At 41.0% G+C, this 115,343-nt stretch carries 100 protein-coding genes (1 of these 100 running past the window's edge); 64 read left to right on the forward strand and 36 right to left on the reverse strand.

Annotated elements, in window-relative coordinates; genetic code table 11:
• Positions 1 to 45: 45 nt before the first annotated feature.
• On the reverse strand, positions 46 to 492 hold the full coding sequence (locus tag P2G54_RS09175; protein ID WP_275870365.1) for a DinB family protein: 447 nt from the start codon (positions 490 to 492) through the stop codon (positions 46 to 48).
• Positions 493 to 650: 158 nt separating this feature from the next.
• The gene (locus P2G54_RS09180; RefSeq protein WP_275870367.1) at positions 651 to 2,009 is read right to left on the reverse strand and encodes a DEAD/DEAH box helicase; all 1,359 of its coding nucleotides are present in this window, start codon (positions 2,007 to 2,009) and stop codon (positions 651 to 653) included.
• 269 nt (positions 2,010 to 2,278) lie between these two features.
• On the opposite strand from P2G54_RS09180, the gene P2G54_RS09185 reads away from it, so the two are divergent.
• The 4 genes from P2G54_RS09185 to P2G54_RS09200 all read left to right on the forward strand — a co-directional run bounded on the left by P2G54_RS09185 (position 2,279) and on the right by P2G54_RS09200 (position 8,942).
• Positions 2,279 to 3,346, forward strand: coding sequence for a carboxypeptidase-like regulatory domain-containing protein (locus tag P2G54_RS09185; protein WP_275870369.1), 1,068 nt, complete (start codon positions 2,279 to 2,281; stop codon positions 3,344 to 3,346).
• Between the two features lie 13 nt (positions 3,347 to 3,359).
• On the forward strand, positions 3,360 to 5,228 hold the full coding sequence (locus tag P2G54_RS09190; protein ID WP_275870371.1) for a gamma-glutamyltransferase: 1,869 nt from the start codon (positions 3,360 to 3,362) through the stop codon (positions 5,226 to 5,228).
• Positions 5,229 to 5,458: 230 nt separating this feature from the next.
• Positions 5,459 to 8,365: a TaqI-like C-terminal specificity domain-containing protein gene (locus P2G54_RS09195; protein ID WP_275870373.1), complete on the forward strand. Its 2,907-nt coding sequence runs from the start codon at positions 5,459 to 5,461 to the stop codon at positions 8,363 to 8,365.
• A gap of 1 nt (position 8,366) precedes the next feature.
• A complete protein-coding gene (locus P2G54_RS09200) occupies positions 8,367 to 8,942 on the forward strand; it encodes a hypothetical protein (protein ID WP_275870375.1) in 576 nt (191 codons plus the stop codon).
• A 350-nt stretch (positions 8,943 to 9,292) separates the two neighbouring features.
• Here the strand turns inward: P2G54_RS09200 and P2G54_RS09205 are convergent, their stop codons facing one another.
• The gene (locus P2G54_RS09205; RefSeq protein ID WP_275870377.1) at positions 9,293 to 9,484 is read right to left on the reverse strand and encodes a hypothetical protein; all 192 of its coding nucleotides are present in this window, start codon (positions 9,482 to 9,484) and stop codon (positions 9,293 to 9,295) included.
• Here P2G54_RS09205 and P2G54_RS09210 point away from each other — a divergent pair.
• The 5 genes from P2G54_RS09210 to P2G54_RS09230 all read left to right on the forward strand — a co-directional run bounded on the left by P2G54_RS09210 (position 9,483) and on the right by P2G54_RS09230 (position 14,736).
• Positions 9,483 to 10,127, forward strand: a complete 645-nt coding sequence (locus P2G54_RS09210; RefSeq protein ID WP_275870379.1) for a hypothetical protein — start codon at positions 9,483 to 9,485, stop codon at positions 10,125 to 10,127. The two genes, P2G54_RS09205 and P2G54_RS09210, sit on opposite strands and share 2 nt — an antisense overlap.
• Before the next feature lie 1,557 nt (positions 10,128 to 11,684).
• The gene (gene tnpA / locus P2G54_RS09215; protein ID WP_275870381.1) at positions 11,685 to 12,131 is read left to right on the forward strand and encodes an IS200/IS605 family transposase; all 447 of its coding nucleotides are present in this window, start codon (positions 11,685 to 11,687) and stop codon (positions 12,129 to 12,131) included.
• 186 nt (positions 12,132 to 12,317) lie between these two features.
• Positions 12,318 to 12,485, forward strand: coding sequence for a hypothetical protein (locus P2G54_RS09220; RefSeq protein ID WP_275870383.1), 168 nt, complete (start codon positions 12,318 to 12,320; stop codon positions 12,483 to 12,485).
• A gap of 209 nt (positions 12,486 to 12,694) precedes the next feature.
• Entirely contained in the window at positions 12,695 to 14,152 is a 1,458-nt protein-coding gene (locus tag P2G54_RS09225) for an amidohydrolase (protein WP_275870384.1), read from the forward strand.
• Positions 14,153 to 14,316: 164 nt separating this feature from the next.
• Positions 14,317 to 14,736 (forward strand): DsrE family protein, encoded by a 420-nt coding sequence (locus P2G54_RS09230; protein ID WP_275870386.1) that lies wholly within the window; start codon positions 14,317 to 14,319, stop codon positions 14,734 to 14,736.
• Positions 14,737 to 14,814: 78 nt separating this feature from the next.
• Here P2G54_RS09230 and P2G54_RS09235 read toward each other — a convergent pair whose 3' ends face one another.
• The 6 genes from P2G54_RS09235 to P2G54_RS09260 all read right to left on the reverse strand — a co-directional run bounded on the left by P2G54_RS09235 (position 14,815) and on the right by P2G54_RS09260 (position 18,662).
• Positions 14,815 to 16,482, reverse strand: coding sequence for a hypothetical protein (locus P2G54_RS09235; protein ID WP_275870388.1), 1,668 nt, complete (start codon positions 16,480 to 16,482; stop codon positions 14,815 to 14,817).
• A gap of 170 nt (positions 16,483 to 16,652) precedes the next feature.
• Complete coding sequence (msrA, locus tag P2G54_RS09240) at positions 16,653 to 17,243, reverse strand: peptide-methionine (S)-S-oxide reductase MsrA (protein ID WP_275870390.1); 591 nt, start codon at positions 17,241 to 17,243, stop codon at positions 16,653 to 16,655.
• A gap of 28 nt (positions 17,244 to 17,271) precedes the next feature.
• Complete coding sequence (locus P2G54_RS09245; RefSeq protein ID WP_275870392.1) at positions 17,272 to 17,508, reverse strand: DUF3253 domain-containing protein; 237 nt, start codon at positions 17,506 to 17,508, stop codon at positions 17,272 to 17,274.
• A gap of 79 nt (positions 17,509 to 17,587) precedes the next feature.
• Complete coding sequence (locus tag P2G54_RS09250) at positions 17,588 to 17,788, reverse strand: helix-turn-helix transcriptional regulator (RefSeq protein WP_275870394.1); 201 nt, start codon at positions 17,786 to 17,788, stop codon at positions 17,588 to 17,590.
• Positions 17,785 to 18,237, reverse strand: coding sequence for a hypothetical protein (locus P2G54_RS09255; protein WP_275870396.1), 453 nt, complete (start codon positions 18,235 to 18,237; stop codon positions 17,785 to 17,787). Before P2G54_RS09255 ends, P2G54_RS09250 begins: the two co-directional genes overlap by 4 nt.
• Before the next feature lie 5 nt (positions 18,238 to 18,242).
• The gene (locus P2G54_RS09260) at positions 18,243 to 18,662 is read right to left on the reverse strand and encodes a hypothetical protein (protein ID WP_275870398.1); all 420 of its coding nucleotides are present in this window, start codon (positions 18,660 to 18,662) and stop codon (positions 18,243 to 18,245) included.
• Between the two features lie 184 nt (positions 18,663 to 18,846).
• Here P2G54_RS09260 and proC point away from each other — a divergent pair, with 184 nt between their 5' ends.
• Positions 18,847 to 19,647, forward strand: a complete 801-nt coding sequence (gene proC / locus P2G54_RS09265) for a pyrroline-5-carboxylate reductase (RefSeq protein ID WP_275870400.1) — start codon at positions 18,847 to 18,849, stop codon at positions 19,645 to 19,647.
• 399 nt (positions 19,648 to 20,046) lie between these two features.
• Here the strand turns inward: proC and P2G54_RS09270 are convergent, their stop codons facing one another.
• From P2G54_RS09270 to alaS, 3 genes are read right to left on the reverse strand one after another with little or no spacing between them, the layout of a single operon-like run.
• Positions 20,047 to 21,168: a TlpA disulfide reductase family protein gene (locus P2G54_RS09270; RefSeq protein ID WP_275870402.1), complete on the reverse strand. Its 1,122-nt coding sequence runs from the start codon at positions 21,166 to 21,168 to the stop codon at positions 20,047 to 20,049.
• A complete protein-coding gene (gene gatB, locus P2G54_RS09275; protein WP_275870404.1) occupies positions 21,165 to 22,625 on the reverse strand; it encodes an Asp-tRNA(Asn)/Glu-tRNA(Gln) amidotransferase subunit GatB in 1,461 nt (486 codons plus the stop codon). The genes P2G54_RS09270 and gatB overlap by 4 nt, the downstream gene beginning before the upstream one ends.
• Positions 22,626 to 22,646: 21 nt before the next feature.
• Complete coding sequence (gene alaS, locus P2G54_RS09280; protein ID WP_275870406.1) at positions 22,647 to 25,271, reverse strand: alanine--tRNA ligase; 2,625 nt, start codon at positions 25,269 to 25,271, stop codon at positions 22,647 to 22,649.
• A gap of 298 nt (positions 25,272 to 25,569) precedes the next feature.
• Between alaS and P2G54_RS09285 the strand changes: the two genes are divergently transcribed.
• The 9 genes from P2G54_RS09285 to P2G54_RS09325 all read left to right on the forward strand — a co-directional run bounded on the left by P2G54_RS09285 (position 25,570) and on the right by P2G54_RS09325 (position 31,060).
• Complete coding sequence (locus P2G54_RS09285) at positions 25,570 to 26,679, forward strand: alanine racemase (RefSeq protein WP_275870408.1); 1,110 nt, start codon at positions 25,570 to 25,572, stop codon at positions 26,677 to 26,679.
• Positions 26,680 to 26,682: 3 nt separating this feature from the next.
• Positions 26,683 to 27,477 carry a cation transporter gene (locus tag P2G54_RS09290; protein ID WP_275870411.1) on the forward strand — a complete coding sequence of 265 codons (795 nt, stop codon included), beginning with the start codon at positions 26,683 to 26,685 and terminating at the stop codon, positions 27,475 to 27,477.
• A 65-nt stretch (positions 27,478 to 27,542) separates the two neighbouring features.
• On the forward strand, positions 27,543 to 27,698 hold the full coding sequence (locus tag P2G54_RS09295; protein ID WP_275870413.1) for a hypothetical protein: 156 nt from the start codon (positions 27,543 to 27,545) through the stop codon (positions 27,696 to 27,698).
• 48 nt (positions 27,699 to 27,746) lie between these two features.
• On the forward strand, positions 27,747 to 28,244 hold the full coding sequence (locus P2G54_RS09300; RefSeq protein WP_275870415.1) for an SRPBCC domain-containing protein: 498 nt from the start codon (positions 27,747 to 27,749) through the stop codon (positions 28,242 to 28,244).
• Between the two features lie 238 nt (positions 28,245 to 28,482).
• Positions 28,483 to 29,331 carry a universal stress protein gene (locus P2G54_RS09305; protein ID WP_275870418.1) on the forward strand — a complete coding sequence of 283 codons (849 nt, stop codon included), beginning with the start codon at positions 28,483 to 28,485 and terminating at the stop codon, positions 29,329 to 29,331.
• A 38-nt stretch (positions 29,332 to 29,369) separates the two neighbouring features.
• Entirely contained in the window at positions 29,370 to 29,651 is a 282-nt protein-coding gene (locus tag P2G54_RS09310) for a hypothetical protein (RefSeq protein ID WP_275870420.1), read from the forward strand.
• 18 nt (positions 29,652 to 29,669) lie between these two features.
• On the forward strand, positions 29,670 to 29,891 hold the full coding sequence (locus tag P2G54_RS09315; RefSeq protein WP_275870422.1) for a hypothetical protein: 222 nt from the start codon (positions 29,670 to 29,672) through the stop codon (positions 29,889 to 29,891).
• Positions 29,892 to 29,936: 45 nt separating this feature from the next.
• Positions 29,937 to 30,149, forward strand: coding sequence for a hypothetical protein (locus tag P2G54_RS09320; RefSeq protein ID WP_275870424.1), 213 nt, complete (start codon positions 29,937 to 29,939; stop codon positions 30,147 to 30,149).
• A 92-nt stretch (positions 30,150 to 30,241) separates the two neighbouring features.
• A complete protein-coding gene (locus P2G54_RS09325) occupies positions 30,242 to 31,060 on the forward strand; it encodes a ZIP family metal transporter (RefSeq protein WP_275870426.1) in 819 nt (272 codons plus the stop codon).
• Positions 31,061 to 31,157: 97 nt separating this feature from the next.
• On the opposite strand, the gene P2G54_RS09330 is transcribed toward P2G54_RS09325, so the two are convergent.
• On the reverse strand, positions 31,158 to 32,546 hold the full coding sequence (locus tag P2G54_RS09330) for an arginine decarboxylase (RefSeq protein ID WP_275870428.1): 1,389 nt from the start codon (positions 32,544 to 32,546) through the stop codon (positions 31,158 to 31,160).
• Positions 32,547 to 33,084: 538 nt separating this feature from the next.
• Here P2G54_RS09330 and rocF point away from each other — a divergent pair.
• From rocF to P2G54_RS09395, 13 genes are all read left to right on the forward strand, one after another.
• Positions 33,085 to 34,035 carry an arginase gene (rocF, locus tag P2G54_RS09335; protein ID WP_275870430.1) on the forward strand — a complete coding sequence of 317 codons (951 nt, stop codon included), beginning with the start codon at positions 33,085 to 33,087 and terminating at the stop codon, positions 34,033 to 34,035.
• Between the two features lie 131 nt (positions 34,036 to 34,166).
• Positions 34,167 to 35,957 carry an arginine--tRNA ligase gene (argS, locus tag P2G54_RS09340; protein WP_275870432.1) on the forward strand — a complete coding sequence of 597 codons (1,791 nt, stop codon included), beginning with the start codon at positions 34,167 to 34,169 and terminating at the stop codon, positions 35,955 to 35,957.
• Between the two features lie 91 nt (positions 35,958 to 36,048).
• Positions 36,049 to 36,639 (forward strand): glutathione peroxidase, encoded by a 591-nt coding sequence (locus tag P2G54_RS09345; protein ID WP_275870434.1) that lies wholly within the window; start codon positions 36,049 to 36,051, stop codon positions 36,637 to 36,639.
• Positions 36,640 to 36,651: 12 nt separating this feature from the next.
• Positions 36,652 to 37,560, forward strand: coding sequence for a 1,4-dihydroxy-2-naphthoate polyprenyltransferase (locus P2G54_RS09350; protein WP_275870436.1), 909 nt, complete (start codon positions 36,652 to 36,654; stop codon positions 37,558 to 37,560).
• Between the two features lie 71 nt (positions 37,561 to 37,631).
• Positions 37,632 to 38,483 carry a universal stress protein gene (locus P2G54_RS09355; RefSeq protein ID WP_275870438.1) on the forward strand — a complete coding sequence of 284 codons (852 nt, stop codon included), beginning with the start codon at positions 37,632 to 37,634 and terminating at the stop codon, positions 38,481 to 38,483.
• A gap of 60 nt (positions 38,484 to 38,543) precedes the next feature.
• Entirely contained in the window at positions 38,544 to 38,897 is a 354-nt protein-coding gene (locus P2G54_RS09360) for a translation initiation factor (protein ID WP_275870440.1), read from the forward strand.
• Complete coding sequence (locus P2G54_RS09365; protein ID WP_275870442.1) at positions 38,897 to 39,610, forward strand: GDSL-type esterase/lipase family protein; 714 nt, start codon at positions 38,897 to 38,899, stop codon at positions 39,608 to 39,610. The genes P2G54_RS09360 and P2G54_RS09365 overlap by 1 nt, the downstream gene beginning before the upstream one ends.
• A gap of 41 nt (positions 39,611 to 39,651) precedes the next feature.
• The gene (locus P2G54_RS09370) at positions 39,652 to 40,917 is read left to right on the forward strand and encodes a serine hydrolase domain-containing protein (RefSeq protein WP_275870444.1); all 1,266 of its coding nucleotides are present in this window, start codon (positions 39,652 to 39,654) and stop codon (positions 40,915 to 40,917) included.
• A gap of 255 nt (positions 40,918 to 41,172) precedes the next feature.
• Positions 41,173 to 42,033, forward strand: a complete 861-nt coding sequence (gene hisG, locus P2G54_RS09375; protein ID WP_275870446.1) for an ATP phosphoribosyltransferase — start codon at positions 41,173 to 41,175, stop codon at positions 42,031 to 42,033.
• 25 nt (positions 42,034 to 42,058) lie between these two features.
• Positions 42,059 to 43,351 (forward strand): histidinol dehydrogenase, encoded by a 1,293-nt coding sequence (hisD, locus tag P2G54_RS09380; protein ID WP_275870449.1) that lies wholly within the window; start codon positions 42,059 to 42,061, stop codon positions 43,349 to 43,351.
• A gap of 1 nt (position 43,352) precedes the next feature.
• Positions 43,353 to 44,414, forward strand: coding sequence for a histidinol-phosphate transaminase (gene hisC / locus P2G54_RS09385; protein ID WP_275870451.1), 1,062 nt, complete (start codon positions 43,353 to 43,355; stop codon positions 44,412 to 44,414).
• A 12-nt stretch (positions 44,415 to 44,426) separates the two neighbouring features.
• Positions 44,427 to 45,524, forward strand: a complete 1,098-nt coding sequence (gene hisB / locus P2G54_RS09390; RefSeq protein ID WP_275870453.1) for a bifunctional histidinol-phosphatase/imidazoleglycerol-phosphate dehydratase HisB — start codon at positions 44,427 to 44,429, stop codon at positions 45,522 to 45,524.
• A 107-nt stretch (positions 45,525 to 45,631) separates the two neighbouring features.
• Positions 45,632 to 46,393, forward strand: coding sequence for a tetratricopeptide repeat protein (locus tag P2G54_RS09395; RefSeq protein ID WP_275870455.1), 762 nt, complete (start codon positions 45,632 to 45,634; stop codon positions 46,391 to 46,393).
• On the opposite strand, the gene P2G54_RS09400 is transcribed toward P2G54_RS09395, so the two are convergent.
• On the reverse strand, positions 46,390 to 47,268 hold the full coding sequence (locus P2G54_RS09400; protein WP_275870457.1) for a glutathione synthetase: 879 nt from the start codon (positions 47,266 to 47,268) through the stop codon (positions 46,390 to 46,392). The genes P2G54_RS09395 and P2G54_RS09400 overlap by 4 nt on opposite strands.
• 96 nt (positions 47,269 to 47,364) lie before the next feature.
• Here P2G54_RS09400 and P2G54_RS09405 point away from each other — a divergent pair, with 96 nt between their 5' ends.
• The gene (locus tag P2G54_RS09405; protein ID WP_275870459.1) at positions 47,365 to 48,120 is read left to right on the forward strand and encodes a polyprenol monophosphomannose synthase; all 756 of its coding nucleotides are present in this window, start codon (positions 47,365 to 47,367) and stop codon (positions 48,118 to 48,120) included.
• On the opposite strand, the gene P2G54_RS09410 is transcribed toward P2G54_RS09405, so the two are convergent.
• Positions 48,095 to 49,309: an FtsX-like permease family protein gene (locus P2G54_RS09410; protein WP_275870461.1), complete on the reverse strand. Its 1,215-nt coding sequence runs from the start codon at positions 49,307 to 49,309 to the stop codon at positions 48,095 to 48,097. The two genes, P2G54_RS09405 and P2G54_RS09410, sit on opposite strands and share 26 nt — an antisense overlap.
• Positions 49,310 to 49,348: 39 nt before the next feature.
• On the opposite strand from P2G54_RS09410, the gene P2G54_RS09415 reads away from it, so the two are divergent.
• From P2G54_RS09415 to P2G54_RS09445, 7 genes are all read left to right on the forward strand, one after another.
• Positions 49,349 to 50,530 carry a DUF1343 domain-containing protein gene (locus P2G54_RS09415; protein ID WP_275870463.1) on the forward strand — a complete coding sequence of 394 codons (1,182 nt, stop codon included), beginning with the start codon at positions 49,349 to 49,351 and terminating at the stop codon, positions 50,528 to 50,530.
• A 6-nt stretch (positions 50,531 to 50,536) separates the two neighbouring features.
• On the forward strand, positions 50,537 to 51,481 hold the full coding sequence (gene fmt, locus P2G54_RS09420) for a methionyl-tRNA formyltransferase (RefSeq protein WP_275870465.1): 945 nt from the start codon (positions 50,537 to 50,539) through the stop codon (positions 51,479 to 51,481).
• A gap of 85 nt (positions 51,482 to 51,566) precedes the next feature.
• Positions 51,567 to 52,412, forward strand: coding sequence for a DUF4412 domain-containing protein (locus P2G54_RS09425; RefSeq protein WP_275870467.1), 846 nt, complete (start codon positions 51,567 to 51,569; stop codon positions 52,410 to 52,412).
• 98 nt (positions 52,413 to 52,510) lie between these two features.
• Positions 52,511 to 53,011 carry a dihydrofolate reductase gene (locus tag P2G54_RS09430; protein ID WP_275870469.1) on the forward strand — a complete coding sequence of 167 codons (501 nt, stop codon included), beginning with the start codon at positions 52,511 to 52,513 and terminating at the stop codon, positions 53,009 to 53,011.
• Between the two features lies 1 nt (position 53,012).
• A complete protein-coding gene (locus tag P2G54_RS09435; RefSeq protein WP_275870471.1) occupies positions 53,013 to 53,798 on the forward strand; it encodes an SDR family oxidoreductase in 786 nt (261 codons plus the stop codon).
• Between the two features lie 9 nt (positions 53,799 to 53,807).
• A complete protein-coding gene (locus P2G54_RS09440) occupies positions 53,808 to 55,064 on the forward strand; it encodes a competence/damage-inducible protein A (protein ID WP_275870473.1) in 1,257 nt (418 codons plus the stop codon).
• Positions 55,065 to 55,150: 86 nt separating this feature from the next.
• Positions 55,151 to 56,446: a dihydrolipoamide acetyltransferase family protein gene (locus P2G54_RS09445; RefSeq protein ID WP_275870475.1), complete on the forward strand. Its 1,296-nt coding sequence runs from the start codon at positions 55,151 to 55,153 to the stop codon at positions 56,444 to 56,446.
• Between the two features lie 65 nt (positions 56,447 to 56,511).
• Here P2G54_RS09445 and P2G54_RS09450 read toward each other — a convergent pair whose 3' ends face one another.
• From P2G54_RS09450 to P2G54_RS09470, 5 genes are all read right to left on the reverse strand, one after another.
• Entirely contained in the window at positions 56,512 to 59,370 is a 2,859-nt protein-coding gene (locus P2G54_RS09450; protein ID WP_275870477.1) for a PAS domain-containing hybrid sensor histidine kinase/response regulator, read from the reverse strand.
• Entirely contained in the window at positions 59,370 to 60,380 is a 1,011-nt protein-coding gene (locus tag P2G54_RS09455) for a cache domain-containing protein (RefSeq protein ID WP_275870479.1), read from the reverse strand. The genes P2G54_RS09450 and P2G54_RS09455 overlap by 1 nt, the downstream gene beginning before the upstream one ends.
• A 24-nt stretch (positions 60,381 to 60,404) precedes the next feature.
• The gene (locus tag P2G54_RS09460) at positions 60,405 to 60,644 is read right to left on the reverse strand and encodes a hypothetical protein (protein WP_275870481.1); all 240 of its coding nucleotides are present in this window, start codon (positions 60,642 to 60,644) and stop codon (positions 60,405 to 60,407) included.
• Positions 60,641 to 61,057, reverse strand: coding sequence for an OsmC family protein (locus tag P2G54_RS09465; protein ID WP_275870482.1), 417 nt, complete (start codon positions 61,055 to 61,057; stop codon positions 60,641 to 60,643). Before P2G54_RS09465 ends, P2G54_RS09460 begins: the two co-directional genes overlap by 4 nt.
• 66 nt (positions 61,058 to 61,123) lie before the next feature.
• Positions 61,124 to 64,501 carry a methylmalonyl-CoA mutase family protein gene (locus P2G54_RS09470; RefSeq protein WP_275870484.1) on the reverse strand — a complete coding sequence of 1,126 codons (3,378 nt, stop codon included), beginning with the start codon at positions 64,499 to 64,501 and terminating at the stop codon, positions 61,124 to 61,126.
• Positions 64,502 to 64,737: 236 nt separating this feature from the next.
• Here P2G54_RS09470 and P2G54_RS09475 point away from each other — a divergent pair, with 236 nt between their 5' ends.
• The 5 genes from P2G54_RS09475 to P2G54_RS09495 all read left to right on the forward strand — a co-directional run bounded on the left by P2G54_RS09475 (position 64,738) and on the right by P2G54_RS09495 (position 71,377).
• Complete coding sequence (locus tag P2G54_RS09475; RefSeq protein ID WP_275870485.1) at positions 64,738 to 66,030, forward strand: acetyl-CoA hydrolase/transferase C-terminal domain-containing protein; 1,293 nt, start codon at positions 64,738 to 64,740, stop codon at positions 66,028 to 66,030.
• 68 nt (positions 66,031 to 66,098) lie between these two features.
• On the forward strand, positions 66,099 to 67,430 hold the full coding sequence (locus tag P2G54_RS09480) for a sugar porter family MFS transporter (protein WP_275870487.1): 1,332 nt from the start codon (positions 66,099 to 66,101) through the stop codon (positions 67,428 to 67,430).
• 5 nt (positions 67,431 to 67,435) lie between these two features.
• Positions 67,436 to 68,311, forward strand: coding sequence for a carbohydrate kinase (locus P2G54_RS09485; RefSeq protein ID WP_275870489.1), 876 nt, complete (start codon positions 67,436 to 67,438; stop codon positions 68,309 to 68,311).
• Between the two features lie 144 nt (positions 68,312 to 68,455).
• The gene (locus P2G54_RS09490) at positions 68,456 to 70,762 is read left to right on the forward strand and encodes a TonB-dependent receptor (RefSeq protein ID WP_275870491.1); all 2,307 of its coding nucleotides are present in this window, start codon (positions 68,456 to 68,458) and stop codon (positions 70,760 to 70,762) included.
• Between the two features lie 12 nt (positions 70,763 to 70,774).
• Entirely contained in the window at positions 70,775 to 71,377 is a 603-nt protein-coding gene (locus tag P2G54_RS09495) for a hypothetical protein (protein WP_275870493.1), read from the forward strand.
• Positions 71,378 to 71,443: 66 nt separating this feature from the next.
• Here P2G54_RS09495 and P2G54_RS09500 read toward each other — a convergent pair whose 3' ends face one another.
• Positions 71,444 to 71,950 (reverse strand): hypothetical protein, encoded by a 507-nt coding sequence (locus P2G54_RS09500; RefSeq protein ID WP_275870496.1) that lies wholly within the window; start codon positions 71,948 to 71,950, stop codon positions 71,444 to 71,446.
• Between the two features lie 249 nt (positions 71,951 to 72,199).
• Here P2G54_RS09500 and P2G54_RS09505 point away from each other — a divergent pair, with 249 nt between their 5' ends.
• On the forward strand, positions 72,200 to 74,659 hold the full coding sequence (locus P2G54_RS09505; RefSeq protein WP_275870498.1) for a ligase-associated DNA damage response DEXH box helicase: 2,460 nt from the start codon (positions 72,200 to 72,202) through the stop codon (positions 74,657 to 74,659).
• On the opposite strand, the gene P2G54_RS09510 is transcribed toward P2G54_RS09505, so the two are convergent.
• The 4 genes from P2G54_RS09510 to P2G54_RS09525 form a co-directional block, all read right to left on the reverse strand.
• Entirely contained in the window at positions 74,656 to 76,104 is a 1,449-nt protein-coding gene (locus P2G54_RS09510; RefSeq protein WP_275870501.1) for a potassium transporter TrkG, read from the reverse strand. The genes P2G54_RS09505 and P2G54_RS09510 overlap by 4 nt on opposite strands.
• 3 nt (positions 76,105 to 76,107) lie before the next feature.
• Entirely contained in the window at positions 76,108 to 77,454 is a 1,347-nt protein-coding gene (trkA, locus tag P2G54_RS09515; RefSeq protein WP_275870503.1) for a Trk system potassium transporter TrkA, read from the reverse strand.
• Between the two features lie 138 nt (positions 77,455 to 77,592).
• On the reverse strand, positions 77,593 to 78,837 hold the full coding sequence (locus P2G54_RS09520) for a DNA recombination protein RmuC (protein ID WP_275870505.1): 1,245 nt from the start codon (positions 78,835 to 78,837) through the stop codon (positions 77,593 to 77,595).
• Positions 78,827 to 79,834 carry an alpha/beta hydrolase gene (locus P2G54_RS09525; RefSeq protein WP_275870507.1) on the reverse strand — a complete coding sequence of 336 codons (1,008 nt, stop codon included), beginning with the start codon at positions 79,832 to 79,834 and terminating at the stop codon, positions 78,827 to 78,829. The genes P2G54_RS09520 and P2G54_RS09525 overlap by 11 nt, the downstream gene beginning before the upstream one ends.
• Positions 79,835 to 79,918: 84 nt before the next feature.
• Between P2G54_RS09525 and P2G54_RS09530 the strand changes: the two genes are divergently transcribed.
• The 4 genes from P2G54_RS09530 to P2G54_RS09545 all read left to right on the forward strand — a co-directional run bounded on the left by P2G54_RS09530 (position 79,919) and on the right by P2G54_RS09545 (position 82,595).
• Positions 79,919 to 81,151 (forward strand): Nramp family divalent metal transporter, encoded by a 1,233-nt coding sequence (locus P2G54_RS09530; RefSeq protein ID WP_275870508.1) that lies wholly within the window; start codon positions 79,919 to 79,921, stop codon positions 81,149 to 81,151.
• A 61-nt stretch (positions 81,152 to 81,212) separates the two neighbouring features.
• Positions 81,213 to 81,758, forward strand: coding sequence for an RNA polymerase sigma factor (locus P2G54_RS09535; RefSeq protein WP_275870510.1), 546 nt, complete (start codon positions 81,213 to 81,215; stop codon positions 81,756 to 81,758).
• A gap of 34 nt (positions 81,759 to 81,792) precedes the next feature.
• The gene (locus tag P2G54_RS09540) at positions 81,793 to 82,158 is read left to right on the forward strand and encodes a hypothetical protein (RefSeq protein ID WP_275870512.1); all 366 of its coding nucleotides are present in this window, start codon (positions 81,793 to 81,795) and stop codon (positions 82,156 to 82,158) included.
• Positions 82,155 to 82,595, forward strand: coding sequence for a hypothetical protein (locus P2G54_RS09545; protein ID WP_275870514.1), 441 nt, complete (start codon positions 82,155 to 82,157; stop codon positions 82,593 to 82,595). The genes P2G54_RS09540 and P2G54_RS09545 overlap by 4 nt, the downstream gene beginning before the upstream one ends.
• Before the next feature lie 28 nt (positions 82,596 to 82,623).
• Here P2G54_RS09545 and mscL read toward each other — a convergent pair whose 3' ends face one another.
• Positions 82,624 to 83,052, reverse strand: coding sequence for a large-conductance mechanosensitive channel protein MscL (gene mscL, locus P2G54_RS09550; protein ID WP_275870516.1), 429 nt, complete (start codon positions 83,050 to 83,052; stop codon positions 82,624 to 82,626).
• 183 nt (positions 83,053 to 83,235) lie between these two features.
• Between mscL and P2G54_RS09555 the strand changes: the two genes are divergently transcribed.
• The 4 genes from P2G54_RS09555 (at position 83,236) to P2G54_RS09570 (ending at position 87,431) form a co-directional block, all read left to right on the forward strand.
• Positions 83,236 to 85,281 carry a S9 family peptidase gene (locus tag P2G54_RS09555; protein WP_275870518.1) on the forward strand — a complete coding sequence of 682 codons (2,046 nt, stop codon included), beginning with the start codon at positions 83,236 to 83,238 and terminating at the stop codon, positions 85,279 to 85,281.
• A 162-nt stretch (positions 85,282 to 85,443) separates the two neighbouring features.
• Positions 85,444 to 85,827 carry a methylglyoxal synthase gene (locus tag P2G54_RS09560; protein WP_275870520.1) on the forward strand — a complete coding sequence of 128 codons (384 nt, stop codon included), beginning with the start codon at positions 85,444 to 85,446 and terminating at the stop codon, positions 85,825 to 85,827.
• Complete coding sequence (gene pfkA / locus P2G54_RS09565) at positions 85,817 to 86,803, forward strand: 6-phosphofructokinase (protein WP_275870523.1); 987 nt, start codon at positions 85,817 to 85,819, stop codon at positions 86,801 to 86,803. Before P2G54_RS09560 ends, pfkA begins: the two co-directional genes overlap by 11 nt.
• A 181-nt stretch (positions 86,804 to 86,984) precedes the next feature.
• Positions 86,985 to 87,431, forward strand: coding sequence for a hypothetical protein (locus tag P2G54_RS09570; RefSeq protein WP_275870525.1), 447 nt, complete (start codon positions 86,985 to 86,987; stop codon positions 87,429 to 87,431).
• A 103-nt stretch (positions 87,432 to 87,534) separates the two neighbouring features.
• Here the strand turns inward: P2G54_RS09570 and P2G54_RS09575 are convergent, their stop codons facing one another.
• From P2G54_RS09575 to P2G54_RS09585, 3 genes are all read right to left on the reverse strand, one after another.
• Positions 87,535 to 89,088, reverse strand: coding sequence for an alpha-amylase family glycosyl hydrolase (locus tag P2G54_RS09575; protein ID WP_275870527.1), 1,554 nt, complete (start codon positions 89,086 to 89,088; stop codon positions 87,535 to 87,537).
• 92 nt (positions 89,089 to 89,180) lie between these two features.
• Positions 89,181 to 90,242, reverse strand: a complete 1,062-nt coding sequence (fbaA, locus tag P2G54_RS09580) for a class II fructose-bisphosphate aldolase (protein WP_275870529.1) — start codon at positions 90,240 to 90,242, stop codon at positions 89,181 to 89,183.
• A gap of 17 nt (positions 90,243 to 90,259) precedes the next feature.
• Positions 90,260 to 92,794, reverse strand: a complete 2,535-nt coding sequence (locus P2G54_RS09585; protein WP_275870531.1) for an alpha-amylase family glycosyl hydrolase — start codon at positions 92,792 to 92,794, stop codon at positions 90,260 to 90,262.
• Positions 92,795 to 93,342: 548 nt separating this feature from the next.
• Between P2G54_RS09585 and P2G54_RS09590 the strand changes: the two genes are divergently transcribed.
• The 4 genes from P2G54_RS09590 (at position 93,343) to P2G54_RS09605 (ending at position 99,290) form a co-directional block, all read left to right on the forward strand.
• Positions 93,343 to 94,380 carry a LacI family DNA-binding transcriptional regulator gene (locus P2G54_RS09590; protein ID WP_275870532.1) on the forward strand — a complete coding sequence of 346 codons (1,038 nt, stop codon included), beginning with the start codon at positions 93,343 to 93,345 and terminating at the stop codon, positions 94,378 to 94,380.
• A 184-nt stretch (positions 94,381 to 94,564) separates the two neighbouring features.
• Entirely contained in the window at positions 94,565 to 97,003 is a 2,439-nt protein-coding gene (locus tag P2G54_RS09595; protein WP_275870533.1) for a glycoside hydrolase family 31 protein, read from the forward strand.
• Between the two features lie 74 nt (positions 97,004 to 97,077).
• Positions 97,078 to 98,358: an MFS transporter gene (locus tag P2G54_RS09600; RefSeq protein WP_275870534.1), complete on the forward strand. Its 1,281-nt coding sequence runs from the start codon at positions 97,078 to 97,080 to the stop codon at positions 98,356 to 98,358.
• Between the two features lie 71 nt (positions 98,359 to 98,429).
• Positions 98,430 to 99,290 (forward strand): ABC transporter substrate-binding protein, encoded by an 861-nt coding sequence (locus tag P2G54_RS09605; protein WP_275870535.1) that lies wholly within the window; start codon positions 98,430 to 98,432, stop codon positions 99,288 to 99,290.
• On the opposite strand, the gene P2G54_RS09610 is transcribed toward P2G54_RS09605, so the two are convergent.
• The 5 genes from P2G54_RS09610 to dnaG all read right to left on the reverse strand — a co-directional run bounded on the left by P2G54_RS09610 (position 99,270) and on the right by dnaG (position 106,075).
• Positions 99,270 to 101,237: a tetratricopeptide repeat protein gene (locus tag P2G54_RS09610; RefSeq protein ID WP_275870536.1), complete on the reverse strand. Its 1,968-nt coding sequence runs from the start codon at positions 101,235 to 101,237 to the stop codon at positions 99,270 to 99,272. The genes P2G54_RS09605 and P2G54_RS09610 overlap by 21 nt on opposite strands.
• 104 nt (positions 101,238 to 101,341) lie before the next feature.
• Complete coding sequence (surE, locus tag P2G54_RS09615) at positions 101,342 to 102,124, reverse strand: 5'/3'-nucleotidase SurE (protein WP_275870537.1); 783 nt, start codon at positions 102,122 to 102,124, stop codon at positions 101,342 to 101,344.
• Positions 102,124 to 102,771: a hypothetical protein gene (locus P2G54_RS09620; RefSeq protein ID WP_275870538.1), complete on the reverse strand. Its 648-nt coding sequence runs from the start codon at positions 102,769 to 102,771 to the stop codon at positions 102,124 to 102,126. Before P2G54_RS09620 ends, surE begins: the two co-directional genes overlap by 1 nt.
• A 70-nt stretch (positions 102,772 to 102,841) precedes the next feature.
• Positions 102,842 to 104,053, reverse strand: a complete 1,212-nt coding sequence (locus tag P2G54_RS09625; RefSeq protein ID WP_275870539.1) for a bifunctional 3,4-dihydroxy-2-butanone-4-phosphate synthase/GTP cyclohydrolase II — start codon at positions 104,051 to 104,053, stop codon at positions 102,842 to 102,844.
• An 84-nt stretch (positions 104,054 to 104,137) separates the two neighbouring features.
• The gene (gene dnaG, locus P2G54_RS09630; RefSeq protein ID WP_275870541.1) at positions 104,138 to 106,075 is read right to left on the reverse strand and encodes a DNA primase; all 1,938 of its coding nucleotides are present in this window, start codon (positions 106,073 to 106,075) and stop codon (positions 104,138 to 104,140) included.
• A 159-nt stretch (positions 106,076 to 106,234) separates the two neighbouring features.
• Between dnaG and P2G54_RS09635 the strand changes: the two genes are divergently transcribed.
• From P2G54_RS09635 to P2G54_RS09660, 6 genes are all read left to right on the forward strand, one after another.
• A complete protein-coding gene (locus P2G54_RS09635; RefSeq protein ID WP_275870542.1) occupies positions 106,235 to 107,329 on the forward strand; it encodes an Mrp/NBP35 family ATP-binding protein in 1,095 nt (364 codons plus the stop codon).
• 4 nt (positions 107,330 to 107,333) lie between these two features.
• Positions 107,334 to 107,582: a NifU family protein gene (locus P2G54_RS09640; RefSeq protein ID WP_275870544.1), complete on the forward strand. Its 249-nt coding sequence runs from the start codon at positions 107,334 to 107,336 to the stop codon at positions 107,580 to 107,582.
• 11 nt (positions 107,583 to 107,593) lie between these two features.
• Positions 107,594 to 110,674 (forward strand): choice-of-anchor J domain-containing protein, encoded by a 3,081-nt coding sequence (locus P2G54_RS09645; protein WP_275870546.1) that lies wholly within the window; start codon positions 107,594 to 107,596, stop codon positions 110,672 to 110,674.
• Between the two features lie 122 nt (positions 110,675 to 110,796).
• Entirely contained in the window at positions 110,797 to 111,561 is a 765-nt protein-coding gene (locus tag P2G54_RS09650; protein ID WP_275870548.1) for a PASTA domain-containing protein, read from the forward strand.
• Positions 111,562 to 111,762: 201 nt separating this feature from the next.
• Entirely contained in the window at positions 111,763 to 113,403 is a 1,641-nt protein-coding gene (locus P2G54_RS09655) for a T9SS type A sorting domain-containing protein (RefSeq protein WP_275870549.1), read from the forward strand.
• Positions 113,404 to 113,405: 2 nt separating this feature from the next.
• Positions 113,406 to 113,702: a rhodanese-like domain-containing protein gene (locus P2G54_RS09660; RefSeq protein WP_275870551.1), complete on the forward strand. Its 297-nt coding sequence runs from the start codon at positions 113,406 to 113,408 to the stop codon at positions 113,700 to 113,702.
• Between the two features lie 26 nt (positions 113,703 to 113,728).
• Here P2G54_RS09660 and P2G54_RS09665 read toward each other — a convergent pair whose 3' ends face one another.
• Positions 113,729 to 114,838, reverse strand: a complete 1,110-nt coding sequence (locus P2G54_RS09665) for a site-2 protease family protein (RefSeq protein WP_275870553.1) — start codon at positions 114,836 to 114,838, stop codon at positions 113,729 to 113,731.
• A protein-coding gene (locus P2G54_RS09670; protein WP_275870554.1) for an HAD family phosphatase crosses the window boundary here: on the reverse strand, positions 114,831 to 115,343 show its 3' portion. It continues 117 nt past the right edge of the window; the window shows 513 of its 630 coding nt (coding positions 118-630); the start codon falls outside the window, past its right edge — the gene reads right to left on this strand; it ends in the stop codon at positions 114,831 to 114,833. Before P2G54_RS09670 ends, P2G54_RS09665 begins: the two co-directional genes overlap by 8 nt.

A 115,343-nucleotide genomic window follows, 5' to 3' on the forward strand; every position in this document is an offset into this window, starting at 1 on the left:
CCAAACGGGAGCTTTTTTTATTACTAGGGCTTAAATGAAATCTTTTTAACTCTCCAAAAGTCTTCTGCAATAATTGATCTGTCCCAGATGATAATTGAAATGTCCATAGAGATGGATCAGGAAATAACCGTAAGTCATGGGTTCACCGAATACTTCCAATGGATAGGATTTGTTCAGAATGCTTTCATCCAACCCTTCCAAACTTATTTCCAACTGTTTTTTTACCAAATAAATTTCTTCCAGAAGGTCTTTGGTATCAATTCCTTTTGCATTGAACTCCCGCTCACGGTCCCGGATATAGTCAAATCCTCCCATCTCTTTGCAGACAAAAGCTCTGAGATTACCCAGCAAATGCATGCAGAGGTTCCCTGATGAATTGCTGATCCCGGGAGCTGTTTTCCATAGATTTTCCGAATTGGAATACAGCTCGATTTCTTTTGCCAACCTGTCCAGATCCCGCTCGAAAAGTTGAATAAATTCTTTTAAAACCATAAAATTTGGGTTTAAACAATCAAAATTCTAAAACTTAAATCAGTCTCAAAAGTGTCTTTTAGAGTATAAAACGAGGCAGGAAAGAATTTAATATAAAAAAACAGTCAAACCCTTCCCCTAAAACGCTACAACCCTTTGATAAGCAGCCTCCAAATAACTCACTCTGAGCTGTCTACCACATTTTTTCTAGGTCCAAATTTTCCAGCTTTTGGTGGATTTGTTTGACTTTTTGCCGGGCTTGGAGCTTCCTGTGGAGCCTTCCCCTCTTTTTTGCCCTGTTGGGGCTGCTTCTTATTCTTCCTCTGTTTATTCTTAAAATTCGTTTTCTTTTTCTGGCTTTGTCCTCCTCCTGCTGAAGGGGACCTTTTCTGATCACGACGGTATTCAGGTCCAGCTTCAAATCCTTCAGGAAGTGGATTTTGGGTGACTTCCATCCCGATCAGGTTCTCAATCCGGACAAATTTGTGTTGGTCCTTCGGGTTGACAAAAGTAATGGCCTCTCCCTCCTTGTCTGCCCGGGCGGTACGGCCAACTCTGTGCACATAATCTTCCGGATCACTTGGCGTATCGTAATTGATCACCAGTTCGATTCCAACCACATCGATTCCCCTGGAGATGATATCCGTACCGATCAGGATTTTGACTGCCTTGTTTTTAAAAGCGGACATGATCTTCTCCCGCTCCACCTGCTCCAGATCGGAATGGAAGGCTTCCACCTCAAAATGCTTGCGCAAGGCTTTATACAGGGCTTTCACCTTTTCCTTAGTAGAAGCAAAAATGATCACGGCCTCATAGGCTTTCTGGGAAAGAATATGCTTGACCAAGTCCTCCTTTTGCCCGTCATACACAGAATACATGGACTGAGTCACCCCTTCCGCTGTTTTTCCGATGGCAATGGAAATCTCCTCAGGTTGATTGAGAATTTTCATGCTAAACTGACGGATTTTGGGAGGCATAGTAGCCGAAAACAAAACCGTCTGTCTTTTCTTGGGCAGGTAATTGACGATTTTCAAAATATCATCTGAAAATCCCATATCCATCATCCGGTCGGCCTCATCCAGAATCAGATGTTCCAATGAACTCAGATCCATTTTTCCTCCGGCCAAAAGAGCAATCAATCTACCCGGTGTAGCCACCACAATTTCAGCTCCTGTTTCCAAGGCCTTTTTTTGCTGCTCCCATACGATTCCGTCCCCTCCCCCATAAATGGGAATGGAACTGATCCCCAAAAAGTAGGCAAAGCCCTGAATTTGTTGGTCAATCTGAATGGCCAATTCCCGGGTGGGCGCCAATATGAGGGTATTGAGGCGGTTGGTGCCTGCCTTCGAAATCTTGTTTAAAACAGGTAAGATAAAAGCAGCGGTTTTTCCGGTTCCGGTCTGTGCACAAGCAATGAGATCCTTGCCTTCCAAAAGTACAGGGATCGCTTTTTCCTGAATAGGTGTAGGCTTTTCAAAACCCATGGCATCCAGACCTTCCTGAAGCGTGGTTTCAAAGTGAAATTGAGAGAAATCCAAAATGGAATTATTTGATTAAAGATGTGATATCGACAATATGTAACTTACCAAATATAGATTTAATTCCTACAGATTGCCAAATCTACGGGACCTGTCGGGCTAGACCTGATTCAATTCCCTTCCATTTTAGAATAAATGACTGAATTGGACTATATTTCATTTGTTGATAATTTGATAGTAAAAGACCAAAGGAAATCTCAGAGGATCAACATTCATCCACTTGGAATCACTGGCCTCCTTCTTTGTTTCACTCAAGCAAACCAACTTTTATGAATCCAAAAAGACTCAGCCGACTCTTTGCTCTCCCACTGCTAATTTGGCTCCTTCCGCTCCTGGGTTTGGCACAGAACTTCACCCTAAAAGGAAGATTGATCGATTCTGAAACCCGGGAATATCTGGACGGAGCCTCGGTCACGTTGAGGGAAACAGCATTTGGGACGGTGACTGTTGGCGGAGGAAATTTCTCCATTGGCAATCTCCCCGAGGACCGCTATGTGCTTTCCATCAATCTCCAGGGATACAACCGCTATGACCAAGTGGTCCATCTTCAAAAAGACCTCAATCTGGGAGAAATTTTCATGGTCCGAATTGGAGCAGCAGGAAGTGGTGCCGCGCTGCAAAAAACCATTCGATCGGACAACATCATCCGCCTGCTCAATGAGCGCCCCAACTTTATCGGAGGAAACATGGTCTACGGCATCCCTCCTGAACCCAAACAGGTGGAAGGCAACAATTACCTGGACCTCAAATGGAACTCAGCCTCCATCCTGCTCTACCGGGATCAGGAAGTTCTGGAGGGTTTCCGGGTCAGATACAATATCGTCTCCAACATGTTTGAACTGATGGAACCGGAAAACAACCTGGTCTCAGTCATGCCGGGACTTCGGGTACAAAACATCGTGTGGGTGGATTCCACCTATAAAGTCCCCCGCTATTTTGTCAATGGAATGGACTTCCGGGATGAAGGCGTTCCCATTTCGGGATTCTTTGAAGTCCTGATTGACGGGGAGCTTCCCCTGATGCGGAGGACAATGGCCGTCTTCAAAGAATCCAATTACAACACCGCTTTGATGGTTGGTCAAAAAAATGATCAAATCATCAAGCGGAATGTGTACTATTACCTCCGTGGAAAAGACGTAATCGAGGTACCCAAAAACCGCAAAAAGTTCTTTGCCCTCTTTGGAGACAAGGCCGGAGAAATTGAAGACTTTGTCAATTCCAACAGCCTTTCGGTCAAAGATCCCAATTCGGTTTTCAAAGTATTTACCTTTTACAATTCCCAATTCGAAGGCTTCAGACCGATTATGAGCCAATTGATTGACGAAACCAATAATTAAACCATCACCCCTTATGCGAAAATTACATCTAATCGTTTTGCTGTTCCTTGCATGGAACGCCAATGGGCAGGGACTCCCCGGACTGGGCGCTGGTACCACTCCCAATAACAAGCCCATTCTCCATGGAAAAAACTGGGTAGCCATCACCGGTAAACCCCTTGCTGCCACAGCAGGTGCCGCCATCTTCCAACAGGGTGGTAACGCCGTGGACGCATCCTGTGCCATGATTGCCGCCACATCCACCATGTGGGACGTGCTCTCTTGGGGCGGAGAAACCCAAGCCCTGATCTATCATCCGGTAGAGAAGAAAGTCATCGCCATCAATGCCCTGGGCTATGCCCCGACCGGAGCTACGGTGGACTACTACAAGTCCCAGGGAATGGATTATCCCCCTCAGTTTGGACCTTTGGCAGCTACTACCCCGGGCACTCCGGGTGGGATCATGACCATGCTTGCCGAGTATGGAACCATGAGCCTGGAGCAAGTCCTCAAGCCTTCCATGGAGCTGGCAAAAGGCTACCCCATCGAAGCCCAGACGGCCAATGCCATCGAAGCGCAAAAGGCAAGAATCAAACAGTGGCCCTATTCCAAAAAGATCTTCCTGACCCATTTGGGTGAAGAGCGGGAAGCCCCGTCTCCGGGCGAAATATTCGTACAGGAAGATCTGTACCAAACCCTTTCCAAACTGGTAGAGGCGGAAAGAAATGCCCTGAAAGCAGGAAAATCAAGAAAAGAAGCCATCTATGCCGCTTATGACCGGTTCTACAAGGGAGACATCGCCAAAGAAATCGTCAGAGGTACCCGAGAGCAAGGTGGACTCTTCACTGAGGCAGATCTGGCCAACTGGAAAGTAAAAATCGAAGAACCGCTTCATGTGAATTACAAAGGGATCGATGTCTACAAACTTCAGGAATGGACCCAGGGACCTGCTTTGTTGCAGTCCTTGAACATCCTTGAAAACTTCGACCTGAAGTCCATGGGCTACAATTCCGCCAATTACATCCATACCGTGTATCAGGCCATGAGCTTGGCCTTTGCAGACCGGGATTTCTATTACGGAGATCCAGCTTTTGTAAAATCTCCGATGAAAGGCCTCCTTTCCAAGGAATATGCAAAGGAGCGCGCCAAACTGATCGGTTACAACAACGATCCGACCATCGGTCCGGGCGACCCCTATCCTTTCCAGGGAGGAACCAACCCCTATCTGCACATTTTGAAAAAGAACCAGCAGGCCATAGCCTCTCTTTCTCCGGAACAGATCAATTCCACCTTGGATGAGCAGTTTTTGGCGGACTTCCAAAGCGGTACCACTTCCGTGGAAACTGCCGATGCGGAAGGCTGGGTAGTATCCGTGACCCCAAGCGGTGGCTGGATTCCTGCGGTAGTGGCCGGCAATTCCGGAGTGGGTCTTTCCCAGAGAATGCAGAGTTTCGTTCTGGACGAAAACCTCAATCCTTACAACCTTCCGGAGCCGGGCAAGAGACCAAGAGTGACCCTTACCCCAAGCTTGGCGATGAAGGACGGAAGACCTTTCCTTTCCTTTGCGGTGCAGGGCGGGGATTCCCAGGATCAGAACCTGCTTCAGCTTTTCCTCAATGTCGTGGAATTCGGCATGGACGTACAGGAAGCCACCGAAGCGGCCAATTTCAACTCCTACCAGATGCAGAGCTCCTTTGGAGACCATGAAATCCGTCCGGGTGCCATGGTACTGAGAAAAGATACTCCGGACTGGATCCGCAAGGAACTGGCCAAGCGGGGCTATTCCATGGATTTCTGGAACAAGACCTCCGGCCCTCTGAATGCCATCTGGTTTGACTGGAAACACGGCAGCTTCTGGGGAGGAAGCAGTGATTACGGAGACGACTACGGCATCGCCTGGTAAGGGGAATGCTGAATGTTAAATGATGAATGATGAATTAAAAATGGGAACAGGCGAAAGCTTGTTCCTTTTTTTGTTGATTGGAAAAATAGTTGATCCAACACCGAAAAATTTCTTTGCCTTTTCAGCTTTACTGATATCTTTAGGGAACAGTTTTTAATTTCTTTTTTTCGATGGCCCTTTTCCAAAATTCCGTTCTTAAAAAATACATATCCTCTCAAATCCATCAGCCCATGCATGAGGCTTTTGGAGCTTATCTAACTTATTTTCATAATCCCCGAATTCGGGAAAATATCCGGGCTTCAAAGGAAGAACAATTTCAGGAAGGTTTTCTTCGGGAATTGTTTGTCAAAATCCTGGGCTATACCATCAATCCCGAACCAGACTATAATCTGACCACAGAACTCAAAAACATCAAGGATTCCAAAAAGACCGATGGGGCTATTATGAAGGATGGTTCGGCTCTTGCGGTGATAGAATTGAAAGGAACTGATACCAAAGACTTGGATAAAATCAGGGATCAGGCCTTCAATTACAAAAACAACCAACCCGATTGTATCTATGTAATTACGAGTAATTTTGAAAAACTCCGATTCTACATCGACAATGCTGTGGACTTTGTCGAGTTTAATGTTTTGGGAATGCAATGGGAGGAATTTCAACTTTTTTGGCTTTTGCTTCACAAAGAAAACCTCCTCAGTGGAATTCCTAAGAAGGTCAAAGAAGAATCCCTACTCGCGGAAGAGCAGGTTACCAAAAAGCTCTATAAGGATTATTCCACTTTCAAGCAGGAACTCTGGCAGGACTTGGTCAGACAAAATCCCGAAGAGGATGAACTGGTCCTCTACAAGAAAAGCCAAAAGCTCCTCGACCGCTTTCTATTTATCTTCTTTGCCGAGGACAAAGGCCTGCTTCCGCCCAATTCCATCATGGAGATCGTCAATCAGTGGCGAAGCTTGCAGGAACTCGACGCCTACGTTCCTCTCTACAAGCGCTTCAATCTCTACTTCGGCTACCTGAATACCGGCCGAATCCAACCCGGTAAAGCCGAAATCCATGCCTACAACGGGGGACTCTTCGCACCCGACCCGATCCTGGATACCTTGGTGATTTCCGATGAAGTACTGGACAAGCACGTGCGCAAGCTCACCGAGTACGACTTCGAATCCGAAGTGGATACCAATATCCTCGGGCATATCTTCGAGCACAGTCTGAATGATATCGAAAATGTCCGCGCCCAGATCGCCGGGGAAACTGTGGACAAGTCCAAAACCAAGCGCAAGCGGGACGGGGTCTTCTACACGCCCAAGTATATCACCAAGTACATCGTGGACAATACGCTTGGCCGACTCTGTACGGAGAAGAAAGCAGAACTTGGTATTATCGACGAGGACTTTGCCGAGGGAAAGCGGGGAAGGCAAAAGAAAACCATCCAAAAGCTCAAGGAAAGACTGGACAGCTACCGCAACTGGCTGCTGCAACTCACCATCTGCGACCCGGCTTGCGGTTCCGGTGCCTTTCTGAATCAGGTCCTGGAATTCCTGATCGCCGAGCATCGCTACGTGGACGAACTCGAAGCCCAACTCTTCGATACGCCCCTGATTCTTCCCAATGTGGAAAACCACATTCTGGAGAACAACATCTTCGGAGTCGATATCAATGAAGAATCCGTGGAGATCGCCCGCCTCTCCCTATGGCTGCGCACGGCCAAAAAAGGGCGCAAACTCAGCAGCCTAAACTCCAATATCAAAGTTGGCAACTCCCTGATCGATGACCCCGAAGTGGCCGGAGACTTGGCCTTCAACTGGGCCGAGCAATTCCCACAGGTCTTTGCCAAAGGAGGATTTGATGTGGTGGTGGGAAATCCGCCTTATGTTCTTTGTCAACCTTCAAACACGCCAATAAAAGTTCTAGACTTTTATAAAACTTTTGAAGTCGCATGTTATAAAATAGACTTGTTCCATTTGTTCTTTGAAAAATCTTTAAAGATACTTCAGGATTCAGGAAAATTGGGTTTTATAACTCCAAACACATATTTGACAAATAAATACATTTCTCCATTACGGAAGTTTATATTGAATCAAACTGACATTGAACTTATAATTAATCATGAAAAAAATGTTTTCCCTGAAGCAAGCGTAGATGTTTCGACAATTATTTTAAATAAAATAAAGAAAAAAAATAATTTCGTTTTAATATATAAAGATGTTAACTCAGAATTTATTGAAATTGGATCAAAACCACAAAGTCAATGGGAATGTGATAGTGATAGTATTTTCAATATAAAGAGTGAATTTGCATTTAATTTTAAAAATTTTATAGAATTAGGTAAAATTTGTAATACCTATTTTGGTATACAGGCTTATGATAGAACCAGTTCTATATCTGAAAGTAAAATAAATGAATCATTTTTAGAAATAATTGATGGAGGAGATGTTTTTCCGTTTGAGTACGCTAAACCAAGGAAATTCTTTAATTATCGACCAGAAATGATAAAAAGTGGAGGAGATTGGAAAGTATATTCGAAGGAAAGAATTGTTATCAGACAAATTGGTCAAGTTCCTATTGTTGGATTGAGTAGAGCGAACATTCTTGCTTCTAACACTCTTTACAGTGTTTATCCTAAAACTGACAATTTTTCTCTTAGATATTTACTTTGTATTTTAAACTCATCTTTAATAAAAAGATATTGGCTCTCAAAATATTCCGACTCAAAACTCTTATTTCCAAAAATAAAAGGGTTTCAATTAAAAGAACTTCCAATAGTTAATTTGGGCCTAAAAGATCAAGAGATATTTGAAGATTTTGGAGGTCAAGTATTGGAGTTAAAGGATAGACTAAGTTTGCTTAAGGAATCTTTTGTTTTATTCATTAATAAAAAATTTAGTCAATTAGAATTAAACAAGAATTTCCTCTCGGAAAAAGATTTTGTCAATTTTATTGGAGAGTTAAACAAGGCCAAGGTGAAATTGAGTTTGTCCGAAGAAGCCGAGTGGATGGCCTATTTTACTGAACAAAAAGCCAAGGCCTCAGCCTTACAAGCGGAAATAACCCGCCTCGACCGCGAAATCGACGCCCTAGTCTATGAATTGTATGGCTTGACCGAGGAAGAGATTAGGATTGTGGAAAATCAAAAATAAAATGGGAAAGAAGGAAAACATTCTCGAAGAATATAAAGTACTCAGAGAAGAAATTGTTAGACTTGAGAAAGAACAAATGACAATTTCCTATTATGTATTAGGTGTAATAATTGCTTCAGCAAGTGCGGGGTTTACTTCAAATCATTATTTATTACTATTTCTTCCATTTATTTATTTAATAATTCTAATTTGGGGATTAGAACGCTACTTTATCGCTGCAAATTTGAGGGTAAAATTAAGCTCCTATCTGGAAATTTTTATTGAAAAAGAATTAAAAGGAATTAATTGGGAAAGCCGAAATTTGCATTTTAAAAAAAATGAAAGATGGGTTCAAAATAAATATTTTAGAAGATTCACAAACTTCTTCACCTTATCAGTTACTATTGATTTGTTTTTGATTTTTATGTTTTATGGGGAAATTGGTTTTATTGATTCATATTTTTTAAAATATATATTATCTTTAGTTTTATTTATTTTATTCCTAATTAGAATAGTATATTTATATAATACGGTTTTTCATTATCCTAGACATAGCGAATATAAAAAAAAATGGAAAGAAATATCTGAAAGGGAATAGAATGCTGTCCCCGACTGGGAGTAGTATTTTTGACTAAGCGTAGATTGTATCTACGCTTTCATATTTTTTAGGAATTTGCAATTCCTTTCTTCCTCTATCCTGCCTAAGGCAGTTTCTTGATTGCTCACCTTAATTCACCACCTAACTGGCGTGCCTAACGGCACTGGAAAATATCCAGGAAAGTCCCGTAGGGACGAAAGCCAGGTAACCCAGAACATCCCAAGCCCCCTCCAAGTCCCATGGGGACGGTACAATTGGTTTGAATTTGCAATTCCTTTTTTGGGTCTATTCAAATCAAATCCTCGGGAAAATATCCGGAATCCTTCAACAATCTCATAACAAATTCGCCCTCAATACAGGGTTAATTCGTGGTAAATCAACCCTTTATTTTTTATGTCATGAAATTTACCTGAAAGTAAATCCTGGCAAATCCGCAAAAAACCGCACATTTCGGCAAATAGCGCATATTCCTTTGCCAAAGCCATAACCCTTATTTTACTTTGCTTTTCAGCATTTTTCATCTTTAAAACCTTAGAAATCATGGCAAGACTTATAGGATTGGGCGGATTCAGTCCACAGGGAAAATCAGGAGGCTTCACTTTCTATCAACTCAATGGACAAACCATCATGCGAAGACTGCCTGCCAGTCATCGAAACAAAACTAATCCTACTTCTCTTCAGCTTCTTTACAGACAGCGTTTCAAGGAAATCAATGCGTTCTTGAAACCATTTAAAGAGGTATTAAACTTCGGCTTCCAAAACCAATGCACCCAAAGTAAAAGAGGGACCCACTGTGCCTATCAGGAATTGGTACAACGGGGATATACCTTTGGGCAGGAACCCCGAATTGATCCTTCCTACCTCAAAATATCTGCAGGAAGTCTTTTGGGACCAGAAGAGGTAAAGGCGACTAAAGAAAATCAGTTGATCAGGCTTACTTGGCGTGATCCATCCAAACAAGGTAGTTCTTTCCATCCAGCTCAAGTCCTGGTATTCCTACTTCATCTCCCTTCTGGGTCATTTTATTGGTTTCCAGAAGCGGGCAAATCCCATCATCTGGAATTAAGTGTAGAAGTAAAGGAAACTGATCAGGATAAAGTTTGGAGTGTTTATTTGGCTTTTTACCGAAAAGTCAATCCCAAGAAAATCGACTTTTCAGATTCAGTTTTTGTACAAAACATCTAAAAACAACCAGTGCTTGGATTTTACATCTTTGGCAGGACCTTTTATCTTTATCAGATGAAATTTTCGACCCTGCTATTGGGACTTCTGGTCATTTGGCTATCCATTAGCCCTTGCTGCATGGAAGAGTCCGTGGTTTGTGGTTCCCCGACTGGGAGTAGTATTTTTGACTAAGCGTAGATTGTATCTACGCTTTCATATTTTTTAGGAATTTGTAATTCCTTTCTTCCTCTATCCTGCCTACGGCAGTTTCTTGATTGCTTGCCTTAATTCACCACCCAACTGGCGTGCCTAACGGCACTGGAAATAAACCAGGAAAGTCCCGTAGGGACGAAAGTCCGGTAACATAGAGCATCCCAAGCCCCCTCCAAGTCCCATAGGGACGGTACAACTATTCCTATGTATTTTCACCGGTACCCTGCTTACTGCAGTTTTAGAATAGCTTGCCTTAATTCACCACCCAACTGGCGTGCCTAACGGCACTGGAAAAAAACCAGGAAAGTCCCGTAGGGACGAAAGCCAGGTAACCCAGAACATCCCAAGCCCCCTCCAAGTCCCATAGGGACGGTACAACTATTCCTATGTATTTTCACCGGTACCCTGCCTATAGCAGTTTCTTGATTGCTTGCCTTACTTCACCACCCAACTGGCCTGCTTAAAGGCACTGGAAAAAAACCAGGAAAGTCCCGTAGGGACGAAAGTCTGGTAACCTATAACATCCCCCGACTGGGCGTAGATAAATCGTTTGACTAGGTGTAGTTTGCAACCCTGACTGGGAGTAGATATATCGTTTGACTTGGTGTAGTTTGCAACTACACCATTTTATTTTTAGGAATTTGTAATTCCTTTCTTCCTCTATCCTGCCTACAGCAGTTTCTTGATTGCTTACCTTAATTCACCACCTAACTAGCGTGCCTAAAGGCACTGGAAAATAACCAAGAAAGTCCCGTAGGGACGAAAGTCTGGTAACCCAGAACATCCCAAGCCCCCTCCAAGTCCCATAGGGACGGTACAACCATTCCTATGTATTTTCACCAGTACCCTGCCTACGGCAGTTTCTTGATTCCTTGACTTAATTCCCGACCTAACTAGCGTGCCTAAAGGCACTGGCCAAAAAAGCCCCACTGAGTGTAGAATTCCTTGTTAGGACTAAGCGTAGATTGTATCTACGCTTTCATATTTTTTAGGAATTTGTAATTCTTTTCGGACAAGTTCAACCCGCTTCGGGGTTGGTGTTCACCATCGTGACCTTTTCTTCCCTAGGTTTCACCTAGGGCTCCGCCGCAGCGGACAAGTTATTCAGAGGTTCGACGGCTTCACCGTCTTTTTCCCATTCCAATAATTGATCAAAAATCATTGACGGCTTCCCCAGACTTAGGCCATAATGACCCCTGACAAGGGGTCCAACCTTTCAATAGCCATGGGTAAAACCCATGGAAATGAAGATCAACAGATGATGATTTATACGACCCCAAAGGGGTCGAACTTCTTTCTTTGTTGCCTTTTTTAAATTCATTTCTGAAATTCAATTATCCTTTTTTCATTCAAATCCAATACGTTATGGCCACACATACCCAACTTTTATATCATATTGTTTTTTCGACCAAGTATCGAGAGCCCACCATAGTTTTTGACCAGAAAAAACGACTTTTTGCCTATATCCATCAACTATTAAACAATAAAAACTGCCATATGTATCGAATTAATGGTGTTGAAGATCACCTTCATATTTTGACACATATCCATCCTACCAATTCAATTTCTTCCTTGATCAAAGACATCAAATTGGCAGCAGATGATTTCATCAAAAAGGAAGATGTTTTCCCAAAATTCAAAGGCTGGCAAGATGGTTATGGAGCGTTTTCAGAGTCCTATTCGGCCAAAAACCGCTTAATCAACTACATCAAAAATCAAGAGAAGCACCATCAAAAGATTTCCTTTTTGGATGAATACAAGGCAATCCTAAAAGATCATGAAATCGAATTTGATGAAAAATATCTTTTGTAGGTGCCATCTTATAAACCCTGTAAGTTCAACCCTTACAGGGTTGTTAAAACGGTCTCAAACACCCGTTCTAATCCCCCGGTTTTACCGGGGGCTACTCAAAGGTTCGATCCTTACAGGATCATTTATTTGACCAACAGAAATTCTAACTAGGGAAGACCCCGAAAGGGGTCCAACCTTTCAATAGCCATGGGTAAAACCCATGGAAATGAAGATCAACAGATGATGATTTTATACGACCCCAAAGGGGTCGAACTTATTCTTACCTTCTATTTTATGGAATTTGTAATTCCGCTTTCCAAACCTTCACTACTCCCTGTATCCTGCCTACGGCAGTTTCTTGATTCCTTGACTTAATTCCCGACCTAACTAGCGTACCTAACGGCATTTGCCAAAAAAGCCCCCTCCAAGTCCCATAGGGACGGTACAATTGGTTTGAATTTGGAATTCTGCCCCATTAGGCCGCGCATCTCAGCTTGCAACCTATACCATTCATTCATCATATTCCAATGCCAGTGGATTGAATTTTTGATTACCTTAAAACCATCAATCAATACCATCACCTTATGAGAAAAGTATACCAACCGGTTTTGTTGCTTGCCATGGGTTTGGGAAGCGTTCTTCCCCTTCAGGCCCAGAAGAAAACAAAACCCAATCCCCTCAAAACAGAGGTTCAAAATTCGGTAGACAGCCGATTTGAAGCACTTACTGACCTCAGTGACAAAATCTGGTCATTCGAGGAAATAGCCTTTCAGGAAAGCCAATCCGCTGCTGCCCTATCCGATTATGCGGAATCCCTGGGTTTTAAAGTGACCCGTGGTGTGGCGGAGATCCCCACTGCTTTCGTAGCCGAATACGGTTCCGGACATCCCATCATCGGGGTGTTGGGAGAATTTGATGCCTTGCCGGGACTTTCCCAAAATACCGTTCCATACAAAGACCCAGTGCATGAAGGAGCACCGGGACACGGATGTGGACACAACCTCTTCGGAGTGGCTTCTTTGGGAGCAGCTTCTGCCATCAAGGATTTGATTGCTGAAGGAAAATTGCAGGGAACAGTCCGATTCTACGGAACGCCTGCCGAGGAAAAGTTTTTCGGGAAACTCTGGATGATCCGTGCAGGGCTTTTTGAAGATGTGGATGTCATGATGGATTGGCACCCGGCTGCAGAAACCAAGGCGGCGGTTCAGAAAGGACTTGCTTTGGTGGATTTCCTGGTGGAGTTTAGAGGACAGGCAGCCCATGCTTCTGCAGATCCCTGGAACGGACGCAGTGCAGCGGATGCCTTGGAACTGTATACAACCGGGATCAACTATTACCGAGAGCACATCAAGCCTACTGTAAGAATCCACTACCATATTCAGGACGCCGGGCAAGTGGTCAATGTAGTTCCGGATTACAGCCGAATCTGGGTGCGGGTTCGGGACAGCAGCCGAGAAGGCTTGATTCCGGTTTGGAAACAAGTTGAAAAGATGGCGGAAGGTGCTGCAATCCTGGCCAATGTGGATTATGAGGTGAACTTAATTTCCGGAGTCCATGAAGTATTGGTCAACAGAACCGGTTCGGCTGCCTTGCAGAAAAACCTGGAGACCTTAGGCTCCATTACCTATACCGAAGAGGAGCAGGAATTTGCAAAGAAAATCCAGGAAGCTACCGGAAAGCCACAGATTGGTTTGGTATCCAAAATCGAACCGATGGAGGAAACCGCAGAGCATTCCATGGGAGGAAGTACCGATGTGGGAGATGTGAGCTGGGTAGTACCGACTATCCGCCTGAGCGCCACCACCGCACCGAACGGAACCCCTTGGCACTCCTGGGCCGTAGTAGCTGCCGGAGGGATGTCCATTGGACACAAAGGTATGGCTTATGCGGCCAAAGCTTTGGCGATGACCATGGTGGATCTGTATCAAAATGAAGAACTCAGAGAGTCTGTACAAGCGGAATTCAAGGAGAAAAAAGGAGATTATGTGTACAAGGGAATCATTCCTGACGGCCCTCCTCCAATCAATTCCAAGCTTCAATAAAATTCCAAAGCCAGCCCAAAAGGTTGGCTTTTTTATTGGCTCGTTCACTCAATCTGACAAGGCCCCCACTTTTGGAGGGACTTTTCCTTTGTAACTTTTCCTACAAAGATTCAAAAAATTAGGGCCTAAACTTGCTGAACTATCCAACAACAAAAAGACAAGTCATGAAGAAAAACCTGAATGTACTCCTCCTCCTTTTGTCGGTTTTTGCCTTTTCCTTTGCCCATGAGGCACAGGCCCAAGCCGATCAAAGCAATTATTTTGTACTTACCCGAAACATCGGGCAGTTAAAAGCCATCATCCTGGCAGCAGATGCTTTGGCCGCTGAAGAAGGAGACCAATTCGGAGATTATCAGGTCGTGATCTGTGGTCAGGCCGTAGAAGACATGGTAAAAACGGAGACCATGACTCCTATCTTAACTATGGCAGAGAAAAGCGGCGTGAAGATTTTGGCCTGTGGCTTCTCCCTTCAAAAATTCAAAGTCGATGCAGAAAAGCTTCCTTCCGCAGTTGGAATAGTGGAGAATGGCATCCTGCATGGATTCCAGCTTCAAAAGAAAGGCTATTATCAGATTACCCTATAAGTCTCTTTAGACTACCGAACACAACCATAAGCAAAAAAGCCCGGGAGTCAAATCCCGGGCTTTTTGTTTGTTCGAAGATTAATTGAAGAGTTTTTCCAAAATCTTGTAAGTGATCAGATAAGTAGGCCTTACCCCTTCCATTCCCAGGGCACCGGAGGCCAGGGTACTGCCGGTTTCCAGAGGATTGTCCGAAGCATAGTAGGCATAGAGGACCTTTACATTGGAGCGGATGCTTTTCCGGATTTTGGAGGCGGATTGAATGGCTTTTTGGTAATGTGCCCCTTCCATTTCCAGTCCCACTGCATTCCAGGAAGATTCCATGAAGTACTTGAGGATGTCCTTGTTTTGAAGGGAAGTGCCCAAAACAGTCACCATAGAACCCTCATAAACTCCCAACCCATAGCCTTCGAAATCGGACTTTTTCAGTTCATTTTTGAAAGGGTAATTGTCTGCTGTACCTTCGAACACATGGGCATCCGGGATCATCAGGTCGCCTTTTCCTCCATAAAGAATCCCTGCTTTCCCCATGATCGAGGTGGAGATGACATTCAGTGCCTCTTCCTTATCGCCTTTTTTATAGGGTTTCAGCAGCTCGTCAAAGCACTCATAGGCCTGCTCGCCAAAGGCATAATCCATCACGACAAATACCGGCTTTTTCTCATTTTCCTTAGGCAGGAAAACTCCGGGAATCAGTTCCTCCTTTTCCAATTTAGCGGTATCGATGATCTGGGCACCGATATTGGTTCCGGACTCATCCGGTAGATCCACAAACCCGTGTTTCTGGGCATAGTCATAGAGCGCCTTTCCTTGGTTTCCTTTGGCCTTGGTACTGATGTCCATGGCGACCTTTTCAAGCTCCTCAAAACTTTTGATTCCCAGTTTTTGGGTGGAATAAATGGTATTAAGAACCGAGTGAAGGTTTGCCGAAATAATGTGGATGGGGCGCTTCAGTAGATTGAGTTCATCCAGGGTCTTTTTGATCCGGTTGGCCCAAAGCTCTCCATATACGTGGTGACCGATGCGCTCCCGAAGAGTGGCCGAAAAGGAAATTTCCCGATCCAGGTTGTTTCTGGCCTCTTCCATGGCCAGTTTGCCCATGTGGTAAACAATGGAATAAAGGCTGTTGGAATTGGCACTCTTTTCGAATTTTTCAACCGCCTGAACGGTCTCTTCAAACGTTCTCCCGATCAAATGACTGAGATAGGCACTTGCTGCCTCCTTGTCAAAATCCTCCCCATTGTTCTCCTTTTTCACAAACTCTTCCAGCATCGTCCAATTGAGTGAGATCCTACCTTTGGGATCTACGCTGTTCTTGTAGATTTTATTGGACTCGATATACAGGAAGGTCAAATGAGTCAAAATATCATAGATATCAGAGCGTCCACGGGTCATTTCCACATACATGACCTGCTCATCCAACCGGTAGCAATTCCGCTTTCTCTTTGGAGGCACTATTGGACTGAGATGAGAAGTTTCGTATCCTTCCCGGCTGATCAACCTCACAAATCTGCATTCTTCGATTCCCCTTGGAAGACGCTCCATCACATACAGCAAACCGTCCAATTCGATTTTTTCGGGATCAGTCAGAGTTCCATAGATTTCAGGACTCAGCACCATCAGAGCATTGACTAGACTTTCGCCGGAAACCCCCATGGGCTTGTAACTACCCCGGGTAAAAAGATGTCTCATGGTGATGTAAAGCCTTTCAATGGCTGCTCTGGATTCTTGTGCTCTCGTTCTTTTCATGCGTTTGATTTAGGTTAAATTCAGCAAAAATAGGCTTTTTAGAGGAATTTTTGGAGCATTTATCAGAAATGAGTCAGGGAATTGCATCAACCTCTCTTAAAAGGAGATTAATACCTTCCCCATTTTCTATCACCCAAAAGGAAAGACCGGAACTGAATTACATCTTGGTATTAAGCTTCATTTTTTAGCCTGGCAGCAAAAAACTTCTTCAGCTTTTCTACTTTCGGCAGGATCACAAATTGGCAATAGGGCTGCCCTCCATGTTGATTGAAATAATCCTGATGGTATTTTTCTGCGGGATAAAAATTGCTGAATGCCGTGATTTCCGTGACCAAAGGACTTTCAAAAACCTTGGCCTCTTCTATTTGATCCCTTTGGTGGGTAACTATCTGCTTTTGCTCTGGATGATGGTAGAAAACAACAGAACGATACTGAGGTCCCACATCCGCCCCCTGTCTATTGAGCGTAGTAGGATCATGTGTAGCCCAAAAGACCTCCAGAATAGCTTCCAGCCTGATGATCTTTGGGTCAAAGAATATCTGGACCACTTCAGCGTGCCCGGTCGTACCGGAGCAGATCTCCTCGTAGGTTGGATTTTCAACAAATCCTCCCGAGTAGCCAGAAATCACTCGGACAACTCCATTTAGCCTTTGAAAGACTGCTTCGGTACACCAGAAACAACCTCCCCCCAAGGTGATCACATCCTGTCCTTCAGGCACTACAACAGGAGTTTGGGGTAAATCAAATTCAGCGCTCATCATAGATATAGTAAGAAAACGAACAAAGACATTAAGGGTTTGAAATTCTAACAGGACCTTCAGGGGTCCTATCCCTTGAAACAGGTTCCCCATTTTGGGTCACCAAAATCCGGTCTCTCCTGTAAAGCCCCATCATGGCTTCCAGAACATCCTCCATAAACAAACTCCAATCTTCTGGAAACATTTGTTGTACTACTTCGGAAGGGCAAAAACTCTTTCCCTTTTGCTTTCTGCACATTTCCAATATGGCTGTCTCAAGAATATCCATTACTTCTTTTCAGAATCAATATGAAGTTAAAGGATAGAAGCAGAAAGTAAAACTTAATAACAACTGATTTTCTAACCTTTTAATCCCCCTCTTCCAATTCAAAAATCTCCTCCAAAGGCAATTCAAATACGCGGGCGATTTTCAATGCCAAAACCGTAGAGGGCACATATTTTCCAGCCTCAATGGAATTGATGGTTTGTCGGGAAACCGAAACCTTATCGGCCAAATCCTGCTGGGTCAGGTTATGTCTTGCCCGCTCAATTTTTATGAAGTTTTTCATAAAATGAGGTCTAGTGATTGACGCTGTCTATACATGACCCAACGAAACCGGGCTATAAATAGCAGGGGTATGGAATACATGTTGAGCAGGATAAATGAAAAATAATCGAATCCATAGAACAGCAGCGTACCGATGACATTTAAAATGAAATATCCGTAGGTAGCGAACAAAATGGAATCAAGGCGGATCTTTTGGATGTATTCGTCTTCCTTTTTTTCCTTGGTAAAGGCTATTAAAAACAAGCTGATGAACAATAAGATGACCGCAGTTTCATTGGTGAAGTTTTCATCGGAATTACTGAAAATTCCGGGCTTTCGGATATTGGCTATTTCCAACCATTCAAATTCGAATTCAAAACTTAAGGTCATAAACGCCAATACAGCAGAAGGGACAAAAAGAGCCCATCCAATCCACTGAAAGCGATGTGGTAAGAGTATTTTAGACAACATGGATTTCATTTTTCTTTCTTGGATTGGTAAAGCTGTAATTGAAATGCAGCATAGATGTAGAGATTCAATAAGAACAGGATCAAATAGGCTGAAAAGAACTCAGAAGTAAAGCGTCCATAACGGACATAACTGATCAGCATAATGGCTCCTATGCCCCAGATCAACCAGTAAAAACCGGTCTGAAAGGCCTGCAAGCGAAATGATTTAATCATTTCATCCTCTACTTTTTCCCGGGTAAGAATGAGCATTCCGAATCCAATTGCCCAAAATCCATAAATGATCTGTGCGACCTCATCCGGATTGAATTGGGGGTTTGAAAATGAAATCCCAATCACCAATAAAACCGGCAAAGGAAAGAATCCTATTGCCACCTTTTTCCAAGCTGGAGACAGCAAGGGTACATTGAATAGTGAATTAGTCTTCATAAGTAAATTACGTTTTACTAAATGTAGTTTTTACTTTACTAAATGTAAAATATATTTTACATTAAATCAAGAAGAATATTTATTAAACCAATACAGAGAAAATGTTTTCATTTGCATTTTTTCAAAAGAAACCCGCCTTTTGTTTACCTTTATTCAATCGAATTCATAAAAAATTAGAAAATTGATGATTTCAACATCGAAAATCGCAATCATAGGATGTGGAAATTTGGGTACCTCCATTGCCAATGGATTACTCCAAATGCAGGGTTTCCAACCTGAAAACCTGACACTGACTAAACGGAATATCAGCTCTCTGGAAGCCTACCAAAAGCAAGGTGTGCAGGTTCTTACTGACAATCAAGTAGCTGTTCAAAATGCAGACATTGTCATTTTAGGTGTCAAACCTTATAATGTTACTCCCATATTGAAGGATCTCAAGCCTTCATTGGATCCCAATAAGCAGCTCATTATTTCCCTGGCAACGGGAATTTCCCTTGAAGAAATGTATCAGGTATTAGATCCTAAAACTGTTGCATTCAGAGCCATGCCCAATATTGCAGCAGATATCCAGGAATCCATCACTTGCATCTGTGATCAAAATGCCAATGCAGAGCAAGTAAAGTTGATCAAAAAACTTTTTGATTCCATAGGATTCACCATTTCCATAGATGAAAGTCTCATGGAAGCAGCCACAGTACTTGGAGCATGTGGTATAGCCTATGTGTTGCGATTTATGAGAGCGATGATCCAAGGGGGGATACAAATTGGTTTTGATTCCGTGACCGCAAGTAAAATCGTAAACCAAACGGTAAAAGGGGCTGCTGAACTGATGATCCAAAAAAACATGCATCCTGAAGCAGCCATTGACAAAGTAACCACTCCCAAGGGCTGTACCATTGTAGGCCTGAATGAAATGGAACACCAGGGTTTCAGTTCAGCAATGGTAAGAGGGGTCATCGCTAGTTATGAAAAAATTGAGAAGTAAAAATTCAAGCATCAACCTCTAAGCCTGTAGAAATCCTACAGGTTTTTTTTTGCATTTAAAAAAGGAAGAGATCCAAAAAAAAATTGAAATCACAAAAGCGTCATTAAAAGGAATTTAACTTGGCTAATGACATTTTTGTAATATCTATTATTGAAATATTACCATTAACAAAAAAAACAATAATTTTTAGATTGTTTTTTTTTTAAATCTTTTTATTAGATTTGTCCCGGGTGATAAACAACTTTTGCGATTCCTTTTTCAAAGAACTGATTTTTAAAGGAAGGATTGTTTGGTACTTTTTCCTCCTTCCTTTTATTGCTTAAGTAAGAATTTCTGCTCATTAAAAAACCCCGCTTCTTTTTAAGAGGCGGGGTTCTTTATGAAATATCGGACTTTACTTTAGTCGAAAATCTCTATAAGTTTATTTTCCAGGCTAAGCCCTCTCAAACCTTTTGCAATAATCTTCCCATCGGGATCAAGTAAATAAGAGGCAGGAATAGCGTCAATCTTATAGGTCTCGGCAGCTACTGAATTAAAGTATTGCAAATCAGAAATCTGAGTCCAGCTCAGGCCATCATCGTCAATTGCCTTCAGCCAATCTTCTTTAGATCTATCCAAAGAAACCCCCAAAATATCGAAGCCTTTGTCTTTATACTGAGCATAAAGTCGAACTAAGTTTGGATTTTCTTCCCGACAAGGCTTACACCATGCCGCCCAGAAATCGATCAGAATATATTTTCCACGAAGATCCGACAGCTTCACCAATTCCCCATCAGGATTAGGAAGTTCGATTTCCGGAGCGATTTGACCAACAGCCAAAGGTCTGAGTTCATCCAGCTGCTGTTTCAGTTGGAGGACAGCAATGGTTCCCGGATAATTTTCATTGAGTTTATTGACCAAATCATCAATAAAAGGAAAATCATTTTTAGGGCTTAATAGGCCGATGGCTGCCAAAGAGGCAAAACTATCCCCCATACTTGTAATCATTTCTTTAACCTTGGTAGCCTGTCTTGATTCCAATGCCATTGCCTCCAATTGAATCTTTTTTATCTCCTCACTATTATTGGAACTCATGGCCTCATAATACGCTTCATTTAGGGTATTCACTTCTAACTGGTAGTCCTGAAACAACTTATCAAGCTTCTGCATTTCTTTAGAATCCACGGAACCTTCAATCTGCAGGCTCTCTGGATCTGAAAAATCATAGGCTACTTGCACATCCTCGTCCAGCAAAGCAAGACGCACTGACTTTTGTCCAAATAGATTCAGATCATAGAAAGTTGGTGTGGTTAGTGCAAGTTCATAGCTAAATTCTCCACCTTCTGAAAGCTCCAATGTATCCAATACTTTAGGCCTGCTGTCAGTAAACTGGGATAGAACAATATTTCCACTTGGTGCATTTTGAATCCTTCCAGTAATCTGGATAATCCCCTCTTCTGAACTTGGATTTCCTCCACAGGAGGCAAAACCCAAAACTAAACCAAGCCAAATTCCAAGCATATGCTTCTTCATCATATTCATTTGTCTAATAATTCTTGTAGTAATTTCGTGGCAACTTTGGGATCTGCCTTTCCCTGTGACTTTTTCATCACCAGTCCCATAAACATGCCTATCAGTCCTTTTTTACCGGATTTATATTCAGCAACTTTTGCTTTATTTTCTTCCAAAACAAGCTCTACAATTGGTTTTAAGGAAGACTCATCACTTTCCTGAATTAAATTCAATCGATGTGCAATCTCCAAGGGAGTCTCATGTTTGCCCACGAGCAATTCAGGATAGATACTCTGAGAAGCCACCGTGTAACTTACTTTCCCTTCGTCAATCAGGGCAATCAAATCTGCCAATTCAGAAGTGGATACTGGAAAATCTTCAATACCAATATTCGACTCATTGAGATAAGACTTTACAGGTCCCATCATCCAATTAGACGCCGCTTTATAATTCGAAGTTTGCTCACAAAGTTCATCAAACCACATGGCAATCTCCTTAGTATCCGTCAAAACCCCCGCATCATAATCAGGCAAACCGAATTCATTGACAAACTTCGCATGTAGTTCTCTTGGCAATAAGGGCATGGTATGCCTTATTGAGTTGAGCCATTCCTCAGAAATTACAACTGGACTCAAATCCGGCTCCGGGAAATATCGGTAATCATTCAAGTCCTCCTTGGTACGCATGCTTGCAGTTGTACCAGAATTGGCATCAAATGTCCTGGTTTCTGAAATGATCTCCTCACCCGCTTCCAATAAGCCAACAATTCTATCAAATTCATGTTCGATGGCCCGGGCAACATTTCGGAAAGAGTTCATGTTTTTTACTTCTACCTTTTTCCCATATTCAGTAGCCCCTTTTAGCATCACGGATACGTTGGCATCACAACGCAAGGAGCCTTCCTCCATATTTCCGTCACAAACTCCAAGATACATGACCAGCTTTCTGATTTCATTTAAGAAAACATAAGCTTCTTCAGAGCTTCTCAGGTCGGGATCGGTTACAATTTCTATCAATGGAGTTCCGGCACGGTTGTAATCCACCAAGGTATCCGTTTCTTCAGCAAGGTGGATGGACTTACCGGCATCCTCTTCCATATGGATGCGATTGAGATGGATTTCTTTTTTGGTACCATCGGAAAGCCGAATAGGAACTATTCCACCAACACAAATGGGACCTTTGTCCTGGGTGATTTGATATCCTTTGGGTAAGTCTGGGTAGAAGTAATTTTTTCTCGAGAAAATATTATACCGGGTAATTTCGGAATTGCATGCCAATCCCATTTTGATGGCATATTCAACTGCCTTTTTATTGACTTTTGGCAGGGTACCTGGATGTCCCAAGGTGATTACAGAAACCTGAGTATTAGGTAGCTGTCCGTATTCAGTCGAATCTGATGCAAACATCTTGCTCTCAGTCATCAACTGGGCATGAACCTCCAGACCGATTACCAATTGGTACTTACTTTTTATTTCATCGCTTACCATTACAGCGTATATTTCGAATTTTTACAGGTACAATGCTCGTGCTTTGGTCACGACATTTTCCAAGCCAGCCAGGTTTTTTCCACCTGCAGTGGCAAAAAACGGCTGTCCGCCTCCCCCTCCTTGAATTTCCTTTGCCAAATCCCTTACGATCTGACCGGCATTCAGATTCTTAGATTGAATCAGGCTTTCGTCAAGAATCACTGCGATCTGAGGTTTGTCCTCAATTTTGGCGGCAAGAATAACAAAGGCGTTTGCCACCTCATTTTTCAGCTCGTATGCCAGTTTTTTCAAAGAATCCGCATTCGGAAGTTCCACCTGTGCAATCAGGGTATTCACACCTTCTTTTTCTACAAATTGCTTGAGCAACTCCGATTTCACACCAGCGGATTTTTCAAGATATAGGCCCTCAATTTCTTTCTTCAGCTCATTTCTTTCCTGTAACAATGCTTCGATGGCTTTTTTCAGATCCTTAGGACTCTTCAGCATTTCTTGGATCTCCTTCACCAAATTCTCCTGCTCCCTCAAATAGGTCTCCGCAGCAACTGACGTTATCGCCTCTATTCTTCTTACACCGGATGCAACAGAACCTTCTGATATAATCTTGAATAACCCGATTTGAGAAGTGGAAGGAACATGGGTACCACCACATAGCTCCACAGAAAAATCCTGGTCAAAAGTGATGACCCGCACAAAGTCTCCATACTTTTCACCAAACAAAGCTGTTGCTCCCATTTTCTTGGCTTCCTCAATGGGTACATTTCTCTGCTCGTTCAAAGGAATGTTTTGACGGATTTTGGCATTGACAATGTCTTCTACCTGTCTGATTTCCTGATCAGTCATTTTGCTGAAATGCGAGAAATCAAAACGAAGCAAATTCTCATTTACCAAAGAACCTCGCTGCTGGATATGGTCACCCAAAACCGTTCTCAATGCAGATTGGAGCAAGTGAGTGGCGGTATGGTTATTCATGGTGAAAGAACGCTTATCCGAATCCACTTCAGAGGAAAACCGGGATTCAGGTTTTACAGGAAGCTTTTCCACAAAGTGAACGATCAAATCGTTTTCTTTTTTGGTATCGATCACACGGATTTTTTCCGTCTCAGACACCAACCAGCCGGTATCCCCTACTTGGCCACCACTTTCTGCATAGAAAGGAGTTTTATCCAAAACCAATTGGAACTTGTCTCCTTTTTTATCCTTCACGACCCGGTACTTGATGATATGAGAGTAGGTCTCAAGAAAGTCATAGCCTATAAATTCCACTCCATTATCCTCATGAACAAAAACCCAATCACCGGTTTCAGATTCAGATGCGGCTCTACTTCGGTTCTTTTGCTTTTCCATTTCGGAAGCAAATCCCTTTTCGTCAAGGGAAAGACCACTTTCCCGAGCGATCAAGGATGTCAAATCCAGTGGAAAACCATAGGTATCATACAATTCAAAAGCAGTCTTTCCAGGGATGACACTTTCTCCATTTTCTTTTAAATCTGTCTTAATCTGATCCAGCATTTTAAGACCGTGATCCAACGTGCGAAGGAAGGAGGCTTCTTCTTCCTGAATAACCTTAGCAATAAACTCCTGTTGCTGTCTTACTTCAGGGAAAATATCTCCAAAATGCTCTGCAATCAGGGGAGTCAATTGGTACAAAAACGGCTCTTGGAATCCCAAAAAGGTATATCCATATCGAACTGCCCTACGCAGAATTCTACGGATCACATATCCTGCCTTGTTATTGGAAGGCAACTGTCCATCCCCTATGGTAAAGGAAATGGCACGGATATGATCCACAATTACCCGGAATGCGATATCAGTCTGTTCATTTTCCCCGTATTTCTTCCCTGATTTTTCTTCCAGAAAATGAATAAAGGGAGTAAACACATCTGTATCATAGTTGGAAGACTTTCCCTGTATGGCACGAACCAAACGTTCAAAGCCCATCCCGGTATCCACATGCTTGGCAGGAAGGTCTTTTAGACTACCATCCGCAAGCCTGTTGAACTGCATAAATACCAGGTTCCAGATTTCGATCACCTGAGGATGGTCTTTGTTTACCAAATCCCGTCCCGGAACTTCTTGGCGCTCTGAATCCGGTCTCAAGTCAATGTGGATCTCGGAACAAGGCCCACAAGGTCCTGTATCACCCATTTCCCAAAAATTATCCTTTTTGGACCCCATGATGATTCTGTCTTCCGGGATGATGGATTTCCAAAAATCATAGGCCTCCTGATCCATTTCCAGATTATCTCCCTGGTCACCCTGGAAAACGGAAGCATACAGGCGATCTTTTGGTAGCTGATACACTTCAGTAAGCAATTCCCAGGCCCAGTCAATGGCTTCCTTCTTGAAATAATCTCCAAAAGACCAGTTTCCCAGCATTTCGAACATGGTATGGTGATAGGTATCTACCCCAACTTCCTCCAGATCATTATGCTTTCCACTTACTCTGAGACATTTCTGGGAGTTTGCTACACGGGGATATTTCGCGACTTCATTTCCCAAAAAGGCGTCTTTAAATTGATTCATCCCTGCATTGGTAAACATCAACGTAGGGTCATTTTTGACTACTATCGGAGATGAGGGAACGAATTGGTGCTGCTTTGACTGGAAAAACTCAATGAAGGTACTCCGTATTTTTTTTGCTTCCATGAAGGTAAACGATGCGCTTGGCTTTATTGTCTTATCTTATTCTTCGGTAATAAAAAGGATGAAAATCAACCCTTTTAACCGGGACACAAAAATAGAATAAATGATGGGCTAATGTGCATAGAAACGGGGAAATTACGTTCTGATCTGTTAGGTTTTGAAATTTGACTTCAATAATCAAAAAAACTTGGATCAAAAGTTCGGCAATCCCCAAACCTAATTTCCGTTTATCTATTCTCCTGCCGTTTCATTGCCATTTCTTTTCTATTTTAAGGAACTCAATTTAATCCCAAACTCAAGCATGACCTATTTAGATCAAATCACCTCCCCCACTTTACTGATTGACGAAAAAATCTGTCGAGCCAATATGAAACGTATGGCAGATAAAGCTTCTCGCCATGGCCTGAAGTTGGTTCCGCACTGGAAAACAGCCCAGTCCCATGAAATCGGAAACTGGGCCAAAGAATATGGCATCAAAGAAGTAACCGCTTCCTCTATCAAAATGGCTGAATACCTTTGCGGTCAGGGTTGGGAAAATATTCATATTGCCTTTCCTTTTAACCCACTGGAAATTCCCAGGTTGAACAGACTTGCGAAATCTCAATCTATTTCTATTCAGTTGATCAATACCGTAACTACCCAAAAACTGGTAGATGGGCTTACAAAAAAAGTAGGATTCTTTATCGAAATAGATGCTGGTTACGGTAGAACAGGCGTCAAAAACACAGATTTTGAATTAATTGATTCAATCCTTCAAACCGCAAAAACATCCGAACACCTCTTTTTCAAAGGGTTTTATCTCCATGCAGGCCACTCTTACTATATGCCCGATATTCCGGCACTTTATGAACAAACCCGGAATGCTTTAAGTGACCTGAAGACAAGATACCGTAAAGAATATCCAAATTTGGTGACCAGAACCGGTGACACCCCAGGATGTGCAGTGATGGAGGATTTTGGGGATATCGATGAAATGGGACCTGGAAATTTTGTCTTTTATGACCTGATGCAAGTGGAACTAGGTGGCTGCGAAAGATCTGATGTTGCAGTTTGCCTTGCTGTTCCAGTCGTTGACATCAACCAAGAAAGAGGAGAAATTCTGGTACATGGTGGCGGAGTCCATTTAGCAAAAGATGTCTTGAAAAACCCCGATGGTAGCAACAATTTTGGAGAGGTGGTATACCTAAATGCCTCTGGATGGACTATCCCGGATTCAAAGGACCGTTCTTATCTGAAAAGCATCTCACAAGAACACGGAGTAATCAAGGCATCTAAATCCTTACTGGAAACGGCTAAAGTTGGTGACTTACTGGGCATTTTACCTATTCATTCCTGTATGACAGCAGACGCCATGGGAGAATACCTGAGTCTGGACGGAAAAATCATTGACCACGCAGAAGGTTGTCATTAAAAAATGAAAGAGTCCCTGTTTAAAATCCCAAATATGGATTGCCCCTCGGAAGAAAACCTGATCCGGTTGAAACTTCGCGGGGTTCAGGGAATTCATCAGTTGGCATTCGACTTGGAAAAACGAGAACTCAAAATATATCATCAAGAAGAAATACTTCCTGTGCTTACTACCGCCCTTGACGGCCTAAATTTAGGAAGCCATTGGTTGGAAAGTAGGGAAATCAAGCAAATTCCAAAAGAAAGGGAAGCCGATCAGCGAAGACTCCTTTGGATTGTCCTAGCGATAAACTTCGGTTTTTTCGTAGTGGAATCCATTTATGGATACTTTTCAAAGTCCATGGGGCTAATTGCTGACAGTTTGGATATGATGGCAGATGCTTTGGTTTACGGTTTGAGTCTTTTGGCAATAGGAACCCAAACAAGCAATCAAAAGAAAGTTGCTTTAATTGCTGGGATCTTACAGGGAATTTTGGCCCTTTTGGGTTTTTTAGAAGTCATCAGAAGATTCTTGGGAAATGAGGCAACGCCTGATTTCCATACCATGATTTGGGTCTCTGTTCTTGCCTTGGGCGCCAATGCCTATTGCCTGTATTTACTTCAAAGTTCGAGAAGTGAGGAAGCACATATGAAAGCCAGTATGATATTCACTTCCAATGATATCCTGATTAACCTTGGGGTGATTCTTGCCGGACTTTTTGTCCTTTGGCTTGAATCCGGAATTCCTGATTTGCTAGTCGGAGCTATTGTATTTGTCTTGGTGGTTTTGGGAGCAATTCGGATATTGAAGCTTTCAAGATAACATTGAAATTGAAGCATTGGAAGAATCAAATTTGAAACCTATGAAATATAAAGTTCACCGGCTCAATGTTAAAAAGCGGAGACATGCAGGAGAAGTTGGAGCTTTTTCTCAACACACTGGATGGAGAGGTAATTTCCATCATTCCCAATGTCAAGCCCACATTTCAACTTATGGGGGCCACTGCAAAAGTAGACTATTTGTTGGTGGTCGAAAAGAGATAAAGCTTTACTAAAAGCACAATTTTAAAGTACGTTTCAAACCAATAGTGTATGTCCTACTCGGATTTAGAAATATCTCGAAACTTTTCAGCACCAATTGAAAAAACGTATGCTGCTTTCTCCAATCCTGAACAACTCAGTCAATGGTGGGGGCCATCAGGCTTTGAGATGGAAATCAAAACCTTTGAATTCTACCCTGGGGGAATGGTTCATTTTGTCTTAAGGGGACCCAATGGATTTGACATCTGGGCTAAATGGGTAATCAGGGAAATAGAGGAACCCTCACGGCTTCAAGTCATCAATTCCTTTTCCAATCCTGTAGGGGAAACTGTCCCCGCACCTGAGATTCCCTTTGGAAAGGACTGGCCTTTAGAAATGGTCATGAATCTGGAATTTTACCAAGATGGTGACTTGACCCGAATTGATTTGGTATCCTTTCCACACCAAGCGCCAGAAGCCAGTCAAAAGCTATTTTCAGAAAACTTATCTAATATGCAGCAGGGCTTTAAAGGGACATTTGATGCCTTGGAAAAGTTTTTGAAAGGTTGATCCCCTTCAGTTTTGGTTGCTTTTAGCCGATAAGATTTTAGAGCTGTTTTTTCATTTTGCTTTCTCATCATTAAAAATTGTTCGAGAAAAATTGAATCGAAAAGCCATTTCAAACAAAACTCAACCTATTCATATTCAACGGGAAAAAACGGTTGATTTCAGCCTCTGAACTGACAATTATCAGTGTAATTCTTTGAAAGTCTGGGTATTTTTAATTCTTACCAAACCAGATTTTGATATGAAAAATATCTTGTTTGCAACCGATTTTTCAGAAAATGCTGAAAGAGCTCTGGATTTTGCCTTGAACCTAGCCAGAAATCACGGAGCGGAAATCACCATGCTCCATGTCTTCGATATTCCTACGTCTTGGAATTACCCTCATGCAGAAACTGCTCTTGAAATGGAAAGGCAAGCAGTGCGAAATGCCGAAAAAAACCTGGCAGAACTTTTCCAAAATCATACCCGAAGTGATGAAATTCTAAGAGCAAACTATTTGGTTATTGGAAATAGATCAGTGGTCAAAGGAATACTGGAAGGCATTGAAGAAAGTGGTGCAGAAATCCTAATAGTCGGAACCAAGGGAGAAAGCAAGGTGAAAGAACTGCTTGTTGGAAGTACTACAAAAGCAATGTTAAATGATTCACCGGTTCCTATTTTGGCAATCCCTGAAAACATCACCAAGGTCAGCTTTAAAAAAGTGGTTTTCGCCTCTGATTTTCAGACGGAAGATCTTCGGGCATTAACTCAGTCCATCAGTTTTCTGGAACCGTTTCACCCCGAAATCACCATCATACACATCAGTAGGTATGATGACATAGTAAGCGCCGAGTTTGTCCAATTCTTTAAAAGCCAGATCCATGATTTGATTAAGTATCCCAATATCCGCATTGAGATTCTTTACGCTGATAAAACCGGTAAGAGCATCTTAAATTATTTACAGCAAAATCAAGTGGATCTATTGATTATGCTGGAGAAAGACAGAAAAGGCTTGTGGGACAACCTGTTTCATCCTGATCTGGTGAAAAAGATGGAATTCCATAGCCATATTCCTGTATTGAGTTTCAGTGAAAAACACCTACTTCATTGAGCGAAAATTCCATTCAAGTCCATTTAAAACAGAAGATTATGTTAGCTAGAAGAATTTATTGGGCATTACTCGTTATTTCTATTCTAATGGGAATTTATTTCTATTGGATAACGCCAGAGCAATATTCTCCACAATTCCTGATACCCATCGCATTTGTGCAATTCCTTTTGTTGATAGCTGGAGTTCATGGCCTATTGGCCCATACACTAAAAGCCCAAACCAAATACAAACTGATATCCTATCCCTTGGTCTTAGGGATTATTTATGTGATTTTATTTTTCATCCACTTATTCGTGGTTATGCCCTTGATTCGTCTCTAAACCAAAGCAATAAAAGCCATGAAAGACATTAATTCTCTCCTATTAGAGATAACCCAGTTAACAACAAACATCAAATACAACTACCCAGAGTTGTACCGCCTGTTGGATGAAAATCCTATCACTTTACCCACAGAAGAGCATCCAAAAATTAATGCGGGTCTTCTTGAGAATTATCTGGAGAGTCTCAAGCAATTACTTAGGCATCACTTAAACGAAGAAAAAACCCAAAGACCAGGGTAAATAATAATCCATTTGAACCTGATTTTCAATTTAAATATTAAAGCCATGAGAAATCTTCAAAGCCTTCTTAGAGAAATTACTCAATTGACTATAAACATTGAGAACAATTTCCCCGAACTCTACAATCGGTTGGATGAAAACCCCATGACAATTCCTTCAGAAGCCAATCCCAAAATCAACAAGGAAATTCTGGAAGATTATCTGGAAAGTCTTAAAAAGCTGCTTCGCGACCAACTCGAGGAGCATAAAATCAAATAAAAAGGAGCTTTTTAGGATATGAAATTCATCTAAAGTAGCCACCCATACCCGGGTAGCATGGGAGAAATTTATCGTTTAAAATAGGGCAGAATATGGACATAGAATGGCTTTCAATCGAGAACCCAATTTTACTCGCTTTATTGGCTACTCTATTTACTTGGGCTATAACCATGGCGGGAGCTGCTTTGGTATTTTTCTTTAAAGATATTCATCGTAGGGTCATGAATCTGATGCTGGGTTTTACAGCTGGGGTTATGATCGCAGCAAGTTTCTGGTCCCTGCTCTCCCCTGCCATAGAAATGGTTGCTGAAGATGATCCGGATTTTGCTTGGTTCCCGGCGACAATTGGTTTTTTATTAGGAGGGGCATTTCTTCTGCTCATTGACAAGCTCTTACCCCACCTTCACCGAAGACTTCCCATCGAGCGTGCAGAGGGGATCAAAACTTCCTGGGAAAGGAGCGTTTTATTGATACTTGCGATCACCCTGCATAATATTCCCGAAGGTCTTGCAGTGGGAGTTGCATTTGGGGCTTATGGAGTTAGCCAGGATCCTGCTATTTTAACAGGGGCAATACTTTTGGCAATTGGAATAGGCTTACAAAATTTTCCGGAAGGAACGGCTGTATCAGTACCTCTAAGACGCGAGGGTTTATCCAGAAGGAAAGCCTTTTTTTATGGCCAATTGTCTGGAATCGTCGAGCCAATTGCCGGAGTTTTAGGAGCTTTTTTGGTTGTTAGCATGTCGCACCTCCTTCCTTACGCCCTTTCATTTGCAGCAGGTGCTATGATCTTTGTGGTGATTGAGGAGCTTATCCCTGAATCCCAACATGGAAATGAGACGGACCTCTCCACAATAGGCGCTATGATTGGATTTGCAACCATGATGATGCTGGATGTAGCCCTGGGTTAAATTCTATCCAGAAAATCCTGTCCAAAAAAATCACCAATTCTGGTGGACTTCCCTACTCCCCAATAAAAAAACCGCTTTTCAGCGGTTCTTTTAAAAATCATTCATAACCCAGGATCTTCAGCATACTTTCTTCAGTCTGATCCTTTGCAAAAAGCCTGTGGGTAATATTTCCGTTTTCATCTCGATCAATCAGCACATGCTTTGGTGCCGGAATCAGACAATGCTGGATTCCTCCATATCCACCCAATGATTCCTGATAGGCTCCCGTATGGAAGAAGCCAATGTATTGGGTTCTTCCAGACTCAATCTTGGGAAGATAAATATTAAACTGATGAGCTTCGGAGTTGTAATAATCCATACTGTCGCAAGTCAGACCACCCAATGAGATGTTGTGATACGTTTCATCCCAATTGTTGATTGCAAGCATGATGTATTTCTGATTCAACCCCCAGCTATCTGGTAACTGGGTAATGAATGAACCATCAATCATGTACCAGAGCTCCTTGTCATTCTGCAATTTTTCATCCAGAATAGAATACAAAACAGCTCCACTTTCACCCACGGTATAGCTTCCAAATTCCGTAAAAATATTAGGCTCGTCCGTATGGTTTTTTGCACACATCCATTTGATGTTTTTGACAATCTGGTCTGCCATATATTGGTAGTCGTAATCAAAAAACACATTGGTTTTGATTGGCCAACCACCCCCAATATCCATGGTATCCAAAGTTGGAGCCACCTTTTTGAGATCCACATACTTTTGAATAAATCGAGTCAATTCGGACCAGTAATAAGCTGTATCCTTGATTCCTGAATTGATGAAAAAGTGAAGCATCTTCAAACTTACCAAAGGGTGATCTTTGATCTTTTCTTCATATAGTTTGATGATGTCATTATATCGTACTCCCAAGCGAGAAGTGTAAAAGCCGAACTTTGGTTCTTCGTCAGCAGCAATTCTGATCCCTACTTGGAATGGAACTTTCACATGCTCTAAATAATAATCTATTTCACCGAGATTGTCCAAAATAGGCACACAATTGAAGCCATCATTGATCAATTCCGTGATATACTGCTTGTATAGCTCCCTTTTAAACCCATTGCAAACAATAAAAGTATCCTTGGAGATTTTGCCTTTTTCATAAAGGCTTCTCACCAATGGAATATCAAAGGTTGAGGAAGTCTCAATATGGATATCATTTTTCAACGCCTCATCCAGCACGAAACTGAAATGAGAGGACTTGGTACAATAGCAATACGTGTATTTCCCCTTGTAATTATGGTTCTGTATTGCGTTGTTGAAATAGGTCTTGGCATTCTGAATATTTTCAGAAATCTTGGGTAAATAAGTCAATTTCAACGGTGTCCCATAGGTCTTGATGATTTCCATCAAGTTTACCCCATTAAAAAACAACTCATTATTTTCTACATGAAACTCTTTGGTAGGAAAATCAAAAGTTTGTTGAATCAGGTCAATATATCGGTTCATTTGCCCCTTATTTTATATCGTATTGCCCTGCAAAAATTGCTTTTTATCAGCGTAATTCAAATGAAAAGGGGACAAATCCCAAAGGATTGCCCCCTATTTATATGATTTTTCCAATCCTTTCCCCCTTACTGCTTGTCAATCAGGGAATTCAGCAATAAAGCCTGTTCAACAAAAAATCTTTTTTTATGGAGTAAAACCTGACTTAAAACTGCCTTGAATTGAATTTCCTTTTCCAATAGACCAATTGTTCTATTCAGAAAATCCTGCGTTTTCATATTTACCTCATTCTGCCGAGATGTACTCGAGGAAAGCCAAAAGTGCCTATGCGGTTTGATTAAAGATAGACTTGATGCACTCCTAATTATGAATTTGATTAATAAACTGTGCAAATAGAGATGAAATTCATTAAAACCAATTTTCCCCATATTTTTTTTGGGATGATATTCAAATGGTATGATATCCATGAAAAAATGTGAAAACAGGCCATTTTAATTAGTTTTGGCCTTTAATTAACCCAATACAATTTTAGGAGACAGATATGAGAGATATAAAACTGATCGAAGTAAGGTCGGAAATTGCAGCAGGGACAAGAGGAGCAAGTATGGGAATCGACGCATTGAAGATTGCTAGTCTAGACAAAAAATCAGATTTCTTCATGAAGTTTGACCCTATCAATGTACAAGATGCCAATGATTACCTCTGGAAGGGGAATAAATATCCGCATGCAAAACATATAGACGGAGTTTATCAAGTGTTAAAAAATGTATTCAGATCCATTGAGTCTCTACGATTAGATAAAAAATTTCCGATTGTTTTAGCAGGTGATCACAGCACAGCAGCCGGAACAATAATGGGCATAAAGGCGGCAGATCCGGACAAAAAATTGGGAGTCATCTGGATAGATGCCCATGCAGACCTCCATTCCCCATTTACTACCCCATCAGGCAACATGCATGGAATGCCATTGGCGATGGTGACTCAGTTGGACAACAAAGAATGCCAAATAAACCAACCAGAAAAAGAAACTATTCTCTATTGGGAGCGCATCAAAAAAATCGGAGGTGACCAAGCCAAAATTGCCCCAAAGGATATTGTTTTCATTTCAGTTAGAGACACAGAAAAGCCTGAAGACCATTTGATTGAAAAACATGGTATAAAAAACTTCACTACTCAAGAGGTCAGGACACTAGGTATAAAGTTAGTAGCACAACAGACCTTGGAAATCTTAAAGGACTGCGACCAGATTTATATTTCCTTTGATGTAGATAGCTTGGATAGTTCTATTTCCGTAGGGACAGGAACACCGGTTCCCAATGGATTGAAATTGCAAGAAGCAATACAACTCAATGCAGAACTGATCAAAGACAAAAGAGTGTGTTGTTGGGAAATTGTAGAAGTCAACCCTACGCTGGATACAGAAAACACCATGGCCGAAGCCGCATTTGAAGTCTTGGAAGTTACTACCAAAGCACTGGTAGAAAACTTCTAAAACATTGAATTGAGAATAAAGTCCATGGTAAATAAATCAGAGTGCATAGATTTGCATCCGAATAAACAATCAAACGAAAATCAACTCTTGGCTTTCCTTAAAATTCAAGAGCAATCAGTTTACCATTCGGTATGAATATACAAGCAAACATTTCGCAAGGAATTCAACAGGCTTTCCAGAATATTTTTGATCACCAGCTGGAGCTTGAGCAAATAAGTTTGGCACCAACCAGAAAGGAGTTTGAAGGCACATACACTTTTGTGGTTTTTCCATTTCTGAAAGTCAGCAAACTTTCCCCAGAAGCAACAGCAAGTAAAATCGGGGATTTCCTGAAAGAAAATATTGCGGAAGTTGCGGATTACAACGTAGTCAAAGGGTTTTTGAACCTGGTTTTGAATGAACTTTCCTGGCTGGATGTATTTCAGAAGCTAATTACCAACCCAAACCCCGGACAATTGCCAGCCAATGGCCAAAAGGTCATGGTGGAATATTCCTCCCCCAACACCAATAAGCCCCTTCATTTGGGTCATCTAAGAAATAATTTCCTTGGGTATTCTGTTGCCGAAATTCTCAAGGCAAACGGATATGAAGTAATCAAAGCCAATTTGGTAAATGACCGCGGAATCCATATCTGCAAATCCATGGTGGCCTACCTTAAATTTGGAAACGGAGAAACTCCGGAATCTTCTGGACTAAAGGGAGATCACCTGGCAGGTAAATATTATGTCCTTTTCGACAAAGAGTACAAGAAGCAAATCGATGAGCTAAAATCTTCAGGTCAATCTGAGGAAGAAGCCAAAAAGAATGCTCCTATCCTTCTGGAAGCCCAGGAAATGCTAAGAAAATGGGAAGCAAATGATGAAGCCACTGTGTCTTTATGGAAGCAGATGAACGCTTGGGTTTATGCTGGCTTTGATGCTACTTACAAGAAAATGGGAGTGGACTTTGACAAGTTTTACTACGAATCAGACACTTACCTACTGGGAAAAGACATTGTTGAAGAGGGACTTGCCAAAGGGGTCTTTTTCAAAAAGGAAAACGGATCTGTATGGGTTGATTTGACTGATGAAGGCTTGGATGAAAAACTCGTTCTTAGAGGAGATGGCACTTCAGTTTATATCACTCAAGATATGGGAACTGCTGATCTGAAATACAAAGATTTCCAAATTGACAAATCTGTATATGTTGTTGGAAATGAGCAAGATTACCACTTTGATGTCTTGTTTAAGATCATGCAGAAATTAGGAAGACCTTATGGACCTGGACTGTACCACCTCTCCTATGGAATGGTAGACCTTCCCTCTGGAAAAATGAAATCTAGAGAAGGCACTGTGGTTGATGCAGATGACCTCATGCAGGAAATGATTGAAACAGCAGAATCCCATACCAAGGAACTAGGAAAAATCGAAGGGTTCTCCAAAGAGCAAGCTGAAGAACTCTATGAAATTTTAGGACTGGGGGCACTGAAGTATTTCCTGTTAAAAGTGGACCCTAAAAAAAGAATGCTTTTCAATCCTCAAGAATCTATTGAATTCCAAGGAAATACAGGCCCATTCATTCAATATTCCCACGCCAGAATTGCTTCTATTTTGAGAAAAGCAGAACAGATTGGTGTGGATTATTCCAAAGCGGATTTTTCGGGAGTAAAAAGCCTAGCAGAATCGGAGTCTGGTTTGATCTTCCTTCTCAATGATTTTGAAAAGAAAATCCGTCAGGCAGGTGAGGATTATGCCCCTTCCATTTTGGCCCAATACCTCTTCGATCTTGCCAAGGAATACAATCGCTTCTATGCAGATGTTCCGATTTTCAATGAAAATGACACTTCTGTCTTAGCTTTCAGGGTAGCACTTTCTGCCCAAACTGCTAAAACAATTAAAAAAGGCATGAGTTTGTTAGGCATATCGGTTCCGGACCGTATGTAATATGAAATCGAGCATGATTCCAAAACCGTCCCATATGACGAGTATTGACCATGTGAGATTCCATGTGTCCTGAAAAACAAATTATTAACGCATGAAAAAGTTCTTATTTACTCTTTCTCTTATCAGTTTGCTTTCCTGTCAGCGCACGCTGGAAAGACCAAATAGCCTTCAAGCAAGTTTAATACCCAAGACAGAGACTTTTATGGAAAGTTCATTTTACAATTTCAAGATGAAGGATCTCGATGGAAACGAGATTGATTTCAGCCAGTTCAAAGGCAAAAAAGTTCTATTGGTGAATGTGGCATCGAAATGTGGATTTACTCCTCAGTACGAAGATCTTCAAAAATTGCACCAAGAGTACGGAGATAAGATCGCCGTTTTGGGCTTCCCCGCAAATAATTTTGGTGGTCAAGAACCCGGGTCCAATGACGATATTAAAGAGTTTTGCACTGCAAATTTTGGGGTTACTTTTCCTGTTTTCGAAAAAATATCCGTGAAAGGATACGACAAACACCCCTTATATAGATGGCTTTCCGATGAAAAACTAAATGGATGGAACAATCAGGAACCCACCTGGAATTTTTGCAAATATTACGTCAATGAAAAAGGAGAACTGATGAAGTTTTTCCCATCTACAGTTTCACCTATGGATGATGAAATCATCTCCCTCATCAAAGGTTAAAACCTGATAATTGTGAAAATAGAGATCAAAAGCAAAAAAGAGGCCTGGCTTCATGCAGTAAGGCTTAGGACCCTTCCTTTAGCTTTGGCAAGTATCCTGGCAGGCTCTTTCATAGCGGCATTCTATGGGAATTTCCGTTGGGAAATTTTGCTTTTGGCCTCCCTCACAACCATTTTTCTACAAATTCTTTCCAATCTATCCAACGATTACGGAGACACGGTTCACGGTGCTGATTCCCAAGACCGGCAAGGCCCTGTAAGGGCTGTACAATCCGGTTTGATTTCTCTTGGGGAAATGAAAAAGGCCATGTACCTCATGGGCTTTTTATCATTGGTATCAGGCTTGGTACTCTTGTATGTAGCAGTTCAGGATTGGATTCTTTTTTCTGTTTTTCTTGGATTGGGTTTAGCGGCCATTTGGGCGTCTGTCTCTTATACCTCTGGCAGCAATCCTTATGGCTATGCAGGACTAGGTGATATATCGGTTTTCCTCTTTTTCGGTTTGCTGGGAGTAGTGGGTACCAATTTTTTACATAGCCTGAGTTTTGAACCATCCGTTTTGCTAATAGGAATTTCTTTGGGATTTTTCAGCACGGCGGTTTTGAACATCAACAATATCCGGGACATAGAATCTGATCTTAACGCCGGAAAAAAGTCCATCCCCGTTCGAATCGGAAAAAAATCTGCAGTACTCTACAATTGGCTACTGCTTCTTGGAGGATATGCTTCCTTGCTGATTTTTGCAATATTCACTCAAAAATTACTGGCCCTACTCCCCTTTTTAGCTTTGCCTTTGATGCTGAAAATTGGTTTGGGTGTTCAAAAAGCAAAAACATCCCAAGAGATTGATCCCTATTTGAAAAAAATGGCCATGTCAACTCTTCTTTGGGTTATTCTATTCGGAATAGGCTTACTTTTTTAGAAAAGGTCTTCCTATTCATTTAAATAGTTGATTTTTATACTAATTTGGTAGAAACAATAACCTTTTTAAAAATGACCAAAGTCTTAGTCCCATTCGATTTCTCCGAGCAGGCACAACATGCCCTCGCTTTTACTGTTCGCTTAGCTGAAAAGCTTGACAACATTCAGGTGGAAGTTTTACACATTTTGGAAATCCCTACCTCTCCTGGATTTGGGAGTATGGGAACTGGAGAATTAATGCCTGAGATTGAAAATCAGATCTTTTTCATTGAGCTGACCGAAAGGAGAAAAAAGCAGCTTAAGGAACTGGAAGAAAGCCACCAAAACAAAAGGTATGCCTTCAAGACCAAATTGACGATGGGAAATGCTTTCCAAAAAATCTCAGAATCCATCAACCAAGAGGATCCCGATTTGGTGGTAATGGGTTCTAAAGGCTCAAGTGGAATGGAGGAAGTATTGGTTGGAAGCAATACCGAAAAAGTAGTTCGTTCAGCCAAATGTCCAGTAGTTACAATCAAGGGTTATACAGATCCCAATGCTATCAAAAAAATCGTTTTTGCAAGTGATTTCAAGGAGGACTCTGATGAAGTTGGAGCAAGAGTAAAGCGCCTACAGCATTTATTTGATGCAGAGCTTTATTTTGTCTTGGTGAATACTCCTGGCAACTTTGAAAGCAGCAGGGAATCCATCATGAGAATCAAATTATTCAACACGAAATATGGGTTTGAAAATGTCAAAGCTGAAATCTATAACAGCCTTTCCGAAGAGGCAGGAATCATTGAGTTTGCTGAAGATATCAAAGCCGACATGATAGCAATGGCTACCCATGGAAGAACTGGCTTTTTGCATTTGATCACAGGAAGCATCGCTGAGGATGTTGTAAATCATGCCAAAAGACCGGTTTGGACCTTTCATACAAAATAATTCACAAATGAATTCATATATGCCTGCTTATTAAAAAGCAGGCTTTTTTATTTTTGATCCATGGCAAAGCAAAAAAACGACTGGAAAAAAAGAGATGGAGTAGTCTATTCCACTAATAACGATTTTGAATTCAGCTACGAATCTGAAGAGAATCAGGAAACCCTCCCTCCTTCCCAACAGAATCTTAAAGTAATGTTGGACAAAAAGGCAAGGGGAGGAAAACAAGTAACCTTGGTTGAGGGCTTTGTGGGGTCCGAAGAAGATTTAAAAGAATTAGGAAAACTCCTCAAGTCCAAATGCGGTGTGGGAGGTTCAGCTAAAGATGGTGAGATTTTGATTCAGGGTGACCATCGCGACAAAATCCTTCAAATCCTACAATCCTCGGGTTACAAAGCAAAAAAATCAGGAGGATAATGAATGCTTCCTATTTAGGATTTCAGGCCAGCCTTTACCCATTCCTTCCTTTTTTGTACTACGAAGCATACAAAGTCCGGAAAACACGAGAAAAACTACCAAGCCTAAGTGAAAGCCTTTCCGTTGGAAAAGGAATAAAGAAAATCTTGATTTTGGGAGAATCCACAGCTGCTGGAGTTGGTGCCAGCAGCCCCGAAAAATCCTTAGGCTCAAGAATTCATCACTTTCTTAAAAATGATTCTACAGTAAAGATTCTGGGTAAAAACGGACTTAAGGTAAGTGAAGTACTTCCCACTTTTTCAGACCAACTTGAGAAAATAAACGGCGACTACGAAGGTATTTTCCTGTTTCTAGGCGGCAATGACTGTTTTCGATTGACCCATCCTCAAAATTACCGCAGTGAACTTCAAAAGTTGATTCGAACTTTGGAGGAGATGTTTTCTCCCCATTGGATTTACTTGGCTGACATCCCTCCTGTTTATAGCTTCCCGGCCTTCTCTCCTTTCGTAAAATATTTCATGATAAGGCAGAGAAAATTTCTCCAAAGGGAGATGAAAAAAATTTCAATGGACAACCCAAAAGTCATTTTTGATGAAATCAGCTTAAATCTTAACCCAGACTTTTTCTCCAGAGATGGAATCCATCCCTCCGACTGTGGGTATGAGGAAATTGCCAAATTTGCCATTGATGGATTAAAAAGAAGAGGCTTATAAGCTCCCTGGAAATTTTCTTAAATTTCAAAAAATCTACACCTATGAAAGACCTCAAAATAGCCTCATTCATTTTCCTGATTTTATTTTCATTTTGCAAGCCCAAGGAAGAAACAAACTTTATTGTAAACGACCAGGCAAAGGCTCGATTAGATTCAACATTGAACAGCTTTGTTGAAAGTGGGAATGTTGCAGGGATCTCGGCCCTGATTTTTGAAAAGGGAGAAGAAGTTTATTTCAATGCGTATGGTTATGCAGACCGGGAAGCTGGCATTCCAATGGACAGAAATACAATTGTGAAAATTTTCTCCATGACCAAACCCGTGACCGGTGTGGCCCTCATGACCTTATTCGAGGAAGGTAAATTTCAGTTGGACGATCCTTTGGAGAAATATTTACCTGAGTTTGCCAATATGAAAGTCTATCAGGGAGTAGATGAAAACGGGGAAATGATTTTGGTGGACACGGATCGTCCTATTAGTATCCGGGATATTACCCGCCATACTGCCGGTTTTCCCAATCGGGAAGATATCCCGGGATTAAGCGAAGTTATGAGGGAAAAAGATGCCAGAAGTTTCTCCAATACCCTGGCAACCATGGCTGAAAAAATGGGAAGTACTCCCCTTTGGTTCCAACCGGGAACACAGTGGGAATATGGGCTTTCGGTTGATGTCCAGGCCTATTTGGTCGAAAAACTAGCAGGCGTGCCCTATGGTGAATATGTACAGAAACACGTACTGGACCCATTAGGTATGAATGAAACCCAATACTTTCTTCCTGAAAATTTAAGACACAGGTTTTCAGCAATGTACAACAGAACCGGTGAGGGACAACTTGAACGAATTCCTGATTCAGTTGCTCATGAATTCAACTATCATCAGTGGCCCCTTACTCCAGGAGGTTTTGGGTTGACAAGTACCTTGGATGACTATATGAAATTTGCCAGAATGCTAGTCAACCAAGGAGAACTGAATGGGACAAGAATCCTTAAACCCGAAACAGTCCAATTGATGAGTACTGACCAGCTTCCTAAAACTATCACTGAAAAATCCTGGCTTCCAAGCAAAGGACAAGTGGGTTTTGGGATTGATTTTGCAGTGCGGATAGCACCTCCGGCGGATGAAAAAGAAAACAATGGAGTTGTTGGAGAATTTTTCTGGGATGGCGCGGCGAGCACCCTATTTTGGGTAGATCCAAGCAATGATTTGACAGCTGTTCTATTTGTTCAATTACTTCCATACGACGGGATTGGCTTACACAAGAAATTTAGAGATGCTGTTTATGGGCCAATTTCCAGCCCAAGCAACTGAAAATAATTATTTCAAAATACTATGGAGACTTGGATGTTTTTATTCCATTGCTAACTTTGCCGGCAGAAATGAACAACTCACAACTCCATAGTATTTTTTTTGAAGCATATGGTCCAATCCATATTGCTCATCATTTCCATCATTCCTTTTGAGGAATATTTTAACAAACCCACCCGGTGAGGCCGATGACAGGGATTCTGCATTTCACCAAATTTATTTCAAGCCTATTATTTCAAAGTGTAAATTGCCATTATTATGGAAAAAATTATCCGTATTGCCGTGCAAAAAAGCGGCAGATTATCAGAAGACTCCTTAGGCCTCATCAAGGAATGTGGCATCAAATTTTATAACGGTACCGGCAAACTCAAATCCACTTCAACCAACTTCCCTATTGAATTTCTCTTTTTAAGAGATGATGATATTCCGGGATATGTAGCAGACGGTGTTGCGGATTTGGGTATAGTTGGAGAAAATGAACTGGTTGAAAAAGACAAAGATGTCACAACCCTGAAAAAACTGGGATTCTCCAAATGCAGACTGTCATTGGCCATCCCAAAAGGTCAATCCTATACCGGCATCAGTTATTTTGAGGGGAAAAATATAGCCACCTCTTATCCAAAAATTCTCGGTGACTATCTTAAATCCAAGAACATACAAGCCTCTATTCACGAAATCAGTGGATCTGTGGAAATTGCGCCAAGTATAGGGCTTGCAGAAGGAATCTGTGACATCGTCAGTTCAGGGTCTACCCTAATGATGAACGGATTAAAGGAAGTTGAGGAAATATTCAAATCCGAGGCAGTACTAATCGCAAACAATGATTTGGAGGACTGGAAGAAAGCCATAGTAGACAAGCTTTTATTCCGGATGAATGCAGTTCAAAAGGGAAAAAGCAACAAGTACGTTCTTTTAAATGCACCTAACGAATCCCTGGAAAAAATCATCAGCCTAATTCCGGGAATGCGTAGTCCGACAATCCTACCTCTTGCCCAAAAAGGCTGGTCTTCGGTACACTCGGTTCTGAATGAAGATCAATTCTGGGAAAACATTGAAGAATTAAGAGCTGCCGGAGCAGAAGGAATCCTGGTGGTTCCAATTGAAAAAATGGTCATTTAATTCCTGGAGTAAAACCAAAATTAAAATGAAAATTCTGATCAACCCTGGTAAAGAAACCTGGAAAAAGGAACTCGCAAGACCGGTATTTAAAACCAAGCAGATCAATAAGATCGTCAAACCCATTCTTAGAAAAGTTAAGAGAAATGGTGACAAGGCCTTATTTAAATTTGCTCACGAATACGATCATGTCGATCTAGAAAGCCTTTTGGTATCAGCCGAAGAAATCAAAGCGGCTGCTGATTCAATCTCTAATGAGCTGAAGGTTGCTATTTTTCAGGCAAAAGAAAATATTGAACTATTCCATGCTGCACAAGCCAGTCCTGAATTGATTGAGGAAGTCATGCCAGGTGTGGTTTGCCGACGCAAAAGCGTAGCTATTCAGAGAGTTGGACTGTACATCCCCGGCGGAACTGCTCCACTTTTCAGTACAGTTTTGATGTTGGGAATACCAGCTAAATTGGCTGGCTGCAATGAAGTAGTCCTTTGTACCCCCCCAAATAGCAAAGGAGAAATTCACCCAGCCATCCTCTTTACTGCAAACTTGGTCGGTATCCAAAAAATCGTAAAGGCCGGAGGAGCTCAGGCTATAGCCGCCATGACTTTTGGTACCGAATCTGTTCCTCAAGTGGATAAAATTTTTGGTCCGGGAAACCAATATGTAACTGCTGCAAAGCAAATGGCTACCAAGTTTGGCGTAGCAATAGACATGCCTGCGGGACCTTCCGAAGTTTTGGTTTATGCTGATGAAACGGCAATTCCAGCATTTGTAGCCTCCGATTTACTGTCTCAGGCCGAACATGGCATTGACTCTCAAGTAGTTTTGGTAACCAGCACCGAGAAAATTGCCAAGAAAGTCCTGAAAGAGGTAGAAGCTCAACTTGAAAAATTACCAAGAAAAGAGATTGCCAAAAAAGCCCTTGAAAATTCAAGAGCGGTAGTGATGGAGGATCAGACCAAAGCCCTAAAACTGATCAATTATTATGCACCTGAACACCTCATTATAAGTGTAGAAAATGAGGATGAGGTGGTGGATAGCATTTACAATGCCGGTTCGGTCTTTATAGGAAACTTCACTCCTGAATCCGCAGGAGATTATGCATCCGGAACCAATCACACCCTACCAACCTATGGGTATGCCCGAAACTACAGTGGTGTTTCCCTGGACAGTTTCCTCAAGAAAATCACTTACCAGAAAATCAGTAAGGAAGGCTTAAAAAACCTTGGTCCAACTGTAGAAATTATGGCAGCCAATGAGCTTCTGGAAGCACACAAAAATGCAGTAAGTATACGTCTTGCCTACCTCTCAAAAGAAAAGTAAAATGAGCTTTGACCTAAATTCATTGCTGAGACCCCACATTGGAAAATTACAACCCTACACCTCAGCAAGGGACGAGTATACGGGTAAGGAAGGTATCTTTCTGGATGCAAATGAAAATCCATTTGGGTCTATTACGGAAGAAAACTTCAATAGATATCCGGATCCTTACCAAAGTGAACTGAAGGAAGAAATAGCCCAAATCAAAAAAGTCCGGCCCTCCCAAATATTTTTGGGAAATGGTTCCGACGAAGCCATAGACTTGCTTTTTCGGGCATTCTGCAACCCTGGAGTAGACAATGTGATTCTATTGCCTCCTACTTATGGGATGTATGAAGTCAGCGCCTCAATCAATGACGTGGCAGTTCGAAAGGTAGCATTGACTTCGGACTTTCAGCTTCAACACCATAAAATCCTGGAAACAGCAGACAAGAATTCTAAGATTCTTTTCATTTGCTCCCCCAATAACCCATCAGGCAATAAAGTCAAAAGAGAAGACATCCTGTTTCTCCTCAAGAATTTTCCAGGCTTGGTGGTAGTGGACGAGGCTTATATTGACTTCTCAGATGAGCCAAGTTTCACTACGGAATTGGATAAGTTTCCCAACCTTTTGGTTATGCAGACATTCTCAAAAGCCTGGGGCCTTGCCTCATTGCGACTAGGGATGGCTTTTGCGTCCGAAGAAATCATCAGAATCCTCAACCGGATCAAGCCTCCCTATAATATTTCCGGATTAACTCAGGACACGGTACTGAAAGCAATCCGGAATAAGGAAAAAGTGGACCAAATGATCCGGGATATTCTTATGGAACGCGAATACCTAACAAGAGAATTGGATAAACTGGACTTTATTCAAAAAATACATCCTTCCCATGCAAATTTCCTACTGGTCCAGCTACCCAATGCAAGTGAGATTTATGATGCATTGATTGAAGAGAAAATCATTGTAAGAAACCGCTCCAAAGTCATTCTTTGTGAAGACTGTCTAAGAATAACTGTTGGAACACATGCAGAGAACCAGGCTTTGATTCAGGCCCTGAAGAAGATTTTCAAAGCCAAACCCTAACCTATTGATCTAATGAAAAAAAGAGTTTTATTTATTGACCGTGATGGGACGATTATCAAGGAGCCGCCCACGGATTATCAGGTAGATAGCCTGGAAAAACTGGAATTCATTCCGAAGGCAATTTCAAACCTAAGAAAGATCGCCGAGGAAACAGACTTTGAATTAGTAATGGTTACCAATCAGGATGGATTAGGAACAGATTCCTTTCCCGAACAGGACTTTTGGCCAGCTCAATACAAAATGCTCAAAACCCTCGAACAAGAAAATGTTTTGTTCAAGGCAATCCATGTAGACCGGTCTTTTGAGCATGAAAATTCCAACAACCGAAAGCCAAGAACAGGCATGCTTCAAGAGTATTTCTCTGAGGAATATGATCTGGAAAACTCTTATGTGATCGGAGACAGGGAGACCGATATTCAGTTGGCTCAAAACCTGGGATGCAAAGCAATCTATTTTGGATTTGATAAAGAAGATGCCGCCCTTTGTACCAAAGATTGGGATGAAATCTATTCCTTTCTCAAAATGCCTCACCGTAGCGCAGAGATTCACAGAAAAACTTCAGAAACAGACATTTTGATCAAACTGAACCTAGATGGCAGCGGTAACTGCAAAATCTCCACTGGGCTCCATTTCTTTGATCATATGTTGGAACAACTTGGAAAACATGGTTCCACTGACCTTGAAATCACGGTAAAAGGAGATCTTCATATTGATGAACATCATACTATTGAAGATACAGCCCTGGCTCTTGGGGAGGCTTATCTGAAAGCTCTAGGAGATAAAAAAGGAATTTACCGCTATGGATTTTTGTTGCCGATGGACGATGTGCTTGCCCAGGTAGCCATTGATTTTGGTGGAAGACCTTGGTTGGTTTGGGATGCTAGTTTTAGCCGGGAAAAAGTTGGGGATATGCCTACGGAGATGTTCTATCATTTTTTTAAGTCCTTCTCAGATACTGCTAAATGCAATCTTAATATCCAGGCAAAAGGAGACAACGAACATCACAAAATCGAAGCCATATTCAAAGGCTTGGCCAGAGCTATCAAAATGGCCGTCATGAGAGATCCAAGAAACATGAATCAGCTCCCAAGTACCAAAGGAGTCCTTTAATTTTCAGGGGATTAGAAAAATTTAAAATGAATTATTTTTTTCTAATCCTCTATTTTTTGTTTACTTCGCATATGCTACGAATTTTTCATATACCAACTATCATTTTATTGTCAATCCTTCTTTTTTCCTGCAGAGGTGAATTGGAAAAGGCTGAAAGTCATTTTGAGAAAAAAAACTATGAAGAGACAATTTCCAATTTGAATACCTTCCTCTTCTTCAACGTCACCAATACCAAGGCATTGCATCTGCGTGCCAGATCCTATGAAGAATTGGGGAGAATCAAAGAAGCCATTGAAGATTACGAAAGGATTCTTTCCATTGATCCAAGTTCTGCCCAGGCAATGGCAGGAATCGGTAAGATTTATTTCAACCAAGAGGAATATAATAAAGCGGAATTAATACTTCTAAGAGCCGCTAAAACAGATCCTGCCAATTATGACATATTGTTTTTGACGGGTAGAGCTCTTCTGCAAACTCAGAATTTTAAACTTGCCAATAGTTTTTTTGAGCGGGCAAAAGAAATCAACAATGAAGATCCTGAACTATACTTTTACCAAGGTATGGCAAGGGCATATATCGGAGATGCCTATGGTTGTGCCGGTTCATTCAACATGTATGTCAACAAGCAACCGGACAACCTAGTGGCAGTCTATAACCGAGGTTTTGCCTATATGCATTTAGGCTATTTGGAATGGGCTTTGGAGGATTTTGAAACAGTCCTAAAGAAAAATCCTACCCATAGAGAAGCTTTGGCCAAAAAAGGGATCTGTATGGCCAAATTGGGAGATCATGAAGGGTGCAATTTTATACAAAGAGCTGCAAATATGGGTTCCGATTATGCTCAAAGCAATTTGGACCTTTGCAGTTAAAGTAATCTTTCCTTCAAGGCTTGTTTATAGTTTGGAATTGCTTGGTCCACAAGCCCAAGAAACAAATACGGCTCAATCAATTCCAATTCCATAAGATTAAATTCACCATTGATCAGCACTCCATCTACTCGGGCGTAAAGCGTGTTTTGAGCAAATTCCCTGACAAAGCTTTTTGCTGATTCCAAAAGCTGTTTGTCAGGTTCTATGGTCTTTATCGTCCCACCAAAATAATGCTGTACTCTAAAATCTGATTGTGCGGGGGTTTTCAAAACGGCATGGGAAAACACTCCATTGAAAAACAGTAAAGAATACTCTCCTACTTCGGCCACTTCAGAAATAAAAGGTTGTACTAAATAATCTTCCTCCTGAATCATCATCTCAACCTTTCCCTCAAAATCAGCCCATTGGGAAACAGGTATTTTCAAAGTGTTTTTTGCACCACCACTGACCAGAGGTTTAATTACCAAAGTATCGGCAGAAATTTTGGATTGAATTTCCTGAAAATCAATCTTTTTACCTTTTTCCAATAACATACCGGCAATGACAGGGTAACCCCGCTCTGCTATCTCCAGAAGGTAACTTTTAGTGGAATTCCACCGGATAAGATCCAGATCATTCCATACCGGAATTCCCAACTTTCTTACCTTTTCGATCCAAAGCAAAAACTCCGGGTAATAATCAAAATAATCCCAAACAGATTTGATCAGTAAACAGGAGAATTCTGACCAGTTTACCGATGGATCAGACCAGGCTACAATCTTATTTTTAACTCCAAGTTCAGTTAATAAATCGGAGAGGATTTGGTCTTCATCTACGGTATTGGCATCATATGCTCCAGTAGAAAAATAGCTGACGATTGCTGCGTATTGGCTCATGGGTGAATTTTGTGCAAAACTAGCCTTATATCAAAAATTGCAAAGACCATTCTTCAAAAATCATCTCGAAACCTTACTTTTGAGTTTTCATTATTCATGCAACACAAAAAACTAGTCATAATCCCTACCTATAATGAACTGGAAAACATCCGGGAAATGATTCGTGTAGTGATGGATTTAGAGGGAAGTTTCGAACTTTTAATAGTTGACGATGGCTCTCCTGATGGAACCGGAGAAGTTGTAAAAACACTTCAAAACACCTATCCTGATAGACTACACTTAGTGGAACGGTCTGGAAAACTTGGTTTAGGGACAGCCTATATCACTGGCTTTAAGTGGGCTTTGAATAAAGAATACGATTACATTTTCGAAATGGACGCTGACTTTTCCCACGATCCCAAGGATTTGATCCGGCTATATAAAGCCTGTTCAGAGGATGGGTTTGATATGGCAATCGGGTCCCGTTACATCACAGGGGTCAATGTAGTTAACTGGCCAATAGGAAGGGTTTTAATGTCCTATTTTGCCTCTGTGTATGTAAAATTCATCACAGGAATGCCCTTTAAGGATGCCACTGCCGGCTTTAAATGTTACCACAAATCCGTATTGCAGGGAATCCAATTAGAAAAAATCCGATTTATCGGATATGCCTTCCAGATAGAAATGAAATTTACGGCCTGGAAACTCGGCTTTAAAATCACAGAGGTTCCAATCATATTTACGGACCGAACCAAAGGCACTTCCAAAATGAGTAAGGGAATATTCAGAGAAGCTGTCTTTGGAGTAATTTGGATGAAAGTTAAAAGTATCTTCTCCCCGTATCAACTCAATCAAAGCGAATTGACTGAATAGGTTCTACTCTAGAGATTACCAAAACTGGAATCCATAGAACCAAGGCAGTCAAAATACTGACTCCAATATTGATAATTATAAAAACCGGCCAATTCCATTCAATTGGAACGTAATTCATATAATAGCTTGCCGGATCAAGGGGAATTATTCTAAACTGATCCTGCAAAAAACCCAACCCTAACCCTATCAGGTTTCCTATAAGCAAACCTCTCAGTAGAATTCGGATTCCATTCCAAAAGAAAATCCTTCGGATCTGTTGATTTTTCGCACCCAAAGCCTTGAGTAAACCAATCATTTGAGTGCGCTCCATAATCAGAATAAAAAGAATGGCTGCCATATTGAAAATAGCTACAAAACCAATTAAACCAATGAATACATACACATTGGTATCCAGTAACTTAAGCCAATCAAAAATCTCCAAAAACTTATCCTGGGAATCGATGAGTTTCAAGTCCAAATCCAGAATTTTCTCCATGGACTTCACGAGTTCAAAAGAAGGTTTTTCGTTGACAAAAATCTCCAAACCTCCAATCTGATCCTTGGTCCATCCATTTAGATTTCGAATGGTTTGCAATTCCCCGATCAAGATTTCCTCGTCAAAGTTTTCAAGGTAAGTTTGGAAAATCCCAACTACCTCTACCCTTCTAAACCGTGGTGGGTTCTGGACAAAATATAGAGTGATTTTATCTCCAGCTTCGAGCATCAGTTTGTTTGCTATGACCTGGCTAATCATCACCTCATTGGAGGTTCCTTCCTCAGGTATATCAAGGATACGGCCGGACACCAAATACTTGGAAAAAGACTGAGCATCAAAATCCCCTCCCACACCTTTCATCAAAACACCTTCAACTTCCTCCTCTCCTTTGATTAGGGCGGCTTTATGGGCAAAAGATTGCGTCTTTTCAATAAATGGAAGATTGGAAGATTGCTGAGCAAATTCACTGTTTAGGGAAAATGGCGTTTCCTCAAATGAATTGCTCATGGTAAAACGCTGAACCTGGTAATGACCCGTAAAACCATAAACTTTATCTGCAACGGTTTTTTGGAACCCTCCCAAAACCATAAATGCCAATATAGAGACCGCCAAACCAACGGCAAGACTCCCTACGGCGATTTTGTGGATCGTTGTGGAAAATCCTCCTGCTTGCTGAAAGCTGATTCTTTTTGCAATGAAATAGGAAAGGTTCAAAGGAGTGATTTAATTTGTCCAAACTCAGCGCAAAATAGTATGAAGCAAATGAAAAATGCATTTCTAATTTATTTTTTGGTAGGATTTATGGCTTTTAGCCTTCCTTTCCTGTCCTATGCCCAAAGTCCCATCCTAACCGGGGCCGAACAGTTTTCTCTTTATGAACCTCTTTTAAAAGGAAAATCAGTAGGCATTGTGGCCAATCAAACCTCCATTATGCCCCAAAGCAACAACAAACATGTGGTGGACTTTTTGTTGGAGAAAAAAATCAATTTGAAGAAGGTTTTTGTGCCTGAGCATGGATTCAGGGGAAAAGCAGATGCCGGTGAAAAAGTGGACAATAGCATTGATGAAAAAACAGGTTTACCCATTGTTTCACTTTATGGCAACAACAAAAAGCCAACAGCAGAACAGATTAAGGATTTAGATATCATCATATTTGATCTTCAGGATGTAGGGGTTCGCTTTTTCACCTACATCAGTACCATGCATTATATCATGGAAGCTGCGGCAGAAAATGGCAAAGAAGTAATCATCTTTGACCGCCCAAACCCAAATGGAGATTACATCGCTGGGCCAGTGTTGAAAAAAGGATTTGAAAGCTTTGTGGGTATGCACCCTATCCCTGTCGTGCATGGATTGACTGTAGGAGAACTAGCACAGATGGTCAATGGAGAAAAATGGCTCAAAGGGGGTCTTTCTTGCAAATTGACAGTTATCCCTGTGAAAAACTGGGACCATTCCATAGCTTACAGCCTACCCGTAAAACCTTCTCCTAACCTTCCCAACGATTTAGCAATCAGGCTTTATCCAAGCACCTGTTTCTTTGAAGGAACAGTGGTTTCACTAGGTCGCGGAACCTATTTTCCCTTCCAGGTTTATGGATATCCTGATCCAAAATTCGGAGATTTCACTTTCACTCCGGTAAGCATAGACGGAATGTCCAAAACCCCTCCTCTGCAAGATAAACTATGCTATGGACGAGACTTGAGAGGAGAAAGCTTGGACCATCATTTTTCACTCTCCTATCTTTTGGAAGCCTTTGAGAAATCCCAAATGAGGGAAAAATTCTTCAACAACTATTTCAATACTTTGGCAGGAACAGACGAAATCAAGAAAATGATGCTGGCCGGAAAAAGTGCTGAGGAGATAGAGTCCAGTTGGGCTTCAGGACTGGAGTCTTACAAAAAGCTAAGAATGAAATACTTGATTTATAAGTAATACAAAATGTCAGTAAACAGTAAGAAAGGTAAGGACTTAAGGATTGTTTATATGGGGACACCGGAGTTTGCGGTACCCTCCTTGGAAATATTGATAGAAAACGGTTGGAATGTAGTAGGTGTGATCACAGCCCCGGATAAGCCTAAAGGAAGGGGACAAAAATTAATCCCCTCTCCTGTCAAAGAATCTGCCTTAAAACACGGCTTGACTGTACTACAGCCCACCAATCTAAAGTCACCGGAATTTTTAGCCGAACTGAAAGCACTCAATGCAGACCTTCAGATCGTAGTAGCTTTTAGAATGCTTCCCGAGGCAGTGTGGAATATGCCTCCTATCGGTACATTCAACCTACATGCTTCCCTTCTTCCAAACTACAGAGGTGCAGCTCCAATCAACTGGGCTATTATCAATGGGGAAAAGGAAACCGGTGTCACTACGTTTTTCTTAAAACATGAAATAGATACGGGAAGCATCATCTTTCAGGAAAAAATTCAGATTCTGGAAGAAGATGACTTGGGTACAGTCTATGAAAAATTGATGAAGCTTGGGTCGCAGTTGGTTTTAAAAACAGTAGAGGCCATCGCTAACGATGAGGTGCATCCACAACCACAAGATGAAAGCAAGTTCATACACCATGCTCCAAAAATCTTCAAGGAGACCTGTAAAATAGATTGGAATAAATCCGCTAGGGAAATCCACAATCTGGTCCGGGGCTTGTCCCCTTACCCAGCGGCCTGGACGGAATTGGACGGAAAGGTTTGCAAAATTTATAAAACAAGGGTTGAGGAATATGGAAATAGTGTTTCACCTGGTGAAGTGCTTTCTGATGGAAAATCCTATCTCAAATTTGGAACAGCCGAGGGCTTATTAAATGTTCTAGAGCTTCAGCTGGAAGGCAAAAAAAGAATGGGTATAGGAGATTTTCTAAGGGGATATCATTTGAATCCCTAAGAGAATGTCAAGCATATAATTTCAGTCTTGGATTTTTTTTGAGAACTTCAAGCAACCTTTTTTGTCATTTTTAAATCCTAATCGTATGAACACAAAAACTTTAATACTCTCGCTATCAATTTCTTTAAGCTCCATTACTCTTCAGGCACAGTCCTTAAAGGGAATCAAAAATGCTGCTTCCAGAGGCATCAATAAGGCCCTTGAAAAAAAGGCTGAAAACGAAGCCGAAAAAAGTATGACTGCTTGGATGGAGGGTCTCGGAAATCAGGCTGAAACTCTTGCAGAGTATAATTTTTCAGGATTTCTGACCATGGAAGTTACCTCCAAAAGCAAAAATGGAAAGTCCGATGATCCGGTCCGATTTAAAAATTTGATCAGTGAGACCGGAGATTATTCCGGAATGGAAATAATAGATCCGAAAAACTCTGATTCAAAAACCACTCTGATCTTGGATCCAAACAATATGGCTACAATCATTTTGCTTACTGAGGGAGATCAAAAAAGTAGTCTTTCGTACTCTACCGATAGTGAACAATTCCCTTTAGATCTAAATGACAGCAACTCGGAGGATTATAAAGCTGACAATTTCCATCTGGAAAAAACAGGGAACACCAAAACCATTTTAGGCTATGAATGTGAGGAATATGCATTTTCCAATGAGGAAGGAGAAGGAACCTATTGGGTCACTTTAGAACCCATTGAGGGATACAATTTGTTTTTTCCGGGTTCGTCCAACCCCATGATTTCCAACAAATCTATAGATAGATATTCTGGCATGTTTGAAAACATCCCCAGTGGAAGTTTTATGGAAATGCAGTTCATGGAAAAAAATGGAAATCAAACAGAAATGAAGGTTGTGGAAATTGAGCTTTCTCATAAAACCAACTTTCAAATGACTGATTATCCAAATGCATTTTCTTCAAGGAATTAATTTTAGTTCCAGGAATATTTTTAAGGAGCCCTTTGTGGCTCTTTTTGTTTTTTTAGCCAACAAAGACTGGTAACTTAAGGCTCTTTTAGTATAAAAAAATGACAATTTCCATCATAGTTGCCAAGGCAAAAAACAATGTAATTGGGAGAGAAAACGACTTAGTTTGGAGGTTACCCGCTGATTTTATGAGGTTTAAGGCTTTAACCACTGGTCATCATCTCTTGATGGGCAGAAAAACCTTTGAATCTCTGGGAAGACCACTTCCTAATAGAACTCATCTCGTGGTAAGTAGAGATCCAGATTTTAAAGTCCCGGAAGGACATTATCTTTTTCCCACAATAGAGGATGCTTTTACTTTTTGCAATAAGATCGAGATCGATCATTTATATATCATTGGAGGGGGAGAAATCTATAAACAGACCCTGAATATTGCGGACAAACTCATCTTGACTGAGGTGGATACAGAGCCAGAAGGAGATACTTTTTTCCCAGAAGTAGACTATTCTAAATGGAAAGAAATTTTTAGGGAGTTTCACCCCAAGGACGAAAAACACGAATATTCCTTTTCCTTTATAGACTACGAAAAAATTGAAAAATAACATGCCTTCTTCCGTGATCTGGATTACGGGTGCTTCATCGGGAATTGGAGAAGCCTGTGCATTGAAATATTCAAAGAAGGGGTATAGAGTGATTCTTTCCTCCAGAAATGAAAAAGAACTCCAACGTGTCAAAAGTAAATGTCTAAGCCCACAGGATATTGCAATCCTCCCTCTTGATTTGAGTGATGCGGACTCATTGCCCGATAAGGTAAAGGAAGCAATTCAAATCTTTGGAAAAATTGACATCATGCTTCATAATGGAGGCATTAGCCAGCGTTCCTTAATCCAGGAAACTGAACTTTCAGTAGACAGAAAACTCATGGAAGTCAATTTTTTTGGAACTGTTTGCCTAACCAAAGCGCTCCTTCCCCACTTTATCCAAAATAGATCAGGTCATTTCGCGGTGGTCACAAGTTTGGTAGGGAAATTCGGTACGCCATACCGGTCTGCTTATTCAGCATCCAAACATGCTCTCCATGGTTTTTTTGATACATTGAGGGCAGAACAGTTCAAGGATAATATAGTTGTTAGTATGATTTGTCCGGGTTTTATCAAAACCAATGTTTCGATAAATGCCCTAACCTCTGACGGAAGCCCCCTGAACCAAATGGATGATGCACAGGAAAAAGGGATGAGCCCTGAGGAATGTGCTGATCAGATCTTCAAAGCCATAAGCCATAAAAAAGAAGAAGTTTACATAGGAGGAAAAGAAATCTATGGAGTTTACTTAAAGCGTTTTTTTCCAGGGATTTTTTCCAAATTTCTCCGAAAAGCAAAAGTCAGATAAACCAACTGTATGAAACTCATCAAAGCAGAAATTATAGCCATTGGAGACGAATTGCTCTATGGTCAGATTCTAGACACCAACAGCCACTGGATTTCCCAAGAGCTAGATTTGCGCGGAGTGAAAGTTATCCGAAAAACAACCGTAGGTGACAATCGAGCAGATATCCTTCAGGCCTTTTCTGAAGCTGAGGAACGTGCTGATCTAATTTTGATTACCGGTGGATTGGGCCCCACTCAGGATGACCTGACCAAACCACTACTCGCCGAATATTTCGGATGTCCAATAGTAGAGTTTCCTGAAGCTGTGGCCGCTGTCACGGAATTTTTCAAAAAAAGAGGAAGGGAAATCACGCCTCTGAATATTTTACAAGGACATCTTCCAGCTTGCTGTACCTATGTACCCAACCCAATGGGAACAGCTCCGGGAATGTGGTTCAGTAAAAAGGGTACTTATTGGATGTCCATGCCTGGAGTGCCCTATGAGATGAAAAAACTCATGCAGGACTTTGTGCTCCCCAAGCTGTCTAAAATATTTGATTTACCAGTGATCTATCACAAAGTGATCAAAACCGTTGGCATTGGAGAAAGCTGGCTTGCAGACTTGATCAAAGATTGGGAAAATGCACTTCCTCAACATATTCGATTGGCATATCTTCCCTCCCCAGGCCATGTCAAATTACGCCTGACTGGGTTTGGAACAGACCAAAAGACTCTTGAAAAAGAAGTGGACATTGAGATTCAAAAAGTTCTCCCTCAAATCAACAAATATGTGTATGGATTCAATGAGGAAACTCTTGAAACAGCCATTGCAAAGCTTTTGAAGAACGCCGGAAAAACTCTAGCTTTGGCTGAAAGCTGTACAGGCGGGTACATATCGCATCTGGTTACTACGGTAGCAGGAAGCAGCAATTATTTTCAGGGATCAATAGTTCCCTATCATAATCAGTTCAAAAATGAAATCCTGGGAGTTTCTCAGGAGACATTAGATGAATATGGGGCCGTTAGCGAGCAAACTGTCCGTGAAATGGCTGAAGGAGTCCGAAAACTATTTCATTCAGATTTTGGACTTTCCAGTAGTGGAATTGCTGGACCTGATGGAGGAACCGAAGAAAAGCCGGTTGGAACAGTTTGGATAGCTTGTTCCGGTGAAGGGATTTTAAAGACTAAAAAACTTCAATTGACCCAAGACAGGCTTCTCAATATTCAGCTCACTGGAGTGGCAATATTGAACCTCCTGAGAAGATGCATTTTGAATATTGAAGAATAAAATTTTATGCTAAAGGTTTGTATTACTATTTTATAAAATTTAATTTTAAAAGTTGAATATAAACCCAATTAAATACCAAAACTAGTATGGCAAGCGTAGAAATGCTGATGCCCAAAATGGGCGAAAGTATCATAGAGGGCACCATCCTTACCTGGCTAAAAAAAGAAGGAGATACCATTGAGCAGGACGAGTCAGTTTTGGAAGTTGCGACAGACAAAGTAGACACGGAAGTCCCTGCCACTCATGGTGGAATTTTGAAAAAAATTCTTGCCAAGGAAGGTGACGTAATTGCCGTAGGTGCTCCAATTGCAATTATTGAAACTAGTGGTAATGCTGATGTTTCCATACCTTCAAAAACAGAGGCGAATCCTCAGGACAAAGAAGAATTAATAACCATTGCACCAGAAAATACGGCATCTTTAATTTCCAGTGCAGAAGAAATCTCACCTGTAGCTGAGGACGGAAGATTCTATTCACCGTTAGTAAAAAGCATCGTAAAAGAAGAAGGAATCTCGTCCACAGAACTTGCCCGAATTCCGGGAACCGGAAAAGACGGAAGAGTCACCAAACAGGATATGATGGACTATCTCAAAAAGAGAACCCAACCAACGGCTTCTTCTCAAGAAAAAGCGCCATCTATTGCTGAGTCTAAGGTTCAGGTAAGTATTTCCGCTACAGACGAAATTATTGAAATGGACCGTATGCGTAAAATGATTGCGCAGAGAATGGTCGATTCCAAGAGAATTTCTCCTCATGTTACCTCTTTTGTAGAGGCAGACATGACCAATATTGTTTTATGGAGAGAAAAAAACAAAGATGCGTATAGGGCCAAATATGGCGAATCCATTACCTATACCCCGTTTTTCATTGAAGCCATAGCCAGAGCAATTAGAGATTTCCCTATGATCAACATCTCTGTGGACGGAGACAAAATAATCAAGAAAAAAGACATCAATGTGGGAATGGCAGTGGCCTTACCTTCTGGAAATCTGATTGTCCCTGTCATTAAAAATGCTGATCAACTGAATCTGGTGGGTATTTCCAAAAAAGTGAATGACTTGGCAAGCCGCGCCAGAAACAACAAACTGAGCCCGGATGATCTGATTGGAGGAACATATACAGTCTCAAACGTCGGGTCGTTTGGAAACGTAATGGGCACACCAATTATTCCTCAGCCTCAAGTGGCTATTATGGCAGTTGGTGCGATTGTCAAAAAACCAGCTGTAGTAGAAACTCCTACTGGGGATGTTATTGCAATCCGTCACAAAATGTTTCTCTCCCACTCCTATGACCACAGGGTTGTAGACGGTTCTTTAGGAGGAATGTTTGTCAGAAGAGTAGCTGATTATTTGGAGGCTTTTGATATGAATTCAACATTCTAAAAATAAACCACTTTAAAAAAGAAGCCATCTGGGAATTAACTCAGATGGCTTCTTCATTTTTTATGCTATTCTTTGATTTTTTTGGATTGGATTATTTTCCGGTAATAATCAAGTTTATCAGCCAAAACAGCCAAGCGAATTGGTTTAGTCAAATAGTCATCCATTCCGGAGTCCAATGCTTTTCTCTGGTCTTCTTCAAAAACATTAGCAGATAAACCTATAATAACCACATCATCTTTTCCCTTAATCTTCCTGATTTCTTCAGCTGCCTCAAAGCCATTCATAATTGGCATCTGGACATCCATCAAGATCAAGTCGAAATCCGTTTCTTTCACTTTATCCAAAGCCTCCTTTCCGTTTCTAGCAATGCCATAGTCAAATCCCAACTGATCAAGCATTAATTCCATCAGTTGAAGATTCAAGTCATTGTCTTCCGCCAGCAACAGGCGGAATGGAATAACCGATCCATTTTCTCGAATTTGCTTCCAACTTGTGACTTCCTTTGGGAGGGAAACAGATTCCTCACTGGCTTTTTTGACCAAGAGGGAAAAAGAAAATTCAGATCCTATTCCAGGTTCACTTGAAATAAAAAGCTCACCACCCAATAATTCGATCATTTTTTTGGCGATGGCCAAGCCAAGACCGGTTCCTTGGTAGGTTCTTGTATTCGAACTCTCAATCTGAAAAAATGGGTCTGTCAAATGATCCAAATGTTCCTTGGAAATTCCAATCCCTGTGTCTTTTACTTTACAGTTCAGGGAATAAAGCTCATCATGGACAGGCTCCAATTCCAGGGACACTTCAACTATCCCGTTTTCCGGAGTGAATTTGATGGCATTTCCGACTAAATTCAGGAAAATCTGATTGATTTTTACTTTATCTGATTCGATTTGAACAGATGCATTTTCACCCTTACTGAAACTGAATTTAATGTTTTTCTTTTTGGCTAAGCCCAAAAGGATCTGGGCCTGTTTTTCCAATTCATCTCCAGGCGCAAAAACTTCATTCACTACTTCGATTTTACCCACTTCAATTTTTGAATAATCGAGAATGTCCCGAATAATTGATAAAAGCGTATTTCCTGAATTCTTAATGATTCCAACATACTGTTTTTGAACCTTATTCAGATTAGTCTGTTCGAGTAGATCAATGATTCCCAACAAGCCGTTCATAGGTGTACGTATTTCATGGGACATATTCGCAAGGAATTCGGATTTGGCTCTGTTAGCCTGATCAGCAGCCTGCATGGCATCAACCAATCCTTTTTCCCAAATTTTTTGACCGGTGATATCTTTGGAAATAGAAACTATATGTTCGGAATCAAGAGGAAAAAAGCGTGTTTCATAATGCTTGATACCACTTGGAAGATTTACATGAACCTGAACTGTCTGTATCTTTCCCGTCGCCTGGGCTAACTTAAATGACTCCAATACCTTTGTTTTCTCCTCGATCTCCACCAAATCTTCCAAGTACTCACCTTTCCAAAGTTGTGATCCTGGCAAAACTTGAACGCCATCTGGAATATGATAGTCGATGACCCTTCCGTCACTGTCATATATATAAATGATATCAGGAATGTTATTGATCAGGGTTCTAAGTCTATTTTCACTGTTCACCAGCTTGGTATTGGATTCAAATTGCTGGGTTATATCTGTACAGATTCCAATCCCTCCTGTAAACCTTCCAGATTCATCAAAGACCAATTTCTCAAAAATCCTAAGTCGCAGCTTAGTTCCCTCCGGCCGAACGTAGTCATACTCCATATCCAAAATGTCCTTGTTTTCAGCCAAGGCTTCCATTACGTTCTTTTTGATTATTAAAACTTCCGGATGATCTGATTCATCTAAAAATATTTGGATAAACTGTTCCTTGGAAAGACCCAAGATTGATTCAACTTCATCACTCACCCTTGTGATATGGCCCTGATAATCATAAAAAAACACAAAGCCTCTCAACTCCTGAAGCAATAAGTTTTGTTGTCTGAAGAGAGCGGAGATTTCCAGGTAATTTTCTTCCTGAAAACGCTGGAATTCCAGGTTGTTTTTTAGGGAAACAAAAAAGAAAACCACGGTTCCAACCAAAAGGAATACAAAGCCTACAAAAAAGAACAAATACGTACTGTAAATACCGGTGGTCAAACTTTCAGTGGCTGACAAAAACACCAAGGACCCCGAATGGTTGGAGAGTACGAAACTAAATGGATACTGTGCAAGAATCCCAGAAATTTCCTCCCCCTCAACATCCCACTCAATTGGGTAAAGCCCCTTAAGGCCAAGTGCGACATCCCCTATTACTTTTGAAAGTTCCTCCTCAGACAATTTAATCTTAGTATTTCCAGAAGGATTTAAATCCACTAACTCAGCATTGAAAATCAAATATTTTCCGCCTCCTGGACTCAGATAGAAATTCGTCACATATTCTTTAGTAAAGGACACCAAGTCCAAGGAATACAAGGCTCTGAATCCCTTCTTACCCAAGCGCAAGTTGGAATATGGTTTTGTCTGGCTGTCCGGAAATTCTTGAGAACTTCTAGTTCTAAAAAAATCATTCCTTTCATTCATATTGAAAATCAAAACCGAGTCAATCATATCCACCCAAACAGAATCAATAAGATTGGGGAAAGAATTGAACATCCTTCTGGCAGCTGAGGTAAACTCCTCATCATAATCGTCAAGTTCATGACCAGGATCTTCCAAATAGTTGACCAAATCCTTGGATTCCTCTTCAAAGCGCCGAATCTCAAGCTCCAATCCTCTGGCAGCCAATTCGGTCTGTTTACCCAAAAACTCCTTTCTTGAATTTAGCTGAGTTTCAAAAATGGCATTGAAAAAGGAAATGCCGAGAATAATCACTAAAACAACCAGTACAGACCCTACAATCAGTGTAATGAAAAAATCCCCTTTTCTGAAAAAATTGCTTCTCATCAGATTTTCGTGTTGATTTCAATTAAATACCAATCAATCAAATTAAATGATTGGCAGTATGCATCAATCAGATAAGGTTCATCCTCGAACTTATAATAGGTGCTGCCCTTCAGATTGAAGTCCTGAATCATTTTCCTGACATCTAGACTTTTACTATTAAACAGATTGAAATCCGAAACCCTGAAATTGTCTTCTTTTATAGTTTCGCGATAAACATGGTTTTTGAGTGGAGGCATACTCAAAGCTTCTATCGCAGAAGCTTTTCCAGCTACTATATCTCCCTTTTTATTTACAATTAACAAATTACCCTCCTCTTCATCCAAAAACCGCTCTATCACAACATCCACTTTCACATCAATACCCAATACCGCAAATAATTCCTCATTTTCAAAAACCGGATGGATCAAAGACAAAATCCACCCTCTTCCTGCCGGATCCACGTATGGTTCTGGTATCCAGATAGGCCCCTTACTTGGGTTATTCTCTAAATCGGCCTCGTAATAAAAATTAAAATCCTTTACATCGATATTCGGGTTCACAAGATTCATCGCATCAAAAGAAGGATAAACTCTGGAAACCTGGTTTTTTGAATTCGCATATATCTGCGCCACTACTTTATACCTATTGATCAGTCTCTTAAATGCTGAATCCAATCCATTGGTATATACCACTTCATCCAAGGCTTGGGCATAGTCAGGTGTAGTATTCAAAATTGAAAGCGAGCTCAATACAGAATCTTCGCCTGGCAGATTGTTGGAAAATGGCCCTCCGTTGAATTCATATTTAGAAGGCTCATGAAATTGTTTTAAGCTGTCTTTTTTTGCTAAGAGAAATTCATAAAAATCTGCCAGGCGAACAATTTCGGAAGTCAGGTTATACCCTGTATCTTCCAACTTTTTTATCAATCGGGAAAGTTTTGCCTGCTCTTCACTTTGGATTGAAACATTTTCCTTTTGACAGGAAGTGAAGATTATCAATAAAACAAGAATGAATATTGCGGATCGCTTCATAGTTACCGACATGCTTTCAGGAAATTATAAATTTTCCAATTGCCGGCGAAGGGAAATCCCCATTTCTTCAAAGCGTTTTTTCACATTTTCAAAAAACTCCCCTTCCAAAAACTGCTCTAAATCCCCCTCTTCTAAGATATCCAGTTCGTTTAATTTGAAGGTTTGTTCCATGGGACCCAATTCAAACTTGAGGATATATTTATTGTTCCAAGAGAAAATACTGATTCGTACTTCCTCTCGGACCAATTCGCTTACAACTCTCATAGTGGTTTTTTGACTTCAGAAGAGAAGGTAATTTTTGACCTAAGAGAAGAAGAAACTGAACAGTATTTTTCAACAGAGAGCGCGACCACTTTTGCAAATTCCTCTGGCTTGGCATCAGGAGATACCAATGTGAATTTTAAATTGATGTCGGTATAAAAAGCCGGAACGCCATCATTTCTTTGTCCTTCCAACTCTACATAAAAATCAACGATTTCTTTTCTCTTTTTCTTCATCATCAGGACTGCATCGACAGAAGCACACCCTCCCAAAGCGGAAAGCAACAAGTCCATGGGAGATTGTGCTTGCTTATTGGGAGCATCATACATATCGATTTTTACCATGTTGCCTTGGGCATTGGTCGCCTCGTATTCATAATCCGCCTTCATGCGAACAGTTACAATTCTTTTTGACATAATTTTTCGATATAAATCTTAGGATCAATCCAAAACAAATTTCTAACAATAACCTCCCAAATCCAATTACATATTTCTTCGATACTGCCCCCCAACCTCATAAAGGGCATTGGTGATTTGACCGAGGGAGCAATATTTGACAGCTTCCATTAGGCGCTCAAAAACATTCTGATTACTAATGGCAGCTTTTTTCAAACTCAACAGCTGAGATTTTTCCAAACCATCGTAGGTTTTATGGAGGTTTTTCAGCGTCTGAATCTGCGCCTCTTTCTCTTCCTTTGTGGCGCGTATTACCTCTCCGGGGATGATAGTTGGAGAGCCGTCCGCTGATAGGAAAGTATTCACACCGATAATGGGATATTCACCCGTATGCTTGAGCATTTCATAATGAAGACTCTCCTCTTGGATTTTCCCTCTTTGATACATGGTCTCCATCGCACCCAGAACGCCTCCTCTTTCCGTAATTCGGTCAAACTCAAGGTAAACAGCTTCCTCTACCAAATCCGTAAGCTCTTCAATAATAAAGGCTCCCTGAAGAGGATTTTCATTTTTGGCCAGACCCAATTCTTTATTGATGATTAATTGGATGGCCATCGCACGTCTCACCGAGGCTTCTGTAGGAGTTGTAATGGCTTCATCGTAGGCGTTGGTGTGAAGGGAATTACAGTTATCATAAATAGCATACAAAGCCTGCAAAGTTGTACGAATGTCATTGAAATCAATCTCCTGAGCATGGAGAGAACGGCCAGAAGTCTGTATATGATACTTCAACATTTGAGAACGCTCGTTTGCTCCGTATTTCAGTTTCATGGCCTTCGCCCAGATTCTCCTTGCCACCCTTCCGATCACCGCATATTCCGGATCAATTCCATTGGAAAAGAAGAAGGATAGGTTCGGTGCAAATTCGTTGACATCCATCCCCCTAGACACATAGTATTCCACATAAGTAAATCCATTGGATAAAGTCAAGGCCAACTGGGTAATTGGGTTAGCTCCAGCTTCTGCAATATGATACCCCGAAATGGAAACTGAATAAAAGTTTCTGACTTTATGATCAATAAAGTACTGCTGGACATCCCCCATTAATCTCAGGGAAAATTCAGTTGAGAAAATACAGGTATTCTGGGCCTGATCCTCTTTTAATATGTCTGCCTGAACAGTTCCTCTCACTTTGGAAATGGTATCAGCTTTGATTTTTTCATATACCTCCTGTGGTAACACCTGATCCCCAGTCACCCCCAACAACATCAAACCCAGACCATCATTGCCTTCCGGAATAGTCCCCATGTAAACAGGTCTAGAAAGCCCTTTTTCTTTATAAATAGCCTCTATTTTGGCATTTACCTCTTCTTCCAGTCCATTTGCCTTGATGTAAATTTCACATTGTTGATCGATGGCTGCATTCATAAAAAACGCAGTCATAGTTGCTGCAGGCCCATTTATGGTCATTGAAACTGACGTCATAGGATCCACCAAATTGAAGCCGGAGTACAGCTTTTTGGCATCATCCAGACAGCAAACATTGACACCTGAGTTTCCGATTTTCCCATAAATATCTGGACGATAATCAGGATCTTCTCCATACAAGGTTACCGAATCAAAGGCCGTGGACAGACGCTTTGCCGGCATGGCTTTGGCTACGTAATGGAAGCGTTTATTGGTTCGCTCAGGCCCTCCTTCTCCAGCAAACATTCTAGTGGGGTCCTCTCCTTCCCTTTTGAAAGGAAATACACCCGCTGTGTAAGGAAATTTTCCAGGTACGTTTTCTCTCAAACTCCACTTTAACAATTCTCCCCATGCTTCATATTTTGGAAGGGAAACTTTAGGAATACGGGAATTGGAAAGAGAGGCATTATAAGTTTTTACCTTTAGCTCTTTGTCTCGGACTTTGAAAACGTAAAAATCCTCTTTATATCTGGAGACTTCCTCTGGCCATTCTTCCAGCCACTTTTTGTTTTTTGGATCCAGCCCCAACTCTACTTGGTAATAAATCTCTTGAAGTTCTTTGATCAACCTATCTTTATCAGCAACATTGCTTGCCTGGATCGTATCCATGGATTTTTGGATACTGTATAATTGCTGAGCGATTTCTTTTTGATCTTCCACCCACTTGTCATAATGGCGGTTGGATTCTGTGATCTCACTTAAATAGCGGGTACGAGCCGGGGGAATGATGTAAATCTTCTCAGAGTTTCCAGCAGAAAGTTCAAAATTGCTCTGCCAGCCACCAAACTTATCATGGACTTTCGAGATGATTTCTCGATAGAGTTGATTCATTCCCGGATCGTTGAACTGAGACGCTATAGTCCCAAAAACCGGGATATCCTCATCTGCCATATCCCAGAAGTTATGATTTCTCTTGAATTGTTTTTTTACATCCCGGATTGCATCAAGAGCGCCTCTTTTGTCAAACTTGTTTAAGGCAATCACATCCGCAAAATCAAGCATATCGATTTTCTCCAACTGAGAAGCCGCTCCATATTCAGGAGTCATGACATACAGGGATAGGTCAGAATGCTCGATAATTTCGGTATCGGATTGGCCAATTCCAGAAGTTTCCAAAATCACCAAATCATAACCTGCAGCCTTTACAGTGTCCACCGCATCCTGCACATAGCGGGATAGCGCAAGATTGGATTGTCGGGTAGCAAGGGAACGCATATAGATCCGGGGATGATGGATGGCATTCATTCTAATCCTATCCCCTAGCAATGCTCCTCCTGTTTTTCTTTTTGATGGATCTACCGAGATAATTGCAAGAGTTTTATCTTCAAAATCAAGCAAAAATCTTCTTACCAATTCGTCCACCAGAGAAGATTTGCCAGCACCCCCTGTACCTGTAATCCCTAATACTGGGGTAGTTTTGGACTTGCGCTGACTTCTTATCCTTTCATGTAAAGTGGATGCGCTTTCCGGGAAATTCTCAAAAGCAGAAATGACTCTCGCTACCTTCCCCTTGTTTTTAGGATCCAAGTCCAAGTTTTCGGGAAGTTGATCTCCAATTGGAAAATCACATTGCTTAACCAAATCATTGATCATACCCTGAAGTCCCATAGCACGGCCATCATCAGGAGAATAAATTCTAGAAATGCCATATTCATGCAATTCTTTGATTTCCTCCGGAAGGATGGTTCCCCCACCTCCTCCAAAAATCCGGATATGTCCAGCTTCTTTTTCCTGAAGCAAATCGAACATATATTTAAAAAATTCTACGTGGCCTCCTTGATATGAGGTTATAGCAATCCCCTGAACATCTTCCTGAATGGCGCAGTCCACGATTTCCTGCACAGAACGGTTATGACCCAGATGGATCACTTCGCAACCGGTGGACTGGATGATTCTGCGCATAATATTGATCGCTGCATCATGCCCGTCAAACAAAGAGGCTGCGGTTACGATTCTGATGTGGTTAGTTGGCTTGTAAATCTCTTGCGTAAAAGTCATGACTTTGGGTTAATTTCTGTTCCTGATCCTATTTCAAACAAAGTAAATAGGATAAACTTTCTCAATTTTCTGCAGGGCGAATATAAGAATTTTAAGGAAGGCCTGAGACACTTCCGAAAAGTGAAACAAAATATTATTTGGCATTAAACTTTCCGAAATCAGGAGATTTAGTGATTTTTCTCAACTAATTTTTAGAACTTAACTTTGACTTTTGTCTCAACCTTAAAATTATCCCTATGTTGAACTATACAACACCCGAAGAAGCAGTAAGACTTATTGAAAGTCACCAACGCGTTTTTATTCATGGAAGTGCTGCTACTCCCACTACTTTGATCAATGCTTTGGCAGCCCGAAGAGAGGAGCTCAAAAATGTAGAAATAGTCGCCATTACTACCTTAGGCCCAATGCCTTTGGTTGCTCCTGAATGCAAAGGAAGTTTTTTCATGAACTCACTTTTTGTTTCAGAAAATGTACGTGAGGCCGTAAACACGGACCAAGGAGGTTATGTGCCGATTTTCCTGAGTGAAATTGGCCACCTCTTCAGAAATAAAATATTATCAGTCGATGTTGCTATGGTCCAGGTTTCTGAGCCTGATATCCATGGTTTTTGTTCTTTAGGCACCTCCGTTGATATTGCCAAACCAGCCGTTGAAACCGCCAGAATCATCATCGCACAAGTCAACAAACAAATGCCTAGAACCCATGGAGACGGGCATATCCATATTTCAAAATTCTCAGCTGCGATTTATGTTGATGAAGCACTACCGGAAGTAGATTACCGAGCCAAAATCACCGAAAAGGAAACTCAAATCGGCCATCATATAGCATCTTTGATCGAGGACAGAGCTACCCTGCAAATGGGGATCGGAGCCATTCCTGATGCAGTGTTAAATTCTTTGAACCACCATAAAGACCTGGGAATTCATACCGAAATGTTTTCAAACGGACTTTTGGAACTCATGAAATCCGGGGCAGTCACCAACTCCTTTAAGAAAAAACATCCCGGAAAAGTTGTAGCAGCCTTTGCAACCGGGACTGCTGATTTGTACAGAGAGCTCCATGACAATCCGGAGTTTTCATTTCATGAGGCGGCCTATGTCAATGATACAGCTGTCATCAGAAAAAACCCAAAAGTAGTTTCCATCAACAGTTGCCTGGAACTTGACCTAACTGGGCAGGTCTGTGCCGATTCCATTGGCAGTTATCATTTCTCAGGAGTTGGGGGACAAATGGACTTTATGAGAGGGGCTTCACTTTCTGTTGGAGGAAAACCAGTGATGGCACTCACATCCACCACCAAAAAAGGAGCTACAAAAATTGTCCCTTTCCTAAAAGAAGGAGCCGGAGTGGTAACAACCCGTGCCCACATGCATTACGTGGTCACCGAGTTCGGTATAGCTAATTTGTATGGCAAAAACCTCCGACAGCGAGCCTACGAATTGATGCGAATCGCACACCCGGACCACAGGGAAGATTTGGAAAAGGCAATTGTGAAACGTTTTGGGAGCTTTATTTATCCGTTCAGGTAGTTTGTTCAGATCATTTTGAATTCATCTGCATCTCCTTAGTTTAGCGGAATATTCAACCCATTTAACCTATGCCCTCAAAAAGTTATGTTTTTTTCATCTCCATAACAGCTGCGTTAGGCGGTTTTTTGTTTGGATTTGATACTGCGGTAATTTCAGGAGCTGAGCGTGCCATTCAGGAAGTTTGGCACCTTAGTGACTGGATGCATGGACTGGCAATCGCCTCTGCTCTATATGGCACAGTCATCGGAGCTCTCTTTGGAGGAATTCCCGCGGACCGATTTGGAAGGAAAAAAAATCTATTGTGGATCGGATTACTCTATTTTGTTTCTGCATTGGGATCAGGAATCGCTTGGGATGTGACATCATTTACCGTCTTCCGCTTTATTGGAGGCTTGGGAGTGGGAGCATCTTCAGTAGTGGCTCCTATGTATATCTCCGAAATAGCGCCGGCCAAAAATAGAGGGCTGCTGGTTGCACTCTATCAATTCAATATTGTTTTGGGAATTGTAATCGCCTATATGTCCAATTACCTAATTGGAACAGCAGAAATTGCTGAAGAATGGAGATGGATGTTAGGAGTTGAGGCTATACCGGCACTAATTTATTCGGCCATGATTTTCAGAATTCCCGAAAGTCCACGCTGGTTGATTGCAAAACACAATCAACATGAGGAGGCCCGGGCTATTCTTTCCCGTACAGATCCTGAAGGTGCGGATGAGGCCATTCGATTAGCCATAGAGGAGGAAAAAAGCCTTCAGCAAAAAGGTACATGGATGGCAATATTCTCCAAAAGATTTCTGCCAACCACCCTCCTTTCCGTTATGATCGCCTTTTTCAACCAAGTATCGGGGATCAATGCGATCATATACTTTGCACCAAGAGTGTTTGAAATGGCCGGAATATCCACCGAAAATGCACTGATCTCCACCATAGGGATCGGAGTGGTCAACCTTTTAGCTACGTTCCTGGGATTGTATCTCATTGACCGCTTGGGAAGAAAAAAACTTATGTATATAGGTTCCTTTGGGTATATCATTTCCCTGTCTTTGATGGCGTACAATTTTCTTGGCCCTGGAATTCCATCCTTTTGGCTACCCATCTTCGTATTTGGATTTATCATTTCCCATGCAGTGGGTCAGGGTTCCGTGATATGGGTGTTTATTTCCGAAATGTTCCCTAACGAACTACGAGCTTATGGTCAATCATTGGGTTCTTTTACCCATTGGATATTGGCAGCATTGATTGCAAATGTCTTTCCATACTTCGCCAATCAATTCGGCCCAGGATATATCTTTTCCTTTTTCGCATTAATGATGGTACTCCAACTGCTTTGGGTTCGATTTAAAATGCCGGAAACCAAAGGGAAATCATTGGAAGAAATTCATCGGGAAATAAACTGATTCTTATGTCAAACAAAGTAGTAATCTTTGGTGAAATGCTTTGGGATTGTCTCCCTTCCGGACCGGTTGCCGGAGGAGCCCCAATGAACGTAGCCCTAAACCTTCATCAACTGGGCCTAGAATCCCATTTGATTTCAGCCGTAGGAAATGATGAAGACGGTAAGAAGTTATTGGATTTTGTAAAGTCCTTTGGCCTACCAACCGATTTAATCCAAATCAATCAGGAGCATGAGACTTCCAAGGTTCTGGTCGATAATTCCGATCCCGAAAACATCAAATATACCATCGTATCTCCTGTGGCCTGGGATTTCATACATTGGAATCCAGGGCTTGAGGAGGCGGTAAAAAATGCAGACGCATTTGTCTTTGGAAGCCTTTCGGTCAGAAACCCGGAAAGTCTAAAAACGCTCATTCAATTACTACATATACCCGGAATGCGGGTCTTTGATGCCAATCTTCGTCCTCCCTTTTATGATTTTGAAATTATCGAGACCTTGTTGGGTTTTGCGGATATTCTAAAAATCAACGAAGACGAACTTGAAATTTTTGCTGATTATTTTAAAACTGAAAATTCCATAAAAGGATTGTGCGATTACCTAGACCATCATTTTCCGATGGAAGTAATATGCATTACAAAAGGATCAAAAGGTGCCGTCATTTATCAAAAAGGCAAATTTTTTGAACATCCAGGATACAAAGTAAAAGTACAGGATTCAATAGGTGCCGGAGATGCTTTTTTAAGTGGTTTTGTGAAGACTTATTTGGAAAAGAAATCTCCAAATGAAATCCTGGATTTTTCCTGCCAACTCGGAGCTTTTATAGCAACACAAAAGGGTGGAACACCAAAATATTCTCAGGATGATATAGCGCAAATCATGTAATTGAATATCCTCGACAAGATCGAAAGAGCCCTGAATTTCTAAAATTCAGGGCTCTTTTAATTTTAAATTGAACCACTTATCCCTTTTTGCAACTTTGTTTCATTTTTTCTGGTTTAAAGATTAAAAGGGAATTAATTTAGCACCGTGAAAAATTTACTACCCGCACTTTTCGGTTTCATTCTGGCTTTATCCATAGCCCATACTTCCCTGGGACAAGATTGTAATTTGTCTATACGAGGAAAGGTAATTCACCTTGAAAACAACCAACCTATTTATTCAGCATACATCTGGCTGGAGGAAATTAATTCTGGCACTCTCACAGATGAAAATGGAAATTTTCAACTAAAAGGATTATGTCCGGGACAATACACCCTCAAAATCCAATATTTAGGACACAAGGAAATCATTGAATCAATTAACTTGAGTTCCAGTCCTTTCAACAAAACCTACCGAATGGAGGAGGAATCCCTAGAATTGTCGGGAGTAGAAATCCATGGACATAAAGATGCAATTCAAACCACTACAGCAGTTACTGCCCTCTATGGTGAAGCCCTATTCGAAGCCCGAGGGGAAAATTTGGGTGAAAGCCTAAAGCGGATTGCTGGGGTTACCACTTTCTCAACCGGTAACAGTATTGCTAAGCCGGTTATTCATGGTCTCCATTCCAATAGAATCATGATCCTAAACAACGGAATCCGTTTAGAAGGCCAGCAATGGGGTGCGGAACATGCCCCTGAAATTGACCCATTCATTGCAGATGAAATCACGGTGATCAAAGGTGCGGAAACCGTGAGATTTGGCCCTGAAGCCATGGGAGGTGTAATCTTGGTCAATCCCGGAGAACTTCCTGTGAAAAAAGAACACACTACAAACCTTTATGTACTCGGGGCAAGTAACGGGAGAATGGGAAATATCAACATGACCCACACAGGAGGATCCGGAAAAATACCTGGTTTGGGATACAGAATACAAACCTCTGCAAAAAAAGCAGGAAACATAAAAAGCCCCGATTATTATCAGGGTAATACGGGACTTTCTGAGCTGAATTTTAGTGGTACATTGGGCTATACCAGCAAAAAACTGGGAGTTGAAGGCTATTACAGTTATTTCAATACAGAACTGGGTATACTTAGAGACTCACATACCGGTAATCTTTCTGATCTTCAGGAAATCATTGCTAATGGGAGACCATTTACGGATGCGGAATTTACATATGACTTGATCAACCCTAAACAGGTTGTAACTCATCATTTGGTAAAATTGAAATCCCATTATCACTTAAACCCCAACTGGAAAGCCAATATTCAATACGGCTTTCAAATGAATAATCGAAAGGAATTTGACAAAAGACGAGGTGACCTGAACGAGAGAGCAAGCTTGGACTTGGAGCTTTTCACCAACACCCTGGATATTTTTATAGATCATACCCACGTAAATGCCTTTAGCGGTACTTGGGGATTAAATCTTATTCAACAAGCAAATAATAATGTTCCCGGAACAGGGGTTACTCCTTTAATCCCCAACTACGACATGCTCAATTTGGGACTATATGGAATGGAAAAATATTCCAAAGGTCCTTTTGAACTAGAGGCAGGAGCGCGCTTTGATATTAGAAGTGTAAGTACAGCGAGATATATACAGGAGGAGTTGGAAACTGCCGATTTAAGCTATCGAAATTTCACCGCATTTCTTGGAGCTTATTATCAAATCAGTGAAAAACTGGAATTCTCCTCAAATATTGGATCCGCATGGAGGCCACCAAATGTCAATGAACTTTTCAGCCAAGGCCTGCACCATGGGGCAGCTGCAGTTGAAATTGGAGATCAAAACCTTGAATCCGAAAAATCCCTCAAATGGGTCAGCTCTCTGGAATATTCAGGAAAAAAATCTCTTTTTGAAATCACTGTCTATGCCAATAAGATCAAGAATTACATCTATTTAAATCCGACCGGGGAAACCTACTCCAGTTTGCGGGGCACATTTAATGTATATGAATATCTACAAGCAAATGCCATGTTTTATGGACTTGATTTCTCAGGAAGTTATGAATTCAGTGAGCAAATTAGCGGCTATGTAAAGGGAGCTATCACACGAGCCAAGAATTTAGATGAGGACAATTTCTTCCCATTTATCCCATCAGACCGAATGGACTGGGGACTCTCCTATTCTTTTGGAAAAGACGGCAAAAAAAACAAAGTCACTTTAAGCAATCAATTGGTTGCCAAGCAAAAAAGGGAGCCTGATTTTGACCTAGCCCCTGCCCCACCTGCTTATGCCCTTTTTGGAATCGGGTACATGAAAAAAATGACCATTGGCCAAAACAAACTGAACGCAGGAATTCAGGTAAACAACATCTTCAATACCTCCTATAAAGAATACATGAATCGTTTCCGATACTTCACCGATGATATTGGAAGAAACATCCAACTGAAAATCAACTATCAATTTTAATAATTAAACACCATGAGATTATTTAACAGACTATCAGTTATTGCCCTGCTTAGCCTTTCATTTGGCTTTTTGTCCTGTGAAAGTGAAGATCCAGTTATGGAAAATGAAGGCGAAGTGATCACAGATGTAAATTTAAATTTCACAGAACTTGATGATTCTGGAAACCCGGTCGGACTAACCTTTACATTCAATGCTTCTGATTCTGAAGGGATTGAAATTGGGGGTTCTCCTGTAGTACAGACGGTAACCCTTACAAAAGGAAAAACTTACCGAATGGAAATTGAGGTTAAGAACACTATAGAGAACGAGGACATCACTGAAGAAATACTAGAAGAGGCAGCTGAACATCAGTTTTATTTCTTGGGAACAGCATTTGTTGGTTCCTCTGCACCTTTGACCTACATATATGACGATGAAAGTGGGGAATTGATCGGTGTCAGAGGGATTGTCACAGTAGAAGAATTCCCAGGATTCAACAATGCTGAAATGAGAATCGTTTTAAGACATGACCTAGATAAAAATTATCCAGGTGCCGATGACCCAAATTTTGAAAACTTTGTACTGGCAGGTGGTGAAACTGATTTAGATATTCGTTTCCCTTTAGTCTTGGAATAAAGAACACCATCCACAAAAAAGGCTGCTTCAATAATATGAAGCAGCCTTTTTTGTGGACGGGTAGTTTTAATAACTCTTTCCACAAATGGCAATTTTTTCAGGGTCAAAACCCAGTTCGGCATTGGTACCAATATTGCCAGCTACTAAAATCACATTATAATCAGGACCTTCATTGGCCAAATGAATCTTCACATGTCCATCAAAAACTTTCATTTGCTCAAATGTGGGAACACTTCCATCCGACAATTGTCCGATTTCAGTCACACTTTTGAGACTTTCCGAGGAAACAGGGCTTAACAAAAATGCAATCGGCGCATCCGCTTGCTCATACCCCCCAAAATGTAAATGTGCGGGAAATGTATAAGCGCCTTCAGACCTTGCCCCTTCCAATTGAATTGTAAATTCCAAAGCCCCACTAGTCAACTCTTGAACAATCAAGTTTCCAGTGTAATCGAAATCACTGGATTTAAACAACTCAAATTCAAGCTTTTGGCCTGTATACTTATCTGGTTCTTGTTCACCACAGGACCAAAACACCAAAGATATTAAGGCAAGAAAGAGCAACTTTTTCATTTTCAATTAGTTTTCATTCAAGTAACGAAAAGTCTTTTGTCCCTGTTCGTTAATTCCTTAAAATTATTAATTCAATTGGAATTACCCTTTTTCAAACAGAGAAAGAAACACCTAATTTCCCACGTTCAACATACTAAATCACCTCAGCGGGTTAAAGCAAACCTGCAGCAAGCTGGATTTCTTGTACAATTATTCACCATGCGGAAGAATCAAACAAAATTTTCCTACCAAATAGGCTACTGAAATTGTATGGAGGATAAACGCTTGTCAATTGGGTTGGAATATTTCCAAAAAAAGGGCTGGGAAGCTTTTCCTTTCCAGATACAAACCTGGGTGGTCTATCTGGATGGGAAATCCGGGCTTTTAAATGCACCAACAGGTTCAGGAAAAACCTTCGCTTTATGGTTTCCTGTTATCTTGGATTATATTCAAAAACATCCTGATTCCTGGAAAAACCAACAAAAAACAGGAATTCAGTTAATCTGGATTACACCCCTCCGGGCTTTAGCTCAGGACATTCAGATGGCCATGCAAGAGGTCTGCGAAGCTATTGGACTTCCTTGGCAAGTAGCCGTAAGAAATGGTGACACGGATGCAAAAACCCGCGCATCTCTTAAAAAAAGACCTCCTGAAGTACTGATCACTACCCCTGAGACACTGCACATTCTGATTTCACAGAAAGGGCATTCATCACTCTTCCAATCAATACAAGCAATTGTTGTTGACGAATGGCATGAACTTGTAGGTAATAAGCGGGGAGTTCAAGTTCAACTTGGCATCGAGTACATCCAGTCCCATATTTCTAGATCTTTCCGAAGATGGGCAATATCTGCAACCATTGGCAATCTGGAGGAGGCTACCCAAGCCCTATTGGGCAGATCACTTCCCATTCATATAATCAAAGCCAAACTTGAAAAGCAGGTGATACTTCGCTCCGTATTTCCTGATGAAATAGAAAAATACCCATGGTCTGGACATTTGGGAATCCGAATGCTTGACAAGGTTATCCCTATCATCGAAAGTGCAAGGACGGTTTTGCTTTTCACCAATACCCGATCACAGACTGAAATTTGGTATCAAAAAATTCTGGAATCAAGACCAGATTGGGCAGGTTGGATTGCAATGCACCACGGTTCTCTCGATATGTCTGTGCGAAGCTGGGTGGAGCAGGCCCTGCACGAGGGCAAACTCAAACTAGTAGTGTGTACTTCAAGTCTAGACTTAGGAGTTGATTTCAGGCCGGTTGATAAAGTTATTCAGGTAGGTAGTCCAAAAGGCGTTTCCCGCTTTGTTCAAAGGGCAGGTAGATCTGGACATCAACCCGGGATGCCTTCAGAAATCTTTTTCGTGCCGACCAACTCCTTAGAACTGATTGAAGCTGCGGCTTTACGAGATGCCATAGAAAAGGAGGAAATGGAATCCCAGTTTACTCCCATCCTACCCTATGATGTACTGATCCAATTTTTACTCACATTAGCTGTGGGGGATGGCTTTGACAGGGAGAAAATTTACCCAATTATTAAAAAGACCCGCTCCTTTTCAAGCCTCAGCCTGGAAGAAATGGACTGGATCATGGACTTTATTACCAAAGGAGGAAGTAGCCTTTCCAGCTACGAGGATTACCAGAAAGTAATTCTAGACGAAGACGGCCTTTATCGGATCAAAAACAAACGCATCGCGATGAAACATCGGCTTTCAATGGGAACCATCGTTTCAGAGGTCATGATGAAAATCAAATTTAAAAACGGGGCTTACTTGGGAACAGTTGAAGAGCATTTCATTTCAAAGATGAAAATTGGAGACCGGTTTTTCTTTGCAGGCAGAAGCCTAGAGTTACTCCAGGTCCAGGGACTCAATGCCATTGTCAAGGTGTCGGAAAAAAAATCCTCAAACGTTGTGAGTTGGATGGGCGCTAGAATGTCCCTTTCTTCCAAGCTTTCAGATAAAATACTCCAAATCTTAAAGGCATACAACCAAGGCGTTTTTGAGTCAGAAGAGATAATCAGAATCAGTCCCATTTTGGAGCTACAAAGGCGGCTCTCTTTGGTTCCTGACGACAGGACTTTCCTCATCGAATCCCTTCAAAGCAAACAAGGTTATCATTTATTTTTTTACCCCTTCGAAGGGAGAATGATGCATGAATTGATGAGTGCACTCATCGCTTATCGCATTTCCACCAGTTATCCTGTCACCTTTAATATGGCCATGAATGATTATGGTTTCGAATTGCTTTCAGATACTCCCATCCAAATTGAAGAAATTTTGGAGGAGGACATTTTTAGCCTGAACAATCTTCATGAAGACATCATGCATTGCGTAAATGAAAGTGAAATGACAAGGAGAAAATTCAGGGAAATCGCCAGCATCGCGGGCTTGGTATTTCAGGGATATCCCGGAAAACCTACCACATTCAAGCATATACAGGCAAATTCCAGCTTGTTGTTTCAGGTCTTTGAACAGTATGATCCAGACAATTTACTTCTCAAACAAGCTCATCAAGAAGCCATCAATCAACAAATGGATCAAGACAAACTGGTAAAAGCAATGCAGAAACTAAGCCGTGTGAAAATTGTGGTCAAACACCCTGTGCAGTTCACTCCACTTTCCTTCCCGATTATGGTTGACCGATTGAGTAGAACTACAATCTCATCGGAAAGTCTAGAAGATCGGATTGCCAAAATTCAGGCCCAGTTCCAGATTCAGGATTAATTCGCTCTCCAGAAGAATGGAGTAAATAGGATCAGGATAGTGAATAATTCCAATCTCCCGAGCAACATAAGGAAGGAAAGGAAAACCTTTGCCCCCCCTGAGAAAAACGCAAAATTATCCACTGGACCTACATGACCAATAGCGGGCCCCACATTACCAAGACAAGTAGCTACAGCACCCAAAGATGTAGGAAGGTCATAACCCATTAAAGACAGTACCAAAGCCCCAACCACAAAAGTCAGCAGGTAAATCAACAGGAAGTTCATGATATGGGTGATAATTCGGCCCGTAACCCTATCTCCATTGATCATCAAAGGCACAATTGCCCGTGGATGAACCAATCGTTTAAATTCCAGCCATGAATTTTTGATAAAGGTGAGGTGTCTGACAAACTTGATTCCACCTGCAGTAGAACCTGCCGAACCACCTAAAAACAACAACATAAAGAAAATAAAAGTAGCTCCTTGCCCATATTGGGTGTAGTCATCCGTGACAAATCCCGTAGTAGTAACCAGTGATACTACCTGAAAAAGGGATTTTCTAAAGGCAAATTCTGCATCCACTCCCCCTTTGGCAAAAATTGGATAAAACATCACTACAGAAATCCCAATGACTGCCAGTGTGTAGGTTTTAAATTCATCACTCATTAAAACCCGCTTAAACTTTCCAACAACCCCAAAATAGATAATTGTGAAGTTGGTCCCTGCCAAAAACATGAAGACAATTGCAACATATTGAATAAATGCAGAGTCGAAATAAGCCATTGAGGCATTTTTTGTAGAAAAACCTCCAGTCGCCAAAGTAGTCAGCGCGTGATTAACAGCATCATAAAAGCTCATCCCCCCAACCCAATACAGAAGCATGGCTGCAACAGTCAAACCAACATATACATACCAGAGTCGCTTGGCAGTTTCTGAAATTCTTGGGTGCACCTTATCGGAGGTTGGTCCGGGGGATTCGGCTACGAAAAGCTCAATGCCACCAATCCCCAACAATGGGAAGATTGCAACGGTAAGTACAATAATACCCAAACCACCTATCCACTGGGTCATACTTCTCCAGAAAAGAAGCCCCTTGGGCATGGCCTCAATATCTGTCAAAATACTTGCGCCTGTTGTGGTAAGTCCAGAAAGAGTTTCAAACAAGGCATCTTCAATGGAAAGAATCTGATGACTTAGCAAAAAGGGCAACATCCCAAAAAGTGTCATAAAGAGCCAACTCAGGGCCACAATCAAATACCCTTCTCTTTTCCTGATGTTTTGGTCTTGTTTACTAAAGGACAGAAAAGCAACCAAACCAACAAAGCCTGAAATAATCATGGACACCAAAATTGGCCATGGGTTTTCACCGTAATACAAAGAGAAAAAAACAGCAGGAAGCATCAAAACCGCAATCAGCACCAAGAGTGCCCCCATGATTTTGGCGATTTCCTTAAAGTGGATCATAGCTTAATGAAAAAGTTTTTCTAATGAATTCTTTGCTTCCGGCAAAGCCAACACGATGGCTTTATCCTCCATTTGTAACTGAAATTCTCCATCTGGGATAAATACATCTTCCCCTCTGATCACTCCCGCTACAATCGCTGTATCTGGAAAGTGCAGTTCCTTTAAGGGAAACTTGGTTAAGCGGTTGTTTTTTGTCACCGAATATTGGATAAACTCTGCATCAACCCCATAAATCCCGGAAACTGCATCTACAGAACCTTTTTTGAGATATCTGGAAATTTCATTTGCCGCAACTAGCTTTTTATTGATCAGGGAATCCACTCCGATACTATGCGAAATATGGATGTATTCCCGAGTATCAACGTGAGCGATGGTTTTGTATACCCCGTGATTTTTGGCGGTCAAACTGGTGATAATATTGGTTTCGGAAGAATCCGTAAGAGCCAAAAAGGCATCCATTTGTTCCAGTCCTTCCTCCACTAACAATTCCACATTTTTGAAATCACCATTGATTACCAAAGTATTTGGCAGGTTTTCAGCAAGCCATTTACAGCGCTCCTTATCCTTATTGACCAGGGTGACGCGATATTTGTTCTCAAGCTTGAGAGCTGTCGTCAATGCCATGTCATCACCACCGATAATCATCACATTCCTGATCACTTTCTTTTCCTGCCCAATAAGTTCTAGGATAGTTTCAGTATGCTGTTTATTTGATATAAAAAACACATGATCATGATTTCTAATGATTGTACTTCCTCTGGGAATCATGGTTTTTTGATCCCGAAGAATGGCAATAATTCGAATATCCTCAAAAATTGGATTGGATTTCATGTCCATAATCCTCTGATTCACCAAAGGGTTGGATTGATCCAGAGTTACCCCGACAATATTGAGTTTACCACCTCCAAAATCAAATACTTCCGTAAAACTGGAATTTTCGATCATATTGAAAATCTCCCTGCTGCATAGCATAGTAGGAGAAATCAAATTGTCGATTCCGAGGTTGTGGAAATAAGGTAGATTTTCTTCATTAAGATAGGAATGGTTACGCACCCTTGCCATCACACGCTTGGCTCCCAATTGTTTGGCCAATACAGCTGCAACAATATTGGTTTTTTCAGAAGTTGTAACTGCAAGCACCATACTTGCATTTTCAACATTTGCCCGCTTTAGGATTTCAAGAGAAGTAGCATCTCCCATTACTGTCAATACATCCAGTTTGGAAGAAACGTAGTCTAAAACTTCCCGCTCAGTATCTATTAGCGTTATATCCTTGTTTTCGTAACTCAATTGCTCGGCCAGGTGGTAACCCATGTCTCCTGCTCCAGCAATTACGATATGCATCCCCATAGTCGATAATCTGGTGATTATAAAGAAGGTGCAAAAGTAATATCTTTCTATATGCTTATCAGCATTTTACGTATTTCTTTCGCATCTAGGTGACTAAAGTAATAAAGCAAAAAGTCAAAAATCGAATTTTTAGGATTTTTATTCTTCCAATAAGCGGGAGCTTTCACCTTCCGGAAGCTCTTGGACTTCCTTAAGTTTTCTTTGTATGGCTCTGGTTCGAACCCCAACCAGTTTGTCCAATTCGGAATTAGCTTCATTCAGCTTTTTCTGGGTTTTTTCGATCAGTTCACCGAATTTTCCAAACTCAGTTTTAATTGCTCCAAGAATTTGCCAAACTTCTGAGCTCCTTTTTTGGATAGCCAGAGTCCTAAAACCCATTTGCAGACTGTTCAAAATCGCTGAAAGTGTGGTAGGCCCTGTTACCAAAACTTTATATTCCTGTTGTAGCCATTGGGCCAGACCAGGTTCCCGAAGTACTTCAGCATAGAGACTTTCTACAGGCAAAAACAAAATGGCAAAATCCGTGGTATGGGGAGGATGGATATATTTGGCCTGAATGTCCTGGGCTGCTTTTTTCACTGCCTTGAGAAGTTCTGATCGATGAAGCTCTATATTTCCCTTTGAAGCCGATTCATAGGCATCCACCAATCTCAGATAGGATTCTTGAGGGAATTTGGAATCAATGGGTAACAAAACTGGCTCATCCTGTCCGGGCATTTTCACGGCAAATTCCACCCTTTCCCGATTTCCTTTTCCGACAGCTGCATTGACTTCATATTGGTCAGGAGTCAACAGGTTTTCCAAAATTGCATGCAACTGATACTCTCCCAATACGCCCCTGCTTTTCACATTGCTAAGCACCCTTTTCAAATCGCCCACTCCATTTGCCAGATTCTGCATTTCACCCAATCCCTTTTGTACAGCTTGCAGTTGATTGCTGACCATTTCGAAAGACTGTCCCAATCGTGTCTCCAGGGTTTTTTGGAGCTTTTCATCTACAGTTTCCCTGATTTTCTCTAAACGCAATTCTGTAGACCTCATTAATTCCTCCTGACTACGGTTCAAATCCCGGAATTTTTCCCTTTGAAGATTATTGAAATCCTGAACATTTTGCCGAAAAACATCCCCGAAGGATTTGAGGGCTTCTTTTTGAACTTGAGAATTACTGTGAAGAGAATTGAAAACCAACTGAAACTGGGAGACTAAATTTTCCCTATTTTCTTTTCTTGCCAGGGCCAATCCTGTTTCCATATCCCGCTTCAAGTCTATAAGTTGAGATTGAAGGATCTCATGCCCAGCCCCTTTCTTTCGGTCCGACAAAAACAGAACTAGGAATGTAACTTGAACTAACAGAACTATTAAGAGTAAAATTTCAGTCTGCATCAGTGATAAATTTTGGTTCCTGAAGGTAGTCTTTCCTCACCTCCACCCCTAAAAAGGAAAGGTATTCTGCGACAGATGATGTCGGGGTTTCCTCCATAGGAAAACGTCCCGAATCTTCGTACACAACCAAATGGGAACTTGGTATTTCCTTTTGGAACAGTCTCCCCAAATCCCCGGAATAGTTCGGATCCTTTGATCCCCACATGATCAAAGTAGGCATATCCAAGCGAGAAAAATCAACGATGTTATCATCATCTTGTAAAAGTCTATCAACCGCAGCCTCACGATTTCCGGTTCTTAACATAAGTTCAAAATAGCGATTGAGTACCTGTTTACTGATTTTAGTTTCATCCATATACAATTTTTCGAGATTCATGGCAAATAGAAACTTCGGGGTACATTTCAGCAAAAGATTGGTGAATAAAGGATGCTTTAATATTCTTCTCTCCCATTTATTACTTGATTTGGTTTGATCCTCAAATTGTCTTGGCTTGGGTTCAGGTACACCAGTTGGGTTTATTAAGTTTAAAGTCAATACTTGGTCAGGGCGATTAGAAGCCACATGAAGAGCCACCTCTCCTCCCATTCCATTCCCTGCAAGATGAAATCTGGATAGATTAAGTTTCTCCGCCAATCTCAAAACAAGCTGGCTATAGTCATCCATTCCATATCGCATCAACTCATCTGGACCTGTCAAACCATGACCCGGCAAATCCAGAGATATTGTCAGAAAATATGGGCTCAATTCTGCTTGCCAAGCTTCCCAGGTATGCAAGGAGGAAAAACTTCCATGGATCAAAAATATAGGTTCCCCTTTGCCCTTGATCCTTACATGTAAATTGACTCCATCTACATCGATGAAATGGGATTCCGCAGTGCTGTATTTTTCAATCAGGGACTCGGAGGGTATATCATTTTTATAAAGCAACAAGAGGAAAAAAATCAGGCTCAAAGCCAGGCCCAAGAATATTTTTCCGATTAGTTGAATCAACTTCATAATTGAAAAGCAGGAATGAAAGGATAAGGGAGGGAATAGCAAATATTCTTCCTAAAACATTATTTTGCCGAAAAAGAATAAAAATTGAGAATTAAAGCCTTTTTCGAAAACATTGGTCCCGGGCCGATCATAGCCGCAGCATTCATCGGTCCTGGTACTGTCATGGTTTGCACCCTCGCAGGATTCAATTTTGGATTTTCCCTACTCTGGGGTTTGGGACTATCCATTATTGCTACTGTTATTCTTCAGGAAATGGCAGGAAGAATTGGACTGGTAACTGGAATGGACCTGAGTCAATTGATCCGAAATGAAAAAGGACATCCAATCTGGAAATTATTTCAAATGCTGATTATCTTAATTGCAATCGTGATTGGAAATGCAGCCTATGAATCAGGAAATATAACCGGTTCAAATCTCGGACTCAGTACCCTTTGGAAAGCTCCAGTCATTCATTCCGGCTATTTCGAATTTCAAACAGGCAATTTCATTCTGGGTGCTCTTGCGTTTTCACTTCTCTGGTGGGGTTCTTATAAGGTCTTGGAAAGAATATTGGTCACCCTTGTAATCCTGATGTCCCTGGCATTTCTCAGCTCAAGTATTCTTACTTCCCCCGATTGGGGACAAGTCCTCAAAGGATTTATACCTGAATGGAGCCCTGAAAAAATTACCACAGTTGTTGGACTGATAGGAACTACTGTGGTGCCCTATAATCTATTCTTGTATGCAAGTTTGGCTAAAAACAAATGGCAGAAGGAGGAAAAAATCCCCATTATGCGTCGGGACATCATACTTTCCGTCATTCTCGGCGGGATAGTTTCTATGGCAATAGTGATAGTCGGCTCAGCCAATACCAGTACTGAAATTAGCGGAGCCCAGGATGTGGCCTCTGGACTGGAAATGATCTTTGGATCATTTGCCAAATATCTAATGGGAATTGGATTGCTTGCTGCCGGATTGACTTCATCCATTACTGCACCCCTTGCGGGTGGATTGGTTATTTGTGGAATTATGGGATGGAACCAAGAAACTCGCTCCAAAGCCATGCGGTTTTCTATGGGTTTTATTGTTTTGATGGGACTGATATTTTCTTCTTTCGGAATCAAACCTGTACAATTAATTTCACTGGCACAGTTGGCAAATGGAATACTCCTTCCAGTAATCAGCGGATGGATCATCTGGAAAGCAAGTCAAAAATCCCTGATGAAATCACATAAAAACTCAGGACTCCTCCTGACAATTTCTATTCTTATTTGGCTGATCACCTTGGCCTTAGGTTTAAAGGGTATTGGTTCTGTAGTTGGATTCAATATTTTTTAATGGTACTTTTTTTCAGTCAATACTAAACCCTAATGGCCTAACCGGGTCTAACCCTGCAGCCATGCATATCAGTGATCAGGAAATCCTTCAACTCATCCAGAACCCTAAAAGTAAAGAGATAGGGTTTCGTCAGTTGATTCAGTTGTATCAAAAAAAAGTTTATCAATTAATCCGCCGCATGGTTTTGATCCATGAAGACGCTGATGACCTGACACAAAACACATTCATTAAGGCGTATCACCATTTGGATAAATTCAAGGGCAACTCAAGCCTATTTACTTGGTTATATCGAATTGCAACCAATGAAGCACTGAGTTTTCTAGAGAAGAAAAAAAGAAGGTATTTCCTCTCTGTTGATGACCACTTGGAAAAACTTGAATCTTACCTGGATCAACCCGGAACATTAAGTGGGGATGAGATTCATAAAAAGCTTCAAAAAGCTTTGTTGAAACTACCGGAAAAGCAACGCCTGGTTTTCCACTTGAAATACGAAGAGGATTTGAACTATGAGGAGATTTCCAAGATTACAGATACCAGTGTGGGTGCTTTAAAGGCCAGTTATCATCATGCTGTCAAAAAAATTGAACATTTCCTGCAAGAGGACTAAACCAAACAGGATAAGAACAGTCTAAAAACCAGATATGAGCAAATTACCCGAACATAAAGTCTCGTTTGAAATTCCTGAAGGATATTTTGAAGACCTACCAGAAAAAATCATGGCTAAATTGGAGCCCAAGCCCGACTATTCTTGGTATAAATGGGCTGCTGCTGCACTAATTCTCATCTCTCTGGGGATTTACCAGTTAGATATTTTCCAAAGTCAAGATGAATACTTAGCTATGGAAGAGGAAGTAGAGCTATACATAGAGTCCAACTATTGGACAGCAGAAGACATTTTGGGGATGACTGAAAACCCGGAAGAAATCCTCAATGAAATTATATTGGAAGAAACTCCTTTCTCCCAAGATCTATGGGAAACCGAGGATCAAAATCTATTTGACTTATGAAAAAACTAACGCTTATCTCTCTTTTCTACTTACTGTTAATTGGCGTTTCTTTTGCCCAGCGACCCGGACAGGAAATTGACAGGGAAAGACTTCAAGCTGCAAGAGTGGCTTTCATTACAACCCGCTTGGACTTAAGTCCTGAACAAGCCGAGAAATTTTGGCCTGTTTTCAATGAATATGACAACCAAAGAGAAAGTAATCTCAAAAAACTGGCAGCACTTAACCCGGGGAGAGACGTGACTCTTTCAGAAGAAGAAGCGAAGAAGAATGTACAACAGCGATTTGAAATCCAAAGACAGATGATTGCCGATGAGGAAAAATTTGTTTTGGATATCTCGAAGACGATCAACTACAATCAAATTCTCAAGTTAAACCGGATAGCCAGAGACTTCACCCGGCACATTTACCAGCGCCAAAGACAAAGAAATACTCCATAAAAAAAGTCCCCAATTGGGGACTTTGTATTTACTGCTGTTTTTTCAACAAATCTCTGATTTCTTCCAAAAGAACTTCTGATTTAGGAGGAGCTGGAGGCGGAGCAGGTTCGGCCTTCTTCTCTTCTTTTTTATTCATTTTATTGATGCCCTTTATAGCCAGAAAAATAACAAAAGCGATGATGGCAAAATCCACCACATTCTGGATAAACATCCCATAGTTCATGGTAACTGCAGCGGTTACAACTTCTCCCGCATCATCCAATACTGCATCCCTCAGGACAATATTTAGATCCTTAAAATCCATCCCTCCAACAAGTAAACCGATTGGAGGCATTACAACATCATTTACGAAAGAGGAAACAATTTTTCCAAAAGCTCCTCCGATAATCACACCGACAGCAAGGTCAATCACATTTCCCCTGACGGCAAACTCTTTGAATTCTTTTAACATTCCCATAGTTTAAAAGTTGATGGTTAATAGATACAGTAATTTTCCAATAATTTAATTCTAAACCAAACCCAAAGTTTAGTACCTCCTAATTTTTATAGGTTTTAATAGGATTTATTTCTTAAACATAACATCCGGAATTTCTTTAAGCCCTTTTTGATTAAACTTGCAAACCATTCTAACTAGAAGATTATGCAAGCACCAAAGGCTAAAAAAATAGAGAAAGTACTGGAGATTCACGGACATAAACGAATAGACCCTTACTATTGGATGAGGGACAGAGAAAATCCTGAGGTCATTGAATACCTTGAACTGGAGAACAACTATCTAAAAGCCCAAATGAAGGACACAGCGTCTTTTCAGGAACTTCTTTTTGAAGAGATGAAAGGCCGAATCAAGGAGGATGACCAAAGTGTACCCTATTTCAAATCAGGATATTATTGGTATGCCCGATATGAAAAAGGGGGCGAATATCCGATCTATTGCAGGAAAATGGGTTCCTTGGACGCTGAGGAAGAAATCCTCCTCAATGTAAACGAACTAGCCCATGGAAAAAGCTACTTCCACGTAGCAGGAATTTCCGTTAGCCCTGATCAAAAAATAGTAGCTTTCCCTGTAGATGATGTTGGAAGAAGAATATACACGATCCAATTCAAAAACCTGGAAACAGGAGAATTGCTGAGTGAATCCATTCCCGAGATTACAGGTAATATGGCTTGGGCAGCAGACAGCAAGCACCTTTTTTATTCCAAACAAGACCCGGAAACGCTCAGATCCTTTCAGATTTTCAGGTATGAATTTGGTAGCGGTTCAAACTCAAGCGTGCTGATTTTCGAGGAAATTGACGAGGAGTTTACTTGCCAGGTTCATAAATCGAAATCAGAAGAATATCTCTTCATCCACTCTGAAAGCACCATTTCTTCAGAAATGCACTTTTTAAAGGCTAATGACCCAACTGGTGAGTTTAAGACTTTACAGGAAAGAATTCCCTATTTGGAATATGCTGCAGATCATTACAAGGATCATTTTTGGATCAGGACCAATGATCAAGCCCAAAACTTTAAAGTGGTAAAAGCACCCGTTTCAAATCCACAAAAAGAAAACTGGGAAGACTTCATCCCTCATCGGGAGACGGTATTGATCGAGGATTTTGACATCTTTTCCGGATTTTTTGTAAGCCAGGAACGGTCAAATGGTTTGACTCAAATCCATATTCTCCCTTGGGATGGAAGCCCGGGTCATGCGCTTCATTTTGAAGATGAAACCTACACCGCCTGGATAAGTACCAACCCAGAATATGAAACCGAAATATTGAGGTTTGGCTATAATTCTCTGGTATCTCCCTCCTCGGTCTTTGATTACCACATGGTCACTAAGGAAAAAACCTTACTGAAGCAACAGGAAGTTATGGGTGGCTATAATCAGGAGGCTTACCATTCAGAGCGCATCTGGGCCAAGGCGCAAGATGAGGTAATGGTACCTGTATCCTTGGTTTACAAAAAAGAACTATTCAAAAAGGACGGAAGTAATCCACTGTTACTTTATGCCTATGGATCTTACGGATTTAGCATGGATGCCTACTTTAGCAGCAACAGGCTAAGTCTTTTGGACCGTGGTTTTGTTTTTGCCATAGCTCATATTCGAGGAGGAGAGGATCTGGGAAGACATTGGTATGAGGAAGGGAAACTACTTAAAAAGAGAAACACATTCACGGATTTCATCTCCTGCGCAGACTACTTGATTCAGGAAAATTATACATGTCCATCCCATCTTTACGCAATGGGAGGAAGTGCCGGCGGCCTCTTGATGGGTGCCGTCATCAATTTCAAACCTAAATTGTTCAATGGAGTAATTGCCTCTGTTCCGTTCGTGGATGTGGTTACCACCATGCTGGATGAAAGCATTCCTCTTACTACCGGAGAATTCAAAGAATGGGGAAATCCCAAAGAGCAAGAGTTTTATGAATACATGCTCTCTTATTCTCCCTATGACAACATAGAGGAAAAAGATTACCCGAACCTGTTGGTTACTTCAGGTCTGCATGATTCTCAGGTTCAATTTTGGGAACCAACCAAATGGGTGGCCAAGCTCCGAGACCTGAAAACAGACAACAATTTATTACTGCTTCATACAAATATGGAGGCGGGACATGGAGGTGCGTCAGGTAGATTCAATTCCTTGAAAGAACTGGCCTTGGAATATGCCTTTCTTTTAAAACTTGAAGGGAAAATTGGCTAAAGTACCCGAAATTAAAAGCAGGTTTTGTCAAATTAGGGCAATTTCCTGCTTTCATCATTAATAAGTTTTGGTCAAAAAATCACATTTCCTAAATCATTTCAGGCCAAGTTTAAGAAAAAGGATTTTTTTCTAACTTTGGCGCAACCTATTAAACGATTATTCATGAAAATTGCTTTGATCGCCCATGATGGCAAAAAAGCCGACATGGTTCATTTTTTGAGTGGATTTCGAGATGCTCTGCATCGTGCCGATGTAGAACTTGTAGCCACAGGTACTACGGGGTCCCACATAGAAAAAGCAGGCTTCAAAGTTCAGCGTTTACTTTCTGGACCACTTGGGGGTGATGCTCAAATTGCCGCAATGGCAGCTCAGAAAGAATTAGACATGGTAATCTTTTTTAGGGATCCCCTTGACAAACACCCGCATGAGCCAGATGTTCAAATGCTAATGAGAATTTGTGACGTTCACAATATTCCCTTGGCCACCAATCTTGCTTCTGCTGAACTTATGTTTAAAGCTTTAACTCAAACCATAAATGGAGCCTAAAACCATCAAAAAGATTGGAGTGCTTACCTCTGGAGGAGATTCTCCGGGAATGAATGCTGCAATCCGTGCAGCCGTCCGTGCTGGATTTTATTACAACCTTGAAATGTATGGAATCTACCGGGGCTACGAAGGATTGATCCAAAATGACATCAAAAAACTCGATTCCAAAAACATCGCCCATGTATTGGAAAGAGGGGGAACTTTTCTCAAATCTGCCCGAAGCGCTGAATTCAGAACACCAGAAGGAAGGAAAAAAGCCTATGACAATCTAAAAAGCCATGGTATTGATGCCTTGGTAGTAATTGGTGGAGACGGTTCCCTGACCGGTGCTCACCTGTTTTATCAGGAGTATGGAATCCCTGCAATAGGGCTTCCAGGCACTATCGATAATGACCTTTCAGGTACAGACTCAACCATAGGCTTTGATACTGCTTGCAATACAGCAATTGAGGCAATCGATAAGATCCGTGATACAGCGACTTCGCATGACCGCTTGTTTTTCGTAGAAGTAATGGGAAGAGATGCCGGATTCATTGCTATAAATGCGGGAATCGGATCTGCTGCTGCGGCAATTTTGATCCCTGAGAAGAAAATGCCAATCGAGGATTTGGTTGAAAAACTCAAAATTCGAAGCAAGGCAAAAAAAGCCTCCAATATTGTGATCGTAGCTGAAGGAGGTAAAAGTGGCGGAGCAGCCGAAATTGCAGAAAAAGTTAAAAAACACCTTCCTTATTATGACATCAAAGTAACCATCCTAGGGCACCTTCAAAGAGGGGGAGCTCCAAGTTCCTTTGACAGGTTGCTTGCCTCAAAACTGGGTGTGGCTGCTGTAGAAGGTTTGCTTCAAGGAAAATATGATGTTATGGCTGGATTGATCAACAACAAGGTAGTCTATACCCCTATCAAAAAAGCCATCGTTGACGATAAATCGGTAGATGAGGAAGATTTCAGGGTAGCCAAAATTCTTTCTACCTAACCCAAAGCTTAATTCGGAAAACAAATAAAAAATGGAGGCTTTGTGCCTCCATTTTTTATTTGTAATAACCTGATTTATATCAACTTATAGAATCCAAAAAATCAGAAAAAGTACCATATTTTTTCTTGAATTTTTACTAAAATCTTTATCTCCTATCGTCACTTTTAAACAAGAGATAGTCATGAAAGCATTCCTAAAAATCATCAGCATCGTCCTTCTATCCGGTCTTTTGATTGGATGCAAAACTTATCGGTCCATTGAGAACGTAACTATCAAGGATGATCCCCAGCTCACAAATAAAGAGAATTTGGTTCGCCAATTAAAGGGCGTAGAAAAGAATGAGAAAATTCAGGTTTACCTAAACAATGGAAAGTATTTCAATTTGGAATATCAATCCCATACAGCCGATAGTCTGCACACCATACTTCATCAAAAAGCCAAGGCAAATCCAGACCTAAAAAGTTCAGCCACAATTAACATCTCACTTGAAGAGGTTGACCGTATACTGGTATGGAGGACAAATTATGTTTTATCAATCGGTGTTCCAGCGGGATTGGTCATAGGTTTCTTTATTTATGCTTCAACATGGGAATATAGTTTAGGGTCTGGTGATTGGACATGGGATTAATTTTGAAAGCCAAATTTTCCAAATCCTAAGAAAAAAGCCTCCCTGAAATGATTTCAGGAAGGCCTTTTTAAGAAGTGTTGCCCAATTGGAAACTACCCCATCATCAATCTTTCAGGTAAACTCTGCTGGAATTGGGTTTTAGACTTAGTTTGCCTGAAACATTTACCCCATCCCCCAATCCAAAAATCACTTTATCAAAACCCTCAGGGATTTGAATTTCTACTTCCTCAGACCCCATATTGTGAACCACAAATATTTCTTGGTTTCGGAAAGTTCTAAAATAGGCCATTACAGGTTCCGGAAATTGAGAATCCGGCAATTCTAGTGATCCAAGAGCCAAAGCAGGATACATACTCCTAAGATGGATCAGGGTTTTGTAATGGTTGAAGAAGGACTTTGGATCCTTCTTTTGAATTGCCAATGGAACCACTTCCTTGTCTGTACTATATCTTGGTTCAATCCATGTTGCTCGGCCTTGATCCTTTTCCTTGACATCCCATAAAAAAGGCTCTCGGATATATTCATCAGGTTTCAAGCCTTTCATCCCGATCTCTTCCCCATAATAAATATAAGGTGCCCCCGGCATGGTCATCATAATCGCAATAGCCTGCTTTTGTTTTTGGGGGTCTGAACCAAGTTCGTTCAATAATCTTGGCTGATCATGATTGGAAGAAATCGTAGCATCGATAAAATCCGAAGTTATGCCTTCATAAAAATCGATGATTTCTTTTTGCTTTTTTGCCAAAAGCATGCCGTCTTCGGTTTTGAAGGCATCCAAAAGAGTATAATGAAAATCAAAATTGAACAGGGCCGGTAAGCCTGGTAAATAGGGAGCTACAATTTCCTTTTTGTCATAAACCTCCCCTACCAAATACACATCAGGTTTGATCTTTTCCATTTCAGCTCTGAACTCCTTCCAAAAGGCATGGTTATCCAAAGGTCGGTCATCTGGAAAAATATGCTTTGCAGCATCCAATCTAAAACCATCAACCCCCACTTCTTCCAACCAAAATCTCCCGATCTCATAGATTTCCTCCCTGACTTTTGGATTATCGAAATTCAAGTCCGGCATGCCTCCCCAGAAAAATCCATAGTAATAATCCTCTCCCATACCCGGATCATGCCATTGTTGAATATTATCCGAGTCCAAGGTTACAACCTTTTTGTTCAAATAATCCGCAATCGTGTCTTTTTGGGCCCAAACATAATAATCCCGGTAAGGGTTATCCCTTCCCTCCTTAGAAGCTAAAAACCATGGATGCTGATTGCTGGTATGGTTGATGATCATATCAATGACAATCTTTATATCCCGTTGGTGTGCTTCCTTTAGAAGAGTTTTGAAATCCTCCATCGTACCATAATCCGGGTGAACAGCTTTGTAATCCGTCACATCATACTTGTGATAAGTCGGGGAAGGCATTATAGGCATCAACCAGATTGCATTTGCACCTAATTCCTTTATATAGTCCAGATTTTGGGTAACTCCATTAAAATCCCCAATTCCATCCCCGTCGGAATCATAAAAAGACTGCACAAAAATCTCATAGGTGACTCCAGCTTTTGGCCAATAATTTTTCAATTCAGGCGATTCATTGGTTTTGCAGGAGCTTATTGCAAAAACGGCCAATAAAGAAGTGCTCAGAATGGTTTTTTTCATATTTGGACTTTTAGATTTATTGAATACGAAGTCTATTAAAAAAGAAAAAGCCACTTCAATCAGTGACTTTTTCTATTATTGACGAATACGTATTAGTTTCTGTTTACTGCATTCAGCATATCAAATGCCATCTCCAGTCTCTTCACAAAGTTCTCTTCACCTTTGCGAAGCCATACTCTAGGGTCGTAGTATTTTTTGTTTGGACTATCTGGTCCTTCTGGGTTACCCAATTGTGTCTGCAAATAGCCTTCGTTCTTTTTATAATAGTTCAATACTCCTTCCCACATTGCCCACTGCATATCGGTATCGATATTCATCTTAATTGAACCATAGGAATTGGCTTCACGGATTTCTTCAACAGATGAACCGGAACCACCATGGAACACAAAGTTCAAAGGCTTGCCTGTGGTACCATATTTCTCGTTGATAAAGTCCTGGGAATTTTTCAAAATAATAGGTTTCAAACTCACATTACCGGGCTTGTAAACCCCGTGCACATTTCCAAATGCTGCTGCAATGGTAAACAAATCTCCGATCTGCTTCAGATTTTCATAAGCATAGGCAACTTCCTCAGGCTGTGTATACAATTTGGAGGAATCCACGTCGGTGTTGTCCACGCCGTCTTCCTCACCACCAGTCACACCCAATTCAATTTCAATTGCCATTTGCAGCTTTTCAAACTCTTTGAAGTACTTGCAGGAAATCTCAACGTTTTCATGTAAAGGCTCCTCTGAAAGGTCAAGCATATGTGAACTGAACAACGGTCTTTTATAAGCTTCATAGTAAGCTTTTCCAGCCTCCAACATTCCATCTATCCAAGGCAACAATTTCAGAGCAGCATGGTCTGTATGAAGAATGACCGGTACTCCATAAGCCTCTGCCATTTGATGTACATGGTGGGCCCCGGAAATAGCTCCGGCAATACTTGCCTGTTGCTTGTCATTTGGAAGACTTTTCCCGGCAAAAAACTGAGCGCCTCCATTTGAGAATTGTATGATTACAGGTGAATTCACTTTCTTGGCGGTCTCCAATACTGCATTGACGGAGTTAGTTCCGATTACATTGACAGCTGGCATGGCAAACTCATTCTCTTTCGCATAGGCATAAAGTTCTCTGAGTTCCTGACCGTACTTTACTCCAGGTTTAAATTTCATGTTTGAGTTAGGTTTGGTTATTTTTTACTAAAGCGCTTATGAAGCACTCTTTTATTGTCGAATGCTTCAAAGATATAAATACCCGTCTTAAAATTATCTAAATCGAATTCTAAAATCTGCTCGTTACCTGTACTTTGTCCTAAAATGAGGACTTTTCCAGTCATATCCACAATCCGGTAATTTGCTGAAAGCATACCATCAGGCAGTTTTACCATCAATTGTTTACTGGTCGGATTGGGGTAAATCTTAAAATCTATCTTAGGGTCTATTTCCTCTGAAATTGCGGTCACAAAATCCTCCTGAACAATCTGGCTATCCGGAACAGGAAGCGCTTTACTTGTGAAAAGAAAAAATTCTGAAGGCCTCAAGTTGAATTTTACGGTAGTATTTGTAACAATCAGCTCCTCTCCTGTAAAGTAATTGTACCAAGTTCCTACATATGGAAATGCCAATGGGATATTACCTACATTTCCAAGGCCAAAATTCCCGTGCATGACCACATCCATTTCGGGATGTTCTAAAATTATGGATTTCACATTACTGCTTAGAGTCAGAGTGGTTTTCTCTGGCAAACTGAATACCTCGTGCTCCTTTTTGAGCTCAATCATCTCTTGATATAGCTTAAAAAGTCGAGCCCTTTGAGGATCATCCAAATAATTCCATCGGGTAGGCTTAATACCCAAGCGATCATTATTTAACTCAAGGTCGTATCCAAACTCTCCAAATTGCCAAATCATTTTAGGGCCTGGAATAGCAAAATAAAATGCTGTCAATAGCTGATTACGATTCACTGCATTTTGTAGTCCTCTCAAATCAATTGGGGACCGCAACCCAAAATTGAGAGTTTCCCACATAACTCTCTCTTCATCATGGCTTTCTTGATAGGCAATCAAATTTGGATTATTCCAACCCCTATTTTTAAAATAGGCCCAATCAAAATTTTTGGTTTCACCTTTGGCTAATTCCCGAAAATCAGAATTCATATTTCCCCAAAACATCAGTCCGTAATCTGCCAATTCTTTTTCTTCGGAATTTTGAGAAAGGTGCTCCAAAATCACATAGGCATTAGGGTGATGAATCTGGATTGCATCATAGATTTGTTTCCAAATCTTGATCCGACTCGCATCGTACTGAGACCACAAGTCCACATTATCTTGGGAATTGAACTGAGTAAAGCCTTTACTCAAATCAAATCTAAAGCCGTCTATCTTGTATTCGCTCAACCAATAATGGTTCACTGAATCCACAAAAGCACGAGTGTGCTCACTCTCATGATTGAAATCATACCCCACATTATAGGGGTGCCTCGCTACCCTATTGAACCATGGATTTGCTGAAGTAGGTGCTCCATAATCTCCTTCATTGTACAACCGAACCATTGGATTTTGTCCAAAGGCATGGTTCAATACCATATCCAAAATCACCACAATCCCTTTTCCATGAGCTTCATCTATCAGCCGCTTTAAGTCATTCTTTGTTCCGTAGTATTTATCTGGAGCGAAGAAAAATGAAGGATTGTAGCCCCAGGATAGATTTCCTTCAAATTCTGTAACTGGCATCAGTTCAATCGCATTGATTCCCAAATCCGCCAAGTAATCCAAACGATCAATTACTGCCTGATAGGATCTCTTTTCATCAAAATCCCGAATCAGCAATTCATAAATCACCAAGTCCTGCGGCAAAGGTTTTTCATATTCAAGGTTTTTCCATGGATATTCCTCCTGAGCTGTTTGAAGATACGATGCCTGAAACTGGGTTTTCCCCAAAGGGTAGGATTTCAATCCGGGATATCTTCCTTGCTGAATAATCTCCTCGTCATGGATGGGATCAGAAACTTTATCGGAAAAGGGATCCCCAATTCGAATTAAGGACTCCACTAAATATTGAAAAATGTATTCTTCTTTGGGCTGAAGTTCTGAAACTTTGATCCAAAAAACCTCTCCATCAGGCGTTTTATTCAATTTATAGTCAGGTAAAACTTGCCAATTGTTGAAATCTCCAATTACATGAACTTGCTTTTTCCCAGGCGCATGTAAGGCCAAAATCACCTCCGTATCAGACAAATAATTTATCCCTAAACGTGCTCCTATTGGCAATTCAGCGACCTCAGACTTGTCAAAAACATGAATATTGATCGATTGAGAATCTGAGTTGCTACCCGATAATGCCTTGGCATTTAAATGAAATGTTCCGGCCTCACTTGCTGTGAAATCATAGGAATGCACCAATACTTGGTCTTCCCTACTCACTTCCGATCCTCCCAGTTCAAAAGAAATGGTAGATAAGGAAGATGCTTCTGCTTTGAATGAATAGGTCTCACCAACTTCCATTGAAATGCTGGATGTTTCTGGCTGTGTTATTTCAACTGAAAACCCCTGAGCCAAATCCACAAAAAAATCGGAATTGGAAGCGGTCTTTCCTTCTTTGGTTCCATCAACATTTCGAAAAACTAATCCCAGCCTATAAATAGTCGCTCCTGTAGGGTTTTCAAAAAATTGGTCAGGAACCAGTTCATAAGTATACAGATTTGCCTGACCGGAAACTTTGTTCATCTTTGCCTTCGAGTTTTCAGTTCCCCAATCAAAAGGAACAATTGCCCAAGATGTCGAATTGGGCCCTTCTGTAACCGCACCGATATGAATATAGATATCGCAATTGCAATCCTTCAATGCAGAAGTTCCCTTTGATGCATCGTAAATCAATTTTACTGATTGATTTGAATATGGACTACTTGGCTCTGTAGTCAGTTGAGCTAAAGCGCTAGCGCTTACCTGTAAATAAAAAAAGATTAATAGGGGTCGTAAAATTCTTTTCATGAAGGTTAAAATCCAGAAGAATTTTATCAGCATGACATGGGAAATTCTTCAAATGAGACCCTCAAATTATGGTTTGAAATAAAGAAAAATCAATAGTTGGAAACTGAAAATCAAATAAAATCTTAGTGCAAACGTTTGCAACATCGATTGCACAACTCAAAAAAAATTTATTTGTAAACTCCTTTAATTCAGTATTTTCAAAAAATACACCAGAAAAAGCGCATTTATGAATCGTTAATGAAGGACATTTTCATTAAAATTCAACATAACCAATTACTTGTTTTATGAAGTTAGGCCAAGCTACGATCAAAGATATTGCAAAGGAACTCAATGTTTCTTCGTCTACAGTTTCAAGGGCATTGAAAGATTACCCTGGAATTAGTGATGAAACAAAGAGAAAAGTGAAAGAGCTGGCCGAAAAATTAAATTACCGTCCCAATGCAATCGCTCTTTCCCTGCGCAAAAGTCGCTCTTATACAATTGGGGTAATAATTCCGGAAGTAGTTCATTTTTTCTTTTCAACTGTAATAAGTGGCATTGAAGAAGTAGCCTATTCCCGCGGATACAATGTAATTCTGTCTCAAACCAATGAAAAAATTGGGAGGGAAAAATCAAGTATTGAAACTATGCTGTCCAATCAAATTGATGGATTTATGGTTAGCTACTCAAAAGAGACTGAAAATTTTGACCATTTCACCAGGCTTTTGGATCAGGGTTTTCCGATTATTTTTTTTGATCGATCTACTGACATTCCAAATGCAATCAATATTATGGTGGATGATTACAAAGGGGCATTTGATGCCGTATCTCATCTAATCGAACAGGGTTATCAGAAAATCGTGCATTTGGCAGGCCCAAAAAATTTAAAAATCAGTAAGGAAAGAGAACGAGGCTATCGGGATGCCCTGAAAAATTATGGAATGGAAATACAGGAGGAGTATATTGTGGAATGTCCAGTTGGTTCCGATGAAGAAAGTAAGGAAATAACAACCAACCTTCTGACAACACTTCCTGAAAAGCCTGACGCTTTTTTTGCCAATAACGATATGGCGGCCGTTGGAGCAATGGCTGCAGCCAAATCACTGGGATTCAAAATTCCTGAGCAAATTGGCATTGTAGGTTTCAGCAACTGGCAGTTCTGCTCGATGGTTGACCCAAGTCTTTCTTCCGTTTCCCAGCCCGGTTTTAGAATGGGAGCCAGAGCCACGGACATGCTTCTGGATATCATAGAAAAGAAGTTGGACCCACAGAAAATCACCGAGCCCATTACTTTAGATACCCAACTTTTGATCAGGAATTCTTCTTTAAGAATAAAATCCTGAAAAAATTTCAAAAAATGTAAAAAAATAGTGCAATCGATTGAATAGGGCAAAAATATTCCCATTCCTATTTTTCTTTTTTAACTCAGTCTAAAAAGTGCCAATAGAAGCACTCAACGCGATTTTTATGATTCACAATCGTTTCTAAATTAGCGCAAATCGAATTTTTGATTTAGCGCAAACCAGAATGAAAAAGTCAAGTACCCCTGTGACAATTACACAGAATTCCTCCAGGTTTTTAAGCATGGGAAAGGTGTTGGAATGGAAGCAAACTGAAACTGGAATTTCAGGAATTTCTGAAAATGGTTTTTTCAAATTAAGTGTATATGAGGAAGGCACAATCAGAATTCAAGCCAGCAGACATCAAGACTTTGACCCAAATCCCTATTCAGTAGTTTCCTCTCCTAAGAAAACTCAGTTCACACTTAGGGAAAAATCCGGTAAACTCCATCTTGAAACTTCAAAACTGAATTTACAGATCAACCTTCTCAACTTTTCAATTCAGTACTTTTCAAATGATGGCAAGCTACTCAACGCCGATGACCAATTGGGAATTGGGTGGATTGGTACCGAAGTCTCTTGCTTTAAACAGGTACAGGAAAATGAGAAATTTATCGGTTTGGGTGAAAAAACGGGAAATCTAAATCGAGCCGGAAAAGCATATACAAATTGGAACACCGATTATTTTGCTTACGGAGTTGGAGATGATCCACTTTACATGAGTATCCCATTTTATTTGGGTATTCATGAAAACGGGACCTATGGGATATTTTTTGACAATACACACCAATCTGTTTTCAACTTTGGAGCCTCCAATAATCGCTTCATCTATTTTAGTGCTGTAGATGGGGATATGGATTATTATTTTATTCATGAACCCTCCGTCTCAGGAATCATCAGCAAGTATACTGAGCTCACTGGCAGAATGAAACTTCCTCCAAAATGGGCCTTGGGCTATCAGCAGTGCAGATATAGTTATTATCCAGACAAAGAGGTCTTAACCCTCGCAAGTACTTTCCGGGACAAAAACATTCCAGCAGATGTAATCTATCTTGACATCCATCATATGGAATCATACAAGGTTTTTACGTTTGACGGGGTAAAATTTCCAGATGCAAAAGGAATGATCAAAGCCCTTAAATCCAAAGGCTTCAAGGTGGTGGTAATATTGGATCCGGGCATCAAAACAGAAAAAGGATACCTTCCCTATGATGAGGCAAAGAAAAAAGACTTGTTCGTCAAATATCCTGATGGCTCCGAATATCAAGCCCAGGTATGGCCGGGATGGTGTGCCTTTCCTGATTTTACCAAAGAGAAAACACGTTCTTGGTGGGCAGAAAAAATGGAGTTTTACATTGAGGCAGGAGTGGATGGTTTTTGGACTGACATGAATGAGCCAGCAAGCTGGGGCCAATTTACTCCCAACCTAATCGAATTCGACTTTGAAGGACAAACAGCCTCCCATCGAAAAGCGCGCAATATTTACGGAATGCAAATGGCCAAAAGCACACAAGAAGGGTCCCTTTTGCACAAAAAAGATGAAAGACCATTTGTGCTTACCAGATCTGGTTTTTCAGGAATACAACGATTTGCAGCTGCCTGGACCGGTGACAATGTTTCCAGTGACGAGCACATGTTGGCTGGAGTTCGCCTAGTCAACAGTTTGGGCTTAAGCGGAGTAGCATTTTCGGGTTATGATGTGGGCGGTTTTGCAGGGGAAGCGTCAAAAGGCCTTTTTGCACGCTGGATCAGTATTGGGGCTTTTGCACCCTTCTTTCGCTCCCACTCTATGATCAACACCAATGATTCAGAACCTTGGTCGTTTGGAGAGGAAGTAGAAGAAATCTCAAAAAACTATATTCAACTGAGATACAAGTTATTACCTACAATTTATTCAAAATTTTATTTAAGCACATTATCAGGATTGCCAATCAGTGCCAGCTTGGCAATAGACTACCCTTCTGATCCAAAAATCTTCCAGACCGCCTATCAAAACCAGTATTTATTCTGTGATAGTTTCTTGATCGCACCAGTAGAAAGTACAAAAGAAATAGCGAAGGTTTATTTGCCTAAAGGAAGTTGGTATTACTTCTACTCCGATGAAATTTATGATGGGGAAAGGGAAATCTACCTAGATACTCCTCTCAGCTATCTACCGGTATTGATAAAGTCCGGTAGTATTTTCACCTCTCAGTCAACTGTCTTCAACAGTGAAGAAAAGCATGATGGAATCCTACAAGTTCATGTATATCAAGGGGCAGAAGGCAGCACCTTTGTTCACTATGAAGATGATGGACGAAGTCACCGCCATGAAAAAGGAATTTATTTCAAAAGGGAAATCAAATTGGATACTGATTCCCTGAGTTTGGTTTTCGGAGAGGCTGAAGGCCAGTACAAAAGTGATTACGATAAGCTCAGAATATATTTCCACGGCTTTAGCTCAGAGGTAGTCAATCTCAACGGTAAATCCATAAAGTTAAAATCAGAAAATCATGCCTTTCTAGGCAGGTTGACAGAGTTTGACCCACTTCCCGAGCATAATCACCCCTATTATGAAATTCAGGATTTAAAGTATCTTGAAGCTGAGCATAGTAGCGAAAAAATAGAAATAACCGGGCTTTTCTGAGCAAAGGCCAAACAATCGACAAACCCAATATGACCCAAAACCAAATAAAACTGAGTTTTTGGCAAATCTGGAATATGAGTTTCGGATTTCTCGGAATTCAATTCGGCTTCGCCCTTCAGGGTGGATTTATGTCCCGTATTTTCCAAACCTTAGGAGCAGATAAAGACACAATCCCTTTCCTTTGGATAGCAGCTCCTCTAACAGGATTATTGGTACAGCCCATCGTTGGCTATCTAAGTGATCGAACATGGCATCCCAAGTTTGGAAGAAGGAAACCTTTCTTTTTTGTGGGAGCGGTTCTGAGTACTTTTGCGCTTTTTCTCGCACCATACTCTTCGGCACTTTGGATGGCTGCAGGTGCACTTTGGATTTTGGATGCCTCCATCAATATCAGTATGGAGCCCTTTAGAGCCTTGGTTGCGGACAAACTTCCTGATTCTCAAAGATCCTATGGATTTGTAGTTCAGACTTTGATCATCGGAATCGGAACCTGGGTTGCCTCCAATTTACCCTGGCTAATGACCCAATTAGGAATCCCAAATACTGCTCCAGAAGGCGTGGTACCGGATTCAGTAAAATACGCATTTGGAATTGGGGCCTTGGTACTTTTTATCTCTATCCTATATACCATCTTGACTACAGATGAATATCCCCCGGATGATCTGGAGGAGTTTGAAAGAGAAAAAGCCGCAAACAAGGGACTCTTTGCTGGTATTTCGGAGATTTTTGAAAATATATCAGGTATGCCAGCTGTGATGAAAAAACTCGGAATAGTCCAGTTTTTTTCATGGTTTGCTTTTTTTACCATGTGGAGTTTTGCGACTCCTGCAATCACCGAACATGTATTCGGTGCAACTGATCCGGCTTCAGCAGCCTACAATGACGCCGCTGATAATGTAGGCAGCTACATGGGGACTTATGGACTTATATCCATGTTTTATGCGCTGATATTGGCATTTATTGCTAGCAAAATCAAAATTAACCGAAGATTGTTGCACCTGACCAGTTTGATTTTGGGAGGCTTTGGATTCATTTTGATCTACTACATCCAGGAGCCTTGGATGCTTCATATTTGTTTCGCTTTGGTGGGAATTGCCTGGGCCAGCATCTTATCAATGCCTTATGCCATGCTTTCCAGCTCGGTAAACCCCAAAAAAATGGGGGTTTATATGGGAATATTCAACATGTTTATTGTTATCCCTCAGATTGTGGCAGCAATTGGTGGGGTCAATTTCCTGTACAAAAACCTCTTTGGAGAAGAGGTGATCAATACGATGCTGCTAGCTGGTACCTTTTTGATCTTGGCTGGATTAGCCAACCTATTGATCACAGACAAAAAAGCCATTCACGACTGATTTTAGATTATCGATCAAAAAGCCGGTCTTTTTCAAGTCCGGCTTTTTACTTTTGTGCCAAAGCAGACCCCATGAAGAAACTACGAATAACCGGAGTACCTGAACATTTTAATTTCCCTTGGAAAAATGTAGTAGCTAGGCAACCCTTTCTGGAAAATGGAATCGAACTGATATGGATAGACGAATCACGTGGTTCTGGTCAAATGAATAAAGCCTTAAGGGAAAATGAAACTGACTTGGCCATTGTCTTGACAGAAAGCTTCCTCCAGGATTTCGAAGCAGGTAACCCTTCCAAACTAATAGGATTTCATGTTTTATCGCCTTTGATATGGGGAATCCACATTTCAGGAAAAAGTAAGGTAACCAACCTTCATGACCTTCATTCCTATGATTTTTTAATCAGCCGCCCGGGTTCAGGATCCAATTTAATGGGCTATGTTTTAGCTCAAAGAGAGGGCTGGCCGGAAAATCAGCTAAATTTCAAAATAGTATCAAATCTTCAAGGTGCTTTAAAGGAAATGGAAAACGGAAAGGCCGAAATGTTTCTATGGGAAAAATACACAACAAAACCCTACGTAGATTCCGGAGACATGAAGCGTATCGGCGAGATTCCAAGCCCTTGGCCATGCTTTGGAATAATTGCAACTTCTAAGGCGATTCAGGAGTATGCAACCCTTATATACGATCTTCGGGACTTAGTTTATCAAGAATCCAAAAGGCTTCAATCCAGTCCAGAAACCACAAAATCAATTGCGGAAAACTATCAATTGGAACAGGAAGATGTAGAATCTTGGCTGGGCCAAACAAAATGGGCAACCAATTCGGAAATCAATCTTGAAGTATTGAAAAACTCCATAAACAGAATGCTTGAACTGGGAATTTTGAAGAAAAACCTGAATCCACAGGATTTCCTAAGCCTCGGTGGGCTTTAATTCAGGCTCCAAGACTTTCAATGGGATTTGTACGGAGACTTTTGTTCCTAAACCCAACTTGCTCTCTATAGTCAATTCTCCTCCCAACAGAGAGACAAATTCTTTACATACCTGCAAGCCCAATCCTGATCCTTTTTCTTTATTAGTTCCTAGTTGGGAACTGGTTATGGCATATTCCCCTTTTAAAATTTGGTCTATTTGCTCTTGGGACATTCCCGTACCTGAATCAACTACACTCCAGCTTAAAGAATTTTGATTCCAATTGGATACTATTTGGACTTCTCCACCTCTTCTCGAAAATTTGACCGCATTACTAATGATATTCCTAACCACAACTTCAATCAAATCCTTATCTGCAAAAATCTCTTCTTTAGAAGGCATTTGAAAATCCAGACTGATTTCCTTAGCCTTAAACTGATGATCCAAAAGTCTAATGGTGTCATCAACGATTTCTCGGAAATCTATCTCTGAAGAATTCACCTTAAAGCCCTCCATTTGAGTTAGAGACCATTTTAAAGTATTATTCAATGTTAAGTAAACCGAATCAATATCCTTTTTCAGATCACTCAAAATTTGCTGAAACTCTTCCTTTTGTAAATGTCCAGCAAGAACCAAGTCTATGATGGCCTTGACCTGCCCAACAGGCCCCATCAAATCATGGCCGATTATTGAAAAAAGTTTGTTCTTGGTCTGATTGATGGATTCAAGTTCTTGCGATTTCGCTTCCAAATCAAGATTTTGATCATTGATCATCTGTTTTTGATCAATCAAATCCCTATTGATTTTTTTGATGTTTCGATACAATCTGCCGAGCCATATCACCAAAGCCAAAATCAAAATAGCAGCTATGCTGACCACCCAAACAATCCTTTTTATAAACTTCAATCGGTTGGCCTGGTTTTCATTTTGTGCCATTAAAAGTTCTACCTCCGATTTTTGAAGGTTCTCTTGGAACATTCCCTGCATCAGGGCAATTCTGTCTCTATTGGACTGCGTAATCAAAGAATCACTGATGGCCAAATATTCACTTTGATGTTCATAGGCTTTTGGAATATTTCCCCTCATTTCGTAGACCAATGCCAAATACTTATGGCTTTTGGAGAGTTCGTCCAATAAATGGTGGGATTTCGAAAGTTCAATTCCCTCATTTAGAACAGTTTCGGCTTTATCCAATTCACCAAGCAGGCGGTAAGTATTCCCAAGCCGATGCAATACACTGGCTTTAAAAGTGGTAAGATTTTGAACACGAGCCATCTCCAAGGACTGTTCATAAATATCCGCTGCTGATTCAAGTTCTCCTTTTGCAAAAAAAACATCTCCAATCACTCTATTGGAAAAAGAGGTCAAATAAGGAGAGCCTTCACTTACATTCACATGAATTGCTGCATTGGCATAATAAAGGGCAGAATCAAGTTCTCCCATTTGGGTAAAATTAAACGCAACATTATTCAAGCTCCTGATCTGAGTGGCTATATCACCAGATTTTGAACTGATTTCATATGCCATTTTAAATTGCTCAATGGCCTTTGGGAAATTTTGCTGCTCGTAATAGAGCGCTCCCATATTGTTCAATACCCTTGCAGCTGCAGTTTGGTCATCGGCCCTCATCGCCAGTTCATAGGCATCCTCTGAGTAATCAAAAGTTTTTCTCCATTGACCTTTCCGGTAATATATCCAACCAATATTCTCTTTTGCCTTGGCTTCTTGGGAAATCAAACCAAGTTCTTGTGATAATTTCTCAGCTTCGATGGAATATTGAAAAGCAAGATCTTGCTGTGTCTCCCGAATATTGGTTGCAAGAATATTTAGGATTCTTACCCGCTCTTCCCCCACTGACTTTTCCAATTTCTCAGTGAGACTATCCAAATTAGGTCCTTGGGCAAATGCCGTAACAAGAACAAAAAGAAAAAATGAAAGAGTTAGAAGAGAAAATCTAATTGGCTTCACAGATTCGGGTTTACCTATAGAACTATAAACATATAGATTTTTTTCCGTGAAACTAAACAGTGTTATGACTATTTATTGGAATATTCATATTTCTACTTAAAAATTTATTTAAGCTTTTCCCAGTCCCATTCTTTATTCATTTGGGAAATAGCATGATGGGCTGTCAAATCGTATTTACAAGGAACAATGGAAACAAAATTATTGGCAATAGCCCACTCATCATTATCCTCTCCCTGGTCAAAATTGACAAAATTCCCAGCCATCCAGAAGTATTTTCTTCCTGTTGGGTCATAGCGTTCGGAAAACTCTTCCTGCCATTTTGCATCCGCTTGGCGGCAAACTTTCACGCCTTTAATCGCTTCGTTTCTTTTTGGAGGAAAGTTCACATTTAGGGCAATCCCTTTGGGAATCCCATTTTCCAGGACTTGACCTGCTATTCTTTCGACCCAACTTTCCACATGAGAAAATTCAGCTTTTGAGGAATAATCACAAAGACTAAAACCGATTGATGGATAGCCTTCCAATGCTCCCTCAATTGCCGCTGACATGGTACCGGAATACAATACGGAAATTGACGTATTTGAACCATGGTTAATTCCACTAACGACCAAATCCGGAGTTCTGTCTTTCAACACATAGTGTTTTGCCAATTTCACACAATCGGCGGGAGTTCCACTGGATTTAAAGGCCAAAACACCTTCAAAAATATCCTCATCATAGAGCCTCAAGGTTTCTCCAATGGTGATAGCATGCCCCATCCCTGACTGAGGGCTGTCGGGAGCTACAACCACCACATCACCAAGATTTTTCATTATAGAAACAAGAACTCGAATACCTTTGGAGGTAATCCCATCGTCATTGGAGACGAGAATTAATGGTCTTGACATTAGTTTTTATTCAATTCGTTGTAATAAGCCGTTATCCGAAGCAAATCTCCACGTTTGTCGTGCTCCAACCTGTTTTTTCTCATGAACAGGTTTATCTCTTCTTCATGGCCTGACAATAAATTAAAAAGATCTTTCTTCTTCAAACTATAGCGCTGTATCTGGTTGTTTTTGAAAAAATAGTAATTGAATGCCAGTCTATACCCAACCATAGTTTGCGGTCCCCAAAAAGGATTCATCCCCATCCCCATCATGCTATTATAAGGCCCCATATTTCTGGAATCGGTGGCAATATATTCCCTACAAAGAAGCGCAATATCATCGCCTTGAGTCAAGATTTCAAAAAATATAGGAGTTTCGTAGTCCCCATTCAACGAATAGGGCAAACTATAAAACTTTCTGATACCTCCATAAGTCTCATCCAAAATCTCAAAAGAGGTAACATTGGATGCCGTGAAAGTTGAAATCCGGTCAGTTTGCAATTGGACTAGGTTGTTGTCCAAATCATATTTGACAAGTCCAGAATAAGTCTGTCCCTCCGTTCCAAATATGGTTCCCTTATGCCAAATTTGAGACGGAAACTGATTTTGGGCAAGCACGTAAATGATTCCCCAAAAGAGCAATGAAACGGTAAGAGCTGCTTTTTTCATGGTAACTAACATGCTTGGTTTTACGGTTTAAGTCCTATTTAGTTTCCCAATTCAAATACCTAAATTGAACTTATTTCAGGATGTTGTGCCCCATTTTATCCCGCTTTGTTTTAAGGTATTTTTCGTTGTGGGGGTTCGGAGAGATTTCTATCGGAACCTGTTCTACAATTTCCAACCCATATCCGATCAATCCTACCCTTTTTTGAGGGTTATTGGAGATCAATCTAATCTTGCACACTCCCAAATCTCTCAATATCTGGGCACCAACTCCATAATCCCTACTATCCATTGGCAAACCCAGAGCGAGATTAGCCTGGACAGTATCCATACCCTGCTCCTGAAGTTTGTAGGCTTTAAGTTTATTGATTAATCCTATTCCCCTACCTTCCTGGTTCATGTATAATACAACGCCTTTGCCTTCTTTTTCGACCATTTTCATGGCCGCATGCAACTGAGGACCACAATCACATCTGCAACTGCCGAAAATATCCCCAGTCATACAAGAAGAATGCACTCGAACCAAAACAGGCTCGTCCTTTTCCCAGGTACCCTTAATCAAGGCCAAATGAAGCTCGTTGGTATTGATTTGTCTAAAAGCGATGAGATCAAAATTACCCCAAGCAGTAGGCAATTCCACACCGATTTCACGCTTGATCAAAGATTCATTTTTAAGTCTGTATGCAATCAGATCCTTTATGGAAACTAACTTCAGGTTAAATCTTTTCGCAACCTCAAACAAATCTGGAAGTCGGGCCATGGTGCCGTCTTCATTCATGATTTCCACCAAAACACCTGCTGGTGCCAATCCCGCCAAACGGGCAAAGTCTATGGCGGCTTCTGTATGACCTGCTCTTCGAAGTACTCCCCCTCTTTTGGCTTTCAAAGGAAAAATATGCCCGGGTTTTCCAAGTTCGGAAGGATGAATGGTATCGTCAATTAGGGCTTTGATTGTTTTCGCTCGGTCTGAAGCGGATATACCGGTTGTACAACCATGACCGATCAAGTCAACCGAAACAGTAAATGGAGTTTCGTAGGCAGCAGTATTTTGTCCGACCATCAATTCTAGGCCTAATTGATCACAGCGGTCCTCAATCAAAGGAGCACAGATCAATCCACGTCCATGAGTAGCCATGAAATTGATGATTTCTGGAGTTACCTTTTCGGCAGCACAAATAAAATCCCCTTCATTTTCACGGTCCTCATCATCTACTACGATGATAACTTCTCCGTTCTTTATTGCTTCTATTGCGTCCTCAATGGGATCTAACTGATGTTTAGCCACAAGATTTGGGTTTGAATTAATTTGGAAAGGCAAATTTACATGCTTTCCATTCTAAAACAGGAAGAGACCGAAGAAAGTTTGGTTTTAACCAATCACAATGCCGAGTTCCTTATCGATTTCTACCTGTACTTTTTTCAAGGCAAAATAAATTTCCTGAAGCTCAATGACTTGTTCGTCGTCCAATTTTTCTAACTCGGCATTCTTGATTTTCAACTTTGCTTCTTCCATCATCTTCTGCACAAATTTTCGTTTGAGTCGAAGGATGGTCTTAAACCCAGTAAGGGTCAAATCATCAGTTTCAGAAGAAATAATAATCTGATGCTTTTCAGTCCAATGTGTGGAAACCTCATGACGTGGAGTGATCAAATCAATGATTTCCTTTTTCACTTCCTGATCATTGACTGAAAGAAAAAAGTCAGAGCCCGGGATTTCATTTTGGGAAAGTCTTGCCCGATATAAATCGAGTATCCTCGCATAAATGGGAGTGTCAAACTGTAGTTCCTCTGTTTCCGAAAGTAAGTATTGGCAAAGGTGGATTTCCTGTTCATCCAGTTTTTTCCAGCCATAATTGACCAATAGTCGGATCATTTCCCGCTCCTGCAGTCTAAGAATCTCAGAAAAAGAGGTTTCTTTCTCAACAGGAAGTAATTCTTCAAGAGCTGCTTCGGCTTCAGCATTCTCCTTTTCCTTGAAATAGGAATCCTTCTGAACCTTCAGAAGGGATTTATTCAGCTCGGCATGAATGATTTCTTCCTCTATTTCCAGCAAGCCTGATGCTTCTTTGGCATAAACTGATCGGATGATAGGATCCGGGATCTTTCCTATACTTTGAACTACCTCTTTTATAAGCTCGGCTTTACGAATGGGGTCATGAGCAATATCATCCTTATAAAGTCCGATTTTGAAGCCTATAAAATCTTTGCTGTTTTGATTGAGGTAATCTTGAAAAGCCTGGGAACCAACTTTTCTGGAATAGCTATCCGGATCTTCTCCTTCCGGAAAAACCACAGCTTTCACATTAAGTCCACCTTCAAGAAGTAAGTCTATTCCCCTCAAAGAGGCCTTGATCCCTGCCGCATCTCCGTCATAGAGAACGGTGACCTGGTCTGTAAAACGCTTGATCAGTTTAATCTGACCTTCTGTCAAAGAAGTTCCGGAAGATGCAACGACATTCTCTATCCCTGACAAATGCATGGAGATCACGTCAGTATATCCTTCTACTAAATAGCAATTATCCTTATCACGAATTGCTTTTTTGGCTTGGAACATGCCATAGAGCACATCACTTTTATGATAAACCGCAGTCTCCGGGGAATTGATATACTTGGGTTGGTTTTTGTCCTTGGTCAGTATCCTGGCACCAAAACCAATGGGTTTTCCGCTAATATTATGAATAGGAAAAATAACCCTTCCCCTAAATCGGTCATAGAGTCTTTGGGGGTCTCCTTCCTTTTGCAATACCAAACCTGCTTTCAACAAAATATCCTCTTGAAAACCTGCAGCTTTAGCAGCTTTCAGCAAATTATCCCATCCTTCCAGAGCATATCCCAGATCAAATTTTTCTATGATTGAAGGATTAAAGCCCCTCTCCTTGAAATAGCTCAATCCAATGGATCTCCCCTCTTCAGTTTGTAAATTTTTGACAAAAAAATCCCTGGCAAATCCCAAGGCAATCAAAAGACTTTCTCGCTCACTTTGGGCTTGCTCTTGCTCCGGAGTCCTGGTTTCATCCTCTTCAACCTCTATTCCGTACTTTCCCGCCAAATGTCGGATTGCTTCCTGAAAACCAATCCCTTCAATATCCATAATAAACTGGATAGGATCCCCTGCTTTTCCACAACCAAAGCATTTGTAAATCTGCTTGGCAGGAGAAATTGAAAATGAAGGCGTCTTTTCACCATGAAATGGACAGCAGGCCCAAAGGTTCTGCCCTTTTTTTTTGAGTGGCACATAGTCAGAGACAATCTCTTCAATGTCCATTCTTTCTTTTACTTTATCTGTGGTGATTTTACTGACGCTCATAAGGATTTAATCGAGGCAAAGTTAAGATTAGAGAGGAATTAGACGACGTATCGAAGAACTATTTGCACCTTAACACAGTTTTTAAACCATCTTTAAAGCCCTCCGGTTTCTCAAACCGCGATATATGCTCTAAATTGCGAAAAATTTGAAATTTCTTACATGTCAGTTACCAAAGAGGCAATACTAAAAACCTTATCAAGAGTTCAGGATCCTGATTTAAAAAGGGACTTGGTGAGTCTTGGAATGATCCAAAATATAAACATAGAGGGAGATTCGGTCAGTTTCAAAGTAGTATTAACCACTCCTGCATGTCCCTTGAAAGAGGTAATCAAAAACAATGTACTAGAAGCCCTAGAGGAGGATTTTGGTCAGGGAATTACCTGGGATATAGACATGACTTCACAAGTGACTACAGTTCGTGACGCCACTCCTATTCTTCCTGAAGTAAAAAATATCATCGCTATTGCCTCCGGTAAAGGTGGAGTGGGAAAATCCACTACCTCTGTGAACCTCGCTGTGGCACTGGCTGAACTGGGTGCTAAGGTTGGACTAATTGATGCCGATATTTCAGGTCCATCTGTACCCACCATGTTTAATGTGGAAGGTGAACAGCCAGCTGTAAAGAAAGTAGGAGATAAAAATGTAATAATCCCGGTGTCTCAATACGGGGTAAAACTAATGTCAATAGGCTTCTTGACTCCAACTGATTCAGCGGTAGTCTGGAGAGGGCCTATGGCTAGTTCAGCTTTAAGGCAATTCATTTCCGATGTAGATTGGGGTGAATTGGATTACCTTTTGATAGACCTTCCTCCGGGAACCTCTGATATTCATCTTACCATGGTACAAACAGTACCGGTAACGGGTGCGGTTATTGTGACTACTCCCCAAAAAGTGGCTTTGGCAGATGCCAACAAAGGTCTTTCCATGTTTAGACAGCCACAAATTAATGTTCCCGTTTTAGGTGTTATTGAAAATATGGCTTACTTTACACCTGAAGAACTTCCAGACAACAAATACTATCTATTTGGAAAAGAAGGGGGTAAAAAATTGGCTGAAAAATATCAAGTCCCTTTCCTTGGTGAAGTTCCAATTATTCAGAGTATCAGGGAAAGCGGTGACACAGGTTATCCTGCTGTACTGAAAAATGGATTGACAAAAAGTGCCTATATGGAATTAGCAGAAACAGTGGCCAGACAAGTGGCCATTAGAAATGCATCCACAGAGAAAACCGAAATTGTAGAAATTAAAGCATAAAGAAATGCAAGCTGAATTGAGAGAACAAATTGAATTCGCATTGGATACTATCAGACCCTATTTGGAGGCTGATGGAGGAAACGTTCGAATCGTAGAATTGACTGAGGACCGCGTACTAAAAATCGAAATGTTAGGCTCTTGTGGATCTTGCCCAATGTCTTCAATGACTTTAAAAGCCGGTGTAGAGGACGCTATCAAAAGAGCCATCCCTGAAATCACTAGGGTAGAAGCCATCAATCTTACTATGGCTTAGAATTTAATTTAATGAAAAAAAATACTGTTTTTTTATCCAAAGCTCTAATGCTCCTTTTGGGAGCTATTTTTGCCTTTAAACCTTCTTTTTCTCAGGATTTCACCACAAGTCCCTTTCAAAATTACTCCAGCATTTCCCAAAAAACTGACCATGCCCACCATGAAAAATGTGGACACCAGATTTTGGAAAATTTTCTGGAAAAGGAAATGGGGTATTTTGGAAGCAAAGGATTTTTTGAAGATTGGATTAATACAAAAATTGAGGCTAGAAGAAATCAGCCCGAAATACTAGCAAAAACGCAGGCTGGGCCACGGTTAATACCCGTTGTAGTCCATGTCATTCATACAGGAACTTCAGTAGGAGTTGGAGCAAACATTCCCCTTTCACAAATTGAGGCTCAGATTAGGATTTTAAATGAAGACTTTAGAAGATTAAACCCTGATGCAAATAAAACTCCAGCCGAGTTTTTACCTGTAGCGGCTGACTCCAACATAGAATTTGTTCTGGCCAAACAGGACCCAAACGGACTTCCAACATCTGGTATTGTCCGGCTTCAGGGACCAAAAAACACTTATAACCCGGAAGATGCTACTCTAATCGGGCAAATTTCCCAGTGGAATCCTGATGAATACATGAATCTTTGGGTGGTTCCTTTGGAACAGCCTTATATCGGCTATGCTTCTTTCCCAATTTCTAACTTACCAGGTCTAAATTTCCCTGCTGCCTCGGCAATTACAGACGGAGTAACTGTAGATTATAGATTTTTCGGAACCGGAGGAAGTGCCGTGAGCGCATCCCTCGGAAGAACAGCTACTCATGAAGTGGGACATTATTTTGGTTTGAGACATATTTGGGGAGATGGAGGTTGCGGTATTGACGATTATGTCGCCGACACTCCCGAACAGGATGCTTCCAACAATATCTGCAACAGTAATCCTTCGAGATTCAGTTGTGGTTCCAATGACATGATCCAAAATTTCATGGATTATACGCCAGATGCCTGTATGAACCTGTTCACATTGGGTCAGGTGGAACGATTTGATGTAGTTCTCGCTAACAGTCCGCGTAGAGTTACATTGGTCAATAACCGAGCTACACAAGAACCTACCCTACCAGATCTGGATTTGGCTATCACAAAAATCATAGAGCCCGGAGCCTTTGTTTGTGATCCCACAATAACGCCTTCAATAGAAGTATTGAATGCCGGAAAGAATACCCTTACCTCCGCAAGGATCCAAATCCGAAGAAACAGTCAACTCTTGGAAAACAAGCAGGTTACTTTCAACCTTGCCACTGGTGAAAAAACCGAGGTTACTTTCACAAGTTTTGATTTAGCACTTAGCCAAAACCTTATTGAATTTTCAATTGACCAAGTAAATGGTCAACAGGATCAAAACCCTGAAAATGACCAAGCTTCAATCAGCCCATTATTCCAAACAGCTGTTAACCTCCCGCTTAATGTTGATCTTGGGAATATCCCAGGAAGTTGGAGCATTGAAAATCCAGATGAGCAGTTTACTTGGGAACCAATCAACCTGACCATTTCAGGAGAAGCACAGGACTTGATCTACATCAGAAACTATGAATATGAGGCTCCTGGAGCTATGGATTATTTTGTTTCGCCGGTAATCAACCTTGCTGAAAACCCAAATGCCCAGCTTGTATTTGAGGTAGCTCACGGTCCTTATGACCAAAGTGGATTCCAAGACGCATTGATTGTTGCTGTTTCCCAAGATTGTGGAAATACTTTCGACCTAGTTAATGCCACTTACAATAAATCAGGGCAATTTCTGGAAACATCGAGTCCAACTTTAGAGGAATATATTCCGGCTTCAAACGGTGAATTCAGAACTGAATTGGTGAACTTAAGTCCATTTGCCGATTTGGGTCAGGTCAGAATCGCCTTTATCAATCTAAATTCCTACGGAAATAATATTTACCTAAAGAATATTCACATTCTTCAAAACGAGGAGTTTAAATATGAATTGACGCTAGATAAACTATTAATTCCCACCCCAATCTCAGACGGAAAATACGAAAGTGAGGAAGTTCAAATAACCAATACAGGTAACCTTCCTGTTAGTCAGTTTGTCTTCACTAAAGTGATCAATAAGGGAGGTTCTCAGGCCTATTTGGCAAGTGGATCGACAGTTGAACCAGGTGAAACATTTGTTCTTGGAGGAGGAAATAGTACCCTCACTGGGTTGAATAAAATTGAAATGGGTACAATTTACCCCAATTTCGATCAAAACGGAGGAAACGAAAGCAGTTTGACCCGATATACTGTGGAGGACCTTGAAACAATTCAGGTTCCTTGGAGACAGAATTTCAACAATTCCAGTACCCTCAGTCCTTGGATTTCAATCAACCATGAAAGTAATCTCAGCTCATGGGAGATATTCTCGGTGAGTTCAGGTACAGGCCCGAACAATGTTGCTCGTTTGGCAAATATCCAATCAGGCCAAAGTTATTGGTTAGGCAGCCCCCTGTTTGACTTGTCTGTAAGCAGACAGGCTAGTTTGTTCTTTGACTTGGCAGCTGGAGAAGTCAGTCCGACAACTCGTCTACAAGTCTTGGCCAGCGAAGATGGTGGAGAAAATTACGAAGTGGTTTGGGAAGCTGCAGGAACTGCCCTATCCACGGTTTCCGCAGGAGCTGCCAATCCAAATTCTTCTGGGGATTATGTGAGAAACTATATAAATCTTACAGATTTTGCAGGAAGTGGAAAAACAACTGTTCGTATTGCCATCGTTTTAGATGGTGGAATGGAATCAGATTCCCCGGTTTACATTGACAACCTGGAATTGTTCCTCAATGCAAATCCATCACCGGTAATCCCTACTGAAGGTATGTCGGTTTTATATCCAAACCCAGCAATTGATTATTTCAATCTGGCATTCAATTTGGCTCAATACGAAACAGTTACCATTCAAATAGTATCCTCAACCGGAGCAATAGTTCATGAGGTGGAATACCCACGAACACTCAATCAAACTTATACATTTAGTACTGAGCTTTTCCCGAAAGGATTACACATCTTAAAAATCACCAGTGAAAGTCTAAGGGAAACGAAAAAACTATACATAAAATAACTTAAATAAGCCGAGGATAAATTCTTCGGCTTATTTTTTGCCTTTCCAAGCCAAGTGTTCAGAAATCCATTTTGTAGGGTTTGGATTTCCCGCTTATCTTTAACCGTCGCAAAAAATCTTCAATGAGTTCATTTACCGATTCCCTCAAGAAAGTATTGATCAATATCCTAATCATCCTTTTAGTATCCGGATTATTGGGCTTTTTGTTTTTGAAAATTTACCTTCCCATGCAAACCAAACATGGAGAAACCGTATCCGTACCTGATCTTTCTGGATACTCTTTTGAAGATGCAGTTTCTATTTTGGATCGGTCTGGACTGGAATTCAGAGTTTCCCCAGATTCCGGATTTAGCACAGATGAAAAACCTTTGGCTATTTTAAAGCAGATACCAGCCCCCAACGAACAAGTAAAAACTGGCCGGAAAATCTATTTGACTTTGAATGCCAGAAATGCTCCCATGCTAAAAATGCCAAATCTGGTCAACACTCCACTTAAAAATGTACAGGAAATCCTGTCAAATATGGGACTTGAAAGAGGCGACATTATCTACGTTCCAGATATCGGAATTAATGTGGTATTGGAGCAAAAATACAGAGGTGTGGATGTTCCTGAGGGTTTTGAGATTCCAAAAGGTGCTAAAATTGATCTTGTTGTCGGTGATGGTCTTGGAAATCAAATCCTTACTGTACCAAATTTCGTTGGAATGGATGAAATTGACGCCGAATTTTTGATCTTGGGATCCGGATTACGTGTGGGCCAGAAAAGTTTTGTCGAAAATGACACCGTAGCGGTAGGAATCGTTTTCAGACAATCTCCACCAGCTGAAATGCAGGTAAAAACCGGAGAATTGATTGATCTTTGGATATCAAAAGATCCGAACTTATAAAAGCAAAAAATGAGAAAAAGCTTCTACATATTTTTTTCCTGTTTATTGACCTCCATTTTTTGGTCAAATTCCCTAAGGGCTCAATTTGTAGAGTTCAGCCCTTTACCTAATAATACAGTAAAGAAACAAAAGAATCTGAGTACGAAGTACAGAATTCAAAGTTTACTTCCTATTCCTTTTTGGGACGATTTTTCCAATGGTTTGGATACTCAAATATGGGAAAATGAAGGGGCTTCTTATTCAGAAACCATAGGCATAGAAACGCCTTCATTAGGGGCAATCCTATTCAATGGAGTCGATGAAAACGGAACCCCCTACTCTAGAGCTATCCGGGATCAGGGAGAGGCGGATTTCCTTACTTCAGGTACATTTGATTTCAGTGCACTTCCGAATTCGGAGAAAGAGACGGTTTATCTGAGTTTTTTCTGGCAAGGAGGAGGCAAGGCTGAATTACCGGATGAAAACGATAAGCTGGTACTCCAATTTTTGAATTCCGATAATCTTTGGATTAGCATTTGGGAGCAAAAAGGTGGTTCAGAGCTGGATCCGACGGTTTTTAAACAGGAAATGATTCAGGTTACCGAAGAATTTCAGCATTCTGGTTTCCGGTTCCGTTTTTTTAACCAAGGAAGACAGTCTGGCCCATTTGACAGTTGGCTTTTGGACTATGTTTTTCTCGGGAAAAACAGATCAGAGGGAAGCACAAGTTATTTGGACAGAAGTTTGACGAAACCCAATTATTTTAGAATTGGAGAATTTGGAGCTTATCCTTTTGAACTATGGGCTCATAGTACTCCAGTCAATTTAAGTAGAATTTCCAACCAGTTTTTGAATCTTCAGGACAGGTTCCGTGCAATGGAATACACCATAACCATGCGAGATACTTTATCCGAAAGTGTGTATGCTGTCAACTTGAACACCCCATTCAATCCTGTCCCGAATATTCTTGAAAGAAGGGATTTTGAAAGCAGGATATTTGAAGATATTCCAGAGGGCAATACAGAAACCACACTTGAAATCACAACATTCCTGACTTCAGGCGACAAGTATTATTACGAGTTAAATGGACTTGACACGGTGTTTTATGAAAGTGTGGACTTTCGAATCAATGACACTGTAAAAACCTATTTCCCTCTCAAGGACTTTTTTGCCTACGACAACGGATCTGCTGACTATGCTGCAGGCATTAATCAAAAATCCGGTTATCTGGCAGTTAAGTATACTACCCAGGACCCAATTTACCTCAAAGGGATTTCTATCAATTTCACCAATCCACTCCAAGCCAACCAGGCAATTGATATTTTGGTTTGGAATGACTTGGATGAAGAGCCGATTTTCCGAAGGGAGGATTTAATTCCTGTTAAGGACTCTCCTGAGGATTTTATTTACTATCCTTTGGAGGAGAACATCCAGGTAACCGGGGATTTTTACATAGGTTTTGCTCAGTTTACCGATGATTTTATTCATGTGGGCTTGGACAAAACAACAAACAAAGGAGACAAAATTTTCTATAATGTAGTTGGTGCCTGGGCTCAAAATGAGGAAGTTGAAGGTTCCCTGATGATACGTCCCCATGTGAGCCTTACCGCCCCCTATGAGGAATCATCCCTTCCTGGAGAAAATTTGAGAATATTTCCCAATCCGGTAGAATCAGTTTTAAATGTTATTGGAACCTACCAAAACCTTCGGGTATTTGATTCTTTTGGGCGTGAGATTTTCCCAGAAAGAGAGGAGAGACCCAATGGAGAAATCATTAACTTTATCGGACATAAACCGGGGATTTATGTGATCAACCTTATTGGGAAAGATGGCCCCGATTCAATCAGAGTTTTAGTAAGATAAAAATGGAAGATATCAACGTAGCAGAGCTAAAAGAAAGACTGGAAAAGAAAGACAAATTTGTTTTCCTAGATGTCCGGGAAGAATGGGAATATGAAGATGATAACCTCGGGGCTAAAAACATTCCACTGGGAGACCTTCCCCATCGACTGGATGAGCTTGAAGATTTCAAAAACGAAGAAATCATCATTCATTGTAGAAGCGGAGCCAGAAGTGGAAATGCCAAGAAATTTTTGGAATCGAGAGGTTTTTCCAAAGTACGAAACGTTCTCGGTGGAATCTTGGCTTACAGAGCATTATAAAAACTCCTTCGGGAGTTTTTCTCTTTTTAAGTAAAAATAAAAGGCCTAGGAGAGAAACATAGGAAAAATACCACTATGGCTATCCAGCCGATCACTTTTCTGGAGGTATTGAGAGGTCTCAGGCCTGATACTTCGGGATGATTGATCCCCATGACTCTTCCCAATAAAAAGCCAAAAAATAACCAACCCTGATACCCTTCCAATTCAGGTTTCAAATAAATCAAAGCATACTGAGCAGCAGCCAGGGACAAGACCAAGGTCCATTTAGTTTGGGAAGAAAGTCCAGATCGATGGTAACAGATGTATAAAAAGAAAATATAAAGGGGTATCCTGAACACCAATTCATTATAGGGGGCATAGGGACTGATCATTCCCAACCCTGCATAACCAAGAAAAGCTGTAAACCCGACCTGGGAAATCATTCTATGATGCTTGGGAAAAAGTCCGAAGATGACATGGCCACCATCCAATTGCCCTATAGGAAGCAGGTTCAAGGCTGTAAAAAACAAAGCCAGATACCCCGCAAATAAAAAAGGATAATGAATCAATTCAGACATGTCCGGCATACGTTCAGGATCAGCCAAAGTCTTGCTCATCATCCAAAAAAGAAGGTTCTCCCCCAACTCAAAATTGAGCACTTCCTCCCCATATCCTTGAAAATCAGGATCAGCATATTCGGGATGAATGCTATAAATATAATCTGATTCAGGAAGGTGAGTAAACCCGTAGGACAATACCCCTAAGGCAATGACAAAACCGGCCAATGGTCCCGCTACTCCGATGTCAAAAAATTTCTTTCTGGAATTTACGAATCCCTTCATTCGGATAATAGCACCAAAAGTCCCAATAGAAGGAGCCCCGATAAAACCCAACCAGGCCGGGATAAAGAATGGTAAGGAGCACTTGACCTTATGGTGGATGGAGGTAAACAAATGCCCCATCTCATGGATGAACAGAATTCCTATAAACGGAACAGAAAATGCCAGGGATTTCAGGAAGTATTCCCAAGTTAAAGCATCCTCCCCACTCACCATTATAGATTTTCCGTAAACCCACTCCCCACCTGCCAAAGTAGTAGCGAGAATGGTCAGTAGCAAAAAGAGTCCGTGACGAAGATATTCTTTCTTACTATACATGCTTTAAATAATCAAAAATAACCTCTGGGCCAGTGACATGCACAGCCTGAATCCCAACCGATTCCGCTCCCCTCACATTGGCTTCCAAGTCATCAAAAAACATCACCCGGTCAGGAGTGGTCTTTAAATCAGAAAGCATTTTTTCATAAATCTCAGGCTGGGGTTTGGCCAAACCCATCTCATGGCTAAAGAACACCCAATCAAAAATGGGGTCAAAATTTTTAATTCCATGATCTCTCTGTAGAATTTCATTTACTCCGTGAATATGGACGAGGTTGGTATTGCTCAATACACCAACTTGATAAAAGTTCCTTAGTTTCTTTACCAAGTCCAAACGCTCTGCTGGAATTTTTCCAAGAAGGTTATTCCAGAGTTGATCCACTTTTTCATCTTCCCAATCCTGTTCAAAATATTGATTCACCTCAGATCGAAATGTATTGGAATCAATAAGTCCTTTTTCGTAGGCCAAATGAAAGTCCGTCAGATAAAATTTATCAACTTTTTC

The organism is Algoriphagus sp. CAU 1675 (genome assembly GCF_029222925.1).
In the GTDB taxonomy this organism is placed as follows: domain Bacteria; phylum Bacteroidota; class Bacteroidia; order Cytophagales; family Cyclobacteriaceae; genus Algoriphagus.

Excerpts from the sequence above, each read along its gene's own strand:
- P2G54_RS09175 (WP_275870365.1), bottom strand. The coding sequence starts at position 492 with ATGGTTTTAAAAGAATTTATTCAACTTTTCGAGCGGGATCTGGACAGG.
- P2G54_RS09185 (WP_275870369.1), top strand. The coding sequence starts at position 2,279 with ATGAATCCAAAAAGACTCAGCCGACTCTTTGCTCTCCCACTGCTAATT.
- P2G54_RS09190 (WP_275870371.1), top strand. The coding sequence starts at position 3,360 with ATGCGAAAATTACATCTAATCGTTTTGCTGTTCCTTGCATGGAACGCC.
- P2G54_RS09195 (WP_275870373.1), top strand. The coding sequence starts at position 5,459 with ATGCATGAGGCTTTTGGAGCTTATCTAACTTATTTTCATAATCCCCGA.
- P2G54_RS09200 (WP_275870375.1), top strand. The coding sequence starts at position 8,367 with ATGGGAAAGAAGGAAAACATTCTCGAAGAATATAAAGTACTCAGAGAA.
- P2G54_RS09210 (WP_275870379.1), top strand. The coding sequence starts at position 9,483 with ATGGCAAGACTTATAGGATTGGGCGGATTCAGTCCACAGGGAAAATCA.
- P2G54_RS09205 (WP_275870377.1), bottom strand. The coding sequence starts at position 9,484 with ATGATTTCTAAGGTTTTAAAGATGAAAAATGCTGAAAAGCAAAGTAAA.
- tnpA (WP_275870381.1), top strand. The coding sequence starts at position 11,685 with ATGGCCACACATACCCAACTTTTATATCATATTGTTTTTTCGACCAAG.
- P2G54_RS09220 (WP_275870383.1), top strand. The coding sequence starts at position 12,318 with ATGGGTAAAACCCATGGAAATGAAGATCAACAGATGATGATTTTATAC.
- P2G54_RS09225 (WP_275870384.1), top strand. The coding sequence starts at position 12,695 with ATGAGAAAAGTATACCAACCGGTTTTGTTGCTTGCCATGGGTTTGGGA.
- P2G54_RS09230 (WP_275870386.1), top strand. The coding sequence starts at position 14,317 with ATGAAGAAAAACCTGAATGTACTCCTCCTCCTTTTGTCGGTTTTTGCC.
- P2G54_RS09235 (WP_275870388.1), bottom strand. The coding sequence starts at position 16,482 with ATGAAAAGAACGAGAGCACAAGAATCCAGAGCAGCCATTGAAAGGCTT.
- msrA (WP_275870390.1), bottom strand. The coding sequence starts at position 17,243 with ATGATGAGCGCTGAATTTGATTTACCCCAAACTCCTGTTGTAGTGCCT.
- P2G54_RS09245 (WP_275870392.1), bottom strand. The coding sequence starts at position 17,508 with ATGGATATTCTTGAGACAGCCATATTGGAAATGTGCAGAAAGCAAAAG.
- P2G54_RS09250 (WP_275870394.1), bottom strand. The coding sequence starts at position 17,788 with ATGAAAAACTTCATAAAAATTGAGCGGGCAAGACATAACCTGACCCAG.
- P2G54_RS09255 (WP_275870396.1), bottom strand. The coding sequence starts at position 18,237 with ATGTTGTCTAAAATACTCTTACCACATCGCTTTCAGTGGATTGGATGG.
- P2G54_RS09260 (WP_275870398.1), bottom strand. The coding sequence starts at position 18,662 with ATGAAGACTAATTCACTATTCAATGTACCCTTGCTGTCTCCAGCTTGG.
- proC (WP_275870400.1), top strand. The coding sequence starts at position 18,847 with ATGATTTCAACATCGAAAATCGCAATCATAGGATGTGGAAATTTGGGT.
- P2G54_RS09270 (WP_275870402.1), bottom strand. The coding sequence starts at position 21,168 with ATGAATATGATGAAGAAGCATATGCTTGGAATTTGGCTTGGTTTAGTT.
- gatB (WP_275870404.1), bottom strand. The coding sequence starts at position 22,625 with ATGGTAAGCGATGAAATAAAAAGTAAGTACCAATTGGTAATCGGTCTG.
- alaS (WP_275870406.1), bottom strand. The coding sequence starts at position 25,271 with ATGGAAGCAAAAAAAATACGGAGTACCTTCATTGAGTTTTTCCAGTCA.
- P2G54_RS09285 (WP_275870408.1), top strand. The coding sequence starts at position 25,570 with ATGACCTATTTAGATCAAATCACCTCCCCCACTTTACTGATTGACGAA.
- P2G54_RS09290 (WP_275870411.1), top strand. The coding sequence starts at position 26,683 with ATGAAAGAGTCCCTGTTTAAAATCCCAAATATGGATTGCCCCTCGGAA.
- P2G54_RS09295 (WP_275870413.1), top strand. The coding sequence starts at position 27,543 with ATGTTAAAAAGCGGAGACATGCAGGAGAAGTTGGAGCTTTTTCTCAAC.
- P2G54_RS09300 (WP_275870415.1), top strand. The coding sequence starts at position 27,747 with ATGTCCTACTCGGATTTAGAAATATCTCGAAACTTTTCAGCACCAATT.
- P2G54_RS09305 (WP_275870418.1), top strand. The coding sequence starts at position 28,483 with ATGAAAAATATCTTGTTTGCAACCGATTTTTCAGAAAATGCTGAAAGA.
- P2G54_RS09310 (WP_275870420.1), top strand. The coding sequence starts at position 29,370 with ATGTTAGCTAGAAGAATTTATTGGGCATTACTCGTTATTTCTATTCTA.
- P2G54_RS09315 (WP_275870422.1), top strand. The coding sequence starts at position 29,670 with ATGAAAGACATTAATTCTCTCCTATTAGAGATAACCCAGTTAACAACA.
- P2G54_RS09320 (WP_275870424.1), top strand. The coding sequence starts at position 29,937 with ATGAGAAATCTTCAAAGCCTTCTTAGAGAAATTACTCAATTGACTATA.
- P2G54_RS09325 (WP_275870426.1), top strand. The coding sequence starts at position 30,242 with ATGGACATAGAATGGCTTTCAATCGAGAACCCAATTTTACTCGCTTTA.
- P2G54_RS09330 (WP_275870428.1), bottom strand. The coding sequence starts at position 32,546 with ATGAACCGATATATTGACCTGATTCAACAAACTTTTGATTTTCCTACC.
- rocF (WP_275870430.1), top strand. The coding sequence starts at position 33,085 with ATGAGAGATATAAAACTGATCGAAGTAAGGTCGGAAATTGCAGCAGGG.
- argS (WP_275870432.1), top strand. The coding sequence starts at position 34,167 with ATGAATATACAAGCAAACATTTCGCAAGGAATTCAACAGGCTTTCCAG.
- P2G54_RS09345 (WP_275870434.1), top strand. The coding sequence starts at position 36,049 with ATGAAAAAGTTCTTATTTACTCTTTCTCTTATCAGTTTGCTTTCCTGT.
- P2G54_RS09355 (WP_275870438.1), top strand. The coding sequence starts at position 37,632 with ATGACCAAAGTCTTAGTCCCATTCGATTTCTCCGAGCAGGCACAACAT.
- P2G54_RS09360 (WP_275870440.1), top strand. The coding sequence starts at position 38,544 with ATGGCAAAGCAAAAAAACGACTGGAAAAAAAGAGATGGAGTAGTCTAT.
- P2G54_RS09365 (WP_275870442.1), top strand. The coding sequence starts at position 38,897 with ATGAATGCTTCCTATTTAGGATTTCAGGCCAGCCTTTACCCATTCCTT.
- P2G54_RS09370 (WP_275870444.1), top strand. The coding sequence starts at position 39,652 with ATGAAAGACCTCAAAATAGCCTCATTCATTTTCCTGATTTTATTTTCA.
- hisG (WP_275870446.1), top strand. The coding sequence starts at position 41,173 with ATGGAAAAAATTATCCGTATTGCCGTGCAAAAAAGCGGCAGATTATCA.
- hisD (WP_275870449.1), top strand. The coding sequence starts at position 42,059 with ATGAAAATTCTGATCAACCCTGGTAAAGAAACCTGGAAAAAGGAACTC.
- hisC (WP_275870451.1), top strand. The coding sequence starts at position 43,353 with ATGAGCTTTGACCTAAATTCATTGCTGAGACCCCACATTGGAAAATTA.
- hisB (WP_275870453.1), top strand. The coding sequence starts at position 44,427 with ATGAAAAAAAGAGTTTTATTTATTGACCGTGATGGGACGATTATCAAG.
- P2G54_RS09400 (WP_275870457.1), bottom strand. The coding sequence starts at position 47,268 with ATGAGCCAATACGCAGCAATCGTCAGCTATTTTTCTACTGGAGCATAT.
- P2G54_RS09405 (WP_275870459.1), top strand. The coding sequence starts at position 47,365 with ATGCAACACAAAAAACTAGTCATAATCCCTACCTATAATGAACTGGAA.
- P2G54_RS09415 (WP_275870463.1), top strand. The coding sequence starts at position 49,349 with ATGAAGCAAATGAAAAATGCATTTCTAATTTATTTTTTGGTAGGATTT.
- fmt (WP_275870465.1), top strand. The coding sequence starts at position 50,537 with ATGTCAGTAAACAGTAAGAAAGGTAAGGACTTAAGGATTGTTTATATG.
- P2G54_RS09425 (WP_275870467.1), top strand. The coding sequence starts at position 51,567 with ATGAACACAAAAACTTTAATACTCTCGCTATCAATTTCTTTAAGCTCC.
- P2G54_RS09430 (WP_275870469.1), top strand. The coding sequence starts at position 52,511 with ATGACAATTTCCATCATAGTTGCCAAGGCAAAAAACAATGTAATTGGG.
- P2G54_RS09435 (WP_275870471.1), top strand. The coding sequence starts at position 53,013 with ATGCCTTCTTCCGTGATCTGGATTACGGGTGCTTCATCGGGAATTGGA.
- P2G54_RS09440 (WP_275870473.1), top strand. The coding sequence starts at position 53,808 with ATGAAACTCATCAAAGCAGAAATTATAGCCATTGGAGACGAATTGCTC.
- P2G54_RS09445 (WP_275870475.1), top strand. The coding sequence starts at position 55,151 with ATGGCAAGCGTAGAAATGCTGATGCCCAAAATGGGCGAAAGTATCATA.
- P2G54_RS09450 (WP_275870477.1), bottom strand. The coding sequence starts at position 59,370 with ATGAGAAGCAATTTTTTCAGAAAAGGGGATTTTTTCATTACACTGATT.
- P2G54_RS09455 (WP_275870479.1), bottom strand. The coding sequence starts at position 60,380 with ATGAAGCGATCCGCAATATTCATTCTTGTTTTATTGATAATCTTCACT.
- P2G54_RS09460 (WP_275870481.1), bottom strand. The coding sequence starts at position 60,644 with ATGAGAGTTGTAAGCGAATTGGTCCGAGAGGAAGTACGAATCAGTATT.
- P2G54_RS09465 (WP_275870482.1), bottom strand. The coding sequence starts at position 61,057 with ATGTCAAAAAGAATTGTAACTGTTCGCATGAAGGCGGATTATGAATAC.
- P2G54_RS09470 (WP_275870484.1), bottom strand. The coding sequence starts at position 64,501 with ATGACTTTTACGCAAGAGATTTACAAGCCAACTAACCACATCAGAATC.
- P2G54_RS09475 (WP_275870485.1), top strand. The coding sequence starts at position 64,738 with ATGTTGAACTATACAACACCCGAAGAAGCAGTAAGACTTATTGAAAGT.
- P2G54_RS09480 (WP_275870487.1), top strand. The coding sequence starts at position 66,099 with ATGCCCTCAAAAAGTTATGTTTTTTTCATCTCCATAACAGCTGCGTTA.
- P2G54_RS09485 (WP_275870489.1), top strand. The coding sequence starts at position 67,436 with ATGTCAAACAAAGTAGTAATCTTTGGTGAAATGCTTTGGGATTGTCTC.
- P2G54_RS09495 (WP_275870493.1), top strand. The coding sequence starts at position 70,775 with ATGAGATTATTTAACAGACTATCAGTTATTGCCCTGCTTAGCCTTTCA.
- P2G54_RS09500 (WP_275870496.1), bottom strand. The coding sequence starts at position 71,950 with ATGAAAAAGTTGCTCTTTCTTGCCTTAATATCTTTGGTGTTTTGGTCC.
- P2G54_RS09505 (WP_275870498.1), top strand. The coding sequence starts at position 72,200 with ATGGAGGATAAACGCTTGTCAATTGGGTTGGAATATTTCCAAAAAAAG.
- P2G54_RS09510 (WP_275870501.1), bottom strand. The coding sequence starts at position 76,104 with ATGATCCACTTTAAGGAAATCGCCAAAATCATGGGGGCACTCTTGGTG.
- trkA (WP_275870503.1), bottom strand. The coding sequence starts at position 77,454 with ATGGGGATGCATATCGTAATTGCTGGAGCAGGAGACATGGGTTACCAC.
- P2G54_RS09520 (WP_275870505.1), bottom strand. The coding sequence starts at position 78,837 with ATGCAGACTGAAATTTTACTCTTAATAGTTCTGTTAGTTCAAGTTACA.
- P2G54_RS09525 (WP_275870507.1), bottom strand. The coding sequence starts at position 79,834 with ATGAAGTTGATTCAACTAATCGGAAAAATATTCTTGGGCCTGGCTTTG.
- P2G54_RS09535 (WP_275870510.1), top strand. The coding sequence starts at position 81,213 with ATGCATATCAGTGATCAGGAAATCCTTCAACTCATCCAGAACCCTAAA.
- P2G54_RS09540 (WP_275870512.1), top strand. The coding sequence starts at position 81,793 with ATGAGCAAATTACCCGAACATAAAGTCTCGTTTGAAATTCCTGAAGGA.
- P2G54_RS09545 (WP_275870514.1), top strand. The coding sequence starts at position 82,155 with ATGAAAAAACTAACGCTTATCTCTCTTTTCTACTTACTGTTAATTGGC.
- mscL (WP_275870516.1), bottom strand. The coding sequence starts at position 83,052 with ATGGGAATGTTAAAAGAATTCAAAGAGTTTGCCGTCAGGGGAAATGTG.
- P2G54_RS09555 (WP_275870518.1), top strand. The coding sequence starts at position 83,236 with ATGCAAGCACCAAAGGCTAAAAAAATAGAGAAAGTACTGGAGATTCAC.
- P2G54_RS09560 (WP_275870520.1), top strand. The coding sequence starts at position 85,444 with ATGAAAATTGCTTTGATCGCCCATGATGGCAAAAAAGCCGACATGGTT.
- pfkA (WP_275870523.1), top strand. The coding sequence starts at position 85,817 with ATGGAGCCTAAAACCATCAAAAAGATTGGAGTGCTTACCTCTGGAGGA.
- P2G54_RS09570 (WP_275870525.1), top strand. The coding sequence starts at position 86,985 with ATGAAAGCATTCCTAAAAATCATCAGCATCGTCCTTCTATCCGGTCTT.
- P2G54_RS09575 (WP_275870527.1), bottom strand. The coding sequence starts at position 89,088 with ATGAAAAAAACCATTCTGAGCACTTCTTTATTGGCCGTTTTTGCAATA.
- fbaA (WP_275870529.1), bottom strand. The coding sequence starts at position 90,242 with ATGAAATTTAAACCTGGAGTAAAGTACGGTCAGGAACTCAGAGAACTT.
- P2G54_RS09585 (WP_275870531.1), bottom strand. The coding sequence starts at position 92,794 with ATGAACAAAGTTTCCGGTCAGGCAAATCTGTATACTTATGAACTGGTT.
- P2G54_RS09590 (WP_275870532.1), top strand. The coding sequence starts at position 93,343 with ATGAAGTTAGGCCAAGCTACGATCAAAGATATTGCAAAGGAACTCAAT.
- P2G54_RS09595 (WP_275870533.1), top strand. The coding sequence starts at position 94,565 with ATGAAAAAGTCAAGTACCCCTGTGACAATTACACAGAATTCCTCCAGG.
- P2G54_RS09600 (WP_275870534.1), top strand. The coding sequence starts at position 97,078 with ATGAGTTTCGGATTTCTCGGAATTCAATTCGGCTTCGCCCTTCAGGGT.
- P2G54_RS09605 (WP_275870535.1), top strand. The coding sequence starts at position 98,430 with ATGAAGAAACTACGAATAACCGGAGTACCTGAACATTTTAATTTCCCT.
- surE (WP_275870537.1), bottom strand. The coding sequence starts at position 102,124 with ATGTCAAGACCATTAATTCTCGTCTCCAATGACGATGGGATTACCTCC.
- P2G54_RS09620 (WP_275870538.1), bottom strand. The coding sequence starts at position 102,771 with ATGAAAAAAGCAGCTCTTACCGTTTCATTGCTCTTTTGGGGAATCATT.
- dnaG (WP_275870541.1), bottom strand. The coding sequence starts at position 106,075 with ATGAGCGTCAGTAAAATCACCACAGATAAAGTAAAAGAAAGAATGGAC.
- P2G54_RS09635 (WP_275870542.1), top strand. The coding sequence starts at position 106,235 with ATGTCAGTTACCAAAGAGGCAATACTAAAAACCTTATCAAGAGTTCAG.
- P2G54_RS09640 (WP_275870544.1), top strand. The coding sequence starts at position 107,334 with ATGCAAGCTGAATTGAGAGAACAAATTGAATTCGCATTGGATACTATC.
- P2G54_RS09645 (WP_275870546.1), top strand. The coding sequence starts at position 107,594 with ATGAAAAAAAATACTGTTTTTTTATCCAAAGCTCTAATGCTCCTTTTG.
- P2G54_RS09650 (WP_275870548.1), top strand. The coding sequence starts at position 110,797 with ATGAGTTCATTTACCGATTCCCTCAAGAAAGTATTGATCAATATCCTA.
- P2G54_RS09660 (WP_275870551.1), top strand. The coding sequence starts at position 113,406 with ATGGAAGATATCAACGTAGCAGAGCTAAAAGAAAGACTGGAAAAGAAA.
- P2G54_RS09665 (WP_275870553.1), bottom strand. The coding sequence starts at position 114,838 with ATGTATAGTAAGAAAGAATATCTTCGTCACGGACTCTTTTTGCTACTG.